We start from the raw sequence: 112,543 nt of genomic DNA, 5'->3' as shown, positions 1-112,543 counted from the left end.
GCGTCGCGCTTGATTTTATTCCGGCATGAGCCGGGCTGATTTTATTCCGGCTTGACGCGCCAGAGTTCTAGGCCGGCCTCTTCGGGCATGGGCACTGGCTCCAACCATGGCGGCTCCTGCCCTTGCGCCAATTGGGCGGCGAACCCTTGCGGAGCCATCTGGGCATAGGTGCGCGGCTCGTTCAGGGCAGGACACATGGCGACATAGGCGGTGCCGCGTGTCGTTAGCGTCTTGCGCGCTTCTTCGGGCGAACCAAGCGCGGTTTCGATCAGCACTTTCATCGCCGCATCCCCCCGGTGGTGTCCGGTGGCAAGCACGGTGTGATCGCTCACCAGAAGCAATTCGGGCGCGATATCCATCATCGCGTAAATCTCGCCCCTGGGAAGGCTCGCGAGCGCTTCGCGCGTGTCCTGCACCCGGCAATCGGCCACGCGCACAGGTTCATCCTCGGCCCCTCCGACATAGGCGCGCAGCGGCATCGCGCTGGTCAGGATGAGCGCGGGGATCGCTGGCAAAAGCGCAAAAGCCACGCCGATCATCGCCGCCATTCGCGGCAGGGGATTATCCATCGTCCGAATTGCTCTTAACCAACGGCGCACCTGCCAGCCGATGAGAGGACTGGCCAGAACACAGGCAACCGCGCCCGTGCGCGAGACGAAAATCGAAACCAGCAAGGCCCCGCCAAGGATCAGCGCATAATCGCTCCAGAAGCGTTTCATTGCGTCGTGGGCCCGCCGCGCAAGCTGCGTTGCGGCGTAAATGCCGATCAGGGGCGCAGCAAGATACTGGACTGCGATGGCAAGCGCCTGCTCCCACAATGGGCGCCCTTCTTTCACATTAGTGAGCCATGTTTCGGCGACCAGCGGATCAACTTGCGCAAACCCTCCGCCGGTAACGCAAGCGGGCGCTTGAAGAGCCAGGATCGTGACCGCCCCGCCCCCTGCAACAGCAAAACCGGTGAGCATTATGCCAAGGCTTGGCCGCCGCGCGCCGCTCAGGAGTGTGAGGCTAGCCGCGCCCCAGGCGAACATGGCAAGGTGCACTGGACTGATCGCATCGCAATAGTTGGCAAGGTCGGCAAACCCGCGTGTCGCGGTGAACAACACCGCGCTCACGACGGCAAGACCCTGTATTGCGCCAACGATCCACGCCCGCGCCGAAGGGTCGCGCAGCCAGCGCAGAGCCAGCACGGCAAAGGTGATCGCGGCCAAGGGCAGACCCTCGATAGAGATCGCGAGCCAGAAGGCAAAAGCGCTGCCGATGATCCACCCGCCGCAGCGAGAAGACCGCGCGAGCAGACCATTGAGCGCCACAAGAGCACACACCAGCTGCCAGCCGTGATGGTCGATGCGCAGGGGCGACAATTGGAACAGGACCGGGATGGAGACAATAATGACAAGCGCGGTGAAGATCGCCTCTTCATCGCCCCACAGCCGCCATGCGATGCGCGAGGCGAGCAGCATCACGCATCCCATCGTAACCAGCGGAACCGCGACAAGCGCGATTGTTTCTGCTGTGGCGCTTCCGAAAACCGGGGTGAGCGCAAGGATGACGAGAGCCAAGGGAATATCGACAATCCGCGACCAATGCATCGCTACGCCGCCGCCGGGCGCATCCACACGGGTTTGCGTCACGTCGAACCAGCTTTGCCCCGCCAACAGATCGCGCACCTGTATAAGGCGCAGCACATCGTCGGGATCGCCCATGTGAAGGGTTGTGATCGCGCTCCAGTTGGCGACGATCATGAGCGCGCTGACAAAGGCCCACACGAGCCCGGCTTTGAGCAGGAAGCTCAGCGGAAAGGCGGATCTGCGGCGCTCTTCCAACATGGCGTCATGCCGTCACGCTTGGGGATGATGCGCTTGACGAGGGTTCTTCGCGAAACACCACTTTTGCGCGGATCATCCATGTGACGGCAAAACTGATGGCGATCGCGGCCAGCTTTGCGGCGCGCGGGTCAACCCCGGTCCATTGGCCTGCACCAACGATCAACGTGGTCAGTCCAAGGCCGACCAGAGCCGAAACGACGAAGAGTGCCTTTTGACGCGAGCGCGCCCCGCCGCGCGTTGCCACACGGTCCTGAAACACCGCACGGCTCGACATGAACCAATGCGCAAGGATGCCAAGCGAATAGCCGACAGCAGCCGCAGGCGTCGCCAGAACCCCGAGCGCGAGAAGCGCCAGAAAGCTGCCAAAATCCACGGCAAGCGCGCCGACGCTCACCGCGAGATACCTCACGAAGCGGATATCGGTGATCTTGAAGATCGAGGGGCGGCGGTAACGCATCACGCGCTTTTGCGAACCTCGTGGCTCTGATCGTCGTCAGCGATCCGCTCCGGCACGGCGCGCATCGAAGTGAGCGCTGCGACCTGATCTTCGGTAAGAGGCTTGGTTTCCTCGGTAGAAAGCGCCTTCTCGGCGCCTTCATCGCCCGCCTCGTGATATTCAGCGTCCTCGTTTACACACCAGGTGTCGTAAACGCGCTTGCCTGCAAGAATGTTCTCCACCGTCAGCATCGCGGTCATCATCGCGTGATCCTGATTGTTGTAGCGGTGCATCCCGTTGCGCCCGACAAGGTGCAGGCTCGGGTGTTTTTCTTCCAGTTCGCGGCGCATGGCATCGACATTGGCTTCGTAATCGTCGTCATAGACGGGATAGGCCTTTTCCTGACGCACCACAGCGCCAGAGACGACTTTCGCCGGATCGCACAGTCCCAGAATTTCCATTTCGCGCGTTGCTTGCGCAATGAGGTCTTCGTCAGACGAGGACCACAGCCCGTCGCCTTCGAAACAGAAGTATTCAAGACCCACACACGCCATCTTCTCGTCCGGGATCATTTCCGGCGACCACGAACGGAAGTTCTGAACGCGGCCGACCTGCACCCGCTCGTCATGGATGTAGATCCAGTTGTCGGGGAAAAGGTCGTCGCTCTTCACCATCAGTGCCACGGTCAAAAAGTCGCGGTAACGCAGCTTGTCGGCTTTGAGCGTTGATTGCGGCAGCGGGTGAATACGCTTGGAAAGTTCGCGCATGGGTGCAGAGCTGATCACGTGCTTGGCGCGGATTTGCGCCGTGCTGCCTCCGTCTTTGCCAGCGGACTTCGCGGTCATGGTCCAGCCATTGCCGTCATCCGACACCCGATCAAGCGCATGGCCCATCAGGACGCGGCCCTTGCCCGAGCTGAGAATGTGATCGCGCGCTGCATCCCACATCATGCCCGGGCCAAGCCGCGGATAGCGGAAGGTTTCGAGCAGCGTTTTGACCTCTTGGCCGTCGTTGGGTTTTTTGTTGAGGCCGAGCGAACGCTTGAGCCCGTCCATCACCGCGCCCCAGAGCGACAATCCCTTGATCCGCTGGGCCGCCCAATCCGCGCTCATCTCATCACACGGCATCCCCCACACCTTCTCGGTATAGGTCTTGAAGAAGATCGAATAGAGCTTCTTGCCGAACTGGTTCGTGGTCCAGTCCTCGAAGCTTTTGACATCTTTGATCGGGAACAGCTTGTATTTGAGATAGCTCGCCATGCACACGGTCGAGCGCAGGATGCCAAGGTTCCAAAGCGCCTCGAACGCGCGAAGGGGGTAAGAGTAGAACTTGCCCTCATAATAGATGCGGCTCATCCGGGGGCGCTGGATGAAATCGTCGGGCAGGATCTCGTTCCACAAATCGACGACTTCCTGGCTTTTGGAGAAAAACCGGTGCCCGCCGATGTCAAAGCGATAGCCTTCGTGCTCGACCGTGCGGCTGATCCCGCCCACGTAGGTTTCATCTTTCTCGATGATAACGACCGATTTGCCCTGCTTGGTCAGGAGGTAGCCGGCGGTCAGGCCAGCGGGCCCTGCGCCAATGATGGCCACATCGCAATCGAGAGTTCCCGCCGAAGTCGCTGTTTGTTCAACGCGCGCTTGCGCCATGTCTGGTCCCCGTTTGATTAAGGGCGCAAAGCCCCATCGGCCTCATGCAGTTGCGGCCGTTTCAGAACCGGGAGTGAAGGAAATTGGTTAGCGAGGCGTAAACAAATGCGGCGAAATGCGTAAAAATTGCCGCTTTGAAGGGGTGTTGCCGCAAGGACAGCACCTAGCCCCAGCCTGTGCTGTCCGTAAGGCCCAGCAGGGCTGGGCATTGCAGCAGCGCTGCAAGCCGGGCAAATTCGGCAAGCTCCATCGTCTCCTCAAACAGCAGGCCATATGACGCATCGCGCCTCCAGCGCACATTGGCATATGTGGGCCCGAAGCTGATGCCCGGCCAGTCGCTCCTGAGGCTCAGCGTCTGGTCAATCGCAAACCGCCCGTCGCAACATACGCGCGCGCCCTGCTGCGAAAAGTCATACACTGTCGCATCATAGGTTTGATCACGCGCGCTCACCCTCGCAGGAAAAGAAAGCGCAATGCGCAGGCCCCGTTTGGGAAATGGCAAGTTGGTGTTGGCGAATTGCTCAACGTCGACTGCGCCGACGAAGGTATAGGCGACCTCACGCCCGCTTCTGCGAACTTCGCGGATCTGGCATTGGGCCCCTGAGACCATATGCAATTCGATCAGATCATCGACTGGCACCTCATGGAAAAAGCGCACCTTCACTCCGCTTTCGGATACATCGCGAATGACGCAGACAAATTCGCCATCGGAGGTGACGATCTTGGCAGCACGGATCAGCAGGGTGAGGCGCGGGGCGCGGGGTTGTTGCCCGGCCGATGATGGGTCGGCGGGCGTGTTGGCGCTGTTCGAAAGTGCCTGATTGCTCATGCCTGCATCGTTCATAGTGCTCGCCTGTTGGGAAGGCCGCCGGATCGGTTTGATCCCAAGCAGCGCGAAGTAACGCATTCTGGCGAATTGGTAGAAGGGACAGGCTTAGAGCTGCTCTAAGCCGCACCGCCGCAATCCTGCGTAGAGGCGCTAAACCTGCGGGAAAGGATACAGGCTAGATATCGTGCGGTGGGATGGTGCGGGTGGTGGGACTCGAACCCACACGATCTATAGGATCAGGGGATTTTAAGTCCCCGGCGTCTACCATTCCGCCACACCCGCCTGGCGCTGTGCGATACGGCCTCATGACCACGCGCAACCACGGCGCGATAGCAGACAACGAGGCAAGAGCAACGGCGTTTTAGATCCGCGCTTTGGCGGAAGGATCCAGAGTTATCGCGATTGCGCAACCGCGCAGACGCAGCCTCAAAAGACTGGCTATGGCCACAGCCGATGAGAATTGCGGCGAAACGCGCCCCGAACCCGTGCCGGGACACCTTGATCAATCATCAATTGCGAGGTTCACCCCTCGTTGAGGCGCGCCTTGATCTCTTTACCTGCCTTGAAATAGGGAACGCGCTTTGCCGGCACTTCAACCTGTTCGCCGGTGCGCGGGTTGCGGCCCACGCGCGCTTCGCGTTCGCGGGTGGAAAACGCGCCAAAACCGCGCAGTTCAACCCGGCCCCCTTCGGCCAGCCGCTGCGTAATTTCGTCAAAGAAGATGTCAACAACCTGCTCAATCTCGTCGGCGCGAAGATCAGGGTTGTCCTTGTGGAGTTCATTGAGCAGTTCGGATCGTATCATTTTGCCCTCCGAGCATTGATTGCCGCACCTGGAAGTGCACCAATTTGAAGCAACGTCAAAAGCCGCCGCCGTTGTGTCACAGCCTCGACCCGAATGACCGTGAAATTAAAGTCTTAGTGCCAGAAACAGCCGGGAACTGCAAGGACGATAGCGCGCGTGCAAGCGCAATTTAAAAACCGGAACGGACCTTTATTCCCTGTGACCGTGACATCGACCGGGACATCAAACCTCAGCTTTGCGCCACGAGGTCGGCAAGGTCGATCCCCAGCCGCTTCATACGTTTGCGTATCTCGGGCCATTCTTCAGCCAAAAACTGCTCGCGTTCGCGTTTGCGCAAGGCATCGGCAGCGCCTTTCACGACATACATGCCAACCCCGCGCTGAACCTCGACGAGGCCATCATTTTGAAACTGCTGATATGCTTTTGCCACCGTAAGCGGATTTGCGCCTTCTTCTGCTGCAAGCGCGCGCACGGAAGGCAGCATCGCACCCTCGGCATAATCGCCCTGAATGATGGCCGCCGCGATCTGGTCGCGCAGTTTGAGATAGACGGGTCGGGCCTGGGTCATAATGTGTTTTCGGTCATAGGGGCCTCTTTAAGCGTAGCAGTGCCATAATACAGCGATGCGCGTCAAGCGAAGCTCGGGCTAAGAACGGGCGTGGAGGAGCCTGCCCGCCGGGGCGCAACATTATTTGGCCCGCGCGAAACAAAAGCTTCACATAAGGCAAATGCGCGTTAGTGTGCCCGGTCAATGGGGCTCGTAAAAGAAGCGGGCGAAACAGTTATGAGGGATCGGGTAAGCACATGGGCGAGCTCAAGGACATTGCACTGTGGAATTATGCCGACTGGGCGGCACTGATTGCGTCAGTCACGCTGGCAGGGTTTCTGGTGGCGGGCGCATTTGCGCTGACGCGGCCGCAAGAAGAGGTCATGGGCCACCCCAAGGGCCTGTATATGCTCTTTTTTGCCGAGATGTGGGAGCGTTTCTCCTACTACGGGATGCGTGCTCTTCTGATCCTGTATCTGGTCAAGCACTGGCTCTATTCTGACGGCAGTGCGAACCTGATCTACGGTGCTTACACCAGCCTCGTTTACATTACGCCCGTTCTTGGCGGCTGGCTCGCGGACAAATATCTGGGTCAGCGCAAAGCGGTTGCCTTTGGCGCAATCCTGTTGACGCTGGGCCACTTCTTCATGGCGTTCGAGGGCGATGGTTCCGGCTTCGACAATGATCCGACGCTCAATGTGTTCTGGCTTGCTCTGGCACTCATCATCGTGGGCTCGGGCTTTTTGAAAGCAAATATCTCGGTTCTCGTGGGTCAGCTTTACAGCCGCACCGACACGCGCCGCGACGGGGCTTACACGATCTTCTACGTCGGGATTAACCTTGGCGCTGCAACCGGCGTTCTTATCGCCGCCTACCTTGGCGAGACGGTAAGCTGGGCACTGGGCTTCGGGCTTGCCGGATTTGGTATGCTGCTTGGCCTTGTGGTCTTCATCCTTGGCAAGAACCTCCTGCGCGGCAATGGCGAACCGCCTGTGCCCGCTAAACTCAAACAAAAGGTCGCAGGGCTCAACCTCGAATGGCTGCTTTACGGCGTTGGCTTTGCCGGTGTCGCGCTGATCTGGGTGCTGATCCAGTATCAGGAAGCCGTCGGCGGTATCCTGCTCATCTCCGGCATCGCGCTCCTGGGCTATGTCCTCTACGAAAGTTTCAAGCTCGACAAGGAAGCGCGTGAGCGGGTTTATGCGATGATATTCTTCATCCTGCTCATGCCGCTTTTCTGGGGTCTGTTTGAACAGGCGGGTGGTTCGATGAACCTGTTTACCGATCGCTATGTCGATCGCGGCGGGGTTCCGACCACCTTCTTCCAATCGGTGAACGCGATTTACATCGTCCTTCTCGGGCCGATCTTTGCAATCATGTGGCAGTGGATGGCGCGCTCGGGGATTGAGCCATCGACCCCTGCGAAAATGGGCCTTGGTATCGCGCAGATGGGCCTCGCTTTCATCGTCACCGTCTGGGGCGCTGAAAACTTCAGCAATGCCAATGACGCAGGTGTCCTGCTGACACCGGTGCTGTTCATCTTCATCTTCTACTTGCTGTCCACCACGGGCGAGCTGTGCCTCAGTCCTGTTGGCCTCTCGGCCATCAACCGCTTGTCGATGAAACACATGGCGAGCCTTATGATGGCGGCCTTCTTCTTCGGCACGGCGGGCGGCAACTTTGTCGCTGGCGCGATGGGCGCCCTGATGGGGCAGGGCGAAGGCGGCGAGATGACCCGTGATGCCGCGCTTGAGATCTACTGGGCCATGGGCCTCGTCGCGACGGGCGTTGGCATCTTGGTTTGCATCGTCAGCCCGCTGGTCAAGCGTCTCATGCACCTCGACACGCTTGCCGACGACGTTGAGGACGAAACGATGGAAGATGCTTCGGTGGTGACGGCGACAAACGCTTGAGCCGAAAGGATTGTGGGCGCGCACCGTTTGTGAGCGCGCCCCTTCAACCTTTGGAGTGGAAATGACCAAAGCGGGTAATATGGCGCGCATTGCGATGATCGCTGGTGCACTGGGATTGGCCAGCACCGCCCAGGCGCAGGACACTGCGCAACCAGACGAGGTGACAGGCCCTTCCAGCAGCGATGAAATGACCGAACGCGCCTATCACAATGCGCAGCAGGTCTATCTCTCATCGCTTCAGGCGGCTGACGGCTGGTACACGATGGAAGGCGGGCTCAAGTGGCGGTATCTCGAATATCGCGGCACGGGCGACAGCCCTGAACCCAGCGATACGGTGACGGTGCATTATGCTGGCACATTCATCGACGGCGAAGGGTTCGACAGCTCTTACGAGCGGGGCCGCCCTGCTTCATTCCCGCTGCAAGGTCTGATCCCCGCGTGGGAAATGGCCATCCCGCAGATGCGCGTGGGCGAGACGATTGAACTCGCAGCGCCCGCAACGCTTGCCTATGGCCCGCGCGGCCGTGGACCTATTCCGGGCGGCGCGACTTTGTTGTTCAAGGTTGAATTGCTCGGGATCGAAGGTCGCTAAGACCCAGTCGGCGGGCCAGTTCGTCCGCTCTTTGCTCACCTCGAGCAGGTGCTCACCGCCCCAGATCGCCATCTCGCGATAGACCGGCAGCAAGGCCTTTGCCCTGCATGGCCTGAGATAGCGTGCGCCTTTCCCCTTTTGGCGCGTCACGGGACAACAGCACCCAGCAGCCGCCAGGAACGCGGGCAGCGTGCCCAGAACGAGAGAGCTGGTAGGTCTTTATACCCGCCTGCAACACGGACTGGGGCCGATGATTGGCAGGCTTTCGGGGATTGCGCGAGGGGGAGGATTAGGTTTTGCCTCTCCTCGATGTTACATTTGACCGCATGGATACGGCGCTCCTCCTGCTGATCGCGGCCAATATCGCCTTTATCGGCACGCATTTCGTGATGTCGCACCCGCTTCGCGCACCCATGGTCAGCGCGCTTGGGCCAACAGGGTTCCAGATCGCCTATTCGCTGGTGAGCCTTGCGACCTTTGCCGGAATATATTTCGCCTTCATCGCCGCTCCACAAGCCGATTTGCCGGGCACGGGCGAGATCGGCTGGGCGATTGCGACGGTTATCACCTTACCCGCGATGATCCTTCTTGCAGGGTCATTTATCGGCAATCCCGCGCTCCCCACGCCCATGGCCGGTGCGCAGGCGCGCGCCGAACCCAAGGGGGTTTTCACCATCACCCGCCACCCGATGATGTGGGGATTTGCGCTGTGGGCGCTTTCGCACATTGTCCTCCACTGGAGCCTTCGCACCACGATTACCGCCACCGCCATGGGCGTCCTCGCGCTGGTCGGTGCGCGGTTGCAGGACCGCAAAAAGCAAGCTCTCATGGGCGAGGCGTGGAAAGTGTGGGAGGCAAAGACAAGCTATTGGCCGCGCCTTTCGGGCTTTGCCAAAGCAGGGCCGCTGCCGTGGGCGGTGGGGCTAATCTTTTTCGTGTTCTTCACATGGGCGCATGTGCCCCTTGGCGGAATCCCGGCAGGGATCTGGCGCTGGTTCTAGCCTTCCAGATCATCCAGCCACCGCGAAACCCACATATCGAGCGGAAGCCAGTCCATATACATCCCGATCATTATGGCGATCAGTATGCCAATGAAGGCAAGGTTGACCCTGCCCCAGAATGTTCCCCAAAGGTGATAAAAAGGCGGCGGTGATCCGGCCGCAGGCGTGAACACCGCAGCCGGCGCGGACAATTTGTAGCGTCGAAACCGGGCAGCGGCCAAACGCTGTGCCGCGCCGATGGGGTGGACCTCCTCCTCCTCATCGACCCGCACCGTTCCTGCATCCACATCAAAGTGAAGCCGGACGCAGAAGCTTCCGTCAGGATATTCGCGCATGAGGAGCGAGAACCGGCCATCCTCGCCCCACTCATGCTCACCGCTCACAAGGCTGGAGTGCGGTGTGAAGATCGTGCGACCGGTTGCCGCCTCGATCACGTGAGGACGGTTCACCCAAAGCGACATCCGCATCTCTTCCGAGGCGTATTGAATGACAATACGGCCATCGGGCGAAGTGTGCGTGCTGTCTGGTTCAACCATCGGCGATGTGTGGCTACTCCCCTTTGAATTGAGCGGCGCGTTTTTCCAGCAGGGCGGCAACCCCTTCTGCGTGGTCCTGTGTCGTGTGCATCATCGCTTGCGTGTTGGCGGCCATTTCGAGCGCGGTGTCATAATTCACCTGTTGGCCCTGACGCAGCAGCATCTTCGACTGCCGCAGCGAATGTGGCGGCATGGCAGCGATCTTTTGCGCCTTTTCCATCGCTGTATCGAGCAGGCTGTCATGCTCTACAACATCGCTGACCAGGCCCCACTCCTTCGCGGTTTCGGCATGGATCACATCGCCGGTGTAGAACAGGTCGGCAGCGCGGCTCATCCCGATGACGCGCGGCAGGATCCATGTGCCGCCATCGCCGGGAATGATGCCAAGCTTCAGGAAGGTCACGCCGAACTTGGCCTTGTCGCTCGCCAGCCGAATGTCAGCGAGGCACGCCACATCGCAGCCAAGGCCGATCGCAGGACCATTGACCGCCGCGATCACCGGCACGCGGATCGAATACAGGGCGCGCAGCATCATGTGGATGTTGTTGCGATAGCCGTCCGAAATCGCCGGTGTGCTGCCGCCGAAAGTGCCCGTCTTGTCGCGCATCGCCTTCACATCGCCGCCAGCCGAAAACGCGCGGCCAGCACCGGTCAGAACCACGCAAGACACAGACATATCGGCGTTGATCTCAGAGCAGACACGCGCAAACTCATCCCCGTCGCCAGGCGCGCCCAGCGGGTTCATGGTCTCGGCCCGGTCGATAGTGAGTGTCGTGACAGCGCCATCGCGCTCGATCTGCAATAGGGACATAATTTTCGCTGGACCTTTATAGTTTTTGTAGCGTTGCCAAGTCATACCAAGTTCATGGTATACGCCGGAATGTTCAAACCGCGCGATACCACTCGCACTGCCTAAACAGGAGAACCCGCATTGCCTAGCGCTTCCATGATGATGTTGGCCAGCCCGCTTTTGATCGGTCCTGCGCCCGTCAATGCGGCAATCGAAGTGGCAGCGGTGAGCGCTGTCGAAGTTGAAGGTCTCTCGGTGCAGGGGGTCCCGTTTCAACGCCCGTCGCCAACCATTCTGGAGCTCGACTGGTCGCTTGCCGCACAAAGCGAGGGCGAAGGTCCCCAGCAAACTGGCGCGCAAGCGGGCACAGGTGACACCGGCGAAGACGGGGCAACGGAACAAGATACGGATGTCATCATCGTCGAAGGCGAGATCGGCCCGTCCAAGCGTGATCCGGCGGTTGAATTCAACGAGACAAGCTATCGCATCACGCAGAACCTCGATGAGGTTTTTCTGGAGCCTGTAGCCTATGCCTACCGCGACGGCCTGCCCGATCCTTTGCGCGACGGACTTGGCAATGTGGTCCGCAATCTGAGCGAGCCGACCAATTTCATCAACTTCCTGCTTCAAGGCAAAGTCGGCAAGGCGGCAGAGACGCTTGGCCGGTTTGCGATCAATTCAACCGTTGGCCTTGGCGGACTGATTGATATCGCTGGCAAGAAGAACATCGGCCTGCCCCATCGCCGCAACGGATTTGCCAATACGCTTGGCTTTTACGGGGTGGAGCCGGGGGCCTATCTCTACCTGCCGGTCACAGGCGCAACGACGGTGCGCGATCTGATCGGCAACGGCTTTAACCAGCTGCCGCTGCCGTTGATCGTGGGCAAGCCGTTCAACTCGCCGGAATACACCATCCCCTTCTTCGTGGTCAGCTCGCTTGATTCGCGCCTTGAGGTCGACGAAGAGCTTCAGCGGATCGATGCGACCATCGACCCTTATGCCGCGCGGCGCGACAGCTATTTGTGGACGCGGGAGCGTGACATTGCGCTCTTGAAGGGTGATCCCGTTCCGCCGAAACCTAACATTGTTCGCGAAGTTCTCGACGGTGAGATCGAGTTCGATGATGAAGAGCTGGACGATCCCGCCGATGAAACCGGGGTTGACGGAAACGAAGCAGATGAAACGGTAGGCGAGGCGATGCCCGCCGATGCAAGCCGCCTCGCCATCACGGTACCCAGCTTGGAGCCGAGGACGCGCTAAACCGGCGCCTCCTCGGGCCTATGGCAAGGCTTATGCGCTCGCTTCCTCGACGTTGGTCGAGTTGTGCTTCAGAGCCTTGAGCGCCGTCTCGACGATATGCGGGGCGTTCAATCCTGCCTCGTCATATTGCTTATCGGGCGAATCGTGGTCCTGATAGACATCGGGCAGGCGCATGGTGCGGATCTTGAGGCCGTTGTCGGTCAAACCCTCGTCCGAGGCATAGGTCAGCACATGGGCGCCAAGCCCGCCAATCGCGCCTTCCTCAACGGTGATGACCACGTCATGCTCGCGCACGAGACGCGCGATCAGGTCTTCGTCTAGCGGCTTGGCAAAGCGCATATCGGCAACCGTGGTCGAAAGACCTTTGGCTTCCAGCTGGTCCGCCGCTTTCTTGGCTTCCTCAAGCCGCGCACCCAGTGAAAGGATGGCCACCTTGCTGCCTTCGCGAACGATGCGGCCCTTGCCGATTTCCAGCTTTTCCAGCGTGTCGGGCATAGGCACGCCAACACCGGAACCGCGCGGATAGCGGAAGGCAATGGGGCCATCGTCATATTCCGCCGCGGTGTAGGTCATGTGCGCAAGTTCGGCCTCGTCAGCCGCTGCCATCACCACCATGTTGGGAAGCGTTGCAAGATAGGTGACATCGAACGAGCCAGCGTGCGTGCAGCCGTCCGCGCCGACAAGGCCAGCCCGGTCAATCGCGAAACGAACGGGCAGGTTCTGTATCGCAACGTCGTGAACCACCTGGTCATAGGCGCGTTGCAGGAAGGTCGAATAGATCGCGGCAAACGGGCGCATGCCCTGCGCTGCAAGGCCGGCTGCGAAAGTCACGCCGTGTTGTTCGGCGATGCCAACGTCGAAACTGCGATCAGGGTGGCGCTGCGCGAAACGGTCAACGCCTGTGCCCGACGGCATGGCGGCTGTGATGGCGCAGATGCGGCTGTCTGTGTCGGCGAGATCGGCAAGCGTGTCGCCAAAGACGTTCTGGTACGCAGGCGGGCCCGCTGCGCCTTTCTGTTTTTCGCCGGTGACGACGTTGAACTTGGGCACGCCGTGGTATTTGTCGGCGCTTTCCTCGGCAGGTTTGTAGCCCTTGCCCTTCTCGGTCACGACATGGATCAGCACGGGGCCTTCGGATGTGTCGCGCACATTCTCCAGCACCGGAATGAGATGGTCGAGGTTATGGCCATCAATCGGGCCGACGTAATAAAAGCCTAGCTCTTCAAACAAGGTCCCGCCGGTCACCATGCCGCGCGAATATTCTTCGGCCTTGCGAAGCCCCTCGTGCATGCGGCGGCTCATTTTCTTCACAGCTTTGGAAGCAAGGCTGCGAAGGCCGAGATATTCGGACGATGACACCATGCGCGCAAGATAGGCCGAAAGACCGCCCACCGGAGGCGCGATCGACATATCGTTGTCGTTGAGAATCACCACGAGACGGTTGCCCGCCTGCGCAGCGTTATTCATCGCCTCATAGGCCATGCCGGCGCTCATCGCGCCGTCGCCGATCACGGCAATGCCGCGGCCCGGCTTGTCATTGAGCTTGTTCGCCATGGCAAAGCCGAGCGCCGCCGAAATCGAGGTCGACGAGTGCGCCGCGCCGAACGGGTCGTATTCGCTTTCTGCGCGCTTGGTAAAACCCGAAAGCCCGCCGCCCTGACGGATGGTGCGGATACGGTCGCGCCTCCCGGTCAGGATCTTGTGCGGATAGCATTGGTGGCCCACGTCCCAGATCAGCCGGTCATCAGGCGTGTTGAAGACATAATGGATCGCAACCGTCAACTCGACCACACCAAGGCCGGAACCCAGGTGGCCGCCAGAAACACTGACAGCGTCGATCATTTCGGCGCGAAGTTCATCGGAAAGTTGGCGCAATTGCTCAGGCTTGAGCTGGCGAAGCTCGTCGGGCGTCGGGACCGTGTCGAGCAATGGGGTATTCAGCGTTTGACTCATGGGTTTACGCACTACACGCAAAGGCACAGCCTGTCGATAAACGCTTTGCTGTTTGAACCGGCCTGCTCGCGCCAATAAATGTCGATTTCGGCTGCCTTAAACCCGTTTGAGCGTCAGGCCGCGCACTGGCCGCAAAGTCCGCGGATCTCGAGCACCGGGCGCTGCGCCTGAAACGCATTGGACGCCGCGAGAGTTCGCAGTTTCTCGCTGATGGTTTTGTCATCAACATGCGCTGCCTCGCCGCACTCGTCGCACACGAGATAGATGCAATCGTGGCTTTCCCCCGGATGCGCATTGGCAAGATAGGCGTTGGAGCTTTCGATCTTGATCGCGAGATTGGTGGCAACGAACAGGTCTAGGATGCGGTACACGCTGTTGGCGGCAACCCGCTTGCCCCGCGCCTGGGCGAGATTGTCAGCAATCAGATAGGCCGAGGCAGGCCTCTCGTGTCGCGCAAGCTCGACGAACACATCCTTGCGCATATCGGTCCATTGTTCACCCGCTTCGACAAGCGCTTTTTGCGCTTGAGCGACAAGGGCCTCGCCGGTTGCATGACAGTGCGAATGATCGTGCGCGCTTTTCATGGCTGACAACATAGGGCGCTCGCACGCTCAGGACCAGACCCATACGGGCCTTTCCGTCTCATCAGTTGTCGCGAAGGAAGCTCGCCTTGAAATCGCGCGGGAACATGACCTTGAGCGCATCGACCTTGGGCTTGTCCCAGCGCACGATGTAACCGTGTGTCGGATTTTTCGCCATGAAGTCCTGATGGTCGTCTTCTGCGCGATAGAATGTGCGCTTGTTTTCGATCTTGGTCACGATTGGCCGGCTCCACACGTTGGAAGCTTCCATCTGCGCCAGATAGGCTTCGGCAACTGCGCGTTGCTCCTCACTGGTGGGCACAAGAGCCGAGCGGTAATGCGCGCCGACATCGGGGCCCTGACGGTTTTTCAACGTCGGATCGGCCACCACTGAAAAGAAGATGCGCAAAAGCTCGTCATAGCGAACGACATATGGGTCATAGGTGATCCTGACCGCTTCGGCATGAGCGGTCCCGCCCTGAACAATGCGATTGTATTTGGCCGTGGCCGCCGACCCGCCGTGAAAGCCGGAAACCGCGCTTTTCACACCTTTGACGTGGCTGAAAACGCCTTCGACGCCCCAGAAACATCCGCCTGCAAAGATCGTGGTTTTGAGCCCGGCACCTTCACGCGCGATGCGTTTGGCGGCGGGCGCGTTTACCGGCTCTTCGAGCGCGAGCGCGGGAGTATTGAGCACCGCGACATATACAGCGGCAGCTGCAAGGATGCCGCCTGCCCATAGACCAAGTCGTTTCATCGGATACCCTCCATTGGCGCAATCGCAAATGCGTCATCGCCCATTGGCGCCTCGAGGGGAGCCGCAGCCTTGGCCGGCGCCTCGATCACGCCGGTCCACTGGTCGAAATTCGCCGCGCCAACAAGCAGCCCTCCGGCGACAAAGCCGAATGCGAAATTGCGGAACAGGTCAGGGGTGAACAGGCTCATCGTCGTCTCATCAGGGTGGGCGCTTAGGGGATTGCTCGCATAAGCGCCCCACGCTTACGCCGGAATGAATGGGGCGCTCAGGAAGAATCTACGTAAGCCAATGGGATTTGGTTACGTTCAAAGACGAAAATTCTCAGGCCGAGCGCCGCTCCAGCCTGCTTATTCGGGCGTTTCGATCCGCCGCACCAGGATCTTGTCGATCCGGCGATTGTCCATTTCGGTGACGGTAAATTCCCATCCCTGATCGGTGAATTTGTCGCCGGGGACCGGCAAGCGTTTGAGCACATAAAGCGCATAGCCCGCAGCCGTCCCGAATTCACGGTCTTCGCCATAGGTAAGTCCCAGCCGGTCTGCGAGGCCATTGGCGGACAGGGCACCGGAGATGAGCAGGGAGCCATCCGAACATTCGACCACATCGGGCCTGTCACCTGCATCCAGATCGCTCAGGAAGTTACCCGCGATTGCCGTCAATAGGTCAACCGGCGTCACCACCCCTTCAAAATGGCCGTATTCATCGTGGACCAGCGCCATCGCGATTTCGGCCGACTGCAACACCCGCAAAGCGTCCATCGCGTCGAGCTGATCGGGGACGACTTCCGCCCGGTGCATCATCTCGCGCACCGAAAAGCCGCGATCAGCGACCATCCGGCCAAGAATATCGCGCACTTTCACAACGCCAAGAATGCTGTCGGGCGACCCTTGCGCGACAGGCAGGAGCGAATGTGGACTTTCGCGGATGGTCTTGTGGATCTGCATCGTATCGGCATCCACGTCGAGCCAGTCGAGCTCGGTGCGAGGGGTCATAAGCTCACGCACCGGGCGCTCGGCAAGCCTGACAACGCCGGTCAGGATCTGGTGCTGATCGTGCTCGATCACGCCCGAACGGGTCGCATCGGCAAAAATCATCTGCAATTCTTCGGCGGTCACCGAGGACCCGCCTTTCGACCGCACACCGAACAGGCGGATAATTCCGGCAGAGGAGGTGTCGAGCAACCACACGAGCGGGGCCGCGATGCGCGCAAGGATCGCCATGGGCCGCGCCATCACCGTTGCGATCGGGACCGCTGCGCGCAGGGCCAGTTGCTTTGGTACTAGCTCGCCCACGACAACGCTGAAATAGGTGGTGAGCGCGATCACGGTCACGAACGCGACTTCGCCCGACATCTCTTCCGGTACGCCAATCGCTGCCAGACGTTCGCCTACCGGCGTCTCCAGGCTCGCGCCCGAATATGCACCGGTGATGATAGCGATGAGGGTGATGCCAATCTGCACGGTCGAGAGGAATTTACCCGGCTCTGCCGCCAATCGGATCGCGGTGTGCGCGGAAATCGACCCGTTTTCGGCCTTCGCCTTCAGCTTGCTGGTCTTGGCAGACACGATTGCAAGCTCGGACATGGCAAAGACGCCATTGAGCAGAATCAGCCCAAAAATAATGAAAAGTTCGGTCCAGGGAAACGGTGTCACGCTACGCTCGCTAGCACAATTGATGCGCTTTGCTAGCGGGCAAATGGATCACAGGCACACCGGAAGGCCGTCAGACGCCCTCGTGAGTGGCCGGCAAGCGGGTATTGTTCAGATTATTGCAAGTGATTGGGAACGATGTGTGGTCCGCACTGTATAGTGTCTTGTAAACACACGAAACGGAACATTGGCGCTGACCGGGCTTGAGAGTAAGCAAAGCCACGCGCAGTCACAAATGGAGGACGGTATGAAATTTTCTAAAGCTTTGGTCTCAGGCACAGCGGCAGTTGCACTTCTTGGAACAACGGCCTGTGTCACGGACCCTAACACCGGCGAACAAAAGGTTTCGCGCACCGGGATCGGCGCTGTCGGCGGCGGCGTTCTTGGCGCTATCCTTGGCGGAGTGATCGGCGGCGATACCGCCCGTATCATCGGCGCAGGGATCGGCGGCTCGGCTGGCGCGATTATCGGCAAGCAGTTCGACGACCAGATTCGCGAACTCGATGAAACGCTCGAAGGCACAGGCGTTGATGTCGAGGAAGTCGGCGATCAGGACGCAATCCTGGTCCGTCTGCCCGATGGCGTGACCTTCGCAACCGGCTCTGCCAACATCAACCCGGGCTTTTACGATTCGCTCAATTCGATTGCCGAAAGCCTTATCCAGTATCCGAACAGCCTGATCGACGTGTACGGCTTCACCGACACAACCGGCTCGGATGCCACGAACCAGCGTCTGTCGGAACAGCGCGCTGATGCGGTTGCAAATTATCTTGCGGCCCGAGGCGTTGCACGCAGCCGTGTCGCGACGCGCGGCTATGGCGAAAGCTATGACTACCTTCGCGTGAAAACTGCGGACAATGTCAATCAGCCGCTGAACCGCCGTGTCGAGATCAAGATTATTCCGATCAGTCAGGACGATGTGAACGCCGCGCGCGCTCAATAATCGGACATATTGACTGAACGATTTATAGGGCGGCCCGCGATTTAGGCGCAGCGGGCCGCCCTATTTTATTTGTTTTTCTGAAGCTCTTGCGCTCTTTCAGCGATGCGCGCGACGGCATCTGCATGGATCGCAGGCGCGCTGACCAACACTCCGAAATCACGTGGATCACGCTTGTTATAGGCAAGCGGTTTTCCAAAAGCATCGGTCACCCGCGCCCCCGCCTCGCGTGCGATCAGGGTCGCTGCTCCGATATCCCATTCAAAACCCCACCGCAGCGTCGCGACAAAATCAGCTTGATTATTGGCGACCATCGCTATGCGCAGAGCGATCGAATTGGGTTTCTCTACGATGACGAGATCGGAATCCGCGCTCGGCAATTGATCGAGCGGAACACGCGCGCCTGAAAATTCGCTGCGGGTGCTCGCGCTCAGCTTCTCGCCGTTGAGGGTTGCCCCGCGCCCGGCAAAGGAAAACCATTCCTCGCCGCGTGCTGGCGCTGAAAGCATCCCGATCAGCGGTTTTCCCGCACTCACGAGCGCAACAGAAATCGCCCAGCCCGTTCGCCCCGCGACAAAATCACGCGTCCCGTCGATCGGATCGACCAGCCAGATAAGGTCCTGGCCGAGCCGGACGGGATCATCGGTGGATTCTTCGGAAAGCCACGCCGCCGATGGCAGCAAGCGGGTGAGTTCGCGGCGCAGGAATTTATCGACCGCAAGATCGGCCTCGCTCACCGGATCGCCGGGCTGTTTCTCCCACGAATCGAGATCATGTCCCGCACCCGGCCAGCGCGCATACGCCATGCGCCCTGCCTCGCGGACAATCTCTTGAAACTGGTTTTGATCGATCATGGAGCGGCTTTCTTGCGTTTGACCCTCCTGCTCACACTTTGAGTACTTTTCAAGTGGGCCAAACCATGCTTAGGCCCCTCACGAACAGCTTTAACCACGGGATCAACACCGAAGGGATCATCCTCCTATGAATGTCCACGAATATCAGGCCAAGGAACTGCTAAAAGAACACGGTATCGCGATTCCTGATGGCTATCCGGCTCTGACCGTCGAAGAGGCCGTCGAAGGGGCAAAGAAACTGCCCGGGCCGCTTTATGTTGTGAAAGCGCAAATCCATGCCGGTGGCCGCGGAAAAGGCAAATTCAAAGAGCTACCCGAAGATGCAAAAGGCGGCGTGCGCCTCGCGTTCTCTCTGGATGAGGTCGAAAGCCACGCCAAGGAAATGCTCGGCAACACCCTGGTAACGATCCAGACGGGTGACGCGGGCAAGCAGGTGAACCGCCTTTACATCACCGACGGCGTCGATATCGAAAGCGAATATTACCTCGCCATGCTCGTTGACCGTGCAACCGGCCGCGTTGCCATGGTTGCCTCGACCGAAGGCGGCATGGACATCGAAGACGTCGCCCATGAAACGCCTGAAAAGATCACCACGATCACCATCGACCCGGCACAAGGGTTCATGGCGCACCACGCGCGCTCGGTCGCGTTCGCGCTCGGCTTGTCGGGTGACCTCAATAAGCAATGCCAGAAACTCGCAAAGCAGCTGTACGCCGCCTTCACCGCGAGCGATTGCGACATGCTGGAAATCAACCCGCTGGTTGAGACTAAGCCTGACGCCGACGGCAACGCTTCGCTTCTCGTGCTCGACACCAAGATGAGCTTCGACGGCAATGCGCTCTATCGCCATCCCGCGATCGAAGAGATGCGCGATGAGACCGAGGAAGATCCAGCCGAGGTCGAAGCGTCGGAATATGATCTTGCCTACATCAAGCTCGATGGGAACATCGGCTGTATGGTGAACGGCGCAGGCCTTGCGATGGCGACGATGGACATCATCAAGCTGAACGGCGCGTTTCCTGCCAACTTCCTTGACGTGGGCGGCGGCGCGACGACCGAGAAGGTCACAGCCGCGTTCAAGATCATCCTCAAGGACCCTGCGGTTGAAGGCATTCTCGTCAATATCTTCGGCGGCATCATGAAGTGCGACATTATCGCCAACGGTGTTGTGCAGGCTGCGAAAGACGTGAACCTTCAGGTTCCGCTGGTGGTTCGCCTCGAAGGCACCAATGTTGAAGCAGGCAAGGAAATCCTTGCAAACTCAGGGCTCGCAATTGTGCCTGCCGATGACCTTGGCGATGCCGCCAAGAAAATCGTCGCTGAGGTGAAAAAGGCGGCCTAAACCAGCCCCGAGACAATTCTATGCCAGCAGCGTATTGGCTGCGGTATAAAGGCTGACGATGGATATCGCGATGGCGAGCAACATAAGCGCGCCATCGCGGACCGTCAGCGCAAGACCAAAAGCGGCAATCGCCGAGAACGGCAACAGCGCGGCGAGCGGCACCAGCTCCAGCGGCACGATCACCACGCACAGCACCATCACAATCGCAGCAGCGATGCGCGGCATCGGATCGCGGGTCGCCCATTCGAGCCGACCGTGGAACAGCTTGTCCATGAGTTTGGCGGGCTTGGACAGCGCATCGCGCGCATTCTGAAGCTTTTCTTCTGACACCGACCTTCGGCCCAGAAAGCCCGGCAACCAGAAATGGGTTCGCCCGATCACGATCTGGCCAGCGATGAGAGCGATCACCAAGGCCAGAAGGCTTGGAACGCTGGGAATTCCGCCCAGGGGCGATGCCCCCAACAGCGCGGGCACCAGGAGCATGGGCCCATACCCGCGCGCCCCGAATGTCTCGACCACCTTGTCGATGCTCACATCGCCGTCTTCAGCGTTAAGCTCGCCCAGCTTGTCGACTACGACTTTTGCTGAGTTGGCTTGCGAAGATTGGGATTCATTAGTCAAAAGAGGGGGGTCCGCTTTGCTCGCGTTGCGCTTTCATCACCGTGTCTTGCTACCATACACAGCGGGTTACCATGACACCCTCGCAACGCGAAGGACGAAACAGCGCGGCACGCCTGCGAATGGAGCACGCGCCACATGCCAAAGAGCAATTGAGCCGCGACTAACCTCCCTTGCACTAAAGATGATGGACGAGCGCCATCGAACTTGGCAAGGCAAGCCGGAGAATCGCCTCACAAGCGGGGCTTTCTCCAAGGGTGCTCCAAGGTTGACGTTTACGTAAACGCAAGCTAGGTCGCACGCACAAGTTTCACGCGGGGTCCCGATTCCCATATCGGGTCCGCGCCAATGGGAAAGGTAGAGCCATGAAAATCCTCGTCCCCGTCAAGCGGGTGATTGATTACAACGTCAAGCCACGGGTCAAAGCCGACGGCACAGGCGTCGATCTTGCCAACGTCAAAATGAGCATGAACCCCTTTGACGAAATCGCTGTCGAAGAAGCGATCCGCATCAAGGAAGCCGGCAAGGCAGAAGAAATCGTCGCGGTTTCGGTTGGCCCAGCCAAGGCTCAGGAAACGCTGCGCACCGCGCTTGCTATGGGTGCAGATCGCGCGATCCTCGTTGAAACCGACGAAGAGGTTGAGCCTCTCGCCGTTGCCAAGATCCTCAAGGCGATTGCTGACGAAGAACAGCCCGGCCTCGTCGTTCTGGGCAAGCAGTCGATTTCGGACGACAGCAACCAGACCGGCCAGATGCTCGCCGCTCTTATGAACCGCCCGCAAGGCACCTTTGCCAATACGGTTGAAATCGACGGCGACGCAGTTGTCGTGAAACGCGAAATCGACGGCGGGCTTGAAACGGTCAAGCTCACCATGCCAGCGATTGTCACCACCGACCTTCGCCTGAACGAGCCGCGCTATGCTTCGCTTCCAAACATCATGAAAGCGAAGAAAAAACCACTCGACACCAAAACCCCTGCGGACTTTGGCGTTGATATCACAGCGCGCCTCACCACCACCAACGTTGCCGAACCTCCGGTTCGCCAGGCTGGTGAAAAGGTCGAGGACGTCGACGCTCTCGTTGCGAAGATCAAGGAGCTGGGGATCGCGTAAGCGGCCCGGCGCACAAGGAAAAGGACAACAGATATGAACACTCTGGTTCTGGTCGAACACGACAACGCATCGGTTAACGATGCAACGCTCGCAGTGGTGACTGCTGCTGCCAAGCTCGGCGATGTGACGGCTCTCGTGGCTGGCGCTGATTGCGGCGGCGCAGCAGAAGCGGCAGCGAAAATCGCTGGCGTTTCAAAAGTGCTCAAGGCCGACGATGCAGCCTATGGCGAAGGTCTGGCTGAAAATGTCGCACCTCTCGTGGCTGGCATCATGGCTGACTACGACGCGCTGCTCGCGCCTGCGACCACATCGGGCAAGAACATTGCACCGCGCGTCGCTGCAATGCTCGACGTCATGCAAATCTCGGACATTCTTTCGGTCGAAGGCCCCAAGACCTTCACCCGTCCGATTTACGCAGGCAACGCCATCGCGACAGTCGAAAGCTCCGACGAAAAGCTCGTCATCACCGTTCGTGGCACCGCCTTTGAAAAGGCCGCTGCCGAAGGCGGCTCGGCTGCAATCGAAGACGTGAGCGGTGCAGGCGATGCCGGCATCTCAAGCTTTGTCAGCCGCGAAGTGGCAGACGGCGGCGACCGTCCTGAACTGACCTCTGCGAAGGTCATCGTTTCGGGTGGCCGCGCTCTTAAAGACGGCGAAACCTTCGAGCAGATCATCAACCCGCTTGCCGACAAGCTCGGCGCAGCGATCGGCGCATCGCGTGCCGCCGTGGATGCGGGCTATGTGCCAAACGATTACCAGGTCGGCCAAACCGGCAAGATCGTGGCACCGGAAGTTTACATCGCCATCGGCATTTCGGGCGCTATTCAACACCTTGCCGGCATGAAGGACTCCAAGGTCATCATCGCCATCAACAAGGACGAAGACGCACCGATCTTCCAGGTGGCAGACATCGGTCTTGTTGCTGACCTGTTTAACGCCGTGCCGGAAATGACCAGCGCGCTTTAAGCAGCTCAATACACAATCAAACTTTTCTAAAGACCTCCGCCCGCTACCTTGCGCGGCGGAGGTTTTTTTATGTTCAATCGTCACGCCGTTGTTGAAGATTGGCTGGTGCGGGCTCTTGCGCGATTAGCGGGGGCGCGCGATTTGCCATGGCAGGGCCTGAAACGCTCACTTGCCGCCCATTTTACCAAGGAAACGCGCGCACAGGAGCCGGCCATTAGCCGCTAGAGAAAGCTCACAATGAAGTGCAGCGTCATGCCGACGAGCCCGCCAACAAGCGTCCCGTTAATCCTGATGAACTGCAAATCGCGGCCAACCGCGGTTTCGATCCGGCCCGTGATCGTGGTCGCATCCCAGCGTTTCACCGTTTCAGAAACCAGCGTCACAATCTCACTGCCATAGCGTGTTGCAATTCCGGAGGCGGTGCGCCTTGCGAACCGGTTGATCTGGGTCTGCAAACGCTCGTCTTTCTTGAGCGCTTCGCCAAGATCGGCAAGCCCTGTGCGCAGATCAGAGCCCAGTTCGCTATTGGGATCGCGCGCGCGCCGGATCAGCGACATCCGGATACGCTCCCACACCCCCATCCACCATTCGGCAACGGCAGGGTTTTCAAGTATCTCGCGCTTCATCTCCTCAACGCGGGCTCTTGTCTCGGGGTTGTTTTGCAGATCAATCGCAAGCTCGCGAAGGCCTTCTTCCACCTTGCCGCGTAGCGGGTGCTCGGGGTCGACCAGCACTTCGGCGAGCAATTTGTAAAGGCCGTCGAGCACGTTGGACGAGATGGTCTTATCAAGGCCCGCCCAGCGCAAGACGCCGTTCACCCGCTCGTGAATGATCTGGCGTATCGTTTCTTCATTGTCTTCAAGCGTCAGCCCTGCCCAGCGGATAAAGCCATTGATGAGAGGCAGGTGGCGCCCGTCGACCATGGTGTTTTCGAGCATTCGGCCAGCGAGCGGCGAAACGTCGATCTTGGTAAGCTGGTTGCCGAGCCCTGCGCGCACTTGATTGCCCAGACGGTCCGGATCGAGCGATTCGAGGATTTCGGCGAGCATTTCGGCAGCGCCGCCCATGACGCGCGAGCGTTGATCGCCGTCGTCACCTTCTTGCTCTTCCTTGGGATCGGCGACGAGGAAGTCGCCAACAGCCCGCGCGATATTCATATTTCGCATCCGGCGCGCGACGACTGCCGGAGTCAGGAAATTCTCGCGCAGGAATTGCCCCATCGTATCGGCAATCCGGTCCTTGTTGGACGGGACGATAGCGGTGTGGGGTATGGGAAGCCCTAGAGGGTGGCGAAACAGCGCGGTGACAGCGAACCAGTCGGCAAGCCCGCCCACCATGGCCGCTTCGGCAAAGGCGTTGACATAACCCCAGGCCGGATGCGCCGGCACGAGGCCGTGGGTGGTGAAGAAGATCACCGCCATCGCAAACAACAGGCCGGTCGCGGTCCAGCGCATACGCCGGGCGCGGTCGGGGGTCAGCGGCTCTCCGCCAAAGGCATATGAGGGTGATTGTGCGCTGCTTGCCATCAGCTACCCTCTAATCGCCGCGTTGCGCCTTGGCGATGCCTTATTCGGCAGGTTCACCAGCTGGTCCATTGCCAGAGCCCGAAGGCGCGGTGACAGGCTTTGTGTCATCGCCCGGCTTGTAAGTGAGCAAGGTCTTGCGCAGCCACGGGCCGACGCGCTTCTCGACGCCATCAGCAAGGCTGAAGCCTGCAGGCACGATCAGCAGCGTGAGCAGCGTCGACAGGATCAGCCCCCCAATCACGACAATGCCCATCGGCTGACGCCAGGCACCATCGCCGGTAAGCGAGACGGAGACCGGCACCATGCCTGCGGTCATCGCCACCGTGGTCATGACGATTGGCTGTGCACGCTTGTGACCTGCATCGATAATCGCGCTCAGCTTTTCGGTGCCCTTCTCCATTTCCTCAATCGCAAAGTCGATGAGGAGGATCGAGTTCTTGGATACAATGCCAAGCAGCAGCAGCATGCCGATATAGACCGGCATGGACTGGGGCAGTCCGACCAGCCAGATCAGCATGATCCCGCCCAGGGGTGCGAGCGCAAGCGAGGTCATATTGACCAGCGGGCTCATCAAGCGCTTGTAGAGAAGGACGAGGCAGGCAAACACCAGCATCACGCCGGAGATGATGGCCACCGAAAGGCTGCCCATCAGTTCCTGCTGGATTTCGTCCTGACCCACGGCATCGCGGATCACGCCCTGGGGCAGGTTTTGCAGGGTCGGCAGAGCTTCAATCTGCTCTTGCGCATTGCCCCGCAAGACGCCGCTTGCAAGGTCGGCGCCGATGAACACGCGCCGGTTCTGGTTGTACCGCTGGATCGTTGTCGGGCCGGAGCCAAACTCGATTGTTGCCACGCGCGAAAGCGGGACTGTGCCGCCATCGACGGTCTGCACCGGCAGGTTCTCAATCGTGGTCAGATTGCCGCGCGCATCATCGCCCAGCTTGACCATGATCGGGATCTGGCGGTCCGAAAGCGAGAACTTGGCAGCGTTCTGTTCGATCTCGCCCAAGGTGGCGATACGGATTGCCTGGCTCAACGAAAGCGTTGAGACGCCAAGCTCGGCCGCGAGCTTTTCATTGGGCGTGATGATGATCTCGGGGCGGCGCAAATCCGCTCCGATGCGCGGGGCGATGATCGTGTCGAGGGTTTTCATCTCCTCGATCACCTGGGTCGCGGTTTCGTTCAGAAGCTCGGGGTCGGAGCCTGCGAGCATCACGGTGAAATCGCGGCCAGAGCCCGCCCCGCCGAAGTTCTCCGCGACAAAGCGAACGCGGGCATCGGCCACTTTGTTCAGGACAGGCGCCATCTCACGCTGGAATGCAATCGAGGTGCGTTCACGGTCCTCTTTCAAGGTAACGTAGATCGTCGCCTCACCCACACGGATACGCTCAAGCGTGCGCAGAACCTCCTGCTCCTGCATGAGGATGTCGTTGACCTGATCGACGACGCGCTTGGTCCCCTCGAGGGTGGTGCCCGGCACCATCTCGATCGCGATTTCCGCGTTGGAATCGTCAATATCGGGCTGGAACTGCCCCGGAACCGTGCCGATCAGCACAATCGTCACCAAAAGCGACATCCAGCCGATGGAAAGCATCCACACCCGGTGATCGTGGAAACGCGCGGTCATGTAGCGCATGAATTGACCGAAGCGTGACGCCGAGCGGGCAAAAAACTCAAGCAGTTTGAGCGCGAGCCATGTCGCAACCCCGGCCACAAGGACGACCGCCAGAAGTTGCGCTAATTCGAAGGTTTTCGAGACCAGCTTGTAAAGGAAGCCGAACTGGTCATCCGACACGAGGCTTGCGACGTTATCGTGCAGCACGACCTCACCGACCAGACCCCAGAGCTGGAATACGACAATTGCGGGAACAGCGAGGAGGAAGACGGAGGCAAGAAGCAGACCGACGACATAGAGGGCCTGCGAGCGGGGGCGCTCGATCCCTTCGCGCAATTTGTGCATGGTGCTGGTGTCGAGGGTCCATTCAAGGACGCGCAGATAACGGTCCATGAGCTTGCCTTCGCCGTGTTCGGCATGGCCTTTGGCAGAGAGGAAATAAGCCGCCATCAATGGCGTCACCATCCGCGCCACAGCCAGACTCATCAGCACCGCAATCACGACGGTGATGGCAAAGTTCTGGAAAAACTGGCCCGAAATGCCCGGCATCAGGCCCACAGGCAGGAACACCGCAACGATACAGAAGCTGGTCGCAACCACCGGCAGACCGATCTCGTCGGCGGCATCAATACTCGCCTGATAGGCGGTTTTGCCCATGCGCATATGGCGCACGATATTCTCGATCTCCACAATGGCGTCATCGACCAGAACCCCCGCCACAAGGCCCAATGCCAATAGAGACAGGAAGTTCAGGTTGAACCCGAGGAGGTCCATGAAAAAGAAGGTCGGGATCGCGGACAGCGGGATCGCAACCGCGCTGATGAAGGTGGCGCGCCAATCGCGCAGGAAGAAGAACACCACGATCACAGCAAGCACCGCGCCCTCGATGAGGGCCTGCATCGAGCTGTTATACTGGCTCTTGGTGTATTTAACGGTGTTGAACAGCTGGATGAATTTCAGGTCGGGGTTCTCGGCCTGGATCTCCTCGATCATGGCCTGCGCTTCTTCGAACACTGTCACGTCCGAGGCGCCTTTGGCACGGCTCATGTAGAAATTGACGACCTCCTTGTCGCCGACTTCGCTGATCGATTGCCGCTCGGTGTAGCCGTCACGCACCGTTGCCACATCGGCAAGGCGGATGGTGCGGCCCCCGCCCAGTTGGATCTGGCGCTGGGAAAGCTCATAGGCGGTGTCGTTATTACCCAGCACCCGCAAGGACTGGCGCGTGCCGCCGACCTCGGCAAGGCCGCCAGCCGCATCGACATTGGTTGAACGAAGGGCATTGTTAATCTGTGATGCGGTGACGCCGAAGGCCTGCATTTTTACAGGATCAAGGATCACCTCAATCGCGCGATCTACCCCGCCAAAACGGCCAGCCTCGGCCATGCCGGGAATATCCAGAAGCCGTTTGGCCACGGTGTCATCAATAAACCAGGAGAGCTGTTCGATGGTCATGTCATCGGCTTGCACCGCGTAAATGCCAAGGAAGCCGCCAGCCGCCTCGACCTTGTTGACGCGCGGTTCCTGAATCCCGTCGGGCAGGCTTCCGCGGACGCGGTCGACCGCGTTCTTGACCTCGGAGACCACCACGTTGGGATCGATGCCAAGTTCAAATTCGACAAAGGTGCGCGATGAACCTTCGCTGGCGGTCGATGAAATCTGTTTCACCCCGTTGATCGAGCGCACAGCGCTTTCGACCTGCTGGGTGATCTGGTTCTCGATCTCGCTTGGTGCAGCACCAGGCTGCGAGATCGTCACATTGACCGCAGGGAACTCGATGTCCGGGTTGTTGGTGATATCCATCGCCCGGAAGCTCACCAATCCGGCAAACAACAGGGCGGTGAACAGAACCAGCGGAATAACCGGGTTCCGGATCGACCAAGCTGAAAGATTGCGGAAGTTCATGGGTTTCCTATCTGCCTCTGCCTAATTGCCAGGCATCGTGTTGTTCGGCCTTTCGGCGCGTGCGACGCGGTGCGAGCCGGGCCTCGGCTCGCATCGCCCGCCAGATGCCGATCAGTTGTCTTCACGCCTCGGGCTCACGGTTTCGCCGGGATTGAGGAAGCCGCCTGCGCGCAGCACAATGGCTTCATCGCCGGTCAGCCCTTCGGTAATGGCGATGCCATCAGGAGTGACGATGCCGGTCTTGACCGCCACGCGCGTCGCTTTGTTATCGTCGTTGACGACATAGACATAGCTGCCCTCGCCATCGGCAAGAACCGCGCTTTCAGGAAGAACGGTTGCCGTGATCGACCCGCTGTCGATGGTGGCCGTTGCAAAACCGCCGGGGCGAAGTTCAGGCTGATATGACAGCGCGATGCGCGCGGCCCCTTGCCGGGTGCGCTCGTCCACGATGGGAGAAATCTGCCACACCTGGCCGCTGAAGGATTTTTCCGAACCTGCCGGCACAACGCTTGCAGAGACGCCCACCGAAAGGCTGGCAAGCTGCGGCTCGCTGAGGTCGGCGAGCATTTCAAATTCGCCGCCGCGTGCGATTGTGAACAAGGCGCCAGAGCCACCGCCAACGGTCTGACCCGGTTCAACGGCGCGTTCGAGAACATAGCCTGAAGCTGGTGCAACGATGTTCAGACGGGCGTTGCGTGCGCGAAGCTCTGCGAGTTGGGCGCGGGCAACCTTGATTCGGGCAACGGCGGAATCGCGCGTTGCGGTGAGACGGTCGATCTCTGCCTTGGAGATAAATCCGCGCTCCACCAATTGCAGCGCGCGGTCGAGATTGGATTGCGCCAGTTCGGCATCGGCTTGGGCAACGGCGACCTGCGCTTCCTGAGCGGCGGCTTGCTGTGTTTGGACCGAGCGGTCGATCACGGCGAGCACCTCGCCCTGACGCACCCAGTCGCCTGCATCGACGCGAACCGACACGACCTGTCCGCCCTCGCCCACCACGCCCACGGGCATCGGACGACGCGCGGCGATTGTGCCGGGCGCAACGATACTGCCGCTTACCGTGGTTTTACCCGGAGCAATGACCGTGACGACCGGTGCCTGCCCGTTGTCATCGCCTGCGCCTACCGGTTCACCACCTGCAAGCGCGAAATAAGCACCCAGTGCCAAGAGCAAAGCCAGCAGAATGCCACCTGCGATAAGCAGCTTGCGCATGGCGCTGGAGCCTTGTTTTTCCTGATACCTTTCCAGCGCGTCAGCAGGGATATCATCCTGCGCTTCGGCTGTGATGGTGGTCGAGTAATTCATGCCATTTGCCTTCTAAGCGGTGACCTGGTGCCCCCCATTGAAACACCTCCCGCAGTAAACGCACAGTGTATTACAGGGATAAGTCACCTTTCGCAATCCCTGATAATCAAAGGCCCGCAAAGGGCAATGCGCCCCTCGACGGGTGACTTTGAGCCTAGACGAGGGACGTTCGCACGACGCTTTTGCGCAACACCGCTTTGCCCAAGCAAAAGGCGACGCCGGATCTGCTCCTGCGTCGCCTTTAAATCTCTGTAGTGGCAAGCGTTCGTAACTTGCCGCCCTCTTTCGGGGTTTAGCCCTGAACGCGTCCGCGCTGGATCAGGTTCAAAATGCCAAGCAGTACGACAGCGCCGACAACCGCTACGACAAGCCCGATAATCGAGAACTCCTGAACGCTTCCGGTGATACCGAGCAGCGGCCCGACAATCATGTTGCCGATGACCGAACCGATACAGCCCACGACGATATTCCAGAAAATACCCATTGAGGCATCCCGGTTCATCACCATGCTGGCCAACCAGCCAGCAACACCGCCAACGATAAGTGCAATAATCCAACCCATTATTATTCTCCTTCCACCCGATATACCTTCGGTCTGAAAATAGGTTCCAAACAAAAGGTCGCGCGCTGGTTAGCGCAGTTTGAGGGGGAGGGGAATATCGGTCTTTGGTCGCGCGAATGTGCCGAAAGACGGTGTCCGTGCGAGCGGGCAGGCCTTAGTATTTCAACTGGCGCTCATAGAGGTCGCGGTAATGCTGAATGCGCGTCACGCGAAGGCCCTGCATGCCAGAACGATCTACCGCGCGCTGCCATGAAGCGAATTCTTCCAGAGTGAGAGAATAGCGTTCGAGCACTTCGTCGATTGTCAGCAGGCCGCCATTCACAGCGGCAACGACTTCTGCCTTGCGACGCACAACCCACCGTTTGGTGGACGGCGAAGGCAGATCGTCCAAGGTCAACGGCTCGCCGAGTGGGCCAATCACTTGTGCTGGACGGATATCCTGGTTCTCAATCATTACTTGTCTCTCGCTTCGCCCGGTTTGCATGAGCCTGTAGGGGCTGGCTCTGCTCGGGGAATTTTTCACTCGGGTCGCCTGTTACATCTGGATACATGCCAGATGATGTTTTTCGGTGCTCTAAACCCTTTTGGTTAACGGCCCGTTCGTCTTCTTCATTTGCTCGAAAAAAGCTCGCAGCAGCCGTGGCAAAGTCGACGTCGCCATCGGCAACACCTGCGCCGGAACCAATGCCGAGCTTGGCATTTGTATCCTTGCGCAAAAGCACCCTTAAATCGCGCGCGGCGTTGAATTTCGCGGCAAGTTCGCTCCATTCGATCGAGCGCAAGGGTTGGGCTTGGGCAACGTCGCCCACAACATCGTCAGCGCACACATGCAGGTCCACATCATCCACTTCGGAAGAAGCGTCATGATGCGCCTTGGCAAATGCAGATGGGTCGGCCTTTTCGAACATTCGCCAAGGTTTAGAGCGCGACCGTCAAAATGTAGTAAAACCGGGCTTTACCAACGCTTAGGAATAGTGCCCAAATCCTTAGCAACCGGGTGAACACACAAGTTAAGGTCCCGAAAATCTGCATGGAATCAGTGGTTTGAAAGACTGCTCCACCTTACACTGGTCAATTGGCCCGGGGCTACTTATATGGCGCACACCCCATGAATAGCACCCTCACCTCGACCATCAGCCCTATTTTCGGGCTGGATACAGCGGCTTTGTTCGATCTTCCGCGCCCTGCGGCCGAGTGTCGAATCGTTGTCGCGATGAGCGGCGGAGTCGATTCGTCCGTGGTCGCTGCGCTTGCCGCTGACACAGGTGCAGAGGTTATCGGCATCACGCTCCAGCTTTATGACTATGGCGCTGCCACGGGTCGCAAAGGTGCGTGCTGCGCGGGCGATGACATTGCCGATGCGCGCGCGGTTTGCGACCGGCTTGGCATTGCGCATTACGTGTTCGACCATGAAAGCGCCTTCAAGGAAGAGGTCGTCGACCAGTTCGCCGACGAATATCTTGCAGGGCGCACCCCTGTGCCGTGCATCCGTTGCAATATGGGTCCAAAGTTCACCGACCTGTTCCGCATGGCGCGCGAGCTTGGAGCGGATTGCCTCGCCACCGGGCACTATGTGCGCCGGGTGGAAGCGGAAGGCGGACCACACCTTTACCGCGCCAACGATCCGACGCGCGATCAATCATACTTCCTTTATGCGACAACGCAGGATCAACTGGATTACATCCGCTTTCCGCTTGGAGGCCTGCCCAAGACAAAGGTGCGCGAGCTTGCCGAGGCAGCCGAGCTTCGCAATGCGATGAAGCCTGACAGCCAGGACATCTGCTTTGTCCCCGACGGCAATTACGCCAAGATCGTGACCAAGCTGCGCCCCGAAGGCGGCGTGCCGGGCGAGATCGTCCATGCTGCCACCGGTGAGACTTTGGGCGAGCACAAGGGTATCGTTCACTACACCGTGGGACAGCGCAAGGGCCTCGATATCGGCGGGCAGCCCGAGCCGCTTTATGTCATCAGGCTTGATGCCGAGACACGCGAGGTTCGCGTCGGCCCCAAACGTATGCTGGCGGTTGAAAGCGCCGAGGTGATCGAGACCAATTGCATCGGCTCAATCCCTGAAGGCGCGCAGCTGACCGCCAAGGTGCGCAGCCTTGCGAAGCCTGTGCCGATCACGCTCGAAGGGCCGCTGGGCGATATGGCGACCACCCGCATCCGCTTTGCCACGCCCGAATTCGGTGTGGCTCCGGGACAAGCGGCCGTAATCTATGCCGATGACCGGGTCATTGGCGGCGGCTGGATCGATTCGACCCAAGCCGTTTCCTCTTAAAGGGCTTGCGGCCTAACCCTCCCACTTTTCCAGAACGCAGCCATAGCCTTCGCGCTTTGTGGCGGTGACGCTGTCGACGAAGGGGATGCTCGCGGTGACGCTTTGAGCCTCCACATCCTCGCTAAGCGTGACCATCTCCATCCCGCCAAGCTTGTCCTTGCTGCAATCGTCCAGATCGCGCCCGGCGACAAAGCGGCAGGAGCACGCAACACGCGCGGCATAGCTGGTGGCAACGCCCGAATAGCCGGCGATTGGAGCGCGGTTGAACCAAAGCACGCCTGCGATCAGAGCCGCAACGATGAGCACCGCAACCAGAGCGATCCGCTTGGTCCCCGAACCCTTTTCGCGTCCACCCGTATTTGCCATTGCTTTGCTTTTGTCCTTGTCCGATTGAGGGCCGCATGATGCGTGTTTTTTGTTCCTCTATCCTTGCTGCCGCTTTCCTTCCAGCCCTCATTGCGTGCTCGGACGGGGCGCCCGAACCCCCGCCCCCGCTCACTCAGGAGGCGCTCGATGCCGTGAGCGAAAACGCGGGCGCTCCGAAGGATCAGCTTGCGCGCCAGATCGACGAGCTTTTCACCAAAGAGGGGCTCGGCGAAACGCGCGCCGTGTTCCTCATGGTCGATGGCGAAGTCGCGGCCGAGCGATACGCGGCAGGGTATGATGCCGACACCCGCCATATCAGCTGGTCGATGGCGAAGACCGTCACCGCCGTTCTCATTGGAATGCTGGTTGCCGATGGCCTCCTCGACGAAGACAGCCCCGCACCCATCCCCGATTGGCAGCGAAGCGGCGATCCACGCGCTGACATCACGCTTGAACAGCTTCTCCAGATGCGCAGCGGGCTTCGTCATACAGAAGCGGGCAATCCGCCTTATGAAAGCGCCGAGGTGCGTATGCTCTTCCTCGACGGGCGCGACGATATGGCCAAATGGGCCAAGGAACAGCCGCTTGAGGCAGAGCCGGGCGAAAAGTTTGAATATTCGTCCAACACCACGGTCATCCTTGCCGATATTGCCGCCAATGCTTTGACCGACAGCAAGGACCCCGACACGCGCCGCCGCGCGGTGGCGAGTTATCTTCAAGAGCGCCTGTTCGCGCCGCTTGGCATGGCCTCGATGGTTCCTGAATTTGACGCCTCGGGCACGCTTATCGGGGGCAGCCTGATGCACGCTTCGGCTCGTGATTATGCGAAGTTCGGCGAGTTTTTGCGCGCCGGTGGCAAGGCGCCATCAGGCGAGCAATTGGTGCCCAGCGGCTGGGTCGAGAAAATGCTCACCCCAAGTCCGGCGAGCGCCCATTACGGCTATCAGATCTGGCTCAATCGGCCCAATCCCGACCTTGAGTGGCCGCACCCGCTTTTCCCTGACAGAGCGCCGCAAAACCTGTTCTCGCTGATCGGGCACATGGGGCAATATGTGCTTGTCTCACCCGATCAGAAAGTGACGCTGGTGCGGCTGGGCCATTCGACCAGCGAAGAGCGTCCCCGCATGCTGCAAGAAGCGGCCGATGTGCTGGCGCTGTATCCCTGAGCGGCTCGCTAAAGCTCGCGGCCTTGCCTCCCACGCCTTCCGCCCTTCCACCCGGATAGTGTCCCGTTAGGCTCCGGGGCGAAGGGCGAAGGGAACAGATTACGGATAAAGCAGCGTATCGGTCCATTTGAGCGCATCGCCCGCACCCGACAGGGTAAACAGCCGCCGGTCGTGGAGGCGGTTTTCGCGGTCGATCCAGAACTCGATCCGCTCGGGGCGCAGGGTAAAACCGGTCCAATGCGGCGGGCGCGGCACTTTGCCGTCCTGCTCATACTTGCCCCAGATCTGCGTCACCCGATCAAGGTAATCCTGCCGCTTCTCCATTGGCCGCGACTGGTCACTCGCAGCCGAGCCGACCTGGCTCTTGAAGGGGCGCGAGTGGAAATATTCATCGGCCTGCTGCGGTGTCACCTCCTGCAATGGTCCCTCAATCCGGATTTGCCGGCGCAAGCTCTTCCAATGAAACAGCAAGCTTGCCTGCATATTGGAGCGGATTTCGCCGCCCTTGCGACTGTCGGCATTGGTAAAGAAGGTAAAGCCGCCCGTGCCCCCTTCGGTAGAACCATGACCCTTCAAAAGCACCATGCGCACCGAAGGCATCGCATCAGGGGTCGCGGTTGCCAGGGCCATTGCATTGGGGTCGTTGACCTCTGCCTCTTTCGCCTCGGCAAACCAATCATCGAACAATACGTAAGGATCAGCCCCTGAAGGAATGACGCTATCGGCCAATTGCGCGTTGTTAAGCGTGTTGGAGTTGGCAACCATCAGTTCAGTTCCTTATCATTGGCTTGGCACGCGGTTTGAGACACTTGAGACACCGTCCAAGGCGCGAAAAGCTTTGGCCGCATTGAGAGACATCAATCTGTGCAATTCGAGGCGGCCCGGCGTGGTCATGTGCATCCGAATAGGTTGAACCCGCAAGGTAAGAAAGATGTTCCCCGCGCAGCCCGAACGCATAAACGCGCGCCGCAATGCGCTTCTTGTGCTTGCACCTCCCAACCGTCTCACCTAGCTAAGACACCATGCGTGATCCGTATAAAACCCTTGGCATTGCTCGAACGGCTTCTGAAAAGGAGATCAAGAGCGCCTATCGCAAGCTCGCCAAAGAGCTGCACCCTGACAAGAACAAGGACAATCCCAACGCCGCCGAGAAGTTCTCGGACGCGACCAAGGCGTATGACCTTTTGTCCGACAAGAACAAGCGCGCGCAGTTCGACCGGGGCGAGATTGACGCCGATGGCAATCCTGCAAACCCGTTTGCCGGTATGGGAGCAGGTGGCCCGGGCGCTGGCGGGCGCGGCTATGGCGCGGGGGCATCACGTGGTGGCGGCTTTCGCGATGCCGAGTTTCAAGGCTTTGGCAATGAAGATATGGACCTTGGCGACCTGTTCGAAGGGCTTTTTGGCGGCGGGCGCAAACGTGCCAGCGAGCCACCCAGAGGCGGGTTTGGCGGCGGCGGTTTTGGCGGGCGCGGCGCGCCTCCCCCTCCCCCACGCAAGGGCGCCGATATTCAATACCGCCTCGCGGTCCCCTTCGTCGATGCAGCGTCTGGCAAGGACCAGCGCATAACGCTCGCCGATGGCAAGGCGATCAGCCTGAAACTGCCCGCCGGGGTCGAAGACGGCACGCAGATGCGGCTCAAGGGTAAGGGTCACAAGGGGCCCGGCGGCAATGGCGACGGGATCGTTATGGTCGAAGTCGCGCCCCACCCCTTCTTCCGCCGGGACGGAGACAATATCCGAATGGATTTGCCGATCACGCTGGATGAGGCGGTGAACGGGGGCAAAGTCAAATGCCCGACGGTCGATGGTCCGGTGATGCTGACGCTGAAACCGGGCGCCAATGGCGGCACGGTGATGCGTTTGAGCGGCAAGGGCTGGACCAAGAAAGGCGCGAGCGGCGACAAGCCGGCGCGTGGCGATCAAATGGTCACTCTGGAAATCCAGATGCCTGAAGATCTCGACGCACTTGCCGACAAACTTGGCGACTGGAAAGATCCAGCCAAACCGCGCGCCAAGTTCGGGCTTTAAACGCAAGGGACGGGAAAAAGGCTGGCTTTGAACCACTCAGCGCCCCCTCAAAGATCACACGATACCCAGCCATGGGGCGCGGAGCTTCGCTCGCTTTCACCAGAGGCGCGCCGGTTGAGAGCCGAGGCAAACCCGGTTCGTTTCGCTGCTCTTGCTGAAAGCAAGAGGACTGCGGGCGAGCGCCAGAGCAGTGCGTTTGCCCGCATCGCGCATCACACTGGTCCCGGCACCCGCGTGTTCGAAACGCTGCGCCGCACGGCCGTGGGGACATGGCAGGACGGCTTTATCCATGCAGGAAACCTCGCCTATCTCTCGATGCTGGCGATTTTTCCCTTCTTCATCATCGGCGCTGCCTTGTTCCAGCTTTTCGGTGGGCGCGATCAGGCCCTGGCTCTGGTCGAAGCTGTGCTCATAGCAACACCGCCGACGGTCAGCGGCCTGATTGCACCGGTTGCACAGGAGATCGTCGATGTGCCGCAAGGGTGGGTCTTGTGGCTGGGTGTGGCGGTCGCGCTGTGGACCGCCTCGAACCTGATCGAAACCATCCGCGACATCTTGCGGCGCGCCTACGGGACGCGGCCGCTTCTGGCGTTTTGGAAAGCGCGCCTTTTGTCAGCTGCCTTTATCATCGGATCGGTGATGCTGCTCATGGTCTCGCTGTTTGCAAGCGTGATGATCGGGACCATCCAACAGGTGATATTGAGCTCGCTTCCGCAGTTATCGGCCCTTGTGGGCGACTTGCAGATCTCGCGTATCCTGCCCGCAATCGGGCTCACGGTTGCGCTTTATCTTTTGTTCTATTCGCTCACGCCCCCGCGCTATCGCCGCGCTCCCTTCCCCAAATGGCCCGGCCCCCTGTTCACCGCCGTTTGGTGGATCGGCGTCACCACCGCCATGCCCCCGGTCTTGCGCAGCGCATTCACCTATGACCTGATTTATGGCAGCATGGCGGGTATCATCATCGCGCTGTTCTTTTTCTGGCTAGTAGGGCTTGGGCTCGTTATCGGGGCAGAATTGAACGCAGCGCTGGCCGAGCCGGAAAATCATCCGCAAAGCCTTGCACAAAGCGAAGAGGAATAACGCACATGACCAAACTCATGGAAGGCAAACGCGGCCTTATTATGGGCCTTGCCAATGACAAGTCGCTCGCCTGGGGCATTGCAACGATGCTGGCAGAGCATGGCGCCGAGCTTGCGTTCTCCTATCAGGGCGAGGCGCTGGCCAAACGCGTGAAGCCCCTAGCCGAAAAGCTGGGCAGTGATTTCACCTTTGAATGCGATGTGTCGGAAATGGCATCGCTCGATGCAGGCTTTGCCGCGATCAAGGAGCGGTGGGGCAGCCTTGATTTTGTCGTTCACGCAATCGGCTTTTCCGACAAGAACGAGCTGCGCGGCCATTATGTCGACACCAGCCTCGATAACTTCCTCAAGACGATGAACATTTCCGCCTATTCTCTGGTCGCCGTGACCAAGCGGGCAGCGGAACTGATGCCCGAAGAAGGCGGCTCGATCCTGACGCTGACCTATTACGGTGCCGAGAAATATATGCCGCATTACAACGTGATGGGCGTGGCAAAAGCGGCTCTGGAAACCAGCGTCAAATATCTCGCCAACGATCTGGGTCCGCGCAACATCCGCGTCAATGCGATCAGCGCGGGGCCGGTGAAAACGCTCGCGGCCTCCGGCATTGGCGATTTTCGCTATATCCTCAAATGGAACGAGCTGAACTCGCCGCTTCGGCGCACAACCACTCTGGAAGATGTCGGTGGTTCGGGACTTTACCTTCTCTCCAATCTGTCGAGCGGGGTGACCGGCGAAGTGCACCACGTCGACAGCGGCTATCACACCGTGGGCATGAAGCAGGTGGACGCACCCGACATTTCGGTCAGCTAGTCTCAGTTCAAGCCAATGCGCACCGTCCTCATCACAGGTTCGGCCGGATTTATCGGCTACCACCTCTCGCAGCTCCTGTTGGATGAGGGGTTCAAGGTGGTCGGCTATGACGGCATGACCGACTATTACGAGGTCGCATTGAAAGAGCGGCGGCATCAGATGCTGCTCCAGAATGCGAATTTCTCGTGCAAAGTCGGCATGCTGGAGGATTTCGACACGCTCCATTCGCTGGCCCTGGATGCCAAGCCCGATGTGATCGTCCACCTCGCTGGGCAGGCCGGTGTGCGCTACTCCCTCGAAAACCCGCGCGCCTATGTCGATGCAAACCTTGTCGGCACGTTCAACGTGATGGAGTGCGCGCGCGAGTTGGAAGTCGATCACCTGCTGATGGCATCGACGAGTTCAGCCTATGGCGCGAACACCGATATGCCGTTCCACGAGCAGCAGAAGAGCGACCACCAGCTTACCCTCTATGCCGCCACGAAAAAGGCGAATGAGGCGATGGGACATTCCTACGCCCACCTGTGGAACCTGCCGACGACCATGTTCCGTTTCTTCACGGTCTATGGCCGGTGGGGGCGGCCCGATATGGCGCTGTTCAAGTTCACGCGCGGCATTTTGAACGGCGAGCCGATCGACATCTACAACCATGGCGAGATGCACCGCGACTTCACCTATGTCACCGACCTGGTGCGCGCGATCCGCCTGTTGATTGACGCTGCGCCCGCGCGCCCGGCGACGCCCGAGGATATTCCCGAATGGGATTCGCTTTCCCCAGCCGCGCCCTATCGCGTGGTCAATATCGGGAACAGCGAGACAGTGAAGCTCACGGATTTCGTGGATGCGATTGAGGCAGAATGCGGGCGCGAGGCGGTGCGTAACCTGATGCCGATGCAAAAAGGTGATGTGCCCGCCACATGGGCGGATGCAACGCTATTGAAAGAGCTTACCGGATACACCCCGCAAACAAGTGTTCGCGACGGGATCAAGGCGTTCGTCGCGTGGTATCGCGACTATTACCAGGTCTGATTACTGGCCGTCGGGATCGGGCAGCGTATCTGTGCCGCTCTCTTCTCCGGGAAGGGGAGCGTCGCGTTCACGTTCCAGGCGGTCCAGATATTCGCGCTCGATCTGCTCGACGCGCTCCTGTTCGGCCGCCGCGTCGCCGTCGATGGTCGACAAACGATCCTGACGCGCCTGCTCGATCAGTTGGGCAAAACGGATGCCTTCGGCCGCGTCCTTCTCGGCATAGGCGGCATCAATGAACTGCTGTGTGCATCCGGTGAAACCACCTGCGCCCGCCGGGCTGCAGGAAAAGGCGCCGAATTCACCGATATAGCGCACTTTCTCAAACTGCTGGGCCTGCGTCTGATTGCCTGCGGTCACGCTCTGACGCAGGGTTGAGGGGATGCGATATCGGTCGGCTTCGACCACGATCTGACACACCACAATCTCGTTATCGGCCGTCTGCTCGGGGCATTCGTCCTCGCTGTAAGCAATGACCATGTTGACCCGGTCGCCCGCCTGATCTTGCGCGGCAGCTGGAACAGCGGTGAGAGCGGCAAAGGGAGCAATGAGGGCTAGACGGGATAGCTTTGACATGGTGGTTCCTAATTCAGGAGCGGATGTTGCTTGTGCAATAGAGTGCAGCCGCTGAATGGCGACTGAAGCGGTATATCACACCCGCTCGCTGACCTTAATCGCGATTTTGCAGCCCAGGCGGATCGCGCCTGACAAAAGCGGATAGGCTGGCGCATTCTCCGCGCCATGCTCCAATGCCGCATCGCGGTGTTCGCGCTCTTCCTCGCGGAATTGCTCGATCATATCGGCAAGCTCGGGCTCGCTCTCAGTTTCTGCCAGCCGGTCCAATTGCTCTGAATAGTGTTTGTCGATCTCTTCCTCGACCGCCGCGGTGCACGCCATCGCTGCCTCCGGGCCAAGCAGCGCCGTGCCTGCGCCAAGCGCATAGCCTGCCATCGACCAGAAGGGTTGCAGGGCGGTCGGGCGAACGCCGCGCTCTGCGAGGAGCGCATCGAATTTTTCGCGATGGACCTTTTCCTGCTCGGCCATGTGGCGGATTTCGGCGGAATGGGGTCCGCGCTCACCCATGACGGCAAGCTGGCCTTCGTAAATGCGCGTTGCGCCAAATTCGCCAGCCTGATCGACGCGGATCATACGGTGCAGTTCATCACGTTCCATGGGAGGGCCTTTATCGAAAAATCTTATTCGCGTTCTACTTCTTATACGCAGCGAGCGCCACAACAGCCGCACCGCCGAGGCAGGAAATCAGGAAATTCCAACCGGCAAGCGAGATCCCAAACAGGTCCCACGGCGCCACATCACACCGCACCAGCGGCGCGGCGCTTACATCCATTACGTCTATCTCGCCCGGAAGTTTCGAGCATCCGGTGATGCCCTCCCACCAGCCATATTCGACTCCGGCATGAAACCCGCCGATAAGCCCCGATGTGATGATTGCAAGGCCCGCAAGCGCCACCCAGACGCGCGCGGGCCTAACAGCATAGGATGCCAGCGCGAGGGGAATCGCGGCAAAATGCGGATAACGCTGCCACCAGCACATCTCGCATGGATACAGGCCAAAGCCATATTGCGAAATGTAAGCACCACCCAGCAATCCGGCCGGGATCAACAGGGCAAGCAGACGCGCTTTTGAAAGACCATCCATGGCGTTGATTTAGGGAGCCTCGGGCACATTGCCCACCCTTAAAGTCAACCGCGAGAGTTTAGCGCAACCGAGCTTGCCGTGGTGCGGCGCAAGGTTTCCAGTGCGTAGTGCAATTGGAAATCCTCGATACCCTTTTCCTCAAGCTCTTCAGAGGTCAGTTGGAAGCGCGGATCAGCGATCGAATCCTCGACCATTTCCTCGTCTTTCAAACCAATTTCATTGCGAAGGTGCCCGCGAAGATCGCTTTCGCGCGTGCGGTATTTTTCACGAAGCGCAAAGTCGGGATCGGAGATTTGCGGCACGCGGATATCGGGGGCAATCCCGCCTTCCTGAACCGATTTGCCCTTGGGCGTGTAATAGCGCGCCGTGGTCAGCTTCAGCGCCGAATCCGGACCCAGCGGCAAAAGCGACTGGACCGAGCCTTTGCCAAAGCTTCGCTGCCCCATGACGAGAGCGCGGCCATGATCTTGCAAGGCGCCAGCGACAATCTCGGAAGCCGAGGCAGAGCCTGCGTCGATCAGGACGATCATTGGCACATCGCCGGCAATTTCGCCCATGAAGATCTGTGCCTGCGAACGGGTCATCCGGCGGCGCAGGTAATAATCGAGGTCATCGGCCTGAAAATCGAAGGTTTCGCCCCATGACCGACCGCGCTGCGAAACGATCTCACCCTTTTCAAGGAACAGATCCGTGAGCGCCACGGCCTCGTCAAGGCTGCCACCGGGGTTGGAGCGAAGGTCAAGCACAAGCCCAGCCATGCGACCGGTTGCCTCGGTCTGTAGCGCGGCCCACGCGTCGTACACATCCCTGCCAACGTCGGCGGAAAATTCGTTGATCGAAATGTGGCCGATATTACCCGGCATAAGCTCATGGGTAACCGGCTCCAGCTCGATCACACCGCGCGTGACCGAAAGTTCGAGTGGTTCATCACGTCCCGGACGGAAGATGGTAAGGTTGATCGATGTGCCCGCAGGCCCGCGCATCCGCGCAACCGCATCGTCCAATTCGCCGCCCACGATCAGCTCGCCTTCAAGGTGGGTGATAAAGTCGCCTGCCTTGATGCCCATCTTGTCAGCCGGGCTGCCCTTGAAAGGCGAGATGACCTTAACCGCGCCGTCTTCCTGGATGACGGACAAGCCGAGCCCTGAATAGTTGCCGTCGATAAGCTGATTGAGGCGTTCAAGGTCGCCGCCATCGAGATAGGCGCTGTGCGGATCGAGCGCACTCATCATCCCGTCAATCGCGCCGCGCACAAGCACTTCGTCCTCGACCGGCTCGACGTAATTGGCCTGAACCCGCTGCATAATGGCGAAGATTTTCGCAAGCTCAGGCCCTGCCCTTCCATCAACCTGTGCCATGGTGGCGGTGGTGGCAGGGATAAGCGCGACCGCTGTGACAAGCGCAGCGCTACGAAGGAGTGATGCGAATTTCATGACCTACATTTGGCTCCTGTTATGTGCCTTTGTGTGTATAGAACTAGGGAGGTGAACGCCAGATGATAGCCCCGGGCGCTCTTTTGCCGTCCCTGTGCGGGGCATCACCACCTTCACATTGTTAACGCTGGGGCGCGATTACCCAAGGTAATTGAGCGGGTTAACCGGCTCTCCATCGCGCCTCAGTTCAAGCGCAATGGGTTCATCGCCGCCGCTGGCAACGCCCAAGGGCGCGCCGCCTATGACCTGATCGCCCACTTCAACCTCTGTGCGCGCAAGACCGGTGACAAGGCTCGTCCAGCCGCCGGGATGCTCGATAATGATGATTCGCCCAAAGCCCCGATACGGCCCTGCAAAAGCAATGCGCCCCGCGCTCGGCGCTACAACCTGAGCGTTGGGGGCCGGTGACAAGGTGAGCCCCTTGGAGCGAAGGCCGCTGTCGCGAAGTTCGCCAAAGCCGGTGACAGTTCTACCCTGAACGGGAAGCTGGAAACCGGGAGGGCGGGCAGAGTTGGTGGGCGATGCTGCCGGTGTGGGGCCGGTGTCCACCACCTGCGCCGACAGATCAGCGGGCCGCGCAATGGGCCCCGGGAGCGCCGCAAGCTGGGCACGCAATTTCGCCGCTTCGCCAAGCGTTTCGACCAGCCCGTCGAGATCACGCGCTTCCTCGGCCAGAGCCAGCGCCCGTTCGCTTTCACGCACCGCATTGCTGCGCGCCTCACGCGAGGCGAGACGCTGCCCGGCCTCAAGCGCGGCGAGCCGGGTACGGCGCGATTGCAATTCCTGTTCCGAGCCGCGCAGATTTTCCAAGGCGCGAGCAGCGCGGCGTTCAAGCTGCCGGCCTTTCTCCAATTCGCCGCGCAGTGCAGCCGTTCGCGTGCGGATTTCAGGGACCGCCGAGGCAAGGACCGCGCGCACATAGACAAGGTCTTTGAGCGATCCCGGCTGCAGCGCCGATAGCGTCAGGGGCCGACGCGCCGTCGTTTGCAGGGCCCCGGTCAATCGCACCAGAGGCTCGCGCCGATCGGCAAGGCGCTTGTCCAGTTTTTCGCGGTCATTCTGAAGCAGCGAGTAGCGCGCTCTGGCAGCGGCGATGTTGGCTTCAGCCGCCTGAATCTGTGCCGCCAATGCCGCCGCCTCTCGCGCGGTTTTTTCGGCTGCCTCGCTTGCCGCCTCGGACTGGGCTGCAAACCGTTCGGCGCGGGCCTCGGCGCGCTGGCTTTCGCGGGTGGCCCGGGTGAGTTCGGCCTGCGCTTCTTCGGGCTCGAGCAATTGCACATCGCGCTGTGCCAGCCCTTGCGGCACCGCGAACAGCACAGCGCCTGCGGTGGCTCCCGAGACGGCAAGAAGGGAAAGCGTCTTTCTCACAGGGGCTATCCTGCCCGATGATAGGGATGGCCTGCAAGGATACTTGTCGCGCGGTAGAGTTGCTCCATGAGCATCGCGCGCGCCATCAGATGCGGCCAGGTGGCGGGGCCAAAGGCGTAAAGAAGGTCGGCTTCGGCGCGTTCCTCTTCCGAATGGCCATCGGCCGCCCCCAGCACAAAACGCACCTCGCGCGTTCCGGTGTCGCGCCAGTTTTCCAGCGTTGCTGCAAGCTTTTCAGAGGCCAGTGCCTTGCCGCGCTCGTCCAGAAGGACGGTTTTATGCGGGCTTTGGGGGAGAGGCACTTTCCCCCCGGTTTCAGGCAGTTCGGTGAGTTTCACCGGCCAGGTTAGCCGCTTCTCGTAACGCGCAACAAGCTGCGCCTCCGGCGAGCGAGCGATTTTACCGCGAGCTATGACGTGGAGAAGCAAGGTAACAACCTTTCGGCAAAGTCGCAGGAGCACGGCCTCGCCAGAGGCCGCAAGCCCGACTGGGCGCCCGCAGCGGGTCCGCAGCGCAGCGCAAGACATCTAGCAAGGACGCGCCCGCAGATGCGGGTGCGCGAACTAAAACGCTACGCCCGGCCCTGGCGTGGCTCGCCGCCCTCGAACGACCACATGCGCTCAAGGTTGTAAAAGCTGCGCACTTCAGGACGGAACAGGTGCACGACCACGTCACCGCAATCGACCAGCACCCAGTCAGCCTGCGGAAGGCCTTCAATCCGCACGGGACCAAAGCCAGCTTGCTTGACCTTCTCAGCCAATTTCTGCGCAATCGCAGCCACTTGCCGCGACGAACGACCGCTTGCGACCACCATGTGATCGGCAACCGAGCTTTTGCCATCGAGCGGAATGGAAACGATTTCCTGCGCCTGATCATCGTCCAACTGGGCCATGATGAGGGCATAGAGTTCGTCTGCAAGATCGCTTTTATTCATGCCAGATACCACCGGATTTCCGGTTGATGTGTCCCCATTGCGCGGGGCAGTATGTACCTGTGTCATAGGCTACGGTAATTCTCCTTAATAGAGGTGAAATGTGGGGTGGCTTTGCGCGAATGGCAAGTGAGGAGCTCTGCGAGGGGGCCAAAGCGTACCCTCATGCAGTGGTTTCCCCGATATTTTGATAGGTGAGCCTGTCGCGCAGCGCCGCATTGGATGAGGCAGCAAATGTATCCGCCCAATCGGCGTTGCCCCGGCGGATCGCCGTGGCGCTGCGATAGTCCGGATCGAAACGCAAAAACACCAGTGCCGGCGCTCTCCCCAAGCGTTTTCGCCCTTGTTCTCGGAAAACTGGTTGAGGCACCTGATAGCGCCTGAGCCAGGCCATGGCGGGGCTCGTCATAGCCTCTGTCGTATAACCCGGCCTCGCGATGACTGCAATCGGCATCAACCTCGCGATGGTGCGCCAATCCTTCCAAAGGTGGAACTGCGCGAGATTGTCAGATCCCATAAGCCACACAAATTGCCGCTTTTTATAGCGGTTTTGAAGCGCGCGCAGCGTATCCACAGTGTAGCGCGTGCCAAGCTCACTCTCGATCGTGGTGGGTATGATGGGCGCGCGTTTTGCCTGTACCCGGGCCGAACGAAGGCGCGCTGCAAGAGGTGCCATGCCGGCCCTGGGCTTCAAAGGATTGCCCGGTGACACCAACCACCACGCCTCATCCAGCCCGAGCGCATCAATGGTAAAGCGCGTGATGCGGCGATGCCCGCCATGCGCGGGGTTGAAGCTGCCGCCAAGAAGTCCGGTGAACATTTATCGCCGCCTTGTCAGAGCATTAATTTGAGACTCGCCTACCCCGGCGCGCGCGTCGGATGAGGGAATGGAAGAAAATGCGTTCATCCGCTCGACAGTAGCAGCAGCTTGCCGCTGTGTCAGCGATGATCCCCCGACCCGCGCCCAGCCTGTTCCGGCCGGCAAACCAAGCGCGAATCGCCCGGCGAATCTTACTTTCGTGCAGGACGTTCCCCGCTCGCCGCACGAGGGCAATTGGCACTATGTTACGCACAGCGACATACGGGATTACCCGTAGATGAACGCTTCATCGCACGGAGCTTTCGATTCAACTTTTCACGAGGTTACAGGATTCGCTTCTTTGCCCGTTCAACGCTAGCGTCGCCGGATAACAAAGAAAAACCAGACGGGTCAGGCTTTTGGAAAAAAACACTCCTAAGCGTACGTTTAACAAGCGGCTGCAAGATTGGTTCCCGGATCGTGAATTTTTTATGCGATCGCAGGGACAGGTCCGCTTCATCAAAGTGTCAGCGCGGCTTCAGAAGGCTGCGGCTGCTGGCGCACTTGTCGTTGCTGTCGGTTGGGCAGGTTCGATGGGCGTTATGGCGTGGAACAAATATTCCGCCGAAGCGACGCTTGCATCTTTCCAGCATGAAAAGGCGCAAGTCGCGAGTGCACAGCAACGTCTTGATGCCTATGGCGGAGACATCGACAATGTTGTCGCCGACCTCGAGGCGCGACAGGAAGCGCTTGAGGCGATGTCCCAGATGTTGCCCGACGATATCAAAACGGTCGATTCCAACGTAACCGACAGCTCGCAGGAAACCGCCGAGACAATCGAGCAGGTCAGCACCTTTTTTCCGCAAGCAGCCGGGCTTGCGCTCATCGAAGCGCGCCAGCTTGCTTATGTCGAGAACATGACCCGTTTTGCCGATTGGCGCGCGAAAAAGGCTGAAGAGGCGCTGCGCAAGCTCAACCTCGACCCGCTCGCAATGGAAAAAGCGGCCCGCGCCGAAGCGCAAGTGGCCATGGGTGGCCCGCTTGAAGTTCTCTCATCTGCGGCCGACGGCTCGCTCGACCCGCGCTTTGAGCGCCTCGGTCTGAGCCTTGCGCGCATGTCGGCGCTCGAACTGGCGCTTGAAGGCGTGCCGCGGGTTGTCCCCGCAGCTGTCACGCGCGTGACATCGGGCTTTGGCTATCGCCGCGACCCGTTCAATCAGAGCGGCGCGATGCACAATGGCATCGACTTCAAAGGCCCCTATGATTCCGACATCTACGCAGCGGCAGGCGGTCAGGTGACCTTTGCCGGCTGGAAAGGGGGCTATGGTCGCACCGTGGAAGTCACCCATCCGGGCGGCATCATGACACGTTATGCGCACCTTGCGCGGATCAGCGTCGATGTTGGAGAAGCGGTCAATGCAGGGGCAACCCTGGGCGGCCTTGGCAGTTCTGGCCGTTCAACCGGCCCCCACCTGCATTTCGAAGTTCGTATTAACGGGCGCGCGGTCAACCCGCGCCCCTTCCTGGAGACAGCCCCCGATGTTCTCAAAGAAATCCGCGGATCAAGCGCCATCGCTGCCGCCAACCACCGACACTAAGCCAAGAGGACGCGGTATGGCAGCTTCCAGTTCAACCTTCTCCGTGATCGGTTCCGACGTCACGATCAAAGGCGATATTTCGGCGTCGGCTGATCTGCATGTCGATGGCGCGATCGAAGGCGACATCAAATGCGCATCGATCGTGCAAGGCGAAAGCTCGGTCATCAAGGGCGCAGTTGTCGCGGACAGCGCGCGCATGTCGGGCAAAGTCACCGGTTCGATCACCGCAAAGGAATTGGTGATCCTCAAGACCGCCCGCGTCGAAGGGGATGTGCATTACGATGCGCTGACCATCGAACAAGGCGCGCAGGTTGATGGCCGTTTTGCTCCCAATGCAAGCAAGCCCGCGGCAAAACCGACACCCGACGCAAAACCGGTCGAACGGGTCACCGCCGGAAATGGCGATGCTGGCGGACTGCTCGCCAACTAGAGCTTTGACAGATCACGCAAAAAACGCCGCTTTCCTCTATGGAAGGCGGCGTTTTTTGTGCCTTGAACCATAGGTGTTCGGCGCGCGCTAAAGCACTTCTGCGCGAAGGGCCTTACGGTCAAGTTTGCCGATGATCGTCTTGGGCAGGTCCTCGCGGATCACCACCTGATCGACGCGCTCGTGCTTGCCGATGTGGTCGTTGAGCCAGTTCTTGATCTCGTCCCCGCTTGCATCGGCCCCCTCTTCGAGCACCACGAAAGCGCGCGGGACTTCGCCCTTGTAATCGTCAGGCACCCCGATCACGAGCACCTCTTTGACCGCCTCATGCTTGCGGATCGAATCCTCGACAACGCTGGGGAACACCTTGAAGCCGGCGACTGAGATCATGTCCTTGATGCGGTCGACGATGGAGAGAAAGCCGTCCTCGTCCTCGATCGCAACGTCGCCTGTGCGAAGGTAACGCTTGCCGTCGCGTGTCACAAAGACATCGGCGTCGGTTTCGGGGCGCTGCCAATAGCCACGCATCATCTGCGGCCCGTGGAAGGCAAGCTCACCCGGCTCGCCTTCGGGGGCAAGCTTGGTGGGGTCTTCCTTGTCGAGGAAGATGATCTCGGTGCCCGCCACCGGCTGTCCGATGGTGCCCTTCTTGCGGGTGCCGGCGTAAGGGTTGGCGGAGACCACCCCTGAGCTTTCGGTGAGGCCGTATCCCTCGACAAGGCGCACGCCGGTCGCCTCTTCAAAACGGTCATGGACCTGTGCCGGCATAGGCGCGCCGCCCGAGATGCAGACTTTGAGACTGGATAGGTCGGTTTTGGCGAGGTCGGGATGGTCAAGCAGCGCCTGAAACATGGTGGGCACGCCCGGAAAGCCGGTGCAGCCCAGTTTTTCAATCGTTTCGAGCACCTGTTTCGCCTCAAAGCGCGGGACCATCGCAATCGACCCGCCGCTCACCATCGCGTGGTTCAGCAGCGAAGTGTTGGCGAAGACGTGGAAGAAGGGCAACGCGCCCATGAAAATTTCTGCGCGCGGGTTTTCCCACGGATTGATCGCGGCAACCTGCTGCGCGTTCTGCGCGAGCTGGCTATGGCCGAGCATCGCGCCCTTGGGCCGTCCGGTGGTGCCGCCCGTGTATTGAAGAAGCGCGAGCGTATCCGGCGTGATCGCAGGCAAGTCGACACCCGCATCGCTCAGCACGTCCGACCAGCGCACGATATTCTCGCCCCATGTCACCTTGGCGATCTGGCTGCGCTTGAAGAGGTTGAAGGCAACGGATTTGCCAAGCGGAAGCATCGAGCCAAGCGAGCCGACGACCAGCGTCTCAAGTTCGGACGAAGCGAGCACTTGCGATGCCGTATCGTAAAGCTCGGGCACATCGACGCTCACCAGAACGCGCGTGCCGCTGTCAGCGACTTGCCAGCTCAGCTCTTCGACAGAATAGAGCGGCGAGAAATTCACCACCACCGCGCCTGCCATCATCGCGCCGTAATAGGCGCTCGCATAGATGGGCACATTGGGGAGGAACAGGCCAACACGCTCACCCGGCTTGACCCCCATTTCGATCAGCCCGCTGGCAAATTTCATCGCCTCGGAATGGATCGCGCCATAGGAAAAGGTGCGGCCCATGAAGTGCAGGAACGGCGCATCCGGATCATGGGTCACCGTGCGTTCCAACATCGTGGCCAGCGTCACCGGCTCGAACGTCGTATCCCAAGGGGTCGGATGGTGATAATTGGCGCTATTAACATTCATGTCAGCAGCCTTAAAGATCGTGCAGGCAAGCGCAAGGGATATCACCCTTCGCGGGGTGTCGGCAGAGGCATAAATGAAAAGGGCGGCCGCGCTAATCCTAGCGGGCCGCCCTTTCAAATGGTTTCAGGCAAGCTCAGTCTTGCTTGTCGCTGTCCTCAGCCTCTTCGGCTTCAGCTTCTTCATCCGGCACGACGCCTTCCAATTCGCTTGGCGCAGACGTTGCAGCGGCAAACGCTTCGTTGGGTTCGACCGCAACGCCGTTCTCTTCTGCTTCGCGCTTGGCCGCCAGCCATGCTTCGGCTTCGGCCTCTTGCGCCGCCTCGGCAGCTGCCTTCACATTGGCATCGCGCTCGGCGCGCAGCTCTTCGATCAGTTTGTCCTTGTCGGAGCGGGTGTCGAGCGCCGCTTCTTCGGAAACCGGCGCTTCTTCTTCGGTGGTGCCGGCGCGCTTGGCGGCTTTCGCCACGACCGCGTCAAGTTCGCGCTGCGAACACAGGCCCAGGGTCACCGGGTCCTTTGGCTGGATGTTCTGGATGTTCCAGTGCGAACGCTCACGAATGGCACCGATGGTGTTGCGCGTCGTACCGATGAGTTTGCCGATCTGTGCATCGGAAATTTCCGGGTGGTTGCGCAGGATCCATGCGATGCCGTCGGGCTTGTCCTGACGCTTGGACACAGGAGTGTAGCGCGGGCCCTTGGTGCGGGTGACTTCGACAGGCGCCTTGTGCATTTTGAGCGCGTATTCGGAGTCTTCTTCACCCTTCTTGATCTCTTCCAGGGTGAGCTCGCCCGCGTGCACCGGATCGCGGCCGGTGTATTTGCTGCCGGCCAGATCATCGGCCATGGCTTGCACTTCGAGGATGTGCAGGCCGCAAAATTCAGCGATCTGCTCAAACGCGAGCCCGGTGTGATCGACCAACCAGGTGGCCGTGGCATGCGGCATCAGCGGCTTTGGCTGTTCCTTTTGTGCCATTTGGGGAAAATCTCCATCAGAAATAATAAGGGCCGCCCCTTGCGGAGCGGCCGTTGTGCATCGCTAGATAGGCTATTGCAGGCTGCGGGGCAAGGAATTGCTTGCGTCCCAAGGGGAATCAGGTGCGATTCAGCTCGGGTTGAACGTTGCCAGACCGCTCAGGAACTGTTCGCTTGCCGCTTCCCATGAGTATTTTGCGCCGAAGCGGGCACAGTCCGAGCGGTCGCAATAACGCGCCGCATCAATCGCGCGGGCAAGGTTATCGCTGAGCGCGCCCACGCTCTCTTCGATAATGTCGAGAGGGCCCGGGACAGGGTAAGCTGCAACCGGGGTCCCGCACGCAAGCGCCTCGATCATCACAAGGCCGAAAGTGTCGGTTTTGCTCGGGAAAACAAAGACATCGGCATGAGCATAGAAGCCCGCCAGCTCCTCACCCATGCGCTTGCCCATGAATTTTGCCTCTGGGAAACGCGATTCGAGGTTCGCTCTGGCCGGACCATCGCCAACGACCACCTTGGTGCCGGGATAGTCGCAAGTGAGGAAGGCCTCGATGTTCTTCTCCACCGCCACACGTCCGACATAGAGGAGAATGGGACCCTCCAGTCCGTCGTACTCACTGGGGCGCGGCGCCTTGGGAGAAAAACACGAAAGATCCACCCCGCGACTCCAATGGACAAGCTGCGTCAAACCGTGTGCGCGCAGCTGGGCCCGGATTGTCGGCGTTGCCACCATGATGTTTTGCGAAGGCCGGTGGAACCAGCGGATATAGGGCCAGAACAGGCTTGCCGGCAGGTGCGTGCGCCGCGCGAGATAATCGGGAAACTGCGTGTGATAGGCGGTTGTGAATGGCACGCCCTGATTGACGCAATACCGCCGCGCGGCAAACCCAAGCGGGCCCTCGGTCGCGATATGCACGGCATCGGGCGAAAGCTCTTTAAGCCGCCTTCCCACGGCTCCCGGCGGTGTAAGAGCAAGGCGGATCTCGGGATAAGAAGGCGCAGGGAAATTGCGATATTGATCGGGCGATATGACTGAAACCTGATGACCCCATTCGCGCAGGACCTCGCAAGTCTTGGACAAAGTGCGCACGACGCCGTTGACTTGCGGGTGCCAGGCATCGGTTACAATGACGATCGAACGCGCGGTCACAGGCGCGAAGACACTGGCCTCGTGTGCCTCGATGGGGATGGGCGCATTCATGCCGCTTGAAGCTCGGCAGATTCGGCGGGCTCTCTGGCCTCGCGCGCGGCCATAACTTCGGCCCAGTTGAGGATTTCCATGCGTCCGTCGTGGTGTTCGACCAAGGCGTTGCAGCCTTCGACCCAGTCACCATCGTTCCAATATTCAACCGGCTTGCCGTCAAATTCGAATTCGCGGGCCTCGGCTGTATGGATGTGGCCGCACACAACACCGTCAACGCCGCGCTCGCCCGCCGCTTTGGCGACGATCTCTTCATATTTGCCGATGAACTCGACCGCGTTCTTGACCTTGTGCTTGGCGGCTTTCGAAAGTGACCAATAGGGCTTACCCAACGCCTTTCGCATCGCATTGACGACGACGTTGAGGCTCATCGCTGCGTGGTATGCCCAGTCGCCGACGAAGGCGAGCCAGCGTTGTGAGAGCATGACAGCATCGAACTCGTCCCCGTGAAGCACCATCAGGCGGCGGCCATCGGCGGTGTCGTGAAAAGCCGCGCGACGGATTTCGATCCCGCCAAAATTGAGGCCGGTAAACTGGCGGAACATTTCGTCGTGATTGCCCGGGATATACACGATGCGCGTGCCGCGCTTGGCGCGCTTGAGCAGACGCCAGACAATGTCATTGTGTGCAGAGGGCCAATAAAACTTCTTCTTCAACCGCCAGCCGTCGATGATGTCACCTACCAGATACATCGTCTGCGAATCGGTTGAATCGAGGAAATCGATCAGCATCTCGGCATTGCAGCCCTTTGTGCCCAGGTGAATATCGCTGATCCAGATGGTGCGATATTTGGTGCGCCCGGCCTCGCTTGGTGGCTCGGGCGTCCTGGGCTCTGTGACCGGGAAATTGGCGACATTGGCCAGACCAGCTGGCAGGTTGGACGACGAAAAATCGCTCATGAAAGGCCTCACGCATTCCTTTGTGACTGGCCTTTGTCATGGACGCCGATTGTTACGACTGATTCACATTGGCGTGACGGTTCGGAGAAATCTGAGGGCGGATGTGACGCTTATGTTGCCAACTGCCCTCAAGACATGGGGGTAAACCCCGGGGTCTGCTCAATCCGATCAATCCACTCACGCAAATGCGCAAAGTCGCCCATCTCGAACCCTGCCTCATGCGCGACATGGGTGTAGGCGAACAGTGCAATATCGGCGAGCGTCAGGCTATGCCCACAAAGATAGGGCTTGTCGGCAAGCTCTTGATCCATGAGCGCAAAGGCCGCTTCCCCCGCGGCACGCTTGCCCGGCATCAGCATGCGCTGTTCGTCCGACAGGTTGCGCTCGCCAACGAACCGCAGCCAGAAGCGCAGCGTCGCGATATTGGGCTCGTGCTGATATTGTTCAAAGAACATCCAGCGAAGGAGGTTGGCCTGCTCGAACGGATCGCCTGGCACGAGATGCGAGCCAGCGGCCAGATACCAGCAGGCCGCATTGCTTTCCGGAAGAAAGCGCGCGCTTTTGCCTCCTGCCTCATCTCCAACGATCTGCAAAACCGGAATGCGGCCATTGGAATTGATCGCACCCAGGAAGTCCGGCGTGCGGGTTTCGCCCTTGAGTATGTCATATTGGCGCGTCTGAAGCGGCTGGCCCAGAAGCGCGGCGGTAAGCTTGATTTTATAACAATTGCCGCTTCGCGGGTCCTCGTGAAGCGTCAGGCGCTCAGCCACCTGCAACCTCTAGCATGATCTTCCCAATGTGCGCGCTTGATTCCATCCGCGCATGGGCTGCTGCTGCCTCTGACAGAGGGAAGGTCTGGTCCATGACGGGCGACAAATCGCCGTTTGCGAAAAGGGGCCAGGCATTGACCGCAATTTCATCGGCAAGCGCGGCCTTGAACGCATCGGAGCGCGGGCGAAGGGTCGAACCTGTCAGCGTCAGGCGTTTCATCATCACCAGAGGCACGAAAAGGTCCGCCTTGGCCCCGCCCAGAACAGCGATGGTGACATGGCGGCCGTCTTCGGCAAGGCACTGCAAATTGCGCGGGACATAATCGCCCGACACCATATCGAGCACCACGTCGACGCCCTTGCCGTTGGTGTAATCCTTGACCGCTTCGACGAAATCCGTCTCGCGGTAATTGATCGCCAGATCCGCGCCGAGCGATCGCGCAGCCTCGCATTTGGCTTCGTCACCGCAGGTCGTGATAACGTTGATATCAAACGCCTTGGCAAGCATGATTGCCATCGTGCCGATCCCGCTCGTGCCGCCGTGGACAAGCAGCGTCTCGCCATCCTTGGCCATGCCGCGCTCGAACACATTGTGCCAAACGGTGAAAAGCGTCTCGGGAAGCGCCGCCGCCTTCTTCATATCCATACCTTCGGGTACGGGCAGACAATGTTGCCAGGGCGCGGTGCAGTATTGCGCATAACCCCCGCCCGGCGTCAGCGCAGCGACGAAGGAGCCGACCATTGCAGGCGGCACATCAGCGCCCACCGCAACAACTTCGCCCGACACTTCGAGCCCGAGGATCGGGGACGCGCCCGCAGGTGCGGGGTAATTGCCCGCGCGCTGGATGCAGTCGGGGCGATTGACCCCGGCATAGGCGACTTTGATCAGGACATCGTTCGCGCCGATTTGAGGAAGAGGTGCGTCTTCGATGCGAAGAACGTCAGGTCCACCCGGTGTTTCAAACCCGATAGCCTGCATGTTTTCTGGTAATTCAGACATTGTTTGTCGCTAGTCCCCAAGCTGATCGACCCGCGCCCCCTTAACAGCGTCCGGCCTCTTTGTATGGCACAAAAGCGCCACTTGATCTTTTGCAAGAGCAAATAGTCTTCTCACTCATTGACAGCAAGCGGGTCTGGGGGTGATGTTGTCGACAATGGATGATGACAACCTGCCGCGCGTAAAAGGCGATGCCGCCAGCCGATTGGCCGGAGAAGATCTCTCACCCTACAGCCAGGACGAGCTGGAAGAGCGTGTGGCGCTGCTCAAGGCCGAAATTGCGCGCGTCGAATCACACAGCAACCGCGCCGCAAAACACCGTGCGGCGGCCGATGCACTCTTTAAGGGTTCCGGATCATGATGCAGCGGAACCAAATCGCTTCGGGATTCGTAATTTCAACAAGCCGCCCCATATTGATGAACTCTCCCCTCCCGCCCCCCTTTCCTGCCCCCTTGATCGAGACCATTCATGCCTAGTTTTGCTCAAAACCTAGAACGCACGCTTCACAACGCTTTGGCCCACGCCTCGGAACGTCGTCACGAATATGCGACGCTGGAGCACTTGCTCCTCGCGCTGATCGACGACGAAGATGGCGCAGCTGTCATGGGCGCATGCGGGGTGGACCTTGCCGAACTTGGCGAGGTGGTGAAGCAGTATCTCGATCAGGAATACCAGTCGCTCAAGACTGAGGACGACGCTGATCCGCAACCCACGGCTGGTTTCCAGCGGGTGATCCAGCGCGCAATCCTGCACGTGCAATCCTCAGGGAAAGACACGGTGACTGGCGCAAACGTATTGGTGGCCCTCTTTTCAGAGCGCGATTCCTACGCGGTCTATTTCCTTCAACAACAGGATATGAGCCGTCTCGATGCGGTGAGCTACATCAGCCACGGCATTGGCAAGGGCGGTCGCCAGATCGAAGGAAGCAGCGCCAGCGGCGGCGAGGACGCAGCGCCAAGCGATGCGGAGGCTGCCAAAGATGGTGGCAACAAGAAAGAAACCGCGCTCGACCAATTTACCGTCAACCTCAACAAGAAGGCCGAAGACGGCAAGGTCGATCCGCTGATCGGGCGCGGTCCAGAGGTGGATCGCACGGTTCAAATCCTTTGCCGCCGGTCGAAAAACAACCCGCTTTATGTCGGCGATCCCGGCGTTGGTAAAACCGCCATTGCCGAAGGTCTGGCGCGCAAAATCGTCGAAGGCGACGTGCCCGAAGTGCTCGAAGAGGCAGTGATCTACTCGCTCGATATGGGCGCGCTGCTTGCTGGCACGCGCTATCGCGGCGATTTTGAAGAGCGCCTGAAACAGGTTGTTTCCGAACTTGAAGGCATGCCGCACGCGGTCCTTTTCATTGACGAGATCCATACCGTCATTGGTGCCGGTGCGACCAGTGGCGGCGCGATGGATGCCTCGAACCTGCTGAAGCCTGCGCTGTCGGGCGGGACGATCCGCTGCATCGGTTCGACCACCTACAAGGAATTCCGCAACCACTTCGAAAAAGACCGCGCGCTGCTGCGCCGTTTCCAGAAGATTGACGTGAACGAGCCGACGATTGAGGATACTGTGAAGATCCTCAAGGGTCTGCGCACCGCATTCGAAGATCACCACGGCGTCAAATACACGCCCGATGCGCTCAAAACCGCTGTAGAACTGTCTGCACGCTACATCAACGACCGCAAGCTGCCCGATAAGGCGATCGACGTGATCGACGAAGTGGGCGCGATGCAAATGCTGGTCCCGCCCAGCCGCCGCAAGAAGAAGATCACCGCGCGCGAGATCGAACAGGTCATCGCGACCATGGCGCGTATCCCGCCAAAATCTGTCTCCAAGGACGACAAGAAGGCGCTCGAAAATCTCGACCGCGATCTGAAACACGTTGTGTTCGGTCAGGACGAGGCAATCACACGCCTTGCCACCGCGATGAAACTGTCGCGCGCTGGTCTTCGCGATCCGGACAAGCCCATCGGCTCCTTCCTGTTCTCCGGCCCCACGGGTGTCGGTAAGACCGAGGTCGCGCGTCAGCTTTCCTCGATCATGGGTATCGAATTGAAGCGTTTCGATATGTCCGAATATATGGAGCGCCACTCGGTCAGCCGCCTGATCGGTGCGCCTCCGGGCTATGTCGGCTATGATCAGGGTGGCCTGCTCACCGATGCGGTGGATCAGAACCCGCATTGTGTCCTGCTGCTCGACGAGATCGAGAAGGCACACCCTGACCTGTTCAACATCCTGTTGCAGGTCATGGACAATGGCCGCCTCACCGATCACCACGGCAAGACGGTCGATTTCCGCAACGTCGTGCTCATCATGACCACCAATGCGGGCGCGTCCGATATGGCGAAAAGCGGCATCGGCTTTGGCGATGTGTCGAAAGCGGATGCCGGCACGGAGGCCGTGAACAAGATGTTCACGCCTGAATTCCGCAACCGTCTGGATGCAATCGTGCCATTTGCCTATCTCGGCAAGAGCACGGTGGCGCGCGTCGTCGACAAGTTCATTCTCCAGCTTGAACTGCAACTTGCAGAGCAAAACGTGCACATCCAGTTCGACAGCGATGCGCGTGAGTGGCTGGCCGACAAGGGCTATGACAAGCTCTATGGTGCGCGTCCGATGGGCCGCCTCATTCAGGACAAGATCAAGCAGCCGCTCGCCGAAGAGCTTCTGTTTGGCAAGCTTGCCGATGGCGGCGAGGTGTCGGTGACAATGAAGGATGGAAAGCCCGCCTTCGAACTTACGCCGGCTGCACCCAAGGCAAAGCCAAAGGCCAAGACGCGCCGCAAACCGGCGGCAAAGAAAACGCCGCCTTCCAAGAGCACGCCCAAGAAGGACGAGCCCCTAAAGGATGATTCCCAAAAGGATGATTCCAGGCCCGAAGAATCGGGTTCAGACAAGGAAAGCTAGTCTGCGGCGCTAGACAAGCGTCCCAATATCGGCATGTATCGGCTCCAGAATTCCAATTCTGGAGCCGATTATGTTTGCACCCAAATTCGCCCTTAGATCCCTGTGCCTGGTGAGTGCGTTCGCTCTTGCTGCACCACTTGCTGCGGACGATCACGAAGCGGCCAGCAGCGAGACGGCCACTGGCCCCGACAAACACTTTACGGCCAACGACATTTTCGGCCTCTCGGTCGCCGCCGACCCGCAGATCAGTCCCGACGGGAGCGCGATTGCCTACGTACGGCGCACCAATGACATCATGACCGACCGCGCGGTTTCCTCGATCTGGCTGATCGATGTGAGCAGCGGCGAGGAAATGCCGCTGGTGACGGGCGAAGGCACCCATGTCTCTCCGCGCTGGTCGCCTGACGGGGATCGCCTTGCCTATGTCTCGACCGAAAGCGGCGGCGGGCCGGAACTCCATGTGCGCTGGATGGACAGCGGCGAGAGCGCCAACATCACCGCCCTGGCAGAAGGTCCCGGCGGGATCCAATGGTCGCCCGATGGCACCCGGATTGCCTATACCGCGCGCGTTCCGGGCAAAGGGCTGACGCTTGGCTCACCTCCTGCAAAACCCGAAGGTGCGCAATGGGGCAAGCCGCTGCAAGTGATCGACCGCTTGGTTTATCGCCGCGACGGCGGCTCATATGTGAAGCCGGGCACAGCGCAGCTTTTCGTGGTCAGCGCAACCGGCGGAGCCCCGCGCCAGCTCACCTTTGGCGAATATTCCAACGGCGGTTCGGTTGAATGGTCGCCCGATGGCTCAACGCTTTATTTCTCTGCCAATCGCAAGGAAGATTGGGAACTTGAGATCTACGGCAGCGAAATCTACGCGCTCGACCTCGAAAGCGGCGATATCTCCGCGCTCACCACCCGCGACGGACCGGATGGCGCGCCGCAGGTTTCGCCTGATGGCTCTAAAATCGCCTATTTGGGCCGCGATGATGCGGGCAACGCATTTGATCAGACCAACCTTTATGTGATGAACGCCGACGGTTCTGGCTCGCGCCAGCTTGTGCCGGGGTTCGACCGCGGCTTTGACGGTATTGAGTGGACCGATGCGGGCCTTTTCGTCAGCTACGAGGATGATGGAGAGCACCGCGTTGCGCGCGTCGGCCTCAATGCAAGCGCGCCCTCGCCTCTCGATGCCCGGCTTGGCAGCACCTATTACGCGCTTCCTTATACCGGCGGCGAATGGTCGGTGTCGGACAATGGCGCGCTCGCCTTTACAACGCAAAGCGCCGTTGCCCCGCCCGATGTGGGCGTCGAAACCCGCCGCGGTGTCCGCACACTCACTTCGCTCAATACGACCAGCCTTTCTGGCAAGGAAATGGGCGAAACCCGCGAGCTGCAAGTCACCATGGAGGATGGCACAGTGATCCCTGCATGGATCATGCTGCCGCCGGGATATGAAGCGGGTGACAGGGTCCCTGCGATCCTTGAAATGCACGGCGGGCCGTATGCGGCCTATGGCCCTGAATTCTCGGCCGATTACCAGCTCTATGGCGCGGCGGGCTATGCCGTCATCTTCTCCAATCCCGGCGGTTCGACCGGCTATGGCGAGGAATTTGCCGACCGGATCGAGGACAATTATCCGATCAGCAATTTCCCCGAGCTGATGAAGGTTGTCGATGCGGCGGTTGCACAAGGCTTTGCCGATCCTGAAAACCTGTTTGTAACCGGCGGTTCGGGCGGAGGTATCCTCACCGCCTATCTGGTCGGCAAAACCGACCGGTTCAAAGCGGCCGCCGCGCACAAACCCGTCATCAACTGGGTGAGCCAGGGTCTGATGTCCGATCTTCCCACCCTCATCCCGCGCTATTGGATGGGCGGCCTTCCGTGGGAAAAGCCGATGGAATATTGGGAGCGCGGGCCGCTTTCGAACATGGCCAATGTGAAGACCCCGACACTGGTTCTGGTTGGCGCAGAGGATTACCGCACCCCGCGCAGCGAAGCCGAGCAATTCTACGGCGCGCTGAAGCTGGTGGGCGTAGACACCGCGCTCGTCGTCACCCCCGATTCAAGCCACAACAACCTTTCGCAAAGCCCCAGCCAACAGGCCGCGCGCACCAACAGCGTGATTGCATGGTTCGACAAGTATCGGACCGATAAAGAGGCACGGGACTAAATTCTTTTGGGATAACACGGTAGGCCGAGTTTCATAGGTCTACCAAATATGCTTCGTTGCAAGGTGGTCGTGTGACCCCTTTTTTCTGAACCTCCAACCTCGTGGCCTCTTGATGCGGGCCGAGGGGCGCGAGGCCCCTCGGAGGTGTCGGCACTTTGCCGGCTTTCAGAATGAAAGGAACGGCCTATGGAACGTCGTGTGCACGTAAGTGCGTATCGTCGCTTTCGGTTCGGTCGGTGGGAAGATGTTGTGAAGCACACCCGCCGCTGGCCCCGTCAGCTATCGTTCAACTTTTAACTAAGCATTAGACTGGTCACACGGCCACTTTTTTGGCGGTCCCTGTATCCTGTATGGACACGAATCGCACAAGATCGCCTTTTGTTCAATGCCGCGGACTCAAAAAATTTCGTGGGTCAAGATCACTTTCCACACTTTTTCAATCCAAGTATCCACAAGGCAGAAGGCTGCTCGCACCAACCATGTAATACGCGGAATAAGCGGAACCTTGGAGCGCGCTCGCTGGTATAACCTACCATGAGCGCGCCCTTTTCCTGGATCAAGCCGCACCCCTGGGGTGTCGAAGTCGTGCCTGCGGGCGCTTTTATCGACCCTGCGCGCGCGGTCGATAAGGCGCTTGTCACCCACGGCCATGCCGATCACGCACGCGGCGGGCACGGCGAAACTTTCGCAACCCCCGAAACGCTCGCCATCATGGAACTGCGCTATCGCACCGGGGCAGCCGACGATGCTGGCGAAATCCCGCACAAGGCAATGCCGGTCGAATATGGCGAAACAATCCGGCTCCCCGGCGGGGTCGATGCGACATATATTCCGGCAGGGCACGTGCTGGGCTCGTCGCAGATTTTGCTTGAGCACGCGGGCGAGCGGGTGGTGATCACGGGCGACTATAAACGCCGCGCCGACCCGACCTGCGCCCCGTTCGAGGTCACCCCGTGCGATATCTTCATCACCGAGGCGACCTTCGGCCTGCCGCTCTTCACCCACCCCCCGATTGGCGAGGAGATGGGAAAGCTCCTCTCGGCGCTCGAAGGAAATCCCGAAGGCAGCGTTCTGGTGGGAGCCTATGCTCTGGGCAAGGCGCAGCGAGTGATCGCCGAGCTGCGCGCCGCGGGGCACACAGACCCGATCTATCTCCACGGCGCGATGGAGAAAATGTGCCGCCTTTACGAAGAACACGGCGTTGACCTTGGCGAACTCAAGCTGGTGAGCGATCACAGCAAGGACGACATGGCCGGTTCCATCGTCATTGCGCCGCCTTCTGCGCTTAACGATCGTTGGTCGCGGCGCCTCCCCAATCCCGTCACCGCCATGGCGAGCGGGTGGATGCGGGTGCGCGGGCGAGCGCGCCAGCGCGGGGTCGAATTGCCGCTGATTATCTCGGACCATGCCGACTGGAACGAGCTGACCGACACAATCAGGCAGGTAAACCCGATAGAGACGTGGATCACCCACGGGCGCGAGGAAGCGCTTCTGAGGTGGTGCGAGCTTAACCAACGCCGCGCGCGGGCGCTGGCGATGGTGGGGCGCGAAGAGGAGGATGAGGGATGAAGGCCTTCTCCACCCTTCTCGACACGCTCGTCTACACCACCAGCCGCAATCGCAAGCTGGCGATGATCGCGGATTACTTGCGCGACACGCCCGATCCGGACCGGGGTTGGGCCTTGGGTGCGCTGACGGGAGAACTGGATTTTCCAGGCGTCAAATCCTCAACCGTTCGCAATCTGATGAAGGACCGCGTCGATCCGGTCTTGTGGAGCCTTTCGCGCGATTTCGTTGGAGACACCGCAGAAACGGCAAGCCTTCTGTGGCCTCAAAACGGCGAACCGGACGAGAACCCGCCGAGCGTTGACGAGGTGGTGCAGCTCTTGTCCGGCCTCAACCGCAACACCGCGCCCAAGGAATTGCCCAAACTCCTCGATCGGCTCGATGCCAACGGACGCTTTGCCCTTATCAAGCTGGCAACTGGCGGCATGCGCGTTGGTGTTTCTGCAAGGCTTGCCAAGACCGCTTTTGCTCAGGCCTTTGACGTCAATGTCGAAGATGTGGAGGAGTATTGGCACGCATTGGAGCCGCCTTATACCGAGCTTTTCCAATGGGCAGCCGAGGGCGCCGATCCGCCCGATGTGTCGAACAGGCCGATGTTTCGCCCCTTCATGCTCGCCCACCCGCTTGAGGACGCCCAAGTCGAAAAGGGGGTCGACCTCAAGGACTATGCGGCCGAATGGAAATGGGACGGTATTCGCGTGCAATTGGTGCGGGTTACCAATGAAAGCGGTGTTGCCGAAACCCGGCTCTATTCGCGCTCGGGCGACGATATCTCGGCAAGCTTTCCCGAAATGCTCGATAAATTGCCGATGGATGCGGTGCTCGACGGTGAGTTGATGGTGCGCGGCGCCGTGCAAGGCGGTGAAGAGGGCGGCGCGGCAAGCTTCAACGCTCTGCAACAGCGTCTGGGCCGCAAGACCGTCTCCAAGAAAATGCTCGCCGAGGCCCCTGCCTTCGTGCGGCTTTATGATACGCTGATCCTTGAAGGCGAGGACCTGCGCGAAAACCCGTGGGAACATCGCCGCGGGTCGCTTGAGCAATTGATGGGGCGGCTGCCCTCCTCACACTTCGATCTGTCCCGTATAGTCGAGGCACGCGATTTCGATCACCTTGCCGAAATTCGCGAAGGCGCGCGCGAGGACGCGATCGAGGGCCTTATGCTCAAACGCCGCGATGCGCCCTATATCGCGGGCCGCAAGGTGGGCCTGTGGTACAAATGGAAACGCGATCCGCTGCTGATCGACTGTGTGCTGATGTATGCCCAGCGCGGGTCCGGCAAACGGTCGAGCTTCTATTCCGACTACACTTTCGGCTGCTGGAACGGCGATCCCGATGCGGGCGCGGAACTTCTTCCGGTGGGCAAGGCCTATTCCGGCTTCACCGATGCCGAGCTCAAGAAACTCGACCGTCTGGTGCGCCAGACAACGCTCAACCGCTTTGGCCCTGTGCGCGAGGTTGAGCGCACTTTGGTGTTCGAAGTTGCCTTTGACAGCGTGCATTCGTCAAAACGCCACAAGTCAGGGCTCGCCATGCGTTTTCCACGCATCCACCGCATCCGCTGGGACAAACCCGTGCACGAGGCGGATCGCCTGGAATCGCTGCAATCGCTGGTGCGCGATTAGGGTGTTCTAACCCAGCGCCTCTGCCACCGCCCCGGCATGGTGTTTTGCATTTTCGGCATAGTGCGCAACGCCGATGCGCATTCCGGCAATCGCTGCATCATCAAGGTCTTTGAGCTTTTTCGCCGGACGCCCCGCCCAAAGCTCGCGCTCGCCCATGACCTTGCGCTCGGTCAGCATTGCGCCAGCGCCCAGCATAGCGTCGCTTGCGATGACCGATTTGTTCATTGCGATAGCGCCTAGCCCGACAAAGCCGCGGTCGTGAATGGTGCAACCGTGGACCATTGCCATATGGCCGATCAGCACATCGTCGCCGATAATCAGCGGGCATCCTTCGTCATCACCGGGGCGCGGCGGGTCGCAGTGGAGAACGCTGCCATCTTGCACATTGGTGCGTTCGCCAATGCGGATTTTGAAAACGTCGGCACGAAGCACGCAATTGTACCAGATCGAGCTTTCGGCCCCGATTTCGACATCGCCGATGATCGTGCATCCGGGCGCGATAAAGGCGGTTTCGTGGATCCTGGGCGTCTTGCCGTGCATCGGAATGATGTTCACGCCCGGATATCGGGACGATTGATCGGTCATTGTGATTGCTCCCATTGCGCTTTCGTAAGCGAATACTGGATGATTCTGCCCCCATCGATCTCGGAATTGGGGCCGATGAAGTCGAGGTCCTCGCGCCGCTCCATACCCAGCTTCTCCATCAGTTTCCAACTGCCGACATTGGATGGGTTGGTGATCGCAACCACATGAGGCGCACCCACGCGCCCGCCGAACGCCCAATCGACCACTGCCCGCACCGCTTCCATCGCATAGCCGCGACGCCACCGATCCTCGCGAATCAGCCAGCCAATCTCATGGTCGCCCTGGTTGGGCGCGCCTTCGAGGTCGATTCGCTTTACGCCCACGTGCGCAACAAGATCGCCGGTGGTCTTTTCGATGCCAAAGAGGAAGGAGAAGCCTTCGCGTGCATAAAGCGCCATGTTCCTGGCGTGCTTGGCTTCGAGTTCATGGGGTTCCTTAACCCCGCCCAGATGCTCCATCACCGCCGGGGTGTTGAGCGATCTGTCGTGCAGTTCAACCTCGCCCTCGTCGATGGTGCGAAGGATCAGCCGTTCCGTTTCCAGAACGATATCAGCCATGCGCTGAACGCCTTTGGGTGCGCCATTGTTCGCGGGTAATGCCGTAAACGATGATCATATCGGCGCCAAAATCGCTGTTCTCAAAATCGAGGGACGCGCGCCGCTCCATCCCCAACCGCTTCATCAGGCCCCAGCTTGCCGTGTTCTGCTCAACCGTGAAGGCGAGGATTTGCGGCGCGTCGAACTGTTCGAACCCGATTTTGAGGCTCGCGATGGCTGCCTCTTTCGCAAAGCCTTTGCCCCATGCGCTTTCGCGAAGTCGCCAGCCGACTTCATATTCGCCCATGGGTCCGCCGGGCTGGTTAGACCGTTTGAGGCCGCAAAATCCGAGGATTTCGGCATCCTCCTTGCGCTCCACCACCCAGAAGGTGTGACCGTGTTCGCGCGTATAGGTTTCGAGGCGCGAACGTGCGCCCTGCATCCCCTCCTCGTCCAATACACCGCCCAGCCAGCGCATCACCGCAGGCGTATTGGTGGCCTCCCAGAACGGCGCCCAATCCTCCTCGCGCCAATCGCGTAAGATGAGCCGCTCGGTCTCGTGTCTGAAGGCTTCAGCCATTGAGGATGCGCGCGGCCACAGGTGCATGATAGGTCAGCACCCCGCTTACCCCGGCGCGTTTGAAAGCCATCAGCTTTTCCATCAACAACGCATCACGGTCCCCCGCCCCCACGCTCTGCGCCGCTTCAAGCATCGCGTATTCGCCGCTCACCTGATAGGCGAAAACAGGCACGCCGAATTTCTGGCGCACACGGTAAATGATGTCGAGATAGGCAAGGCCGGGCTTTACCATGACGCTGTCTGCGCCTTCAGCAATGTCGAGCTCGACCTCGCGCAAGGCCTCATCGCCATTGGCCGGGTCCATCTGGTAGGTTTTCTTGTCGCCTTTGAGCACACCGCTTGATCCGACCGCATCGCGGAAAGGACCGTAGAACGCGCTCGCATATTTGGCGGCATAGCTCATGATCTGGATATTGGGATGGCCGTTCATTTCGAGCGCCATGCGGATTGCATGGATGCGTCCGTCCATCATGTCCGATGGCGCGATAATGTCCGCGCCCGCCGCCGCCTGATTAAGGGCCTGATCGACCAGAGCGGCCACCGTGTCGTCATTGGTGACATAGCCCGCATCATCGAGAAGCCCGTCCTGCCCGTGGCTGGTGTAAGGGTCGAGCGCGACGTCGGTCAGGACGCCGATGTCATCGCCGCACGCATCCTTGATTGCGCGGATCGCGCGGCACATGAGGTTGTCGGGATTGTGCGCTTCGGCCCCATCGTCCGAACGCCGGTCGGCCTGGGTGTTGGGGAACAGCGCCACCACCGGAATGCCAAGCGACACCGCCTCTTTTGCCTGTTTGACGATGCCATCCACCGACCAGCGAGACACGCCGGGAAGCGATTGAATCGGGTCTTCGATGCCCTGCCCCTCGGTCACGAACATCGGCCAGATCAAATCGGCGGGCGTGATCAGCGTTTCGCGGTGAAGCGCGCGGCTCCATCCACTGGCTCGAGTGCGGCGAAGGCGGGTGTTGGGATAGCTGGCTGTCATAGGGCGCAGGTGTGCCCCATTTCCAGACCGCAATCAATCGGAGCTGGCAGCCGATGCAATCTTCTCGATCTCGCGGACGGGTTCTTCAACCTCGTTCGGCAGCTGTTCGAGATCAGCCAGTGCCGCGCCCGGCTCGATATTTTTGAGTTCGATCAATCGCCGTTTGAAATCAAGCAGTTCAGTCCCTTCGAGGACTGCGCGGGTGACGTAATCGACGCTGGCCGGGTTGATCACGCGGCCATTTCTATACATTTCATAATGAAGGTGCGGGCCGGTCGAAAGGCCGGTCGATCCCACATATCCGATTACCTGACCCCGGCGCACCTGCTGCCCCCGGCGAACGGCCATGCGGCTCATGTGGCAATAGCGCGTTTCAAGCCCGCCGCCATGGCGCAGCTTGACCGTGATGCCACAACCGCCCGCACGCCCTGCCGAGGCGACGGTCCCATCGGTCACGGCAACAATTGGCGTGCCATGCCGCGCGCGGTAATCCTGTCCAGCATGAAGGCGGCGGATGCCCAGAATTGGGTGACGTCGCATGCCAAAGCGCGAGGAAACAGCGCCGGGAACAGGGGAAAGCAGTCCGCGCTTTTGTTCGCCGACGCCTGACGCCTCGTAAAAACGCCCCTCGCTGCCCCACCGCATAAGCTGCGTCTTGGGTTCGCCACCGCGGTCGATGCCAGCGTAAAGGAGGTTGCCCGCCTGACGCTCACCGGTTGCAGCGCGCCGGTAAGCGATGACGATGTCGAATTCATCCGAAGAGCGCACCTCGCGGTCGAGTTGAAGGTGATCACCCAGAGCCCGCAGATAATCCTGCGCCGCGCTGGCCGGAACGCCGGCAGAACGCATCGAACGATAAAGGCTTGTCCCCACGCGGCCGCGCACCCTTAAAGGTGTGTCGTCGACACGGATGAAATTGCGAACCAGCGACAATTCGCCGGGCGCGGCTGTTTCCGGATCGCCCGCTGCACGGGTGATCTCAAGCTCCAGATCGAAGCGCGCACGAAATGATAGGGCATCAATGGGCCGCGACGCGCCCTCTTCGGGTCGTCTGCCAAGGACAATGTCGATCTTTGTGCCCGGCTCGATCTCGGACAATGGCATCGCATCGCCGATAAGCGCGCTCAGGCGACCGATATCGGCCGCCGAAACACCCGCGCGGCGAAGCGCGGAATCGAAACTGTCGCCCCTTGCCAAAGTCGCGACCAGTTCGATTTGCGGACGTTCGGGCGCGCTTTCCAAGGGGATAACGGCGGCGGTTGGCCCCATGCGCCGGCCACTGTCCGCGCCAAGCGCCAGGGGAAGGATCATCTGGCTGCGAAATTCATCGCGAATTTCCTGACCCTCGGGAATGGCAGAACGGGCCTGTAAGGGTGTAAAGCTTGGCCAGAAGGCAATAGCAATCGCGCACAGCACCACCATGGTGGCCGCCCCGCGAAACCATCGGCGGCTGCCGATGTCTTCTGCCAGATCAGGCGCAAGATCATACCGCGCAAGCCAGTTGCTTACGCCCAATCTCCATTCATCGTATCGCGCGCGCCAACCGTGCACGCGGGCAAGAACCTGGCGTTTTACCTTGCGCGAGCCCGTCGGCGGCGCGGCTTTCATCGAATTGACGAGGTAGGGCGCAAATTCTCTGGCGGTTTCCTTGTCTATGCCTCGGGACGCGGACGCATGGGTAAGCGCGCGGGAAACATCGCTGTCCCGCTCGTCCTCTGGCGCACCGTCATTTGACGCGCCTTCAGGAATGTCGCTCGTGTGATCCAAATCCATCTGCCTTCCAGCACCCGGAGTAGCGGCAAAGCTGCACCAATGCTCTCCTACCATGGCCAAACATGGTAAATGTCCACTTAACAAGCGGCCAGTTGAGTCACGGATGCGATAAGTGGTTTTACTTACTCGCGCCAGCTTGGCTCTGGTGCGTTTCCCCATGCTGGGCGCTCTTGGCCATTGCCCTTGGCTCCCCAGTTTGACACAGACACCCGGTGACCTCGCAAATCCCCTCCAGACCCGTCACTGACAGCCGCGTGCGCGCCGTTCTGGGCCCGACCAACACGGGCAAGACGCATCTCGCGATTGAACGGATGTGCGCGCATTCCAGCGGCATGATGGGCTTTCCGCTGCGTTTGCTGGCGCGCGAGGTGTATGACCGGGTGCGCACGATCAAGGGCGATGATGCAGTGGCGCTCATCACCGGAGAACAGCGGATTGAGCCGCCGGGCGCGCGCTATTTCTGCTGCACGATGGAAGCGATGGACCGTCTTGGCATGGGCAAGAACGGCCCCCACGCCTTTGTCGCCATCGACGAGGCGCAAATTGGCGCTGATCCTGAGCGCGGGCATATTTTTACTGACCGCTTGCTGCACGCCCGCGGTCGCGAAGAGACGATGATTCTCGGTTCGGCGACGCTTGAACCCATCGTCAAAAAGCTGATCCCCGGCGCCGAAATGGTTGAGCGTCCGCGTTTCTCGACATTGAGTCATGCGGGCGAATGCAAGCTTTCGCGGCTTCCCCCGCGCAGCGCCGTGGTCGCCTTCTCGACCGAGCAGGTTTACGCCATGGCCGAGGCGCTGCGCCGCTTTCGCGGGGGCGCGGCGGTGGTGATGGGTGCCTTGTCGCCGGAGACGCGCAACAAACAGGTCGAACTGTTTCAGAACGGCGAGGTCGACTACATCGTTGCGACCGATGCGATTGGCATGGGGCTCAATCTCGACCTGCACCACGTGGCTTTTGCCGCGCTCACCAAGTTTGACGGACGCAGGAAACGCCGCCTGACCCCGTCCGAGATGGCGCAGATTGCAGGGCGCGCAGGCCGCCACCAGACCGACGGCAGCTTCGGTGTGCTCACAGGCGGGGGCAGCCGCTCAGGCGCGCCGCTCGAATTTTCCGAGGAAGAGATATACGCGATCGAGGAGCATAAATTCGCACCTCTCACCAAGCTTTTCTGGCGCGAGGCCGAACCGCGCTTTGCGACGCTCGATGTGCTGATCGGCGACCTCGAAGCGAAGCCTCAAGGTGACGTGTTGAAGGCGGCCCCCGAGGCGATTGACCTCGCCGTGCTCAAGCGCCTTGCAAGCGAACCCATCGCAGATACGGTCAAGGGGCACGGAAGCGTGCGCCGGTTCTGGGAAGCCTGCTCGCTTCCCGACTTCCGGCAACTGGGCGTCGACCCGCACTCTCGCTTTGTCGCAAGACTGTGGCAGGATTTGCGCGAAGGGTATCTGGGCGCGGACTTTGTCGCCGCGCGCATCGCCGAACTCGACCGGACGGGCGGCGATATCGACACGCTTCAGGGACGGATAGCCGCGATCCGGTCGTGGGCCTATATCTGCCAGCGACCCGACTGGGTGCTTGCCCGCGATGAAATGGCCGCGCGCGCAAGGGGGGTGGAAGCAAGGCTATCTGATGCGCTACACGCGCGCCTCACCGAACGATTTGTGAACCGAAGGACTGCAATACTGATGAAATCTCTGGGGCAAGATGGCGCATCGCTACCCGTAACGCTCGAACCTGATGGAAGGGTGAGTGTCGAGGGCGAAACCATCGGCAGACTTGACGGTTTCCGTTTCACCGTTGACCCGCAGGCCGGGCTTGGCGAACGCAAGATGCTGCTGTCGGCAGGCGAAAAGGCGCTGCCCGGCATCCTGTCGCAGCGCGCCGAACAATTGCTCGCAGCCGGATTGGACGATCTTGAGATCAAGGCCGGCACAATCCAGTGGCAGGACATGGTCATCGCTGAAATCGCGATTCCCGACGATTTCGGGACCCCTCGCCTGACCTTCCCGCGTGAAATTTCCGCCGTGCCCGATTCTGCGCGCGAAAAGCTGGAGGCCGGGCTCTTGGCCTGGCTGCAAGATAAGCTCGCTCCGCTGGAGCCATTGCGCAAGCTGTCAGAGGCCGCGACCGATCCCAATGCCGGAAGCCAGGCGCGCGCCTTGCTGGTGACATTGATCGATGCGCGCGGCGTCGTGGCGCGGGAAAAAGCAGGACTTGAGCATCTTCCCAAGGAAATGCGGCCCTTCTTGCGCAAGCTTGGCGTGACCTTTGGCGCGCTCGACATTTTTGCCCGCGATCTGTTGAAGCCGGCCCCGCGCCAGTTGCTTCATGCGCTCGGCCTTGATGAGCGCCCGCTGCAAGAAGCGATGCTGCCCGTGCTGAGCGACACCAAGCAAGTGCCGGCAGGATACCGCATGGCAGGCAATCAGGTGATTCGGGTCGATCTGGCAGAGAAGATCCTGCGCGCCGCCTTCGACACCCGCGCCAAAGCGGGCGAAGCGCCCGCCGCTCCTGCAGCGCCGGAAGCAGTGAGCGACGCGGCACCGAAGGACGCGGCACCGAAGGACGAGACACCGAAGGACGAGACACCAAAAACCGAGGTGGCGAAGACCGAGGCGCCCGAGGCCGAAAATGGCAAAGAGCCTGCAGCGCCAGAGGCCAACAAGGAAACCGCGAGCGAACAGGCAGACACGCCCAAGCAAACCAGGCCCCAGCCGCCGAAAAAGAGCGCAAGCCCTCGCAATGCCAGGTTTGCGCTCGACCTCGCGCTTCCTGTGTCCATCGGACTTGAAGAAGAAAACGCGCGCCGCCTGCTTGGTAGCGCAGGGTTCCGCGTGCAGCGCCCCAAACCTCTGGCCGAAGGCGCCCACGGCCCGCTCCAGCCCGATAGCTGGAGCTGGCGGCCCAAGCGTGTAGGTGAACGCAACAACAGACGCGATGACCGGCGTGACAATCGCAAGGGCGCACAGGGTAAGGGGAACAGCCAGGGCAAGCGACCCGGCAAGAGCGGCAAGCCTCAACACGGCAAGGGCGGGAAACCCAAAGGCCAGAACGCCAAGCGCGGCGGAAACAACCGCAACCAGCGCCAGAACGAGCCCGATTTCGGTCCCGCACGCGCAGGCGGTGCTTTTGACAAGCTCGCGGACCTTCTGAAACCATGAGGCGCTGATGGTGGAAACGGGCGCTGGCGCGAATGCGGCAAAAGAGACCTTACGGCTCGACCGGCTGCTCGTTTACCTCCGCTTTGCCCGCACCCGCTCGGCAGCGCGCGCGATGATCGAAGGGCGATCTTTACGGCGCAATAGAAAGCATGTGACCCGTGCGAGCGAAAATATTGCTATTGGCGATGTGCTGACGCTTGTTGTCGGAGGTGAGGTGCGGATCGTCGAGATTCAGGCGCTGCCGACCCGCCGCACATCCGCAGCGCAAGCAAAGGCGTATTATATCGAATACACACGCGGGGCCTGATTACTCGTTTGAACCGGGAACCAGGCGGGACCTTGACCATTGGCCCCTCTTGCCACTAGCAGCGCGAAACGCATGATTCCTGTCAAGCCGTTTTGCATTCGCTCGACAAATAGAAAGACCTGTTGGAAATGACCTACGTCGTCACCGATGACTGCATCAAATGCAAATACACCGACTGTGTGGAAGTGTGTCCGGTGGACTGCTTCTACGAGGGCGAGAACATGCTGGTCATCAACCCGGCAGAGTGCATCGATTGCGGCGTTTGTGAACCCGAATGCCCCGCCGAAGCGATTCTGCCCGATACAGAAGACGGGCTCGAAAAATGGCTCGAGCTCAACACCAAATTCTCCGCTGAATGGCCCAACATCACCAGCCAGAAAGAACCGCCTGCAGATGCAGACGACTTCAAGGGCCAAGAGGGCAAGTTTGAAAAATACTTCAGCGAAGCGCCCGGAGAAGGCGACTAGAACCAAGGTCGTTTGAGCGAAGGGGACTGAAATTCTTGCGCTATTGATCGCAGTTTCAGGAACCGTGCCGCCTTTCAAACCTTGGGAAGATATGCCTTCCTATACAGACGCCCTCAAATCGGCATGGACCAGAGCGCAGGCCCAGGATGCCAGTCTGCTTGCCGCCGGTATTGCATTTTACGCCTTCTTGTCATTCGTGCCCCTGCTGATCGCAGGAGTGCTATCATACGGCGTAATTGCGCAGCCCGAAACGGTTGCCACACACGCACAAACACTTGTGTCGACGCTGCCGGCTTCTGCTGGCGCGCTCATGGTCGATCAGCTTGAGGCAATCACAAAGGATCGCACCGAGGCCGAAGATCTCGGCCTGATTCTCGCTATCGTAGCGGCGCTGTTCAGCGCCCGTGTTGCGGCGGGATCGGTGATCACGGCTTTCAATGTCGCTTTCGGCGCGCAGGAAGGCCGAGGCCTGGTCAAGGCCAATGCGCTCGCGCTGTGCATCACCATCGGCGCGCTTGGGGCGATGGGACTGGTCGCCGCCACCATATCCATGACCACGTTTGTCATTCCCGAGGGTGCAGGAAGCGCAGGCACATATCTCGTGATCGCAATTGCGGGAACCGCCGGAGCCATGCTCGCCTATCGCATCGTCCCCAATGTCGACGATGTATCCCTGTCCGAAGCCGTGCGCGGGGCCTTGCCATTCGGCATCAGCTGGATGCTGGCGAGCATCGGGTTTGGCTTTTATGTTTCGAATTTCGGAAGCTACAACGCAACCTATGGTTCGCTCGGCGCGATTGTTGTCTTGCTCACCTGGTTATTCCTGAGCGCATATCTGCTGCTTCTGGGCGCATTTATTGCAGCCGAGACACGCCGCACGCCAAATTGATTCGGCGCGATTCGCAATTTTGTTGCGGATATGCTATATAATGATGCGACCGAACCGTTTGCCCTCTCCGGAGTGCGGCTTCGGCATGTGCGAATCAGAAAGGCCACACACCAGCAATAACAGACTGAGGCATGTTTTTTGGCGGCTTCCGCTTCGATTCGAAAGGGATGCTGACTGACAAGACGCTCACGCCCAATCTGTGTCAAGGTTAGGTAACCGCTGGCGGCCGCAAGAAAGGAATACGCATGGCAAGCAATGCGCCCGCCTTCACTGTTGGCGATTATGTTGTTTACCCCAAGCACGGCGTTGGCCGTGTCATTGAACTCCAGAATGAAGAAATCGCTGGCATGCAGCTTGAGCTGTATGTCCTTCGCTTTGAAAAAGAGCGCATGACCCTGCGCGTGCCAACCAATAAGGTTGAATCGATCGGCATGCGCAAGCTTTCCAGCGACAAGACCCTCAAAGAGGCGATGGAAACGCTCAAAGGCAAACCCAAGGTTAAACGCACCATGTGGTCACGCCGTGCGCAGGAGTATGAAGCGAAGATCAACTCCGGTGAGATTGTTCTTATCGCAGAAGTCACTCGCGACCTTTTCCGTCCGGACGACCAGCCAGAGCAAAGCTATTCCGAACGGCAAATCTTCGAAGCCGCATCCAGCCGCCTCGCGCGCGAACTGGCCGCGATGGAAGAAACCGATGAGGCAACCGCGCTTGAGAAGATCCTCGATGTGCTGCGCGAACATGCTCCGCAATATTACGAGAACAATGACGACGAATCGTAATCGTCCGCGATCTCGACAATGAAAGGGCCGTCCGTTGGGGCGGCCCTTTTCTTTTGCGCTGGCCATGGCTGGAGCATCCTGCAAACTTGCCACTGCAGTGATGGTGTATTATATAAGTAATACGCACGATCACTGGTGGAGATGATGAATGTCCTTGATGCCCCGCAAAACCCTCGCCCTTCTGACAGTGCCCCCTTTGACACTTGGACTTGCGGCCTGTTTTGACATGGATGTCACGATCAATGGCGAAAAAGGCGTGCCCCTGAGCGAGATCGAACTCACAGGCGCAGCGCCGAGCGGAGTGACACTTGCAGGCTCTGACAAGGTTTATCTGACCAAGGGCGACGCTCTCGAAATCACCGTCGAGGGAAGCGACGAGGCAAAAGAAGCGGTGCGATTCGTGCTTGATGGCAATGTCCTTGGCATCACCCGCGATGATAGTTTTCTGGACGATAGCGATCAGGCCACCATCCGCGTCACTTTGCCCGCAGCGCCCAAGGAGCTTGTCATCACCGGAAGCGGAAGCATGGAAACGCAGACGCTGGCAAAGTCGGCCGAGGTTTCTATCCTGGGATCAGGTAAATTCACCGGCGGCGACGCGACCGTCACCGCGCTCGATGTCAACCTTGGCGGGTCAGGCATCGCCAGTCTCGGCACACTCACCGCCACTTCGCTCGATATCAACATCGGCGGGTCGGGCTCGGTCATGGCTTCGGGCACAGCAAAGAATCTCAGCATCAATGTTGGAGGGTCCGGAGACGCTGATCTGGAGGACCTCGAGGCCGATTATGTCGAAGTCGCCATTGCCGGTTCGGGCAATGCACGCCTCAAATCGGACGGGGTGGTCGGAGCCTCGATCATGGGGTCGGGCAACGTTCATGTCGAAGGCACGGCGACCTGCGAGGAAAGTTCGATGGGGTCGGGATCGCTCAACTGTCCGAATGGCACCAAATCCTAGAGCGGATGCGGTCGGCGCGGGCCCCAGATTATCCCTGACTTGCGTGATCGGTCAGCTTGAGAGACACTTGCGCTCATGCGCATGACTCCAATTCTCGCCGTGGCGCTCGCCACCGCCTCGCTCACCCTTTCGGGTTGTCTTGCCAGAACGGCGGCCAATATCGTGACCGCGCCGGTACGGGTCGGGGCCAAGGCGGTTGACCTTGCGACCACCAGCCAGTCCGAAGCGGATGAAAAGCGGGGTCGAGAAATCCGCCGCCGCGAGGAACGCCTCGGCAAGCTCGAGCGACAGTATGAGCGACAGCGCGAGGACTGCTATGATGGCGATGACCGCGCCTGTAGTGAGGCACGGGAAACCCATCAGGAAATCGAAGAGCTTTTGCCACAGGTGCCTTATGAGCCGGACTAGGACCGGCCTGACTGAAACCGGCCAAACTAGGACCGGGTAGCCGCGCGTTTCAGCCGGTCGTTGATCGCCTGGCCTATGCCGCTTTCCGGAATGGGAGCCACGGCAATGCGGGGCCTGTGCGAGGCAGCGGCCTGGTGAAGGCAATCGTACAAATTGGCCGCGGCTGCCGAAAGGTCACCTTGCGGCGAAAGGGTGCAGTCACCGGCGATCTCTCCGAACCCGATGAAAAACTCGTCTCGCGCAACTTCTTGGGCGTTCAGTCGCAGCGGCTTGCCCGGAGAATAGTGGCGCGGGGTTTGGCCGGGCGCTTCGACCTTGTCCTTTTCATGCGAGGTTTCAGGGCCAAGCACTTGCTCAAGCGCTTCCCTCGTGATCGGTCCGGGCCGCAAAAGGTTCCACCCGCCGCCAAGACGCCTTTCTCCTCGCAGGGCTATGATCGTCGATTCGAGCCCGGCTTTCGTCGGCCCGCCAGCAATCACCGCTGGGCAACGCTCCCCAAGCGAAGCAATCACGTGCTCCGCGCGCGTCGGGCTTACCTCTTCGCTGCGATTGGCGGAAGGAGCGGCCAGCGGGAAGTCGATCCGATCAAGCAGGGCTTGCATAACCGGATGCGCAGGGTTGCGCAGTGCGATCGTGGGAAGGCCGGCGCTCACCGCTTTTGCCAGCTTCGCATCTTCGCGCATGGGCAGCACCAGCGTCAAAGGACCCGGCCAGAACCGCCGCGCCAGATCACGCGCGCGTTCGTCGAAAAGGGCTAATCGCTCTGCCTGATCGAGGTCTTTCACATGAACGATCAGCGGGTTGAAGCTTGGCCGCCCCTTGGCCGCATATATCCCCGCGACCGCTTCCGCGCTATCGGCGCGCGCGGCAAGGCCGTAAACCGTTTCGGTCGGCACAGCGACGAGCCCGCCCGCCTCCAGGATCTGCGCCGCGCGGGCGAGTCCTTCATCCGTGGGCGCTAGCTGTTCCGTAACGTTCTTGCGAGCCATGCTCTCGCGCTATATCTGATGCGCAAACTTGCCAAGCACACTTTCAAAAACAGGACCAGCTCCAGTGACCCCTTACACACCCCCCACCCAGGACCAATTGCTCGCCATCCGCGTTAACGCCGGGATCGAAGACCTCGCGCAAAGCGAAAAGTTCGCAGCTGCCGAAAGCGATCTGGTCGAGGCGATTGTCGAGGGTGTCGGGCAATTTGCTGCCGGTGAATTTGCGCCGCTCAATCGCATTGGCGATCTTGAAGGCGCGAAACTTGAAAACGGCGTGGTGCGACTGCCTGACCGCTTCAAGGAAGCGTATGAGGGATATGTCGAGCAGGGATGGAATTCGATCGGCAGCTCGACCGAGTTTGGCGGACAGGGCCTGCCCTTCACGCTTTCGTGCAATGTGTTAGAGAACCTGGGCGCGGCAAACATGGCGTTCAGCCTTCTGCCGATGCTGTCGGTGGGCGCGATCGAGGCGTTGGACCATCATGGGACCGACGCGCAAAAATCGCTCTACCTGCCGGACCTTGTAAGCGGGAAGTGGTCGGGAACAATGAACCTTACCGAACCTGCCGCGGGCAGCGATGTGGGCGCGCTTCGTTCAACCGCTGAACCGATCACCGAAGGGGAGCACGCGGGCAAATACAAGATCAAGGGCCAGAAGATCTACATCACCTGGGGCGATCACACTCTGGCGGAAAACATCATCCATCTGGTGCTGGCCCGCCTTCCCGGTGCGCCAGAGGGTTCGCGCGGGATCTCGCTTTTCGTGGTGCCGAAGTATCACGTGAACGCCGACGGTTCGCTCGGACCCCACAACGACCTTCGCCCGGTCAGCCTCGAACACAAGCTTGGCATCAATGCCTCGCCCACTTGCGTCATGTCTTACGGCGACAATGACAATTGCATTGGCGAACTGGTCGGCGCCGAGAACAAGGGTCTCGCCTGCATGTTCACGATGATGAACAATGCGCGGATCAATGTCGGCAACCAGGGCGTGCAAATCGGCGAACGCGCAACACAGCAGGCGATCGCCTATGCGGTGGACCGGGTGCAGTCGGTGCGCGCTGGCTCTCCTGACAAGACCCCGGTGGCGATTATCGAACACCCCGATGTGCGCCGCATGATCCTGCGCATGAAGGCCCTTACCGAAGGCGCGCGTGCGCTGCTTTATTATTGCGCAGGGCGAGTCGACCGCGGCACTCTGGGCGATGCGTCAGCGGCAGCACGCGCCGAGGTGCTTGTCCCACTGCTTAAGGCGTGGGGCACAGATGTCGGCGTCGAAGTCGCCGGCATTGGCGTTCAAATCCACGGCGGCATGGGCTTTGTCGAAGAAACCGGCGCGGCGCAGCACTGGCGCGATTCGCGCATTGCCCCGATTTACGAGGGCACCAATGGTATTCAGGCCGCTGACCTTGTGACCCGCAAACTCGGCCTTGAAGGGGGCGAGGCGTTGCTCGGGCTTTTGCGCGACATTGCAAAAGATGCCGCAGAGGAGCCTCAACTGGCGGGCCTCGCGCGCGAATGCCTTGGCATCGCCGAATGGATGCAAGGCGAAGCGAGCCTTGATGACAAACTTGCCGGCAGCGTCCCCTTCACCACCATGTTCGCGGTTGCGGTGGCGGGCTGGCAGTTGATGAAGCAGGCCAAAGCGGTTGCCGATGGCGCCTCTCCGTCGCTTGCCGGGATCAAACCGGTCACCGCGCGCTTCTTCCTCGATCGCATTGTGCCAGAGGCCGCAGGGCTCAAGGCGAGCGCGACCGCTGGTTCGCAAGACCTTTATGCGGTGTCGCCCGAAGCACTGGCTGGATGAGCAGGAAAAGCGAGGCTCTGGAGCGGATCGCCGCCGCGCTTGAACGGTTAGCGCCTGAGCCTGAGCGAGGCGTCGATTGGCTCAGCCACCCCGCCTATCTCTGGTCGGGGGAAGGCGCGCACGCGCTGGAGGAATTGGACGCGCTCTACCTCGAACGTCTGCGCGGGATCGATGCGCAAAAAGATGCGGTGCAGCGCAATCTTGACCGGTTGAGTTCGGGTGCTGCCTCGCATGATATGCTGCTGTGGGGGGCGCGCGGTATGGGCAAATCCGCGCTTATCCGCGCCTCAATCGGCGACCTTCAACAAAGCGGGCGCGAAATCGCACTCGTTCAAGCCGATGCGAGCGGTTTTGCGCGCATATCGCAATTGATAGAGGCGCTCGCCAAGGTCCCTCGCGCTTTTGTCCTGTTCATCGACGATCTCGGCTTTGATGAAGGTGACCTGCAGGGCAATCTGGCGCTGCGCAGCCTGCTGGATGGCGGGGCCTTGGGTCGCCCGGTCAACATCCGCGTTGCGGTGACATCGAACCGGCGCGCCATTGTCGAGCGGCAGGCAACCCGCCCTGCTGACCTGCACGAACGCGATGAGCGCGACAATGCGCTGGCGCTTGCCGACCGTTTCGGACTGACGCTTGCCTTCCACCCGTGCGATCAGGCGACCTATCTCGAGATTGTCCGCAGCTATACCCAGCCACTCGGGCTCGAGTTCTGCGAGGAAGAGGCGAACGCATGGGCGATTGCGCGTGGCAACCGGTCCGGCCGCACCGCCTATCAATTCGCCTGCGAAGTGGCAGGGGCCGCCGGCCTCGCGCTCTGACGAGCCTTACTGGCTCTGCGTGCGCAAATAATCTTCTTCAAAAGCTGCGCGTGGATCGACCAGTTCGCGGATTGGCGGCAGCGATTCGCCCTCAAGCTCCGCGATCCCTGCTCCCGCCTGGCTTCCCGGATTGAAAGCGCGCCAGATGATGCCCGCCGTGTCGTCTGAAACCAGAAGCGCACCATCGCTTGCCCACTCGACCCATGTCGGACGCCCTTTGGTGGTGCCGTCCTCGTTCAAAAAGCCGGTGAGCAGCGGGACAGGCTTGCCCACCGGATTGCCGAATTCGTCAAAGTCGACATAGACCACGTCATAACCCGAAGCAGGCTTGCGGTTCCACGAGCCGTGCTGCGCGACAAAGGCCCCGCTCGCATAATCTGCGCCCATGCGGTGGCCTTCCTTGGTGAAAACAAGGCCAAGCGCGGCAACGTGCGGGCCCAAAGCAAATTCGGGATAACGCGTGTATTCGATCAGGAACCGCGGACGCGGCGCTTTGACCCGGCGGTCGAGCGTGTTCTTGTAATACACCCAGGGCCAGCCGTAATTCACGCCAACAGGGACATTGGTGAGATAGTCGGGCACGAGGTCGGAGCCGAGCATATCGCGCTCGTTCACGGTGGTCCAAAGTTCGCCTGACCAGGGGCTGAAATCGAGGCCGTTAGGGTTTCTGAGGCCGACGCCATAGGGTCGCGCCTCTCCGGTTGTGAGCGAAAGCTCGTGGATCATCGCGCGGCCTTCTTCGATGGCCATGCCTTGCTCCCCGACATTGGAAACAGAGCCGACCGCGACATACATGCGGTCACCATCGGGGTGAACCTTGATATTGCGCATCCAGTGGCCCCCGCCCGGCGGCAGATCCATCAGCTTGCGCGCTTCACCGCTGACGGTGGCTGAACCCAGCTCGTAGTCAAAGGCAAGCACCGCGTCGTGATTGGCGATGTAAAGAGTGCCCTCATTCCACGCGATACCCGAAGGCGAATCCATCCCTGCGTCCGCGTCGAGAAGCACCTCCTGAATATCGGCAACTCCGTCGCCGTCCCGGTCGCGCAGCAGCACCACTTGATTGGCCGACGGGCCCGCCGCGCCTGCTCGTGCAAAGAGCATATCGGCAATCCAGTTGCGGACGCTGTCAAAGAACCCCTCATCCTCGGCATCGGAGGGGCGCTCGGGTGCGCGGGTGAGCGTCACCAGAACATCGCCATTGGGAAGTGTGTATAGTACCCGCGGATGATCGAGCCCTTCGGCAAAACGGGTGACGGTAAAGCCTTCGGGCGCCTGCGGTGCCTCACCCTCGTTCCAGCCGACGGGCTTTGCGATATTGACCGTCGGAATGCTTTCCGCATTGGGGTCTTCGAGCACCGGATCGGTGCCGGTTACCGAGGCAAAGTCTTTATCGGCGGTATCCCCTCTTGAAAGAAAGAACAGCGCTGCTCCTGCGATCAGGAGAAAAACGACCAAACCGATTGCGACCTTGCGAACAATACTCATATGGAGCGAAATAAGACCTGCTGCTGCCCCCCGCAAGCTTAGAGTGAGCTTTGGCCAGGTACTGAGGCAGATGCCCCTATAGGAAATGCGATGTTCGATTTTAAACCCGATGCGACGGCCTCGAAACCGGAGGTCTATCAGCAATTGTGCGAGGCGGCAGATGCGCTCACCGCCGGAGAGCCCGATGCGGTCGCAAACATGGCCAATGTCGCAAGCCTCCTGTGGGAGTTTTTGCCAGAGCTGAATTGGGCAGGCTTTTATCGAATGGGCACCAACGCATCGGGCGCGGACGAGCTTGTGCTTGGCCCTTTTAACGGCCGCCCGGCGTGCATCCGTATCCCTTTGGGCAAGGGTGTATGCGGTGAGGCGGCGTCATCGGGTGAGACGCAATTGGTTGACGATGTCCACGCTTTTCCCGGCCACATCGCCTGCGACGCGGCAAGCCAATCCGAACTCGTGGTGCCGGTGGTGCGTGATGGCGCCGTTATCGCGGTGATCGACCTCGATAGCCCGCGCACTTCGCGCTTCGATGCCGAAGACGCCGCCGGGATCGAGGCGCTCGCCGCACTTCTCGCCTCGCGTCTCTGAACCGCAGGCCCGGAAAGCCTGGCCCACCCGATCGCTCATTATCGCACCGAGAGTCGCCCCGTTTCGAGACACGGTGCATCTGACGATTTGGAGCGCACCCCTGCACAATGGTAACGATTTCCTAAGCATAATTGCCAGCCGTCCCCTTGCGAGTCGTCACCGGAACGCGAGCGCGGGCGGTACAGGAAGGGAATACCAATGACGCGCATCCAACTCACCAGCTTTGGTCTTATCGCGGCCAGCCTTACGCTCCCGACTGCGCTCAGCGCCCAGAACACCTTGCCGTCCCTGCCGGATATCGAACCGATGGGCGCACAGGAGGCCAGCGCGCTTCCCTCTGATCTGCGCACAGCGCCGGTCCCTGCGAATCGGGTGAACGACACCTACCGCTCAGACACAGGAGCCGTCACAACGGTGGGCCCTGACGGAGTGGAAACCATTACACGCACCCGCCGGATCGAGCGCGCAGCCATGCCGGCGGCGCACACTGCAGGGCAAGCGACCGCATACAGTGGCGAATACGGGGGCGAATACGGGGGCGAATATAGCGACGGATACAGCAGTGAATACGGCGAGGCTGGCTACGGCCAACCCTATGGCTATGCTCCCGCAGCACAAGTCTTCTCACGCGAGGACTGGATCGAGGAATGCGAGGATCGCACGCGCGGTAGCAGCGGCAAAGAAAAGGGCGGGATCATCGGCGGCCTTCTCGGCGCTGTCGCGGGCGGGATCATCGGAAACCGCGCATTTGATAGCGAACGTCTTGGCGGCACGCTCCTTGGCGCAGGGGTCGGTGGCCTTGGCGGCGCCCTTCTCGGCAGCCTCATCGGCGGCGGGCGCAATGATCGCGGCGAATATGACTGCGAGGCCGCGCTCGACGGCTATCTCACTCAACATGCGCATGGCGGTCACTTTGCCACGCGCAGCATTCCCGCACCTGTTTATGCCGCACCTGTTTATGCCGCTCCGGTTCACGCCGCTCCTGTTTATGCCGCCCCTGTTTATGCAGCGCCGCAGTACTACTACGCGCCGCCACAACAGGTGGTCTATGTCCCCGTGGAGTATCAGCAGCGGCGTCGTGTGATCGTGCGCGAGACAGTTCGCGAAGAGGTCGTCCCTGGCGCAACCCGCCAGATCCCGGCCCCTGCACCACTGCCGGCACCGCGCCCGATCAAAACTGCGCCGCGCCCGGTCAAAGCGGCTCCGGTCTACATCAAAGGTAATTGATTTCAGTCGTTTATGGTGATCGCACCGCTGCGATCACTTCGACGTCTTGAGGCCCTTTTTGTTCGCGCACTCGACGCGCGGTGAGCTTGACCGTGCCAAAGCGCACAACGTCATTGTCATTGCCGATCGTGAACTGGGTGCTTCCATTGCGCATCGCAAGGCTCGGCTCAACGCCAAGTGTGGTGGCCGCGTCTTTCGACACGCGCAAACGGTATTGGCCATATGGCACGCGCTGGAACAGGAAGAAGCCATCGAACTCGCTCACGGTTTCCGCAGCGACCGCGCCGCGATCGTCAATCAATTCAAGGCGAACACCGGGTTGTTCGACACCCGCGGTGCTGAGGAGCGAGCCTTCAACCTCTCCGGTGGGGGAAATCGCAAGCTCGATTTGTGCCACCACGCCCGGACGCGGAGTAATCACGATGCCCTTGGATGCGGGCGCGAGGAACGGGTCTTCGAGCGAGCTTTCATCAATTCCGACCAGCACAGGACGGAAAGGCCGCAGTTCATCGACCATCGCGGTGCCGTTCGTGCCCGTAACCGCGTCCGTGCTGCGAAGGCCCGCTTCGACCATGACATTTTCGAGCAATTGTTCGCCCGGATCGCGGCGATTGTTGGCGTTGTCGTCCCTGTAAACGGTCACCGCCGCCTGACCATTGCGGGCAAGCTTGTTGCCCGACACGCGAATACCGCCCGTCGGATCGGGTCCAAGGCTGAAGGCGGCCTGTATGCCGACGCCCACCGCCCCGCGTGAGGTAACAAACGCGTCTCCGCGCAAGGAAAGCTCCTTGAAACGGTGGGTATAGCCCGCGTTCAACCGGAATTCGTCGATATCAGCCGTGTATTCGAGGTCACCCTGAAGCGTCCCGCGCTCGCCAAGATCGGTTTCAAGGCGCACCGTGGCCGTATCGAACCCCTTATCCTGTCCTGCCAGACGGAAATTCACATTTCCGCGCAATCTCACATCGCGCCAGCGACGGTTGACCAGAAGGTTGAGTTCAGTCCGGTCATTGGCGGGACGTCCGCTGTCTTTTTCATGGAAAAGTTGCGCCGAAACCGCAAGCCGCCCCGCTGTGACCGAGGTCACCGCACTCAGCGTGTTGACGGAATCGCCATTTCGCCGCTTGGCGTGATTGAACGCGGCCTGCATGGGCAAGGACAGCCGTCCCATCCGCAACGAAGTCGAGAAATTGACCCCTCCGGTGTATTTAAACTCGTTCTCGCCAAACTCGCCGCGAAAATTGCCGAAGAACACGCGCGCATTGGTGCCAAAGTTGACGTCACCAACCCTGCCCAGTGTGTTGAGATTGGTGACAAGCCCCCCGCCGAATTCGTGCGCAGCGGCGAGCTCGAGCTGAGCGAAAGGCAGGGCATGTGTTAACGCCGCCTCGGCGTAGGTGTAACGGTCCTCGTTCCGCACGAGATTATGGACGCCGAAACCGATGCTGGTTCGCTTGCTGAGCCCCCGTTCGAGCCCCCCGCCCCAGCGCCAGTTCTGCTCGGTCTGCTGGCCAGCCGAACGCAATTGAATAAGGTCGCGGTTTTCCTGAAGGATTCCGGCCCAATATTGCGTTTCGCCCGGCTCGATCTGGTTCATACCCACCGGTAAGGAGGATCGCTCACGACGAATTTGCCCCTGCGGGCCGTAAAGCACGATTTCAAAGTCGTTGCGGCCAAAGAACAGGTCCACATCGAGGAATTCATATCGGCCATCAGGACGCGATTGCTGGAAGGCGATCAGCTGGCCGTTGCGATAAAGCTCTGCATCCCAACCCGAGGGCAGCGTGCCGCGCAGGACCGTGGTGGCAAAACGCGATGTCTGGCCCAGAGGCCGGTTGGTGATAAACGCGCCGCGCCCGACACCCGTTTGGCCGACAAGGCGGCCCGGAACGGTTTCAACATCACCCACGGCAACGTCAGTGGCGTCAAGCGGTCCGAGCAGGCCCCCTTCTTCATTGCTGCGATAGGCGCGCACCCGCAAAGTACGCGGATTGAACTGATTGTCTGTCCCGATCCTGGCGGTGTAACTGGCCCCCAGCGCCTCGCCGGCGGCGAGAAATTCGACCCTGCCGCCTACACCAGTGCTGGTGCGCGCCTCGGCATCCACCACCACATCAACAGACGGCGTGCGCCAGGACCGATATTCCATCTTCGACGAGGGGTATTGCGACAGGTCAAAGCTGACATTTCGCGGACGGATGCGCTCGGCCCGTTTGCGTCGCTCGATCGCCTGCATGAACGGAAGGTCGGTCTCCGATTCGATCCGCACCGCCGCGTTGAACAGATCGGGCTTGAAAGTCACGCCAAACCACCGCGACAAGGCATCAGTGTCGACGCACCACCCTTCGGGCGTGTCGTAAATATCCTTGGCGAGCGGCGCTTCACCAGTGTTCACGTTTTGTACTGTATTGGCTTCGCGATCAATCGTGAACTCCTGATCCTCTGCGAACAACCAGCCAGTTGCGCGGCGCGACTTTTTATCAATCCGCACAGGCAGGTCGAGCGTCTGGATCACATCCGCGAGGTCAAGGCACACACCGCGATCGGTTTGATAGCCACGAACGTCCAGATTCAGCCGGTGGTTCTTGACCCGCATCTGAAGGAAGAGAAAGTCGTCGTCATTCGCCTGCCAGCCCTGCGAAGGCGCTGACGTTTGAGAGGTTTGTGCTTTGGCAGGGCTCGCAATCGCAAACGAGCCAAGCGCCGCTGCGGTGACCGCAGCGACGCTCAGGATTCGTTGGCGAAAGATAGTTTTCATCGGAAGCGTCCCGGAAATTTCCGGGTTCTGGCGATCAGCGTTTAGCCGATCACTCCGTCGACAGCAGCGATGAGGGCGCCGCCCTTCTCTTCAAGCTCGCGGTATTCAATCCGCGCAGGCCCCCGCAAAAGCGCCGCCTGCTCTTCGGTCAGATTGATGCGCACCTCGCGCGAGCCGATTTCGGGGTAAACCGCGATGCCGCCAGCAAGAACGATCGGATCAGGCAGGCCCGGTTTCACGATGCTGAGAGCGCCATAGGTCGAGCTTTCGCCGGCGCGCTCAATCGACAGGGCAAGCTCCGGTCCTTTCTCACCTTGAACGATCAAAGGCTGTGTCAAAGCGACCTGCGCCTCAACATCACCGTGGCGGACAATGATCGGAATGGTGATGCCATAGATCGGGATAAGACGCAGCGTGACCCCCTCGGCCTGGGTGTCCTCCTGGGTCACTTCGGTCGGGCGCGGGATGGCTTTGAATGACATGTGCACGCGGTATTCCCCGTCGGGCAGTTCGGCACCGGGACGCGCAGAAAGGCGTACCGATTGAGGCTGGCCGGGGGGAAGGCTGATGCGGCGCGGAGCATAACGGATCATACCGAGCGCGGCCTCTTCGGTGTCGTTGGCATCGACCTTTTCAACCGGCTCAAGGCGGCCGTTGTCGGTCATGCGTCGCAGCTCAAGGCCAATGCGGTAGGTTGCCTCGTCAGCTCCGATATTACTCAAGATCACCTCGGTCCCGCGCGATCCGTCGAGGATCACACGTGTCGGTGCGACGAGAAGGTCACCTTGGGCATGCGCAGGGGTGGCAATGGAAAGCGCACCAAAGGCGGCAAAGCTTGCGGCGATAGTCGTAAGATTTCGCAATGGTTTGAGAAACATAGTTGTATTGGCTCCCTGGTGCGGAAGCCCAACCCACCAAGGCCTTCCGCGTATTTACACGTAAGGGTGGTAAGCAAGCATGGTTAAGATTGGTTAAAGGCTCACCCGCATTTCGAGGCAGCGACATAAGGAAAAAGCCGCAGCCCTTGAGTAAGGGTTGCGGCTTTCCTGGTCTCTTGGTGAGCAAGGCCAGCGCTCGCTGGCCCGCCGTCACGAAAAGCTTACTGGTATTCGACAGTTACGTCGAACTGGCCAACATACTCGCCAGCGATTTCGCTGCCGTCGAGGACGATACGACCGCCAACACCGAACTGCTCGCTGCCGCTGAAAGAAGCGTAGCCGCCAGCAGCGCTGTCAGTCAGGTTGACGAGTTCAATGTTGTGGTTCGCAGCTGCCGAACCGGCGTTTGCAGTGTGACGAAGGGTCACGCCGTTGGTTGCAACGTCTTCGAGCAGAATTGCGACCGAAGTATTGGCAGCACCGCTAACCGTGAACAGTGCTTCGTGCTCAGCAGCGCCCGGGCCGCAGATCACGTCGCCGCTACAGGTGCGCACGCCGGTTGCATCAACAGTCACGTCGCCGCCGGTCGAACCGTTGTTCACGATGATCGCGCCGAAGTTCAGGTCGTCGTCGTTAGTAAGCTGCAGGGCTGCGAGAACTTCTGCACGAGCGTCAGCTGTTTCAGTGACTTGTGCGTTTGCAACAGTGCCCATGCCAACAGCTGCGAAGAGTGCGACGCCAGCCGTGGCGGTGCGGAGAAACTTGGTCATTAGTGGTCCTTCCGAAAGTGTCTTCTTTTTCCCGTTGTCGGACGGTTTGAAAAAGCACTTTCGCGACCCTTCACGAATCACTGCACCTAACCGTCCAACCGAACACGGGTTGCCCCCGTTTCGTGGCCCCTAAGTACAAATACCGGGTTCCGCTTTCGTTTTTAGGTATGGTTACCAGCCAAGTAAGGTTTGCAGGCCCGCTTGTATAACCGACTGAAAAAACTGTGTTTTATTGAAAATGAGCGCGCGAAATTCGCGTTAAAAATCGCCGCCCGTTAGGCGTTGACACACGAGATCCAGTTGGTCGAGCGACCCATATCTGATCGAAATCTCACCCGACCTCGGGTCCGAATCGGACTTGATTCGCACTTTAAGTCCCAAAAACTCTTCGAGATGGCGCTGAACAGCAACGATATCAGCGTCATCGCCCGCCACCGGAAGCGCAGGGGTGGATTCCTTTTTCGCGCCAACCTGCCTTGCGACCTTGCGGACAAGCTTTTCAATCTCGCGAACGGAAAGGTTTTCCTTCACCGCTTGCTTGGCGAGATCGGCTGCATCCTCTTGACCAACCAGCGCGCGGGCGTGCCCCATCGAAAGCTTGCCCGCCTCAACCAGGTCGAGCACAGCCTCGGGCAATCCCAGAAGACGTTGAATATTCGCCACATGACTGCGAGATTTTTCAACCATGCGAGCGATTTCCGCCTGGGTCATCCCTTCGTCATCGGCCAGACGTTGATACGCCCTTGCCTCTTCGACCGGATTCAGATCCTCGCGCTGAAGGTTCTCGATAAGAGCCAGCGCCATAACCTCGCGGTCGGAAAGCTCGCGCACCAGCGCAGGCATTTCATGGAGCCGCGCCTTTTGCGCCGCACGCCAGCGCCGCTCACCTGCGACGAGTTCATATTTCCCGTTGGATTTGGGACGCACGATGACTGGCTGGATCACCCCGCGCGCGGCGATTGATGCAGCGAGCTCTTCAAGCGACTTTTCATCGAAATGCTTGCGCGGGTTACCCGGCAGGGGCGAGATCGAGGCGACCGCAAGCGATTTCAGCGGAGATCCTGCCGGTAGTTCCCCTTTGGAGGGAGAAGAAGCAGAGGTTTGCTTTGCCTCAGGGCCCGTGTCTGGCGATGCAGAAACCAATGGCTCTTCGCGCTTCGTCTCACCCAATAGCGCGCCCAGCCCCTTGCCAAGCTTCTTTCTACTCGCTCCGGCTTTGCGTTGAGGAACGGAAAATTCAATCGAATCAGTGGGTTTAGCGCTCATGCTGCTGCCTGTCTTTCAGGGGGAAATCGTCCAATAAGTTCGCGCGCAAGGGCGATATATGCGCGGCTACCGACACAACTGTGATCGTAAACGAGAGCCGGCAATCCATGACTTGGCGCTTCGGACAAGCGAACGTTGCGCGGAATGACCGTCTCGAACACCAGATCGCCGAGACAATCGCGTACGTCGTCGGAAACTTGGTCGGTAAGGCGATTGCGGCGATCGTACATTGTGAGCGCCACACCAATGATATTGAGTCTCGGATTGAAAAGCTGCTGCACCCTTTCAACCGTTTGGAGCAGCTGGCTCAACCCCTCAAGCGCGAAGAACTCGCATTGCAGCGGCACGAGAATGGAATCGGCCGCACACAGGGCATTGAGGGTCAAAAGGCCGAGCGACGGCGGGCAATCAATAAAGCAGATATCGTGATCTTCGTGGTTGCTGAGTGCGCTGCGCAAACGCTCGGTACGCTCATCGACCGAGACAAGTTCCACCTCCGCCCCGCTCAAATCTACGGTTGCTGGCACAATATCGAGCCCGGGAATGCTCGTTTCAAACGTCGCGTCGGAAATCGGTAGTTGCTCGACCAAGACATCATAGCTCGACACATCGCGCGCGTCGGCCTCAACCCCAAGGCCGGTGGATGCGTTTCCCTGCGGATCAAGGTCGATAAGAAGAGTGCGCCAGCCCGTTGCCGCCATAGCGGTCGCCATGTTGATAGCGGTCGTGGTCTTACCGACACCGCCTTTCTGGTTGGCTATCGCAATTGTCAGCACATATCGCTCCTCTTTTTCCATCATCGAGCGCCGTTTCCGGCACCGAACCGCCTATTTGCTTACGATGATGCCTGCATCCGCATCGGTCAATGAGTGTTTCACGTGAAACATTTTTCGAATCGAAGCCTTTGCAGTCTCCAACTCGTGCGCTGCCGAGCGCCCTTTGGGCAAGACGTAGCGCGTAGCACTTGTGGAGAACGGTGCGGATAAGCGCAGAAGCTTTTCCAGAGGAGCGAAAGCCCGTGCCGAAATGACACTCGCCTCAAACGGTGCCACCTGTTCCAGACGCCTGCCCTCCACACGGCAATTTCCAAGGTCTAGCTGCTCTACGCAGCGCTCTAGGAATTCGACTCGTCGCTTGCGTGATTCCACAAGAACTACAGGGGTTTGTGGCCGCAGGATGGCAATCACGAGGCCCGGCAAACCCGGCCCAGTCCCAAGGTCTAGCCATGGCCCGTTGCCCGTTTCGGTAGGCACATATTCAAGCAATTGCGCGCTGTCGGCGATGTGACGAAGCCACAAACTTGCCTCGCTCGGTCGGCTGATCAGGTTCTGTTGTTGGTTTTCGGCCAAAAGGAGCTGTGTGTAGCGTTCAAGAATAGCGAAGCTGGCGCTTGTCGACAGACCCTCAACATAGGCTTTGGCCTCTGCTTCGGTGGTGAGAATGGAGGAAGCGGTCACGCAGCGGTCTGCCAACGACGTGCATGGACCAAGAGCGCGGATAACGCCGCGGGCGTAACCCCGGGAACTCGGCCTGCAGCAGCAAGGCTGACAGGAGCAGCCTTGATCAGACGTTCGACCATTTCGTTGGAAAGTCCAGGCACCCGATCATAGGGAAAGTCAGGTGCGAGCGCCAAACCTTCGCTAGCGCGCAAATCCCTCAGTTCAGCTTCCTGCCTTGCCAGATAGGGGGCATAGGCCGCGTCCTCGGCCATCTCCTCAAGCAAGTCGATGTCGAATCCATCAAGCTCACCGAGCCACGGCTTCATGGTTTCGATTGAGACACCGCCATGGCGCAACCACTCTTCCACGGGCTTCTCTCCGCCATCACGGCGTACATTAACGCCCGCATCGGCCAGCTCGCGCGAATGGACGGGGTGATTGAACACTTCAGTCAATGTTTCACGTGAAACACAGCGCGCCCTGAACCACTCTGCCCGCTCCTCACCGATACAACCCACCTCCAATCCGAGTGGGGTCAGGCGTGTAGAGGCATTATTTGCCCGCAGGCGTAGGCGATATTCAGCGCGCGATGTGAGCATCCGATATGGTTCGCTCACGCCTTGCAAGGTCAGATCATCGATCATAACCGCGATGTAGGAGTTGGACCGGTCAAGCGCGGGCGCCTTTTTGCCAAGCTGCGCGGCGGCCGCCTCAAGGCCTGCGACCAAACCTTGCGCAGCGGCCTCCTCATAGCCCGTGGTGCCATTGATCTGCCCTGCGCAATACAGCCCGGGAATTGCGCGCAACTGAAGGTCAGGTGTCAATGCGCGCGGATCAATATGGTCATATTCCACCGCATAGCCTGGCACCGCCATTTCCACCGTCTCAAGCCCTGGCATCGCGCGCAGCATGTCGCGTTGCACGTCGACAGGCAGAGAAGTGCTAATCCCGTTGGGATAGATGAGATGGGTGTCGAGCCCCTCCGGTTCGAGAAAGATCTGGTGACCATCGCGGTCACCAAAGCGATGGATCTTGTCCTCTATCGAAGGGCAATAGCGTGGACCGGCCGCCCCTATTGCACCCGAAAAAAGCGGTGAACGGTCGAGGTTGCGCCGAATAATATCGTGCGCCTCATGTGTGGTTCGTGTGATCCCGCAGAAAACCTGAGCGTTCGCTCTTCGCTTCGTAAGCGGAGACATGGTCCAATGCTCGTTGTCGGAATACTGTTCTTCGAGCGCAGACCAATCGATTGTCCGACCATCAAGCCGCGGCGGCGTCCCGGTCTTAAGCCGTGCCATGGGGAGATCGGCTTCTCGCAGCTGCCGGGCGAGCCGGGTGGCGGCGTTTTCGCCGATACGACCACCTTCGAAACGCTCTTCTCCGCGAAACAGTACGCCGCCAAGAAACGTGCCGGTGCAAAGGATGACCCGCTCAGCGTTGAGGATAACACCATCAGCCATTTCCAGACCGGCAACGCGCCCGCCTGTAAGAACCAGGGCCGCCGCTTCCCCTTCTATCAGGTGAAGGTTCCCTTGCGCGCGGACCAGCCGCTGAACCTCGGCCTTGAACAGTTTGCGGTCCGCCTGAACCCTAGGGCCCCAAACCGCGCTCCCCTTGGAGCGGTTGAGCATACGATAATGGATTGCCCCGGCGTCGGCTGCGCGCCCGAGGACACCGTCAAGTGCATCGACCTCGCAAACCAGATGCCCTTTACCAAGCCCGCCAATCGCCGGATTGCAGCTCATTGCGCCGATTGCATCAAGATCGAAACTCACCAGACCCGTGCGCGCACCCATGCGGGCCGAAGCGCAGGCCGCTTCAACCCCGGCGTGACCGCCGCCGATAACAAGGACATCGTAATTCTGCATGGGGGCCAAATAGGCACTCCCCGCCCCCTCGTCAAAGATGTTTCACGTGAAACAACGCATGACAAATGCGAGGGACGCTATTTACCGATACAGAACCGGCCGAAAAGCGCATCCAGCATATCTTCGGTAGTAGAGCGCCCAATCAGTTGATCAAATGCCAGGCGAGCTCTTCTAAGCTCCTCCCCGATCAGAAGGAAATCATCCAAACCGCTTGTTGCGAGAAGCGCCTCATGCGCCTCATTTAGCCGTGCGTGCTGTCTTGCGTTAAGGGCGGTCTCCCCCGGCTTTGGCAGGCGCCCGCGCGCATATTGGACCATCGCCTGTTTCAATTCGCCCACACCTTCCAGCGTGATGGCGGAAACGGTAAAATCCGCGGTGCTCTTTGCATCAAAGTCGCTGGCATCCATGCGCGCAGCAATTTCCCATGCACCCTCGGGCCCCTCCCCTTCTGCGCCAAGCCACAGCACCAGATCCGCGCGCGAAAATTCGCCTTGCGCACGCGCTATGCCAATCGCTTCGATCTCTTCGGCGCCCTCGCCCCTCAAGCCTGCTGTGTCGACCAGAACAAACGCCACGCCCGCAATTGCAATGCTGCGTTCGATCACGTCGCGCGTTGTGCCCGCAACCGGCGAGGTTATCGCCGCTTCGCTTTCGACGAGCGCGTTGAACAGCGTTGATTTACCGCAATTGGGCGGGCCACCCAGGACGACGCGGAACCCTTCTTTGAGACGCTCTGACCGGGGTCTGTCGAGCCAATTGCCGAGCTCACCTGCAAGCGCTCCCACACCCTCACGAAAGGTGGCCGACACCTCGCTCACATCGTCTTCGTCCGAGAAATCGAGCGCCGCCTCGACTTGAGCAGAAAGCCGCAAGACCGCATCGCGCCACTCTTCGACCTTTCCTGCCAAAGCACCGCCCACGCTCGCCATCGCAGCAGCGCGCTGAAGTTCAGTTTCCGCTTCGAGAAGATCGGCAAGCCCTTCGGCTTCGGCCAGGTCAATACGTCCATTGGCAAAGGCACGCCGCGTGAATTCGCCCTCCTCTGCCGGACGCAAATCCGCCATCGAGCCAAGCTCGGCACAAACGGCTGCAAGGACCGCGCGGCCCCCGTGACAATGAAGTTCGGCTAGGTCCTCCCCCGTCGCTGTCGCCGGGCCGGGAAACCAGAGCACAAGGGCCTGATCAAGCACATCGCCGGTGTGTGAGCGCAATGACGCAAGCGATGCGCGGCGCTCCGGAATATCGCGGCCGGTTAATGCCCGCAGCGCCTCCCCTGCCCTCGGCCCACTTATCCGGATCACACCGATAGCCGCTGGCGCAGCGCCGCTCGATACAGCGAAAATGGTCGGTGAGGTTGCAGTCATCGGGAAACGCTTTTGCACGCAAGCGCGCGAACGCTTTAGTCCTTGGACTTTTTGGAACCCGAAGTGCCGCCGCCGCCTGCCGCGCGCATGCCGCCTTCGACAAAGCTTTGGAACAGCTTGAGCCCTGCCTGACCCATGGGCGCGATCATCTGACCCATTTCGAGCAATTGCGCCGGATTTTGCGCGCTTTCAACCGCCTTCGTCATACCATCGACGAACGCTTTGTTGGGTTCGCTCACATCGGGAAGCCCCATGAATTCACGCGCCTCCTGGGGGGTGCATTCGATCTCGATATTGACCTTCATGGTAGCTCCTTCTGGCTGTTGCCGGCTCAGCTATAGCCCAATTTGAGCATCAAAGTGCCCGGGCTCAGTTGAGCATCGCAAAATTGAGCACAAGCTTGCGAATAACCGGATCAATCGCAGCGGGAAGCTCCTCTTCGAGGCGCTGTTGGCGCACCTCGATCCCTTCCGAGATTGCGAGCAGCTTCATCGCCCATTCGGGACAGGTGCGCTCTTCCACCTCGCCCGTGTGCATGACCAGAACGCCTTCGTGGCGTTCATCTGCCTCGATCGCGGACATCAGCTGATCAAGCGATTCCGCCTTCCCTTCAAGAAGTTGAAGGAAATTGCGGCCGTTGTAGAGCAGCAAACCGGTGACATTTTTTGCGGCATTGTTGCGAGCGCAGGTGGTCAGAATTTCATCCACTTGCTCGCGCGGAAGTCCCACCGCAGTGCTAATGTAAACGTACTGCTTAATCACAGCTTTGACCCCTCCAAAGGTCCATGATCATCATTGGTTCATCGTATCGAAGAAGTCTTCGTTTGTCTTGGAATCCTTCATCTTATCAAGGAGGAATTCCATCGCATCTACGGTGCCCATCTGCATCAGGATGCGGCGCAGGACCCACATCTTGGACAGCTTGTCCTTCTCGACGAGCAGCTCTTCCTTACGCGTGCCGGATTTGCCCACATCGAGCGCCGGGAAGATGCGTTTGTCCGAAACCTTGCGATCAAGCACGATTTCCGAGTTACCGGTACCTTTGAATTCTTCAAAGATCACCTCGTCCATCCGGCTGCCCGTGTCGATCAACGCGGTTGCGATGATCGAGAGCGAGCCGCCCTCTTCGATGTTACGCGCCGCGCCAAAGAAGCGTTTCGGACGTTGCAGGGCGTTTGCGTCCACACCGCCGGTCAGAACCTTACCCGAGGATGGCACCACGGTGTTGTAGGCGCGGCCAAGGCGGGTGATCGAATCGAGCAGGATGACGACATCATGCTTGTGTTCGACCAGACGCTTTGCCTTTTCGATAACCATTTCAGCGACCTGGACGTGGCGCTGGGCGGGTTCGTCAAAGGTTGAAGAGATCACCTCACCCTTCACGCTGCGCTGCATGTCGGTGACTTCTTCCGGGCGCTCATCCACGAGAAGAACGAGCAGGAAGACTTCGGGATGGTTGTCGGTGATCGCCTTTGCGATGTTTTGCAGCAGAACCGTCTTACCCGTGCGCGGAGGCGCCACGATCAGGGCACGTTGGCCCTTACCTTGCGGTGAAATGATGTCGATGACGCGCGCGGACTTGTCCTTGACCGTCGGATCGAGCGTGTCGAGGCTCAGTTTCTCGGTCGGGTATAGCGCGGTGAGGTTATCGAAATTGGTCCGCATACGAACTGCGTCGGGATCTTCGAAATTCACCTGGCTAAGGCTAGTTAGAGCAAAGTAACGCTCCCCATCCCTGGGCGCGCGGATTTCGCCTTCAACGGTGTCACCGGTGCGAAGGCCCCATTTGCGGATCTGGTTGGGAGAGACGTAGATGTCGTCCGGGCCAGCGAGGTAATTGGCCTCGGGTGAACGAAGGAAACCAAAGCCATCCTGCAGCACTTCGATCGTGCCGATGCCCATGATCTTTTCGTCATATTCCTCATCCTCGGCAAGCTCGCGCAGGATCGAGAAGAGCAGGTCCTGTCGGCGCATTGTGCCAGCAGCTTCAACGCCGAGTTCTTCTGCCATGGCGACCAGCTCGGCCGGGGTGCGTTCTTTTAAGTCTTTGAGATGCATGAGTATTCAAGTCCACAAGGGATAGGCCCCAAGCATTTGGCAAAGGGGCTCAAACAGGTTCAGATAGCGGGCTTAATTGTGATGCTCGCCGATGGAAAAATATTCTTGATCGGTTCAGGGCTTGGAGAAAGCAGACCGGTGAGCAGATTGACGCTGCGCACGAACAAGATTTGATCCGTTAGATATGCCTATGCAGCGATAGCGTCAATCGCCGATTGCACCACTCGACGCACTCAAGCCCCTAGAAAGGGCGCAGATAGACGAGAAGGACGACCAGAATAAGGATCAACCCCGGAATTTCGCCCGCAAACCTCAGAGCTTTTTCCGAAAGCGGCCTTTGCCCGCGTCCCATCTTTTTCGATTGGGCAACCAACCAGCCGTGATAGCCCGACAAGACAAGCACGAGCGTCATTTTGGCGTGCAGCCAGCCTTGGGAGAAATAGCCAAAGGCATAGGCCATCAAAAGGCCCAAGACCCAGACCACGATGATGCTGGGCGTGAGGATGATCTTGCGCAGTTTGCCCATCCGCTCGGCCCATTTCGCCTCGCCTTCGGAACCGGGCGCATGGTCGAGCATGTAAATGCACTGGCGCGGCAGCATGAATAGCCCGGCAAGCCAGAAGACCATAAAGACGACGTGGCCAATGCGCAGCCATACGGAAATGTCGAGAAGAACGCTTTGCATAAGGCCCTAACCTCTCACTGCGCGCAGCAGGGTTTCAACATGTTCGATCGGGGTGAACTGGCCGATACCATGGCCAAGATTGAAGACGTGCGGGCGGCCCTCGAATGCTTGGAGGATGGTCTTGACCCGCTTGGGCAGCATTTCGCCGCCTGCCTCGACCAGCAAGGGATCGAGATTGCCCTGAACCGGCATGCCCTCTGGTAGCTGCGCGTTAGCCCAGTCGGGATCGAGCGTTTCGTCAAGGCCGACCGCATCGACGCCTGTTTCACGCGCATAGGCGGGGAGTTTTTCGCCTGCGCCTTTCGGAAAGCCTATGACTGGTGTGTCGGGATGGCTTTCTTTCAAGGCGGCAGTGATCTTTGCATTGGGCGCGATGATCCAGCGTTCGAATTCATCGGGTGCAAGGCTCCCTGCCCAGCTGTCGAACAGCTGCACCGCTTCGGCGCCTGCATCGATTTGCCCGCGCAAATATGTGATCGAGACATCCGCAATCGCATCGAGAATTGCCTGCATGCGCCCTGCATCCTGATAGGCGAGAAGCCGCGCCTTGCCCTGATCCTTTGAGCCCTCACCGCCGATCATATAGGTCGCATTGGTCCACGGAGAGCCTGAAAAGCCCAGCATCGTAACCTGATCGGAAATCATCGCGCGCGTTTTTTTCACCGTTTCATAGATCGGATCGAAACGCTCATATTGCGGTGTGAAGCTATCGAGATCGACTTCGAGCAGCGTCGGGCTGAGCTTTGGTCCCTCGCCCGCCAGAAACTCCAGCCCCTGTCCCATTGCGTGGGGCACGATGAGAATATCCGAAAACAGGATCGCCCCGTCAAAACCAAATCGCCTGATCGGTTGGACCGTAACCTCTGCTGCGGCATCGCTGTCGTAAACGAGCTCGAGAAACCCGCCTTTTTCAGCGCGCAGCTCTCTATATTCAGGCAGATATCGTCCCGCCTGACGCATGAGCCAGACAGGAGCGACGTTCTGGGGTGTACCCTTAAGGGTTTCGAGCAAAGGACCAGGCATGGGTTCTCTCTAAACAAATAATATATAGATTTAAAAGGATTGATGGAGTCTGTTGGCCCTGTGGATAGTGGGGATTTCGGTAATCTCCCCGATAGAGGCGTAAAGGTCCAGTGAATTTAACGACAGGCGAATCCGCAAGCTTCTTGAGTCAATTCAAATCTATCCCCAAGGTTCACAGCCTGTCGATGAAACCGGAAATCTGTCCAGAAGTCGTTAGAGGAAATTCCGGACATCGGGGGTGATAACTCGTCCCGAACTTGTTAGCCCTCTTCTCCCGTGGTTTATGCGCGTATCTGTCCACAAGCTCCCACGAAGCTTCAATAAGCTGTAAGCGAATCGTCCCATGAGCCGTTTGAACCTGCATCTAGTCTCCGATTCCACCGGAGAGACCCTTGAGATGATCGCCAAGGCTGCGATTGCGCAATTCGACGATCCTGATGTCAGCCGCCACTTCTGGCCGATGGTGCGCTCGCGCCAGCATCTTGACCGGATTGTCCCCGATCTGGCCGAAAATCCGGGATTGGTGCTGTTCACTCTGGTGAACCCGGATACGCGCACGCGGCTTGAGGATCATTGCCGGCATCTGGGCCTTCCCGCTGTGCCCGTGCTCGATCAGGTGACCTCCGCGCTTGAGGCGCAACTGGGTCAGGAAGCGCATGGCCGTCCCGGGCGCCAGCACTCTATGGACGATGATTATTTCAAGCGCGTCGATGCGATCCAATACACCATCGCCCATGATGACGGGGTGGCGCATGAGGATTGGGAAGAGGCCGACATCGTCCTTGCGGGCGTATCGCGCAGCTCGAAAACGCCGACCAGCATCTATCTCGCCAATCGCGGGTTCAAGACCGCCAATATCCCGATTGTACCCGAAAGCCCGCCGCCAAAGGCGCTCTTTGGTCTGCGCCATCCTCTCGTGGTCGGCCTTACCACCGCGCCCGAGCGATTGGTGCAGATCCGCCGCAATCGCCTGCTTTCACTCAATGAAGGGACGCAGACACCCTATGTCGAAGAGGACAAGGTGAAGTCCGAGCTGCAATATGCGCGGCGCATGTTTGCGGACAATGGCTGGCCGGTGATCGACGTGACGCGGCGTTCGATCGAGGAGAGCGCGGCGGCGATTATTCGCCTTGCGCAGGAGCGAAAACGCAAGGACCGACCGGTTGACGGGGTGAGCAAACCGATATGACTTCACTGATCCTCGCATCCAAATCGGCCTCGCGCCGGGCGATGCTCGATGCTGCAGGTGTTGCGTATGAAGCCATGCCTGCCGATGTTGATGAACGCGCGATTGAACAAAGCCTTGAAGGCGCATCGCCCGCCGAGATTGCCGAGGCGTTGAGCGTTGCGAAAGCCGCCGAAGTCGCAAAGGCGCATCCCGGCGCACTTGTTCTTGGAAGCGATTCCCTTGTGGTTGCGGGCGGCAAGCGTTTCGACAAGCCCGCCAGCCGGGAGAATGCAGCCGAGCATCTCGCCTTTTTCTCGGGCAAGGTGATCGAACTGCACAGCGCGGCCGCCCTGGTTAAAGACGGGGGATGTGAATGGAGCCACCAGTCTCTGGCGCGGCTTCACGTGCGCGAATTGTCGGCGGGATTTATCGACCACTACCTTGAGGCTGAATGGCCCGAAATCAGCTTCACCGTCGGTTGCTTCCGCATAGAGGCGATGGGTGTGCAATTGTTCGAAAGCATCGAGGGCGATCAGTTTACAGTGCTGGGAATGCCGCTTCTCGCCGTTCTTGGGGCCTTGCGCGAACAAGGAGCGCTCCTCGCATGACCAGATACGCCCATGTGATCGGCGATCCGATTGCCCAGTCAAAATCGCCGCTCATTCACGGCTTCTGGCTCGAAAAGCTCGGTGTGCAGGCCGATTATCGCGCGCGTCACGTCACGAGCGAGGGGCTGGAAGATTATCTTGCAGAAGTTGGCAAGGACCCCGATTGGCGCGGGACCAATGTAACCATGCCGCACAAGCAAGCGGTCATTGGCAATCTGGCGCATCTTGATGAAACCGCGGCGAATATCGGTGCGGTGAACACCATTTATCCGCGCGATGATCGAAGCCTTGCCGGAACCAACACCGATGCCGCCGGCTTTCTGGAGCCACTGAAAACAGAACTGAGCCAGCAGCACCTTTTCCGCATGGCCCGGATCCTGGGCACGGGCGGGGCTGCGCGCGCGATCATTGTTGCCCTGGCAAAAGAGGGCTTCACCCTCGTGGTCGCGGGCCGCAACCTTGATAAAGCGCGTGCTCTGCTCGATGAGCTTGCCCCCGCAGGCGAGCATCACGCCATCCATCTCGACCACTTTGCGCTGGCCACGGATTTCGCCTTTGACGATCGCGAAGGGTGTCTTGATCTTGTCGTCAACGCCTCGCCTCTTGGCATGAAGGGCAATCCACCCCTCGCATTCGATTGGAGCCACGCCCCGCCCCGCTCCATCGCCTATGATATCGTGTACAGCCCGATTGATACGCCCTTCCTGCAAAATGCCCGCCGCGCCGGGCATCGCACCATTGACGGGCTTTCCATGCTGATCGGTCAGGCTGCGAGCGCGTTCGAATTGTTCTTCGGCGCCCCTCCCCCGCGTCAGCATGATGAAGAGCTTAGAAAGCTGTTGCTTAAATGACCTCTCCTTCCATCATTGGCCTCACCGGCTCCATCGGCATGGGCAAATCAACCGTCGCCGCCATGTTCGAAGAGGCTGGCGTGCCCGTTTTCGACGCCGATGCCGAGGTGCGTAAACTCCAGGGGCCCGGCGGCGAGTTGATCCCCGCTATCGAAGAGGCTTTTCCCGGCTCCACCGGCCCCGAGGGCGTGAACCGCGAAGCGTTGGGCGCGCAGGTTTTTGGCGACAAGGAGAAGCTCAAGAAACTCGAAGCCATCGTTCACCCGGCGGTGGGGCTGAAGCGTGCACAATTCCTCGAAGACCACAAGGACGCTGCGCTCATCCTTTTCGACATCCCGTTGCTGTTCGAAGGCAGCGGACACGCGCTGGTCGATACGATTGTCGTTGTCTCTGCCCCTGCCCCGGTTCAGCGCGAGCGCGTCCTTGCCCGCCCGGGCATGACGGTGGAGAAATTCGAGCATATTCTCGGGCTGCAAATGCCTGATGCAGAAAAACGCTCACGCGCCGATCATGTGATCGACACCGGCACCACGCTCGAAGAGACACGAGCCCAGGTCGAGGCGCTGGTTACAAAGCTTAAAGCGGCTCTCTAACCTCTTGCGCTCTGCGAAAGTTGGGCCGATAGTCTCCCGAATGCGGGAAGTGATATTCGACACCGAGACCACCGGCCTAGACCCCAAGACAGGGGACCGGATGGTCGAAATAGGCTGTGTTGAAATGATTGACCGGGTCGAAACCGGCAATTCCTACCACGCTTATTACAACCCCGAACGCGATATGCCCGCCGCTGCCGAAGCGGTGCACGGGCTTTCGGCTGAATTTCTGTCAGGCAAACCGCTGTTTTCTGAAACAGTGGACGAGCTTCTCGAATTTCTGGGCGATGCGCCGCTGGTCGCGCACAATGCCGGGTTCGATTTTGGCTTCCTGAACGCAGAACTCGAGCGGATCGGGCGCGAACCCGTTTCGATGGACCGGATGGTCGATACTGTTGCCATCGCGCGCAAGAAACACCCCGGCGCCAAGCTTTCGCTGGACGCTTTATGCACCCGCTATGGCGTTGATCGCAGCCACCGCGTCAAACACGGCGCGCTGCTCGATGCTGAACTGCTCGCACAGGTCTATGTCGAGCTTAAAGGCGGGCGTCAGATCGGCCTTGAACTTGCCAGCGAACCCGTCGCTGTTGCCAGCATCACCGAAGGCGATGCGGACGGGGCCACGCCATCAAACTCCAGGGCCCCGCGCCGCGAGCCGCGCCCGCATATGGCATCGGCCGAGGAATTGGCGGCGCATAAAGAATTCATCGGCTCTCTCGAAGAGGCGATCTGGACCCGGTAGGCGTCAGGCACAGGCTTTGTAGTGAGACAAGGCCATCGCTTGCGCTGAAAAATAGGAGGACAAGCACAAATGGACATGCGTATCTCGGGCCATCAGGTCGAAACAGGGGTTGCACTTCAGGAACACGCCACCGACCGGCTTGAGGCGATGGTCGACAAGTATTTCGACCGCGCGCTTTCCTCCCACGTGACCTTTGGCAAAGGGCCAGGCAGCGCGTTCACCTGCGATATCGTAATGCACGTGATGCACGGGCTTATCCTGAAAGCGCATGGCGGCGCGCACGATGCGCATCAGGCGCTCGACGATGCGGCGGCCAAGATCGAAAAGCAGCTGCGCCGATACAAACGCCGGTTAAAAGATCATCATGAGCAAGCCGCCCACGCAAGAGCTGAAGAAGAGGCCGCCTATACAATCTTTGCGGTCGATGCCGAGGTCGTAGAAGACGCCCCTCCGATCATTGCTGAAACCAGTGTTGATGTCCCCACGAGCAGCGTCGCAGACGCGGTGATGATGCTCGATTTGCGCGATACGCCGGCTCTATTTTTCAAAAATGCTGGAACTGGGCGGCATAATATGGTTTATCGCCGCTCCGACGGCTCGATCGGATGGGTTGAGCCTTCATAGGACAAGATAATTCCGGGTAGCGATTGGATATCGCTGGATAGCCGGATGCGGTCCAAGCCGAAAATGAAAGACAAACCGCACGGCCTGCTTCAGGGCCTTAATTGCGGCATGTTCTTTCGTTAATGGCTGATTCTTAGATTTCCCCCTGAAGGGAAATGCACGGGATTTTGGATTACACATGGACGTTAATATCAATGTTTTGCCCGAAGCGATTGCCATCGTTCGGGTCGAAAACAGCCGACAAATTCTGAGCCGCCTTTCGGATCTCTTCGCGTCTGTTTACGGGCTCGATGCAACGGCGGTGCTCGAAGGACTTGAGCAACGCGAAGCCTTGGGAAGCACAGGGTTTGGCCGGGGTGCGGCTATCCCGCATTGCCGTTTGTCCACTGTCTCGCGCCCCACTCTGGCGGTCCTCAAACTCGAAGCGCCGGTCGATTTCAAAGCGGCTGACGCTGTTCCTGTGACGCTCGCGTTTGGTCTTGTCTCGCCAGAAAACGCGGGCGCGACCCACCTTCACGCACTTGCGGCGCTTTCGCGCTTGATGCGCGATGACGGGATGATGAACGCTCTTGGCGAAGCGCCCGACGCAGAAGCAATCTATGCGCTTTTGACCAACCAGTTCCTCGAGCGCGATGCCGCCTGAAGGCACCAGCGCCGAGACGGGAGCGGACGGTCACTACCGCGCGCTCGAGCGGCTTTATGCCTCGGCGCCGGTGAACGAGAAATTCCGCTCGAAACTTGAAATCGTTGGCGAAGGGCTCTCACGGCTGACCTTTGCGGTGACACCCGATGTCTTCCACGCAGCAGGCGCTGCGCACGGGACGATCTATTTCAAGATGCTCGATGATGCGGCCTTTTACGCCGCCAACACTCTTGCAACCGACACCTTTCTGCTCACCACCAGTTTCAACCTCCACTTCACCAAACCGGTGAAGGAAGGCGAAGTCGTGGCCGAGGGCAAATGGGTGAGCGGCCGCCGACGGGTGATGGTCGCGGAATCGCGGCTGGTGGATCACGAAGGCGATGAGATTGGCCGCGGGACCGGCACCTTCATGCGCTCTCGCATCCCTCTTTCAAGCTTGCCAGGCTACGCCAGTTAACGCTGCGCCCGATGTCGGAACGCCTGCCCGCGCATCTCGAAGTTTCCAGCCTGATTCGCCTCGCCGAATCGAATGGAGGCTTTGCGATGGTCCTCTCCAAAGGGGAGCGGGACGCAGGGACAATCCTCATTGTAACTATGTTTCGCGGGGCCGACGCTAGGCTTTATGAAAGGATGCCGCAATTGGACGGAACGCGGCCTTTCGAATGCACAAAATCGCAAAATGTTGAAAAGCCACAAGAATTTGATGAATACATCGCCCGCCGCCGTTCTCAGGATCCCGATGTTTGGGTTCTGGAGGTGGATATCGACGAGGCAGAACGTTTCATCGCACTTTTACCCGTTTAACCGGCCCTAAGCTTGACGCGAAGGGAAAGCAGCCTATTTGGGCCCTCGCTTCCAGATGCGCAGGCTCGGGTTACGGACAATACGGTCCGGCTTTGAGCACGCAGACGGGGGGCAGCCGGTAGGCTACTAGAACCACCTCTCCATACCCCGCGACATAATCGCAATTCTCATGGTTCGCGCCTGCGTCTGAGCTCGCTCACCGCATAAAAAGAAGAACGAAATGGGTCGTAAGACTTACTCATTTAGCGCGGTCGCACTCGCAGCCGTCGCCGGTTTGAGTTTCTCCAGCGTCGATGGCGCTGAAGCATTTGCCCAGGACGAAGACGTTGCGGGCACCATTGAGGCCGTAGCGGCCGAACAAGTTGAGATCGTTCCGCAGGCGCCAGAAACAGACGGCGTTCAAGCGACATCGGATCAGAACGTGACTTTCGTCTCTGAGGAAGTCGTCCAGCCAGTCGCTGAACCTGCGGCCCCTATCGCAGGCGAAGCTTCGTCTTTGCGCGAACTGGTGGCAAGCATCGACGCCGATGAAGAACTGACCGAGCAAATGCGGTGCCTTGCCGGCGCTGTTTATTTTGAAGCGCGCGGCGAACCGCTGCAGGGCCAATTGGCTGTGGCAGAGGTCGTCATCAATCGCGCATCAGATTCGCGGTGGCCTGCAAGCTATTGCGGCGTTGTCCTGCAACGCTCACAATTTTCCTTCGTGCGCGGTGGCCGTTTGCCCCGCATCAACACGAGCAAGAAAACCTGGGCCCGCGCCAAGGCCGTCGCGAAAATCGCGCACGACAACCTTTGGCAAACCGAGGCCAATGACGCGGTTTATTTCCACGCGAACTACGTGAGTCCGCGTTGGAGCCGCAAGAAGACCCGTCTGGCACAGATCCAGACGCACGTTTTCTATCGCTGATTATCAGTTTCTATCGCTGAACTTCGGTTCATGCTGATGGCTTAAGGCCCCGCCTCTCCCCCCCCCGAGGCGGGGTCCTTTTGTTTCTAGTCCCGCAAAATCGCCCATGTCGGCGCGTGATCGGACGCTTTCTCGCGGCCCCGATGTTCGCGATCGACTCCGACCGCGTCCAATCGGTCAGCGAGTTCGGGCGAGAGCAGGATGTGATCAATGCGAAAACCGTGATCGCGCTGCCATGCGCCTGCCTGATAGTCCCAATAGGTCCAAACCCCGCCACGCGGGTTCAAGGTGCGCACAGCATCGGTCCAGCCATCGGCCAGCAGCCGCGAATAGGCGGCGCGCGATTCGGGCTGCATCAGCGCATCGGACGCCATCGCCTTTACCGAATAGACATCGTCGTCGTGCGGAATCACATTGTAGTCGCCAAGCACCGCGGCTGGCACCTCTTCGGCCCAGATTTCGGCCATGCGCGCGCGCAATTTCTCCATCCACGCCAGCTTGTAATCGAATTTCGGCCCCGGCTGCGGATTGCCATTGGGAAGGTAGATGCAGACAATGCGGACCGTTTCGCCGTCCCTGGTGATGTCCGCTTCGAGATAGCGCGATTGCTCGCCCTCACCCTCTTTGGGACCATCAATACCAAGCCCGCGCTGAACTTCGCTTATGGAATAACCCGCCTTGCTATCGGCAAGGATCGCGACACCGTTGAAGCTTTTCTGCCCGTGCCAGATCAACTCATAGCCGAGCGCCTCGAACTCGCTTGCGGGAAAGTCTTTGTCCTGGCTCTTGATCTCTTGCAGGCACGCGACCGAGGGCCGCGTTTCTTCGAGCCATTCCTTAAGCCGGGGCAGGCGCGCTTTGACGCCGTTGATATTGTAAGTGGCGATCTTCATGCGCGCTTACATGACCGATCGGCGCGCGCGCGTCTATCGCGAAGGGCGCGATTATATCCCGAAGCTTGAGCCGCAGCCGCAACCCGCCGCTGCATTGGGGTTTTCGACCCGGAAAGCCGCCCCGCCAAGGTTTTCGACATAATCGACGACGCTGCCTTCAAGAAGGTCGAGGCTGACAGGATCGACGACCAGCTTTACGCCGTCGGTTTCGCTCACAAGATCATCCGCTTCTGGCGCGTCGGCCATTTCGAACTTGTATTGAAAGCCCGAACAGCCCCCACCTTCGACCGAAAGCCGCAAAATTGCAGGCTTGGTCTGCTTGCTTGCGATCATCGCAACGCGCGCTGCCGCGGCCGGGGTCAGCGACGGAGTTTGGGTGAGTGTGTCAGCCATAAGGCTTATGTAGGTCTCGCGGACTTAATCCTCAACCAATCTCTCAGGCGGTCTGAATATAATCGCGTAAAGCCGCCGCTTCGTGCTCCACTTGGTCGATCTTGTCTTTCACAAGGTCGCCGATGGAAATGAACGCGACCAACGCCTCGTTTTCAACCACGGGGAAGTGGCGAAAGCGGCGTTTCGTCATCAGCGCGAGCGCATCGTCGATTTTCGTCGATGGTTCGATCGTCACGGCGGGCGCGGTCATGATCGCCTCGACCGGGCCGGTGAGACACGATGGTCCCGCTTGTGCCAGTCGGTAGATAATGTCGCGTTCGGACACGATCCCTGCGACTTTCCCATCGCGCAGGACCGGCAGGGCCCCGATCCGTTTGCCGGCAAGCATACCAATCACCTCGTTGACTGGTGTGTTTGCATCGCAGGAGATGATTTCGGAGCCTTTTCTGCCCTCAATGATCTTTGCAATTGTCATGGCTTGTCTCCTTCCAGATAGGAAGCTGCCACCAATTGAGGCTAAAGGCGAGTCTGCCTGGGGTTAAAACTTAATCGCGACACGGCCCGTATCTTCACCATTGCAATCACGCGGCCCCGCCCGCATGGAGCCCCAATGGTCAAAAAGTCCCCTCTCGATGATCCGGAAAACGCAGCATACGCATGGGCGCGTTACCGCCAGATCATGCGCCTCTTGCTTAGCGTGACGGTGGCGGTGGTCCTGCTTGCCCTCGGCCTGCTTTATGCCTTCAACGGCGCAATTTCGGTGCACTTCTACATCGCCGTGGCGCTCGGCATCAGCTTTACCATGCTGCTTGGCGGCGGGTTGATGGGCCTTGTCTTCCTATCGTCCGGCACGGGCCATGACGAATCGGTCGACAATCAATTGCCCAGCCGCGACGAATTGTGGTCGGGCAAAAAAGACGAGGATTGAGTTTGTCGCCGGAATGACCTTCCGGATCAGATGCGGGGCGTTTTGAGGCGAAATTCTTCGACCACCTCGCCCCCGATAAGATGCTCCTGAATGATCCGCTCAAGCACCTGTGGGCTGCATGAGTGGTACCAGACACCGTCAGGATAGATGACCGCAATCGGCCCTTTTGAGCAGATTTGCAGGCAATCGGCCTTGCTGCGCTGAATCCCGCCGCCGGGTCCGCGCGGACTGTCGGCATCGCGCTTGGGCCCTACGAGGCCAAGCTCCTTCAGCCGGTTCTTGAGAAAGGCCCAGGCAACCTCCCCCTCGTCCCGCGAGCAGCATTTCTGTTTCTCCGATACCGCGCACAGGAAGATCTGACGTTCGATCGCGCATTCGCCGCTGCCGTATTTCCGGTCGAGCGTGGCCTGTGCGGCGAGCAAGTCCTGGTCGATCATTGCGCGCGCGCTCCCTGAGCCTCGTCTTCGCCCGCTTCCTCTTGCGGCTTCAGCCAGCGGTCGAGCCAGGCAAACACCGTCTCGTGCCATTGCAGGGAGTTTGCCGCGCCCAGAACCCAGTGGTTTTCGTCCGGGAAGACCAGCAATTGTGATGGCACGCCGCGTTCCTGCAGGGCGGTGAAGCTTTGCAGCCCTTGTGTATAGGGCACGCGAAAATCCTGCTCGCCCGCGATCACCAGCATGGGGGTCTGCCATTTGTCGACGTGGTTGACCGGGTTCCACTTTTCATAGGTTTCGGACGCTTCGGCGTAGGAGCCGCCAAAATCCCAGCGCGGGAACCACAGTTCTTCCGTAGAATAATAGAAGCTGCGCATATCGAAGAGGCCATCGTGCTGGACGAGGCAGTCGAAGCGGTCGGGCCAATTGCCCGCGATCCAGTTGACCATATAGCCGCCATAGCTTGCCCCCATGGCGCAGGCCCGCTCCCCATCGATTTGCGGGTCGCGTTCGAGCGCTGCGGCAAGGCCTTTTTGCAGATCCTCTAAAGGTTTGCCGCCCCAATCGCCGTTGATCGAATCCATGAATTCCTGCCCGTATCCGGCACTCCCGTGGAAATCGACCGAGATCACGGCATAGCCTTGGCTTGCCAGAACGCGCGGGTTCCAACGCGAGGACCAGCCATCGAGGAAGGAGCCTTGCGGCCCGCCGTGGATGTAAAGGATCGCAGGCATTTTGCCTTCATGGCCATCAAGCTTGGTGATCTGGCCCCAGACCGTGGCGCCCCCTGCGCCTTCGAAGCTGAAGCGGGTGGTGACGGTCGCCGCCATTTCGCCCATGCGCGAGGTCACGACATCGGTGATAGGCGTCGCCTTCTGACCCACGCGCGCGATGTAGAGTTCGGCTGGAACTCCGATTGATTCGCGGGTGAAAAGCACACGGTCCCCGACCAGCGGTGTCACATTGCCGATATGCGCTTCATTGCCAGCGATCAGGTTCAGCTCCGTCACTTCGCCCGACCCGGGGTCGATCCGGTAGGCCGGCACGTCAAGCACATCGGTCGCCGTTGCGAGAAGGTATGAGCCATCCTCACTCCACGCAATGCTGCCAAACGACAGGTCGGTATCCGCGGTCAGAGCGCGGGTGTCACCGGTTTCAAGGTCGCGCAATTGCACCACCATGCGATCCGCTTCGTAACCTGCCCGCTCCATCGCAAGATAGGCGAGGCTTTTGCCATCGGGGGAGGGGACAGGGGTGGAATCATGCGCTTCATTGGCGGCGGTAAGTTCGCTCGGCGCGGCGCCTGAAAGGTCGGAGAAATAGATGTCGAGATCGGTCGAGGTGGGCTCATTCCCATCTGCACGGCGCGCGACGAAATAAAGGCCCGAACCATCGGGCGCCCATGCGATATCGCCGCTCCCGCCGAAAGGCTTGGTGGGCGTATTGCCGATCCCCGTTTCGCCATCGGCTTCGACCCCGTCGCCTACGATTTCGCCGTCCTCAAGGCCAAAGACAAAGACGCGGTTGAGGAGGTCAGGATCAATCCAGCTGTCCCAGTGGCGATAAAAGCCGCCGTCACCGTCATAAAGTCGACCGCTGCCTGTGGGTTCTGGTTTTGGCTCACAGCCGAACCGCTCGCAATTGCGGTCGATTTCCGCCCAAAGCGCAATCTTGTCGCCCGTTGGTGAAAGCTTGAAGCCGGCGATATTAGTGCCCGCAACATCCGCAACCAGCATGGGGCCGGTGACATTGCCATTGCCCTCAAGCGCGACCCGCCACACGCGAGAGCGTTTCTCTGCCTCTTCGTCGGTGTGGCCAGAGCTTACGAAATAAAGGAAATTGTCAGGGCCAAAGCTCAACGAGTGCCCTGAAAGGCCAAGCTCGAATTCGACCGGTTGGCTTCCCGGTCGGCCCAGATCGAGGATGTAGTGCTTTGGCGAACGCTCCAGCGTCTTTTCATCGGTAAAAGTGACCGAATAGACCGCATAGCGCCCGTATTGTGTGACCGCTGGGCCGCCAAGGCGCGGCATGGTGATGAGATCGCGCGCGCTCATCGGGGATTTTTCCGCTGCAGACGCGGTGGAATCCTGCGCTGCGAGGGGTGATGCCAAGGGTGATGCAAGTGTGGCCGCAACCACAAGGCTGCTGGACAAGAGTGTGCGAGTGATCATGGGCGCAACCGCTACCGCGATTGGCTCATGCTTTCCAGTCAAAGTGTGAGGCGGATATCAGTTGCGCTTGCCGGCGATGCGGGCGATTTCGGCCTGCACCATCTTTTCGACCATGCCAGGCAGATTCTTGTCGAGCCATTCGGCCAGCATCGGGCGCATCAGCTCGCGGGTCAGCCCCTCAAGCGAGGTTTCGCCCGACCGCACGATCTGCGGCCTTGCGCCCGGCTCTGCGAGCATGGCGAGAGCAGCAAGGTTCTCCTGCATGGCTCCACGGGTTTCCTCTTTGATGAGCGGCGCGTCTTCGCTGTCCTCAAGCTCGACCACGTCGGCAAGATCGAGTTCAGCAAGGTCAAGCACTTCGTCTTCGTCGACCTCAGGCTCAGCGGACTGTTTAGACCCGGCTTCTTCCGGCTCGGCGCGTTTACGGCGCTTGTCATCGGCGGCGGACGCGCGGCTGTCGCGTTCCATCACGCTTTTGATCGATTCCAGAATTTCTTCGACCGAAGGTTCGCCGTTCTTGCCCACCAAAATGCCCCGTTATCGCATTAACCATTGCGAATCGCAGATTACGGCGCTTCGCGTGGTTCCAAAGTGGGACCAATGAAGGGCTCGGCGGCCTCAATGTCAACGGTTCTTGTCGATTTCGGCTCAGGTTCCGGGTCGCGCTGCCAATCAAATATCTTGCCGCGCACGCGCTCGTAATTGACCTGCGGATCATAAAGCGGGCCGCCGGTATCGAGGTTCAGGTCGCGCGCTTCGGCCTGTCCCATGGCGGCGAGCAGCGAGAATCCGGCGACATAGGCGTTGCGCCGCGCCGTCACGAGGTTGGCGCGCGCGAGCAGAAGCTCCTGCTCTGCGTTGAGCACATCGATGATGGTGCGATTGCCGATCGAGTTTTCGGCGCGCACCCCTTCAAGGCTGACCTCAGCGGCCTCTACCGCCGCTTTCGAGCTTTCGATCACCGCGTTCGAAGCCTGCCAGCTTGCATAGGCTGCGCGGGTTTGCTGGATCACACTGCGTTCAGCGGCGATGACCTGTTCGAGGGCGGCATTTTCGCGCGCGAAAGCCTGGCGTTGCAGGGCAGCGGGACGCCCGCCCTGAAACAGCGGAATGCGTAAAGAGACGCCTGCGTTGATGCCCACGAAAGTCTGGTCGCTCGGAATACTTCCTGCACCCGGGTTCGTGGTGTCGATTGGAATATCCGCAATACTGCCAAGGGTGTTGGTGTATTCGTGACGGCCAAACAGCGACAGGGTCGGCAAGCGGCTGGAGCCTGCAACCTCGCTGGCATAGCCTGCCGCCTCGGCATTTTCCTGCGCTGCGATAAGGTCCGGATTGTTCTCCAGCGCCTTGACCACGGCCTCACCCACCGTTTCGGGCAATCCGGGAAGCGGGGGCGGGGATTGCAGGTCGGTCGGAGCACGTCCGACAAGCTGGATATAGATTTCGCGGGCGCCGATCAGGTTCGACAGCGCCGATTGCAGATCACCCTGGGCAACCGAAAGCCGGGATTGCGCCTGTGCAACATCGGTGCGCGTGAGATCGCCGATTTCGAAGCGGTCGCTGGTGGACTGGAACGTCACTTCGAGCACTTCGACCTGGTTCGCGGCAAGCGCGGCAAGGGCTTCGGTGCGAAGGACGTCCATGTAGGCGGCGACGGTCTGGCTGAAAATGGAGCTTTCCGTGCCGCGCAGCTCGGCCTGCCCTGCCTGAACGAGCTCCTTGTCCCGGCGGATCCGGTTCCGCACCGCTCCACCGTTGTAAATGGGCACGCTGATATCCGTATTGGAGTTGATCAGACGATTGGGGTTGAAGAAGTTTGCGCTGTTCTGGCGGATCAGCTCGGTGAAAGCGGTGTTGTTTGTGATCGACGGCAGACCATCGGCGCGCGAGATCGGCACGCCTTCATCGGTTGCACGCTGGTTCGCCCGCGCCGCTTCGAGTGTGGGGTTGGTGTTGTACACCGCAACCAACGCATCACGCAGGGTTTCAGCGTGCGCCCTGCTGGCCCCCATAGGGCTCGCTCCCATGAAAAGGGCCGCGCTGCCGGTCAGGGCAGCGGCCTTGAGAATCTTCTGGAAGCGAGAGTGTGAGGTCACGAAAAAGTCCATTCCTTGGGAAGATCGAAAGCGTGAAGCACCGGAATGCCAAGGTCTTCGACCGGTTCGAGCGCAAGATGGCCCATCACTTTGCGCCCCCGGGCCAGCCGGGTCACGCCGCGCAGAAGAAGCCCGCAAACCACACGGCCGCCGTCTTCAAGCGCGTTTTCGAGTGCGTCTGAAAGCTGTTCGACCGCGCCATCGATCACGATCAAGGAGAAAGTGCCTTCGATCCCCTGGCCCAGCGCCGCATCGGCCGCGCTGATCGTGGTGACATTGCCTGCGAGCGGGCCAATAAGTTCGCTCAGATAGCCGGTGCCGCCTTCGACCACGAGAACGCGGTCATCCGATTCGGGAACCGCTTCAATCAGGACCTTGCCATAAAACAGCGGCGAGGCGAGGTGTGCCTGCGGGCCAACTTCGACCGCGCGGTCGATATAGGCAAGACTGGCCTTGTTTTCTGGCAGGAAATTCTCTCGCGGGACCGCATTCATCCGGCCCAGCACGAATTCTTCATTCACGCCGCTGGTGCGCAATTGGCTGTCGATCATCGCCTTTCTGGCGGCATGGGTGTCTGCTGCTTTGTCGCGGGTCATGGTCATATGGCTCATCACTTTAAGGGTTACTGTATTAGGTTTGCAATACAGTTCGTCAACCCTTCCTTAGACCTCGCAAAGATGACTTCCAAGTCAATAGCACACTTGGCACTAGCTTCCCTTTGACCTGTAGCGGTTTCGCGTCATATGGGGCGCGTACGTGATCAAGGATTGCTGGACTGTGCTTTCTACGAGGGGGCTTACCCGCCTCACCGGGACAGTGGGATCTGCAATCGACCGAATAATGGAGACATTCGATGAGTGACTTGCCCGAAAAAGACATGCCAGAGAAAGATAGGCGCGCAGTGCATAATGATGGCTCAATCTTCGGTGCGACTGGCGAAGTGCGCATCGAAACCGACTCGCTGGGCGAGGTCGCAGTGCCGATTGATGCGCACTGGGGCGCGCAATCACAGCGCAGCCTTTATAACTTTGCAATCGGCACCGAAACCATGCCGGCGCCGCTGGTAAGGGCGCTTGGCATCCAGAAACAATCCGCAGCGCGCGCCAATATGAAGCTGGGCGTGTTGTCCGCTGAACTGGGCGATGCGATTGTGAAGGCGGCGGGCGAAGTGATCGACGGGACCCTTGCCGACCAGTTTCCTTTGAGCGTGTGGCAGACGGGTTCTGGCACGCAATCGAATATGAACGCCAACGAAGTGATCGCGAGCCGCGCGAATGAAATCCTGACCGGCGTTCATGGTGGCAAGGAGCCGGTGCACCCCAATGACCATTGCAACATGGGGCAAAGCTCGAACGACACCTTCCCCACCGCCATGCACATTGCCGCTGGCTGCGAGACGATCGAGCAGCTGGTCCCGGCGCTCCAGCATTTGCACTCTGCCCTGGATGCCAAGGCGAAGGAATATGCCGATATCGTGAAAATCGGCCGCACCCACTTGCAGGACGCGACCCCGCTGACGCTGGGTCAGGAGTTTTCGGGCTACGCGAAACAGGTCGAATATTCGATTGCGCGGATCGAAAACGCTCTGCCGCGCGTGCTTGAGCTTGCGCAAGGCGGGACGGCTGTTGGCACAGGGATCAACTCGAAGGCTGGCTTTGCCGAGGAATTTGCCGCGCAAGTGGCAGATGCAACCGGCCATGACTTCGTGACGGCGCCCAACAAGTTCGAGGCACTGGCCGCGCATGATGCTCTGGTCGAACTGGCCGGCGCGCTCAACAATACCGCTGTAAGCCTGATGAAAGTCGCGAACGACATTCGCCTGCTCGGTTCAGGCCCGCGTTCGGGGCTGGGCGAAATTGCTTTGCCAGCCAATGAGCCGGGCTCTTCGATCATGCCGGGCAAGGTCAATCCGACCCAGTGCGAGGCGCTGACAATGGTGTGCGCGCAGGTGATGGGCAATGCGGTGACGGTGAGCGTTGCAGGCAGCCACGGGCACCTTGAACTCAACGTCTTCAAGCCGGTGATGATCTACAACGTGCTGCAATCGGTGCGTCTGCTTTCCGATGCCTCGCGCAGCTTTGCCGACAATTGCGTGGTCGGGATTGAGGCGAATACGGGCCGCATCGACCAGCTTATGAACGAAAGCCTCATGCTGGTGACCGCGCTCAATCCGCACATCGGTTATGACAACGCCGCCAAGATCGCGAAGAAAGCGCACGCCGATGGCACAACGCTGAAAGAGGCGGGGCTTGAACTGGGCCTGCTCACCGAGGAGCAGTTTGCCGAATGGATCGTGCCCAAGGACATGATCAAGCCGCGCGCTTGATTGATCTGTATACGGGGGCGGGGCGACATACTCGCCCCGTCCGGTAACTCCGTCCAACGGCGCGGATCATTCGACCAAGGGCTCCCACGCGCCGATGTAGAAATTGGCGCTTTACCCGCGCACACGCTATTTCGGGCCTGTAATGGATTTAAGCCGCACTCCCGAAGCGCCTGAAAAACCGGCCTCGACCAAAGCCAATGACGTGAGCGTACCGTTTCGCACGGTGCTCATCTCGATTGTCGTCCTGTGGGGCGCCTATTTCGTGCTGATCACGCTGAGGAGCTACTTCTTCAGCGCCGATATGCAGCTTGAAATGGCCGCGCGCCGGTTCGTAGTGACGATTGCCGGCATCGGTATGACGCTCGTGCTGTGGTCGCTGTTGCGGCTGGTCGATCGTCAGTCGATCTGGGTAAAGATCGGCGCGGCCAGCCTTTTTTCAGCGCCCGTTGCTCTTGCCATCGGGCAGATCAACCATGTCGCGTTTGAAGATCTGGTCACGCAAATTCAGGAAAACTACGCCGCAGAGCGCGGCCTTCGCTTCGATGACGAAGGCAATCTTCTCTACGATCTTCCCGAAGGCACCGTGATCAAGGCGCCGGGCCCCGATGGCACCAATTCGATCAATCCGACAGAAAGCCTGCTGATCGCGCCTGCTGAAAGGACCAAGGACCCCTGGCGCTCCGTGGTCGAGATCGCGTTGGGGCGGTATTTCCTGCTTCTCGCATGGGCCTCGATCTATTTTGCACTGCTCGCTGGCACACAGGCGCGCATCGCCGAGCGTCGCACGCAGCAATTCCGCTCCGCTGCAAAAGCGGCAGAACTGCGGTCCCTGCGCTATCAGGTGAACCCGCATTTCCTGTTCAACACGTTGAATTCGCTGTCCGCTCTGGTCATGACCAGCAAGACCGAGCAGGCCGAGCGCATGATCCAGACGATCAGCCGATTCTATCGCCACTCTTTGGCCGATGAACCGACAAGTGACGTGGCACTGAAGGACGAGTTTGACCTGCAAAAGCTCTATCTCGACATTGAGACGGTGCGTTTTCCCGAGCGGTTGAGACCGGTGTTCGAGCTACCCGAAGAACTCGAAGAAGCGCGCGTTCCGGGCATGATCCTTCAGCCGCTGGTCGAAAACTCGGTGAAATATGCCGTCTCGGCAGTGGCGCGTCCGGTGACGATCACAGTTGCCGCGCATGAGGAATTTGACCGACTCGTCATCACCGTCAGCGATGATGGCCCGGGCGTCCCCGATGGCGCAAAACACGGCTTTGGCATCGGGCTGGCAAACGTCAGCGACCGCTTGGAAGCGCGCTTTGGATCGGATATCGGTTTCACCTCAACCCCGGTTCCGGGCGGCTATCGAACCGAAATCCGCATCCCCCTGTCCCGCCCCGCAAAAAGGTAAAACCCCTCTATGGCGACAAGCGCAGAGCCCAAAGTCCAGCTTCGCACGCTCATCGTTGATGATGAGCCTCTGGCGGTCGAACGCATCCAGGTGATCTGCGCGGAATTGCCCGCGATCAATGTGGTCGGCACGGCCAGCGATGGCGCAGCGGCCTTGCGGCTGGCAGAAAAGCTTGAGCCTGATCTGGTGCTTCTCGACATGACCATGCCCGAACTTGACGGGCTGGGCGTTGCGCGCAAATTTTCAGAGCAGGACGAGCCGCCTGCGGTAATTTTCGTGACCGCGCACGATCATTTCGCCGTCGAAGCGTTTGATCTTGAAGCGATTGACTATGTCCTCAAGCCCGTCGCCTCTGACCGCCTCGACCGCGCGATTGAGCGGGCGGTGGCGCGTAAGGGTGAGCGCAAGCAGCAACAAAGCAAATGGCTGGAAGAGCTGTGGGTCCCGCACCGTTCAGAGCTTTTGCGCATCGCAGTGAGCGAAGTGCACCAGATCGATGCCGAGCGCGATTATGTGCGGCTTCACGTGGGCAATCCTGCGGACGAGGACGACGCGGGGCGCTCATACCTTCTGCTTCAGACGATTGCCGGGCTCGAAGCGCGGCTGGACCCTGATGAGTTCATTCGCATCCACCGCTCCACCATACTTCGCCGCGACAACATTCGCGGCCTTCGCCACGATGGCCTTGGTGTGTGGTCAGCCGAATTGCAGAACGGTGAAGCGCTCAGGATCGGGCGCACCTATCTTTCCAAAGTGAAAGCAATGGCGGGGCGATAGGGGCTGGCCGCTAAGGGCGCC

The 112,543-nt window shown here is 59.8% G+C and carries 112 protein-coding genes and 1 tRNA gene (1 of these 113 cut by a window edge); 47 read left to right on the top strand and 66 right to left on the bottom strand.

Going from position 1 to position 112,543, the window contains the following annotated elements:
* Positions 1-29, top strand: the 3' end of a protein-coding gene (gene msrB / locus MWU38_RS07140) for a peptide-methionine (R)-S-oxide reductase MsrB (RefSeq protein WP_247271116.1). It extends 511 nt beyond the left edge of the window; 29 of the gene's 540 nt are visible here — the last part of the coding sequence; the start codon falls outside the window, past its left edge; it ends in the stop codon at positions 27-29.
* Between the two features lie 12 nt (positions 30-41).
* Here msrB and MWU38_RS07135 read toward each other — a convergent pair whose 3' ends face one another.
* From MWU38_RS07135 to MWU38_RS07105, 7 genes are all read right to left on the bottom strand, one after another.
* Entirely contained in the window at positions 42-1,829 is a 1,788-nt protein-coding gene (locus tag MWU38_RS07135) for a hypothetical protein (protein ID WP_247271115.1), read from the bottom strand.
* 4 nt (positions 1,830-1,833) lie between these two features.
* Positions 1,834-2,286, bottom strand: a complete 453-nt coding sequence (locus tag MWU38_RS07130; protein WP_247271114.1) for a GtrA family protein — start codon at positions 2,284-2,286, stop codon at positions 1,834-1,836.
* Complete coding sequence (locus MWU38_RS07125; RefSeq protein ID WP_247271113.1) at positions 2,286-3,914, bottom strand: NAD(P)/FAD-dependent oxidoreductase; 1,629 nt, start codon at positions 3,912-3,914, stop codon at positions 2,286-2,288. The genes MWU38_RS07130 and MWU38_RS07125 overlap by 1 nt, the downstream gene beginning before the upstream one ends.
* A 163-nt stretch (positions 3,915-4,077) precedes the next feature.
* Positions 4,078-4,758, bottom strand: a complete 681-nt coding sequence (locus MWU38_RS07120; protein WP_247271112.1) for a PilZ domain-containing protein — start codon at positions 4,756-4,758, stop codon at positions 4,078-4,080.
* 180 nt (positions 4,759-4,938) lie between these two features.
* Positions 4,939-5,025 (bottom strand) — tRNA-Leu (locus tag MWU38_RS07115).
* 240 nt (positions 5,026-5,265) lie between these two features.
* Complete coding sequence (locus tag MWU38_RS07110; RefSeq protein ID WP_247271111.1) at positions 5,266-5,547, bottom strand: integration host factor subunit beta; 282 nt, start codon at positions 5,545-5,547, stop codon at positions 5,266-5,268.
* Between the two features lie 229 nt (positions 5,548-5,776).
* On the bottom strand, positions 5,777-6,115 hold the full coding sequence (locus tag MWU38_RS07105; protein WP_247271110.1) for a GntR family transcriptional regulator: 339 nt from the start codon (positions 6,113-6,115) through the stop codon (positions 5,777-5,779).
* A gap of 236 nt (positions 6,116-6,351) precedes the next feature.
* Here MWU38_RS07105 and MWU38_RS07100 point away from each other — a divergent pair, with 236 nt between their 5' ends.
* From MWU38_RS07100 to MWU38_RS07090, 3 genes are all read left to right on the top strand, one after another.
* Positions 6,352-8,007 (top strand): oligopeptide:H+ symporter, encoded by a 1,656-nt coding sequence (locus MWU38_RS07100; RefSeq protein ID WP_247271109.1) that lies wholly within the window; start codon positions 6,352-6,354, stop codon positions 8,005-8,007.
* A 61-nt stretch (positions 8,008-8,068) separates the two neighbouring features.
* Positions 8,069-8,599: an FKBP-type peptidyl-prolyl cis-trans isomerase gene (locus MWU38_RS07095; protein WP_247271108.1), complete on the top strand. Its 531-nt coding sequence runs from the start codon at positions 8,069-8,071 to the stop codon at positions 8,597-8,599.
* Positions 8,600-8,925: 326 nt separating this feature from the next.
* Positions 8,926-9,600: an NnrU family protein gene (locus MWU38_RS07090; protein ID WP_247271107.1), complete on the top strand. Its 675-nt coding sequence runs from the start codon at positions 8,926-8,928 to the stop codon at positions 9,598-9,600.
* Here MWU38_RS07090 and MWU38_RS07085 read toward each other — a convergent pair.
* The gene (locus MWU38_RS07085) at positions 9,597-10,136 is read right to left on the bottom strand and encodes a DUF3619 family protein (RefSeq protein WP_247271106.1); all 540 of its coding nucleotides are present in this window, start codon (positions 10,134-10,136) and stop codon (positions 9,597-9,599) included. The genes MWU38_RS07090 and MWU38_RS07085 overlap by 4 nt on opposite strands.
* Before the next feature lie 13 nt (positions 10,137-10,149).
* Complete coding sequence (locus tag MWU38_RS07080; protein ID WP_247271105.1) at positions 10,150-10,947, bottom strand: crotonase/enoyl-CoA hydratase family protein; 798 nt, start codon at positions 10,945-10,947, stop codon at positions 10,150-10,152.
* 120 nt (positions 10,948-11,067) lie between these two features.
* Between MWU38_RS07080 and MWU38_RS07075 the strand changes: the two genes are divergently transcribed.
* Positions 11,068-12,186: a VacJ family lipoprotein gene (locus MWU38_RS07075; RefSeq protein ID WP_247271104.1), complete on the top strand. Its 1,119-nt coding sequence runs from the start codon at positions 11,068-11,070 to the stop codon at positions 12,184-12,186.
* A gap of 30 nt (positions 12,187-12,216) precedes the next feature.
* On the opposite strand, the gene dxs is transcribed toward MWU38_RS07075, so the two are convergent.
* From dxs to MWU38_RS07050, 5 genes are all read right to left on the bottom strand, one after another.
* Positions 12,217-14,139, bottom strand: a complete 1,923-nt coding sequence (dxs, locus tag MWU38_RS07070; protein ID WP_247271103.1) for a 1-deoxy-D-xylulose-5-phosphate synthase — start codon at positions 14,137-14,139, stop codon at positions 12,217-12,219.
* 113 nt (positions 14,140-14,252) lie between these two features.
* On the bottom strand, positions 14,253-14,723 hold the full coding sequence (locus tag MWU38_RS07065; protein WP_247271102.1) for a transcriptional repressor: 471 nt from the start codon (positions 14,721-14,723) through the stop codon (positions 14,253-14,255).
* A gap of 61 nt (positions 14,724-14,784) precedes the next feature.
* Entirely contained in the window at positions 14,785-15,477 is a 693-nt protein-coding gene (msrA, locus tag MWU38_RS07060; protein ID WP_247271101.1) for a peptide-methionine (S)-S-oxide reductase MsrA, read from the bottom strand.
* On the bottom strand, positions 15,474-15,665 hold the full coding sequence (locus MWU38_RS07055) for a hypothetical protein (protein WP_247271100.1): 192 nt from the start codon (positions 15,663-15,665) through the stop codon (positions 15,474-15,476). The genes msrA and MWU38_RS07055 overlap by 4 nt, the downstream gene beginning before the upstream one ends.
* A gap of 159 nt (positions 15,666-15,824) precedes the next feature.
* Positions 15,825-17,129: a hemolysin family protein gene (locus MWU38_RS07050; protein WP_247271099.1), complete on the bottom strand. Its 1,305-nt coding sequence runs from the start codon at positions 17,127-17,129 to the stop codon at positions 15,825-15,827.
* 244 nt (positions 17,130-17,373) lie between these two features.
* Between MWU38_RS07050 and MWU38_RS07045 the strand changes: the two genes are divergently transcribed.
* Entirely contained in the window at positions 17,374-18,069 is a 696-nt protein-coding gene (locus MWU38_RS07045) for an OmpA family protein (RefSeq protein WP_247271098.1), read from the top strand.
* 65 nt (positions 18,070-18,134) lie between these two features.
* Here MWU38_RS07045 and MWU38_RS07040 read toward each other — a convergent pair whose 3' ends face one another.
* Positions 18,135-18,920: a 3'(2'),5'-bisphosphate nucleotidase CysQ gene (locus MWU38_RS07040; protein ID WP_247271097.1), complete on the bottom strand. Its 786-nt coding sequence runs from the start codon at positions 18,918-18,920 to the stop codon at positions 18,135-18,137.
* A 127-nt stretch (positions 18,921-19,047) separates the two neighbouring features.
* Here MWU38_RS07040 and sucC point away from each other — a divergent pair, with 127 nt between their 5' ends.
* A complete protein-coding gene (gene sucC, locus MWU38_RS07035) occupies positions 19,048-20,262 on the top strand; it encodes an ADP-forming succinate--CoA ligase subunit beta (protein ID WP_247271096.1) in 1,215 nt (404 codons plus the stop codon).
* 18 nt (positions 20,263-20,280) lie between these two features.
* Here the strand turns inward: sucC and MWU38_RS07030 are convergent, their stop codons facing one another.
* Positions 20,281-20,883, bottom strand: coding sequence for an exopolysaccharide biosynthesis protein (locus MWU38_RS07030; protein ID WP_247271095.1), 603 nt, complete (start codon positions 20,881-20,883; stop codon positions 20,281-20,283).
* A gap of 362 nt (positions 20,884-21,245) precedes the next feature.
* On the opposite strand from MWU38_RS07030, the gene MWU38_RS07025 reads away from it, so the two are divergent.
* Together MWU38_RS07025 and MWU38_RS07020 are read left to right on the top strand one after the other, a co-directional pair.
* Positions 21,246-21,992 (top strand): electron transfer flavoprotein subunit beta/FixA family protein, encoded by a 747-nt coding sequence (locus tag MWU38_RS07025; RefSeq protein ID WP_247271094.1) that lies wholly within the window; start codon positions 21,246-21,248, stop codon positions 21,990-21,992.
* A gap of 33 nt (positions 21,993-22,025) precedes the next feature.
* Positions 22,026-22,958: an electron transfer flavoprotein subunit alpha/FixB family protein gene (locus tag MWU38_RS07020; protein ID WP_247271093.1), complete on the top strand. Its 933-nt coding sequence runs from the start codon at positions 22,026-22,028 to the stop codon at positions 22,956-22,958.
* A 221-nt stretch (positions 22,959-23,179) separates the two neighbouring features.
* Here the strand turns inward: MWU38_RS07020 and MWU38_RS07015 are convergent, their stop codons facing one another.
* The 6 genes from MWU38_RS07015 to MWU38_RS06990 all read right to left on the bottom strand — a co-directional run bounded on the left by MWU38_RS07015 (position 23,180) and on the right by MWU38_RS06990 (position 30,779).
* On the bottom strand, positions 23,180-24,484 hold the full coding sequence (locus MWU38_RS07015) for a DUF445 domain-containing protein (protein ID WP_247271092.1): 1,305 nt from the start codon (positions 24,482-24,484) through the stop codon (positions 23,180-23,182).
* A 40-nt stretch (positions 24,485-24,524) separates the two neighbouring features.
* Entirely contained in the window at positions 24,525-28,004 is a 3,480-nt protein-coding gene (locus MWU38_RS07010) for an efflux RND transporter permease subunit (protein WP_247271091.1), read from the bottom strand.
* A gap of 111 nt (positions 28,005-28,115) precedes the next feature.
* The gene (locus MWU38_RS07005) at positions 28,116-29,309 is read right to left on the bottom strand and encodes an efflux RND transporter periplasmic adaptor subunit (protein WP_247271090.1); all 1,194 of its coding nucleotides are present in this window, start codon (positions 29,307-29,309) and stop codon (positions 28,116-28,118) included.
* 292 nt (positions 29,310-29,601) lie between these two features.
* On the bottom strand, positions 29,602-29,871 hold the full coding sequence (locus MWU38_RS07000; protein WP_247271089.1) for a GlsB/YeaQ/YmgE family stress response membrane protein: 270 nt from the start codon (positions 29,869-29,871) through the stop codon (positions 29,602-29,604).
* Positions 29,872-30,025: 154 nt separating this feature from the next.
* A complete protein-coding gene (locus MWU38_RS06995) occupies positions 30,026-30,325 on the bottom strand; it encodes a DUF1153 domain-containing protein (RefSeq protein ID WP_061927118.1) in 300 nt (99 codons plus the stop codon).
* Entirely contained in the window at positions 30,318-30,779 is a 462-nt protein-coding gene (locus tag MWU38_RS06990; protein ID WP_247271088.1) for a hypothetical protein, read from the bottom strand. The genes MWU38_RS06995 and MWU38_RS06990 overlap by 8 nt, the downstream gene beginning before the upstream one ends.
* Positions 30,780-30,979: 200 nt before the next feature.
* On the opposite strand from MWU38_RS06990, the gene mnmA reads away from it, so the two are divergent.
* Positions 30,980-32,152, top strand: coding sequence for a tRNA 2-thiouridine(34) synthase MnmA (mnmA, locus tag MWU38_RS06985; RefSeq protein WP_247271087.1), 1,173 nt, complete (start codon positions 30,980-30,982; stop codon positions 32,150-32,152).
* 12 nt (positions 32,153-32,164) lie between these two features.
* On the opposite strand, the gene MWU38_RS06980 is transcribed toward mnmA, so the two are convergent.
* Positions 32,165-32,518, bottom strand: a complete 354-nt coding sequence (locus MWU38_RS06980; RefSeq protein WP_247271086.1) for a hypothetical protein — start codon at positions 32,516-32,518, stop codon at positions 32,165-32,167.
* A gap of 35 nt (positions 32,519-32,553) precedes the next feature.
* Here MWU38_RS06980 and MWU38_RS06975 point away from each other — a divergent pair, with 35 nt between their 5' ends.
* Positions 32,554-33,684 carry a serine hydrolase gene (locus MWU38_RS06975; protein WP_247271085.1) on the top strand — a complete coding sequence of 377 codons (1,131 nt, stop codon included), beginning with the start codon at positions 32,554-32,556 and terminating at the stop codon, positions 33,682-33,684.
* A gap of 99 nt (positions 33,685-33,783) precedes the next feature.
* Here the strand turns inward: MWU38_RS06975 and pdxH are convergent, their stop codons facing one another.
* Positions 33,784-34,449 (bottom strand): pyridoxamine 5'-phosphate oxidase, encoded by a 666-nt coding sequence (pdxH, locus tag MWU38_RS06970; protein WP_247271084.1) that lies wholly within the window; start codon positions 34,447-34,449, stop codon positions 33,784-33,786.
* A gap of 257 nt (positions 34,450-34,706) precedes the next feature.
* Here pdxH and MWU38_RS06965 point away from each other — a divergent pair, with 257 nt between their 5' ends.
* Genes MWU38_RS06965 through MWU38_RS06950 form a run of 4 tightly spaced genes read left to right on the top strand, consistent with a single transcriptional unit; the run spans position 34,707 to position 38,635 of the window.
* On the top strand, positions 34,707-35,714 hold the full coding sequence (locus tag MWU38_RS06965) for a DnaJ C-terminal domain-containing protein (RefSeq protein WP_247271083.1): 1,008 nt from the start codon (positions 34,707-34,709) through the stop codon (positions 35,712-35,714).
* 27 nt (positions 35,715-35,741) lie between these two features.
* The gene (locus MWU38_RS06960) at positions 35,742-36,794 is read left to right on the top strand and encodes a YihY/virulence factor BrkB family protein (protein WP_247271082.1); all 1,053 of its coding nucleotides are present in this window, start codon (positions 35,742-35,744) and stop codon (positions 36,792-36,794) included.
* Positions 36,795-36,799: 5 nt separating this feature from the next.
* Complete coding sequence (gene fabI / locus MWU38_RS06955) at positions 36,800-37,606, top strand: enoyl-ACP reductase FabI (RefSeq protein WP_247271081.1); 807 nt, start codon at positions 36,800-36,802, stop codon at positions 37,604-37,606.
* Positions 37,607-37,621: 15 nt separating this feature from the next.
* Positions 37,622-38,635 (top strand): NAD-dependent epimerase/dehydratase family protein, encoded by a 1,014-nt coding sequence (locus tag MWU38_RS06950; RefSeq protein WP_247271080.1) that lies wholly within the window; start codon positions 37,622-37,624, stop codon positions 38,633-38,635.
* Here the strand turns inward: MWU38_RS06950 and MWU38_RS06945 are convergent, their stop codons facing one another.
* The 8 genes from MWU38_RS06945 to MWU38_RS06910 form a co-directional block, all read right to left on the bottom strand.
* Complete coding sequence (locus MWU38_RS06945) at positions 38,636-39,208, bottom strand: hypothetical protein (RefSeq protein ID WP_247271079.1); 573 nt, start codon at positions 39,206-39,208, stop codon at positions 38,636-38,638. It lies immediately after the preceding gene.
* Between the two features lie 75 nt (positions 39,209-39,283).
* Entirely contained in the window at positions 39,284-39,805 is a 522-nt protein-coding gene (locus MWU38_RS06940) for a demethoxyubiquinone hydroxylase family protein (RefSeq protein ID WP_247271078.1), read from the bottom strand.
* Positions 39,806-39,839: 34 nt separating this feature from the next.
* Entirely contained in the window at positions 39,840-40,292 is a 453-nt protein-coding gene (locus MWU38_RS06935; RefSeq protein WP_247271077.1) for a disulfide bond formation protein B, read from the bottom strand.
* A 44-nt stretch (positions 40,293-40,336) separates the two neighbouring features.
* On the bottom strand, positions 40,337-41,725 hold the full coding sequence (locus MWU38_RS06930) for a S41 family peptidase (RefSeq protein ID WP_247271076.1): 1,389 nt from the start codon (positions 41,723-41,725) through the stop codon (positions 40,337-40,339).
* Between the two features lie 138 nt (positions 41,726-41,863).
* On the bottom strand, positions 41,864-43,093 hold the full coding sequence (locus MWU38_RS06925; RefSeq protein WP_247271075.1) for a peptidoglycan DD-metalloendopeptidase family protein: 1,230 nt from the start codon (positions 43,091-43,093) through the stop codon (positions 41,864-41,866).
* 5 nt (positions 43,094-43,098) lie between these two features.
* Positions 43,099-43,521: a 23S rRNA (pseudouridine(1915)-N(3))-methyltransferase RlmH gene (locus MWU38_RS06920; protein WP_247271074.1), complete on the bottom strand. Its 423-nt coding sequence runs from the start codon at positions 43,519-43,521 to the stop codon at positions 43,099-43,101.
* Between the two features lie 143 nt (positions 43,522-43,664).
* Positions 43,665-44,027 (bottom strand): ribosome silencing factor, encoded by a 363-nt coding sequence (rsfS, locus tag MWU38_RS06915; protein ID WP_247271262.1) that lies wholly within the window; start codon positions 44,025-44,027, stop codon positions 43,665-43,667.
* A 160-nt stretch (positions 44,028-44,187) separates the two neighbouring features.
* Positions 44,188-44,844 carry a nicotinate-nucleotide adenylyltransferase gene (locus tag MWU38_RS06910; RefSeq protein WP_247271073.1) on the bottom strand — a complete coding sequence of 219 codons (657 nt, stop codon included), beginning with the start codon at positions 44,842-44,844 and terminating at the stop codon, positions 44,188-44,190.
* Between the two features lie 398 nt (positions 44,845-45,242).
* Here MWU38_RS06910 and MWU38_RS06905 point away from each other — a divergent pair, with 398 nt between their 5' ends.
* Entirely contained in the window at positions 45,243-46,421 is a 1,179-nt protein-coding gene (locus MWU38_RS06905; RefSeq protein WP_348646866.1) for a M23 family metallopeptidase, read from the top strand.
* 16 nt (positions 46,422-46,437) lie between these two features.
* Positions 46,438-46,851, top strand: a complete 414-nt coding sequence (locus MWU38_RS06900; RefSeq protein ID WP_247271071.1) for a polymer-forming cytoskeletal protein — start codon at positions 46,438-46,440, stop codon at positions 46,849-46,851.
* An 87-nt stretch (positions 46,852-46,938) separates the two neighbouring features.
* Here the strand turns inward: MWU38_RS06900 and MWU38_RS06895 are convergent, their stop codons facing one another.
* The 6 genes from MWU38_RS06895 to MWU38_RS06870 form a co-directional block, all read right to left on the bottom strand.
* On the bottom strand, positions 46,939-48,600 hold the full coding sequence (locus MWU38_RS06895; RefSeq protein WP_247271070.1) for a long-chain fatty acid--CoA ligase: 1,662 nt from the start codon (positions 48,598-48,600) through the stop codon (positions 46,939-46,941).
* Between the two features lie 133 nt (positions 48,601-48,733).
* Positions 48,734-49,573, bottom strand: coding sequence for a DUF1013 domain-containing protein (locus tag MWU38_RS06890; protein ID WP_247271069.1), 840 nt, complete (start codon positions 49,571-49,573; stop codon positions 48,734-48,736).
* Positions 49,574-49,702: 129 nt separating this feature from the next.
* Positions 49,703-50,773: a glycosyltransferase family 1 protein gene (locus MWU38_RS06885; RefSeq protein ID WP_247271068.1), complete on the bottom strand. Its 1,071-nt coding sequence runs from the start codon at positions 50,771-50,773 to the stop codon at positions 49,703-49,705.
* The gene (locus MWU38_RS06880) at positions 50,770-51,672 is read right to left on the bottom strand and encodes a UDP-2,3-diacylglucosamine diphosphatase (protein WP_247271067.1); all 903 of its coding nucleotides are present in this window, start codon (positions 51,670-51,672) and stop codon (positions 50,770-50,772) included. The genes MWU38_RS06885 and MWU38_RS06880 overlap by 4 nt, the downstream gene beginning before the upstream one ends.
* A gap of 128 nt (positions 51,673-51,800) precedes the next feature.
* The gene (locus MWU38_RS06875; protein ID WP_247271066.1) at positions 51,801-52,442 is read right to left on the bottom strand and encodes a glutathione S-transferase family protein; all 642 of its coding nucleotides are present in this window, start codon (positions 52,440-52,442) and stop codon (positions 51,801-51,803) included.
* Positions 52,435-53,442 (bottom strand): NAD(P)H-quinone oxidoreductase, encoded by a 1,008-nt coding sequence (locus tag MWU38_RS06870; RefSeq protein ID WP_247271065.1) that lies wholly within the window; start codon positions 53,440-53,442, stop codon positions 52,435-52,437. The genes MWU38_RS06875 and MWU38_RS06870 overlap by 8 nt, the downstream gene beginning before the upstream one ends.
* 154 nt (positions 53,443-53,596) lie before the next feature.
* Here MWU38_RS06870 and MWU38_RS06865 point away from each other — a divergent pair, with 154 nt between their 5' ends.
* The 5 genes from MWU38_RS06865 to MWU38_RS06845 all read left to right on the top strand — a co-directional run bounded on the left by MWU38_RS06865 (position 53,597) and on the right by MWU38_RS06845 (position 61,693).
* Positions 53,597-53,800 carry a DUF1192 domain-containing protein gene (locus tag MWU38_RS06865; protein ID WP_247271064.1) on the top strand — a complete coding sequence of 68 codons (204 nt, stop codon included), beginning with the start codon at positions 53,597-53,599 and terminating at the stop codon, positions 53,798-53,800.
* Positions 53,801-53,908: 108 nt separating this feature from the next.
* Complete coding sequence (clpA, locus tag MWU38_RS06860; RefSeq protein WP_247271063.1) at positions 53,909-56,341, top strand: ATP-dependent Clp protease ATP-binding subunit ClpA; 2,433 nt, start codon at positions 53,909-53,911, stop codon at positions 56,339-56,341.
* A gap of 109 nt (positions 56,342-56,450) precedes the next feature.
* Complete coding sequence (locus MWU38_RS06855; protein ID WP_247271062.1) at positions 56,451-58,505, top strand: S9 family peptidase; 2,055 nt, start codon at positions 56,451-56,453, stop codon at positions 58,503-58,505.
* Between the two features lie 534 nt (positions 58,506-59,039).
* Positions 59,040-60,074, top strand: a complete 1,035-nt coding sequence (locus MWU38_RS06850) for a ligase-associated DNA damage response exonuclease (RefSeq protein ID WP_247271061.1) — start codon at positions 59,040-59,042, stop codon at positions 60,072-60,074.
* Entirely contained in the window at positions 60,071-61,693 is a 1,623-nt protein-coding gene (locus MWU38_RS06845; RefSeq protein WP_247271060.1) for a cisplatin damage response ATP-dependent DNA ligase, read from the top strand. The genes MWU38_RS06850 and MWU38_RS06845 overlap by 4 nt, the downstream gene beginning before the upstream one ends.
* Positions 61,694-61,699: 6 nt before the next feature.
* Here MWU38_RS06845 and MWU38_RS06840 read toward each other — a convergent pair whose 3' ends face one another.
* From MWU38_RS06840 to MWU38_RS06820, 5 genes are read right to left on the bottom strand one after another with little or no spacing between them, the layout of a single operon-like run.
* Positions 61,700-62,278, bottom strand: a complete 579-nt coding sequence (locus MWU38_RS06840; protein WP_247271059.1) for a gamma carbonic anhydrase family protein — start codon at positions 62,276-62,278, stop codon at positions 61,700-61,702.
* A complete protein-coding gene (locus MWU38_RS06835) occupies positions 62,275-62,835 on the bottom strand; it encodes a GNAT family N-acetyltransferase (RefSeq protein ID WP_247271058.1) in 561 nt (186 codons plus the stop codon). Before MWU38_RS06835 ends, MWU38_RS06840 begins: the two co-directional genes overlap by 4 nt.
* Positions 62,828-63,394: a GNAT family N-acetyltransferase gene (locus MWU38_RS06830; protein WP_247271057.1), complete on the bottom strand. Its 567-nt coding sequence runs from the start codon at positions 63,392-63,394 to the stop codon at positions 62,828-62,830. Before MWU38_RS06830 ends, MWU38_RS06835 begins: the two co-directional genes overlap by 8 nt.
* Positions 63,387-64,382, bottom strand: a complete 996-nt coding sequence (gene hemB / locus MWU38_RS06825) for a porphobilinogen synthase (RefSeq protein ID WP_247271056.1) — start codon at positions 64,380-64,382, stop codon at positions 63,387-63,389. The genes MWU38_RS06830 and hemB overlap by 8 nt, the downstream gene beginning before the upstream one ends.
* A 33-nt stretch (positions 64,383-64,415) precedes the next feature.
* A complete protein-coding gene (locus MWU38_RS06820) occupies positions 64,416-66,155 on the bottom strand; it encodes a M23 family metallopeptidase (protein WP_247271055.1) in 1,740 nt (579 codons plus the stop codon).
* Positions 66,156-66,466: 311 nt separating this feature from the next.
* Between MWU38_RS06820 and MWU38_RS06815 the strand changes: the two genes are divergently transcribed.
* The 7 genes from MWU38_RS06815 (at position 66,467) to MWU38_RS06785 (ending at position 73,130) form a co-directional block, all read left to right on the top strand.
* Complete coding sequence (locus MWU38_RS06815) at positions 66,467-69,319, top strand: helicase-related protein (protein WP_247271261.1); 2,853 nt, start codon at positions 66,467-66,469, stop codon at positions 69,317-69,319.
* Positions 69,320-69,326: 7 nt separating this feature from the next.
* Positions 69,327-69,626 carry a S4 domain-containing protein gene (locus MWU38_RS06810; protein ID WP_247271054.1) on the top strand — a complete coding sequence of 100 codons (300 nt, stop codon included), beginning with the start codon at positions 69,327-69,329 and terminating at the stop codon, positions 69,624-69,626.
* A 128-nt stretch (positions 69,627-69,754) separates the two neighbouring features.
* Positions 69,755-70,093, top strand: coding sequence for a ferredoxin FdxA (gene fdxA / locus MWU38_RS06805; protein ID WP_247271053.1), 339 nt, complete (start codon positions 69,755-69,757; stop codon positions 70,091-70,093).
* Between the two features lie 91 nt (positions 70,094-70,184).
* Positions 70,185-70,982: a YihY/virulence factor BrkB family protein gene (locus tag MWU38_RS06800; protein ID WP_247271052.1), complete on the top strand. Its 798-nt coding sequence runs from the start codon at positions 70,185-70,187 to the stop codon at positions 70,980-70,982.
* 245 nt (positions 70,983-71,227) lie between these two features.
* Positions 71,228-71,764: a CarD family transcriptional regulator gene (locus MWU38_RS06795; RefSeq protein WP_247271051.1), complete on the top strand. Its 537-nt coding sequence runs from the start codon at positions 71,228-71,230 to the stop codon at positions 71,762-71,764.
* 226 nt (positions 71,765-71,990) lie between these two features.
* On the top strand, positions 71,991-72,722 hold the full coding sequence (locus tag MWU38_RS06790) for a head GIN domain-containing protein (RefSeq protein WP_247271050.1): 732 nt from the start codon (positions 71,991-71,993) through the stop codon (positions 72,720-72,722).
* An 81-nt stretch (positions 72,723-72,803) separates the two neighbouring features.
* Entirely contained in the window at positions 72,804-73,130 is a 327-nt protein-coding gene (locus MWU38_RS06785) for a hypothetical protein (protein WP_247271260.1), read from the top strand.
* 26 nt (positions 73,131-73,156) lie between these two features.
* On the opposite strand, the gene MWU38_RS06780 is transcribed toward MWU38_RS06785, so the two are convergent.
* Positions 73,157-74,119, bottom strand: a complete 963-nt coding sequence (locus MWU38_RS06780; protein ID WP_247271049.1) for an L-threonylcarbamoyladenylate synthase — start codon at positions 74,117-74,119, stop codon at positions 73,157-73,159.
* A 64-nt stretch (positions 74,120-74,183) separates the two neighbouring features.
* On the opposite strand from MWU38_RS06780, the gene MWU38_RS06775 reads away from it, so the two are divergent.
* Positions 74,184-75,926, top strand: a complete 1,743-nt coding sequence (locus MWU38_RS06775) for an acyl-CoA dehydrogenase (RefSeq protein WP_247271048.1) — start codon at positions 74,184-74,186, stop codon at positions 75,924-75,926.
* Positions 75,923-76,744 (top strand): DUF815 domain-containing protein, encoded by an 822-nt coding sequence (locus MWU38_RS06770; protein ID WP_247271047.1) that lies wholly within the window; start codon positions 75,923-75,925, stop codon positions 76,742-76,744. Before MWU38_RS06775 ends, MWU38_RS06770 begins: the two co-directional genes overlap by 4 nt.
* Before the next feature lie 6 nt (positions 76,745-76,750).
* Here MWU38_RS06770 and MWU38_RS06765 read toward each other — a convergent pair whose 3' ends face one another.
* A complete protein-coding gene (locus MWU38_RS06765) occupies positions 76,751-78,232 on the bottom strand; it encodes a PQQ-dependent sugar dehydrogenase (RefSeq protein ID WP_247271046.1) in 1,482 nt (493 codons plus the stop codon).
* 90 nt (positions 78,233-78,322) lie between these two features.
* Between MWU38_RS06765 and MWU38_RS06760 the strand changes: the two genes are divergently transcribed.
* The gene (locus MWU38_RS06760) at positions 78,323-78,820 is read left to right on the top strand and encodes a GAF domain-containing protein (RefSeq protein ID WP_247271045.1); all 498 of its coding nucleotides are present in this window, start codon (positions 78,323-78,325) and stop codon (positions 78,818-78,820) included.
* A 198-nt stretch (positions 78,821-79,018) separates the two neighbouring features.
* Positions 79,019-80,047 (top strand): hypothetical protein, encoded by a 1,029-nt coding sequence (locus tag MWU38_RS06755; protein ID WP_247271044.1) that lies wholly within the window; start codon positions 79,019-79,021, stop codon positions 80,045-80,047.
* A gap of 10 nt (positions 80,048-80,057) precedes the next feature.
* Here the strand turns inward: MWU38_RS06755 and MWU38_RS06750 are convergent, their stop codons facing one another.
* The 13 genes from MWU38_RS06750 to hemE all read right to left on the bottom strand — a co-directional run bounded on the left by MWU38_RS06750 (position 80,058) and on the right by hemE (position 94,156).
* Positions 80,058-82,805, bottom strand: a complete 2,748-nt coding sequence (locus MWU38_RS06750) for a carboxypeptidase-like regulatory domain-containing protein (RefSeq protein WP_247271043.1) — start codon at positions 82,803-82,805, stop codon at positions 80,058-80,060.
* A 41-nt stretch (positions 82,806-82,846) separates the two neighbouring features.
* Positions 82,847-83,683: a molecular chaperone gene (locus MWU38_RS06745; RefSeq protein WP_247271042.1), complete on the bottom strand. Its 837-nt coding sequence runs from the start codon at positions 83,681-83,683 to the stop codon at positions 82,847-82,849.
* Positions 83,684-83,904: 221 nt separating this feature from the next.
* Entirely contained in the window at positions 83,905-84,453 is a 549-nt protein-coding gene (locus tag MWU38_RS06740) for a DUF4402 domain-containing protein (RefSeq protein ID WP_247271041.1), read from the bottom strand.
* Positions 84,454-84,711: 258 nt separating this feature from the next.
* A complete protein-coding gene (locus MWU38_RS06735) occupies positions 84,712-85,719 on the bottom strand; it encodes a ParB/RepB/Spo0J family partition protein (RefSeq protein WP_247271040.1) in 1,008 nt (335 codons plus the stop codon).
* Positions 85,716-86,495 carry an AAA family ATPase gene (locus MWU38_RS06730; RefSeq protein ID WP_348646865.1) on the bottom strand — a complete coding sequence of 260 codons (780 nt, stop codon included), beginning with the start codon at positions 86,493-86,495 and terminating at the stop codon, positions 85,716-85,718. The genes MWU38_RS06735 and MWU38_RS06730 overlap by 4 nt, the downstream gene beginning before the upstream one ends.
* A 51-nt stretch (positions 86,496-86,546) precedes the next feature.
* Positions 86,547-87,176, bottom strand: coding sequence for a 16S rRNA (guanine(527)-N(7))-methyltransferase RsmG (gene rsmG, locus MWU38_RS06725; protein ID WP_247271039.1), 630 nt, complete (start codon positions 87,174-87,176; stop codon positions 86,547-86,549).
* On the bottom strand, positions 87,173-89,026 hold the full coding sequence (gene mnmG, locus MWU38_RS06720; RefSeq protein ID WP_247271038.1) for a tRNA uridine-5-carboxymethylaminomethyl(34) synthesis enzyme MnmG: 1,854 nt from the start codon (positions 89,024-89,026) through the stop codon (positions 87,173-87,175). The genes rsmG and mnmG overlap by 4 nt, the downstream gene beginning before the upstream one ends.
* Positions 89,027-89,103: 77 nt before the next feature.
* Positions 89,104-90,390, bottom strand: coding sequence for a tRNA uridine-5-carboxymethylaminomethyl(34) synthesis GTPase MnmE (gene mnmE / locus MWU38_RS06715; RefSeq protein WP_247271037.1), 1,287 nt, complete (start codon positions 90,388-90,390; stop codon positions 89,104-89,106).
* 35 nt (positions 90,391-90,425) lie between these two features.
* Entirely contained in the window at positions 90,426-90,695 is a 270-nt protein-coding gene (locus tag MWU38_RS06710; protein ID WP_247271036.1) for a DUF6489 family protein, read from the bottom strand.
* Between the two features lie 64 nt (positions 90,696-90,759).
* Positions 90,760-91,152, bottom strand: a complete 393-nt coding sequence (locus tag MWU38_RS06705) for a BLUF domain-containing protein (RefSeq protein WP_247271035.1) — start codon at positions 91,150-91,152, stop codon at positions 90,760-90,762.
* 30 nt (positions 91,153-91,182) lie between these two features.
* Complete coding sequence (rho, locus tag MWU38_RS06700; RefSeq protein ID WP_247271034.1) at positions 91,183-92,448, bottom strand: transcription termination factor Rho; 1,266 nt, start codon at positions 92,446-92,448, stop codon at positions 91,183-91,185.
* A 241-nt stretch (positions 92,449-92,689) separates the two neighbouring features.
* A complete protein-coding gene (locus MWU38_RS06695; RefSeq protein WP_247271033.1) occupies positions 92,690-93,133 on the bottom strand; it encodes a CopD family protein in 444 nt (147 codons plus the stop codon).
* Positions 93,134-93,139: 6 nt separating this feature from the next.
* Positions 93,140-94,156: a uroporphyrinogen decarboxylase gene (gene hemE, locus MWU38_RS06690; RefSeq protein WP_247271032.1), complete on the bottom strand. Its 1,017-nt coding sequence runs from the start codon at positions 94,154-94,156 to the stop codon at positions 93,140-93,142.
* 343 nt (positions 94,157-94,499) lie between these two features.
* On the opposite strand from hemE, the gene MWU38_RS06685 reads away from it, so the two are divergent.
* From MWU38_RS06685 to MWU38_RS06640, 10 genes are all read left to right on the top strand, one after another.
* Positions 94,500-95,345, top strand: coding sequence for a pyruvate, water dikinase regulatory protein (locus MWU38_RS06685; protein ID WP_247271031.1), 846 nt, complete (start codon positions 94,500-94,502; stop codon positions 95,343-95,345).
* Positions 95,342-95,932 carry a Maf family nucleotide pyrophosphatase gene (locus tag MWU38_RS06680; protein WP_247271030.1) on the top strand — a complete coding sequence of 197 codons (591 nt, stop codon included), beginning with the start codon at positions 95,342-95,344 and terminating at the stop codon, positions 95,930-95,932. Before MWU38_RS06685 ends, MWU38_RS06680 begins: the two co-directional genes overlap by 4 nt.
* Positions 95,929-96,783 (top strand): shikimate dehydrogenase, encoded by an 855-nt coding sequence (gene aroE / locus MWU38_RS06675; RefSeq protein WP_247271029.1) that lies wholly within the window; start codon positions 95,929-95,931, stop codon positions 96,781-96,783. Before MWU38_RS06680 ends, aroE begins: the two co-directional genes overlap by 4 nt.
* Positions 96,780-97,376, top strand: coding sequence for a dephospho-CoA kinase (gene coaE / locus MWU38_RS06670; RefSeq protein ID WP_247271028.1), 597 nt, complete (start codon positions 96,780-96,782; stop codon positions 97,374-97,376). Before aroE ends, coaE begins: the two co-directional genes overlap by 4 nt.
* Positions 97,377-97,416: 40 nt before the next feature.
* Positions 97,417-98,118, top strand: a complete 702-nt coding sequence (gene dnaQ / locus MWU38_RS06665; RefSeq protein WP_247271027.1) for a DNA polymerase III subunit epsilon — start codon at positions 97,417-97,419, stop codon at positions 98,116-98,118.
* Between the two features lie 69 nt (positions 98,119-98,187).
* The gene (gene raiA, locus MWU38_RS06660) at positions 98,188-98,742 is read left to right on the top strand and encodes a ribosome-associated translation inhibitor RaiA (RefSeq protein WP_247271026.1); all 555 of its coding nucleotides are present in this window, start codon (positions 98,188-98,190) and stop codon (positions 98,740-98,742) included.
* Positions 98,743-98,920: 178 nt separating this feature from the next.
* Positions 98,921-99,385, top strand: a complete 465-nt coding sequence (locus tag MWU38_RS06655; protein ID WP_247271025.1) for a PTS sugar transporter subunit IIA — start codon at positions 98,921-98,923, stop codon at positions 99,383-99,385.
* Positions 99,375-99,842, top strand: a complete 468-nt coding sequence (locus tag MWU38_RS06650; protein ID WP_247271024.1) for a PaaI family thioesterase — start codon at positions 99,375-99,377, stop codon at positions 99,840-99,842. The genes MWU38_RS06655 and MWU38_RS06650 overlap by 11 nt, the downstream gene beginning before the upstream one ends.
* Before the next feature lie 11 nt (positions 99,843-99,853).
* Complete coding sequence (locus MWU38_RS06645) at positions 99,854-100,189, top strand: DUF1491 family protein (protein ID WP_247271023.1); 336 nt, start codon at positions 99,854-99,856, stop codon at positions 100,187-100,189.
* Between the two features lie 220 nt (positions 100,190-100,409).
* A complete protein-coding gene (locus MWU38_RS06640) occupies positions 100,410-101,096 on the top strand; it encodes a cell wall hydrolase (protein WP_247271022.1) in 687 nt (228 codons plus the stop codon).
* Between the two features lie 86 nt (positions 101,097-101,182).
* Here the strand turns inward: MWU38_RS06640 and xth are convergent, their stop codons facing one another.
* The 3 genes from xth to MWU38_RS06625 are packed head-to-tail and all read right to left on the bottom strand — an operon-like array spanning position 101,183 to position 102,857.
* Positions 101,183-101,989 carry an exodeoxyribonuclease III gene (xth, locus tag MWU38_RS06635; protein WP_247271021.1) on the bottom strand — a complete coding sequence of 269 codons (807 nt, stop codon included), beginning with the start codon at positions 101,987-101,989 and terminating at the stop codon, positions 101,183-101,185.
* Between the two features lie 51 nt (positions 101,990-102,040).
* Positions 102,041-102,382, bottom strand: coding sequence for an iron-sulfur cluster insertion protein ErpA (erpA, locus tag MWU38_RS06630; RefSeq protein WP_247271020.1), 342 nt, complete (start codon positions 102,380-102,382; stop codon positions 102,041-102,043).
* Positions 102,383-102,425: 43 nt separating this feature from the next.
* Positions 102,426-102,857 (bottom strand): CBS domain-containing protein, encoded by a 432-nt coding sequence (locus MWU38_RS06625; RefSeq protein ID WP_247271019.1) that lies wholly within the window; start codon positions 102,855-102,857, stop codon positions 102,426-102,428.
* 135 nt (positions 102,858-102,992) lie between these two features.
* On the opposite strand from MWU38_RS06625, the gene MWU38_RS06620 reads away from it, so the two are divergent.
* Positions 102,993-103,310 carry a hypothetical protein gene (locus MWU38_RS06620; protein ID WP_247271018.1) on the top strand — a complete coding sequence of 106 codons (318 nt, stop codon included), beginning with the start codon at positions 102,993-102,995 and terminating at the stop codon, positions 103,308-103,310.
* A gap of 26 nt (positions 103,311-103,336) precedes the next feature.
* On the opposite strand, the gene MWU38_RS06615 is transcribed toward MWU38_RS06620, so the two are convergent.
* The 5 genes from MWU38_RS06615 to MWU38_RS06595 form a co-directional block, all read right to left on the bottom strand.
* Positions 103,337-103,747 carry a (2Fe-2S) ferredoxin domain-containing protein gene (locus MWU38_RS06615; protein ID WP_247271017.1) on the bottom strand — a complete coding sequence of 137 codons (411 nt, stop codon included), beginning with the start codon at positions 103,745-103,747 and terminating at the stop codon, positions 103,337-103,339.
* Positions 103,744-105,915 (bottom strand): S9 family peptidase, encoded by a 2,172-nt coding sequence (locus MWU38_RS06610; RefSeq protein WP_247271016.1) that lies wholly within the window; start codon positions 105,913-105,915, stop codon positions 103,744-103,746. The genes MWU38_RS06615 and MWU38_RS06610 overlap by 4 nt, the downstream gene beginning before the upstream one ends.
* Before the next feature lie 57 nt (positions 105,916-105,972).
* Positions 105,973-106,440: a DUF2497 domain-containing protein gene (locus tag MWU38_RS06605; protein ID WP_247271015.1), complete on the bottom strand. Its 468-nt coding sequence runs from the start codon at positions 106,438-106,440 to the stop codon at positions 105,973-105,975.
* A 41-nt stretch (positions 106,441-106,481) separates the two neighbouring features.
* The gene (locus tag MWU38_RS06600) at positions 106,482-107,945 is read right to left on the bottom strand and encodes a TolC family outer membrane protein (protein ID WP_247271258.1); all 1,464 of its coding nucleotides are present in this window, start codon (positions 107,943-107,945) and stop codon (positions 106,482-106,484) included.
* 65 nt (positions 107,946-108,010) lie between these two features.
* Positions 108,011-108,625, bottom strand: coding sequence for a protein-L-isoaspartate O-methyltransferase (locus MWU38_RS06595; RefSeq protein WP_247271014.1), 615 nt, complete (start codon positions 108,623-108,625; stop codon positions 108,011-108,013).
* Between the two features lie 266 nt (positions 108,626-108,891).
* Here MWU38_RS06595 and fumC point away from each other — a divergent pair, with 266 nt between their 5' ends.
* From fumC to MWU38_RS06580, 3 genes are all read left to right on the top strand, one after another.
* Entirely contained in the window at positions 108,892-110,340 is a 1,449-nt protein-coding gene (gene fumC, locus MWU38_RS06590) for a class II fumarate hydratase (RefSeq protein ID WP_247271257.1), read from the top strand.
* Between the two features lie 142 nt (positions 110,341-110,482).
* A complete protein-coding gene (locus MWU38_RS06585) occupies positions 110,483-111,745 on the top strand; it encodes a histidine kinase (RefSeq protein WP_247271013.1) in 1,263 nt (420 codons plus the stop codon).
* A gap of 9 nt (positions 111,746-111,754) precedes the next feature.
* Positions 111,755-112,522, top strand: coding sequence for a LytTR family DNA-binding domain-containing protein (locus tag MWU38_RS06580; protein ID WP_247271012.1), 768 nt, complete (start codon positions 111,755-111,757; stop codon positions 112,520-112,522).
* The last annotated feature ends 21 nt before the right edge of the window (positions 112,523-112,543 follow it).

The organism is Qipengyuania sp. S6317L1, from assembly GCF_023015615.1.
Classification (GTDB): Bacteria; Pseudomonadota; Alphaproteobacteria; order Sphingomonadales; family Sphingomonadaceae; genus Erythrobacter.
This window is presented reverse-complemented; position numbering and strand designations above follow the sequence as displayed.

What these genes read in the sequence shown, in the direction of transcription:
- MWU38_RS06625 (WP_247271019.1), bottom strand. Translation starts at nt 102,857, where the DNA reads ATGACAATTGCAAAGATCATTGAGGGCAGAAAAGGCTCCGAAATCATC.
- MWU38_RS06820 (WP_247271055.1), bottom strand. Translation starts at nt 66,155, where the DNA reads ATGGATTTGGATCACACGAGCGACATTCCTGAAGGCGCGTCAAATGAC.
- MWU38_RS06615 (WP_247271017.1), bottom strand. Translation starts at nt 103,747, where the DNA reads ATGATCGACCAGGACTTGCTCGCCGCACAGGCCACGCTCGACCGGAAA.
- xth (WP_247271021.1), bottom strand. Translation starts at nt 101,989, where the DNA reads ATGAAGATCGCCACTTACAATATCAACGGCGTCAAAGCGCGCCTGCCC.
- mnmG (WP_247271038.1), bottom strand. Translation starts at nt 89,026, where the DNA reads ATGCAGAATTACGATGTCCTTGTTATCGGCGGCGGTCACGCCGGGGTT.
- MWU38_RS06995 (WP_061927118.1), bottom strand. Translation starts at nt 30,325, where the DNA reads ATGATTGAGAACCAGGATATCCGTCCAGCACAAGTGATTGGCCCACTC.
- MWU38_RS06980 (WP_247271086.1), bottom strand. Translation starts at nt 32,518, where the DNA reads ATGGCAAATACGGGTGGACGCGAAAAGGGTTCGGGGACCAAGCGGATC.
- MWU38_RS07085 (WP_247271106.1), bottom strand. Translation starts at nt 10,136, where the DNA reads ATGGTTGAACCAGACAGCACGCACACTTCGCCCGATGGCCGTATTGTC.
- mnmE (WP_247271037.1), bottom strand. Translation starts at nt 90,390, where the DNA reads ATGACTGCAACCTCACCGACCATTTTCGCTGTATCGAGCGGCGCTGCG.
- MWU38_RS06595 (WP_247271014.1), bottom strand. Translation starts at nt 108,625, where the DNA reads ATGAGCCATATGACCATGACCCGCGACAAAGCAGCAGACACCCATGCC.
- MWU38_RS06895 (WP_247271070.1), bottom strand. Translation starts at nt 48,600, where the DNA reads ATGAATGTTAATAGCGCCAATTATCACCATCCGACCCCTTGGGATACG.
- MWU38_RS06940 (WP_247271078.1), bottom strand. Translation starts at nt 39,805, where the DNA reads ATGGAACGTGATGAACTGCACCGTATGATCCGCGTCGATCAGGCTGGC.
- MWU38_RS06990 (WP_247271088.1), bottom strand. Translation starts at nt 30,779, where the DNA reads ATGTTCGAAAAGGCCGACCCATCTGCATTTGCCAAGGCGCATCATGAC.
- MWU38_RS06930 (WP_247271076.1), bottom strand. Translation starts at nt 41,725, where the DNA reads ATGAAATTCGCATCACTCCTTCGTAGCGCTGCGCTTGTCACAGCGGTC.
- MWU38_RS07065 (WP_247271102.1), bottom strand. Translation starts at nt 14,723, where the DNA reads ATGAAAAGCGCGCACGATCATTCGCACTGTCATGCAACCGGCGAGGCC.
- hemE (WP_247271032.1), bottom strand. Translation starts at nt 94,156, where the DNA reads ATGCCTGGTCCTTTGCTCGAAACCCTTAAGGGTACACCCCAGAACGTC.
- MWU38_RS06785 (WP_247271260.1), top strand. Translation starts at nt 72,804, where the DNA reads ATGACTCCAATTCTCGCCGTGGCGCTCGCCACCGCCTCGCTCACCCTT.
- mnmA (WP_247271087.1), top strand. Translation starts at nt 30,980, where the DNA reads ATGAATAGCACCCTCACCTCGACCATCAGCCCTATTTTCGGGCTGGAT.
- MWU38_RS06685 (WP_247271031.1), top strand. Translation starts at nt 94,500, where the DNA reads ATGAGCCGTTTGAACCTGCATCTAGTCTCCGATTCCACCGGAGAGACC.
- MWU38_RS06795 (WP_247271051.1), top strand. Translation starts at nt 71,228, where the DNA reads ATGGCAAGCAATGCGCCCGCCTTCACTGTTGGCGATTATGTTGTTTAC.
- MWU38_RS06945 (WP_247271079.1), bottom strand. Translation starts at nt 39,208, where the DNA reads ATGTCAAAGCTATCCCGTCTAGCCCTCATTGCTCCCTTTGCCGCTCTC.
- MWU38_RS06580 (WP_247271012.1), top strand. Translation starts at nt 111,755, where the DNA reads ATGGCGACAAGCGCAGAGCCCAAAGTCCAGCTTCGCACGCTCATCGTT.
- MWU38_RS07105 (WP_247271110.1), bottom strand. Translation starts at nt 6,115, where the DNA reads ATGACCCAGGCCCGACCCGTCTATCTCAAACTGCGCGACCAGATCGCG.
- MWU38_RS07010 (WP_247271091.1), bottom strand. Translation starts at nt 28,004, where the DNA reads ATGAACTTCCGCAATCTTTCAGCTTGGTCGATCCGGAACCCGGTTATT.
- MWU38_RS06640 (WP_247271022.1), top strand. Translation starts at nt 100,410, where the DNA reads ATGGGTCGTAAGACTTACTCATTTAGCGCGGTCGCACTCGCAGCCGTC.
- MWU38_RS06975 (WP_247271085.1), top strand. Translation starts at nt 32,554, where the DNA reads ATGATGCGTGTTTTTTGTTCCTCTATCCTTGCTGCCGCTTTCCTTCCA.
- MWU38_RS07130 (WP_247271114.1), bottom strand. Translation starts at nt 2,286, where the DNA reads ATGCGTTACCGCCGCCCCTCGATCTTCAAGATCACCGATATCCGCTTC.
- clpA (WP_247271063.1), top strand. Translation starts at nt 53,909, where the DNA reads ATGCCTAGTTTTGCTCAAAACCTAGAACGCACGCTTCACAACGCTTTG.
- MWU38_RS07020 (WP_247271093.1), top strand. Translation starts at nt 22,026, where the DNA reads ATGAACACTCTGGTTCTGGTCGAACACGACAACGCATCGGTTAACGAT.
- MWU38_RS06880 (WP_247271067.1), bottom strand. Translation starts at nt 51,672, where the DNA reads ATGAGCGATTTTTCGTCGTCCAACCTGCCAGCTGGTCTGGCCAATGTC.
- MWU38_RS06885 (WP_247271068.1), bottom strand. Translation starts at nt 50,773, where the DNA reads ATGAATGCGCCCATCCCCATCGAGGCACACGAGGCCAGTGTCTTCGCG.
- MWU38_RS06650 (WP_247271024.1), top strand. Translation starts at nt 99,375, where the DNA reads ATGCCGCCTGAAGGCACCAGCGCCGAGACGGGAGCGGACGGTCACTAC.
- MWU38_RS06760 (WP_247271045.1), top strand. Translation starts at nt 78,323, where the DNA reads ATGTTCGATTTTAAACCCGATGCGACGGCCTCGAAACCGGAGGTCTAT.
- MWU38_RS06645 (WP_247271023.1), top strand. Translation starts at nt 99,854, where the DNA reads ATGTCGGAACGCCTGCCCGCGCATCTCGAAGTTTCCAGCCTGATTCGC.
- MWU38_RS07080 (WP_247271105.1), bottom strand. Translation starts at nt 10,947, where the DNA reads ATGTCCCTATTGCAGATCGAGCGCGATGGCGCTGTCACGACACTCACT.
- MWU38_RS07125 (WP_247271113.1), bottom strand. Translation starts at nt 3,914, where the DNA reads ATGGCGCAAGCGCGCGTTGAACAAACAGCGACTTCGGCGGGAACTCTC.
- fabI (WP_247271081.1), top strand. Translation starts at nt 36,800, where the DNA reads ATGACCAAACTCATGGAAGGCAAACGCGGCCTTATTATGGGCCTTGCC.
- MWU38_RS06965 (WP_247271083.1), top strand. Translation starts at nt 34,707, where the DNA reads ATGCGTGATCCGTATAAAACCCTTGGCATTGCTCGAACGGCTTCTGAA.
- coaE (WP_247271028.1), top strand. Translation starts at nt 96,780, where the DNA reads ATGACCTCTCCTTCCATCATTGGCCTCACCGGCTCCATCGGCATGGGC.
- rsfS (WP_247271262.1), bottom strand. Translation starts at nt 44,027, where the DNA reads ATGAATAAAAGCGATCTTGCAGACGAACTCTATGCCCTCATCATGGCC.
- MWU38_RS06745 (WP_247271042.1), bottom strand. Translation starts at nt 83,683, where the DNA reads ATGTTTCTCAAACCATTGCGAAATCTTACGACTATCGCCGCAAGCTTT.
- MWU38_RS06770 (WP_247271047.1), top strand. Translation starts at nt 75,923, where the DNA reads ATGAGCAGGAAAAGCGAGGCTCTGGAGCGGATCGCCGCCGCGCTTGAA.
- MWU38_RS06610 (WP_247271016.1), bottom strand. Translation starts at nt 105,915, where the DNA reads ATGATCACTCGCACACTCTTGTCCAGCAGCCTTGTGGTTGCGGCCACA.
- hemB (WP_247271056.1), bottom strand. Translation starts at nt 64,382, where the DNA reads ATGACAGCCAGCTATCCCAACACCCGCCTTCGCCGCACTCGAGCCAGT.
- MWU38_RS06710 (WP_247271036.1), bottom strand. Translation starts at nt 90,695, where the DNA reads ATGAAGGTCAATATCGAGATCGAATGCACCCCCCAGGAGGCGCGTGAA.
- MWU38_RS07100 (WP_247271109.1), top strand. Translation starts at nt 6,352, where the DNA reads ATGGGCGAGCTCAAGGACATTGCACTGTGGAATTATGCCGACTGGGCG.
- MWU38_RS06845 (WP_247271060.1), top strand. Translation starts at nt 60,071, where the DNA reads ATGAAGGCCTTCTCCACCCTTCTCGACACGCTCGTCTACACCACCAGC.
- MWU38_RS06755 (WP_247271044.1), top strand. Translation starts at nt 79,019, where the DNA reads ATGACGCGCATCCAACTCACCAGCTTTGGTCTTATCGCGGCCAGCCTT.
- MWU38_RS07025 (WP_247271094.1), top strand. Translation starts at nt 21,246, where the DNA reads ATGAAAATCCTCGTCCCCGTCAAGCGGGTGATTGATTACAACGTCAAG.
- MWU38_RS06695 (WP_247271033.1), bottom strand. Translation starts at nt 93,133, where the DNA reads ATGCAAAGCGTTCTTCTCGACATTTCCGTATGGCTGCGCATTGGCCAC.
- MWU38_RS06900 (WP_247271071.1), top strand. Translation starts at nt 46,438, where the DNA reads ATGGCAGCTTCCAGTTCAACCTTCTCCGTGATCGGTTCCGACGTCACG.
- MWU38_RS06790 (WP_247271050.1), top strand. Translation starts at nt 71,991, where the DNA reads ATGGATGTCACGATCAATGGCGAAAAAGGCGTGCCCCTGAGCGAGATC.
- MWU38_RS06840 (WP_247271059.1), bottom strand. Translation starts at nt 62,278, where the DNA reads ATGACCGATCAATCGTCCCGATATCCGGGCGTGAACATCATTCCGATG.
- MWU38_RS06815 (WP_247271261.1), top strand. Translation starts at nt 66,467, where the DNA reads ATGTGCGCGCATTCCAGCGGCATGATGGGCTTTCCGCTGCGTTTGCTG.
- MWU38_RS06865 (WP_247271064.1), top strand. Translation starts at nt 53,597, where the DNA reads ATGGATGATGACAACCTGCCGCGCGTAAAAGGCGATGCCGCCAGCCGA.
- dxs (WP_247271103.1), bottom strand. Translation starts at nt 14,139, where the DNA reads ATGAGTCAAACGCTGAATACCCCATTGCTCGACACGGTCCCGACGCCC.
- MWU38_RS06655 (WP_247271025.1), top strand. Translation starts at nt 98,921, where the DNA reads ATGGACGTTAATATCAATGTTTTGCCCGAAGCGATTGCCATCGTTCGG.
- MWU38_RS06810 (WP_247271054.1), top strand. Translation starts at nt 69,327, where the DNA reads ATGGTGGAAACGGGCGCTGGCGCGAATGCGGCAAAAGAGACCTTACGG.
- MWU38_RS06750 (WP_247271043.1), bottom strand. Translation starts at nt 82,805, where the DNA reads ATGAAAACTATCTTTCGCCAACGAATCCTGAGCGTCGCTGCGGTCACC.
- MWU38_RS06740 (WP_247271041.1), bottom strand. Translation starts at nt 84,453, where the DNA reads ATGACCAAGTTTCTCCGCACCGCCACGGCTGGCGTCGCACTCTTCGCA.
- MWU38_RS06735 (WP_247271040.1), bottom strand. Translation starts at nt 85,719, where the DNA reads ATGAGCGCTAAACCCACTGATTCGATTGAATTTTCCGTTCCTCAACGC.
- MWU38_RS07000 (WP_247271089.1), bottom strand. Translation starts at nt 29,871, where the DNA reads ATGGGTTGGATTATTGCACTTATCGTTGGCGGTGTTGCTGGCTGGTTG.
- rho (WP_247271034.1), bottom strand. Translation starts at nt 92,448, where the DNA reads ATGCATCTCAAAGACTTAAAAGAACGCACCCCGGCCGAGCTGGTCGCC.
- sucC (WP_247271096.1), top strand. Translation starts at nt 19,048, where the DNA reads ATGAATGTCCACGAATATCAGGCCAAGGAACTGCTAAAAGAACACGGT.
- MWU38_RS06835 (WP_247271058.1), bottom strand. Translation starts at nt 62,835, where the DNA reads ATGGCTGATATCGTTCTGGAAACGGAACGGCTGATCCTTCGCACCATC.
- erpA (WP_247271020.1), bottom strand. Translation starts at nt 102,382, where the DNA reads ATGGCTGACACACTCACCCAAACTCCGTCGCTGACCCCGGCCGCGGCA.
- MWU38_RS07005 (WP_247271090.1), bottom strand. Translation starts at nt 29,309, where the DNA reads ATGAATTACTCGACCACCATCACAGCCGAAGCGCAGGATGATATCCCT.
- MWU38_RS07095 (WP_247271108.1), top strand. Translation starts at nt 8,069, where the DNA reads ATGACCAAAGCGGGTAATATGGCGCGCATTGCGATGATCGCTGGTGCA.
- raiA (WP_247271026.1), top strand. Translation starts at nt 98,188, where the DNA reads ATGGACATGCGTATCTCGGGCCATCAGGTCGAAACAGGGGTTGCACTT.
- MWU38_RS07045 (WP_247271098.1), top strand. Translation starts at nt 17,374, where the DNA reads ATGAAATTTTCTAAAGCTTTGGTCTCAGGCACAGCGGCAGTTGCACTT.
- MWU38_RS06765 (WP_247271046.1), bottom strand. Translation starts at nt 78,232, where the DNA reads ATGAGTATTGTTCGCAAGGTCGCAATCGGTTTGGTCGTTTTTCTCCTG.
- MWU38_RS06620 (WP_247271018.1), top strand. Translation starts at nt 102,993, where the DNA reads ATGGTCAAAAAGTCCCCTCTCGATGATCCGGAAAACGCAGCATACGCA.
- MWU38_RS06870 (WP_247271065.1), bottom strand. Translation starts at nt 53,442, where the DNA reads ATGTCTGAATTACCAGAAAACATGCAGGCTATCGGGTTTGAAACACCG.
- MWU38_RS06850 (WP_247271061.1), top strand. Translation starts at nt 59,040, where the DNA reads ATGAGCGCGCCCTTTTCCTGGATCAAGCCGCACCCCTGGGGTGTCGAA.
- MWU38_RS07110 (WP_247271111.1), bottom strand. Translation starts at nt 5,547, where the DNA reads ATGATACGATCCGAACTGCTCAATGAACTCCACAAGGACAACCCTGAT.
- MWU38_RS07090 (WP_247271107.1), top strand. Translation starts at nt 8,926, where the DNA reads ATGGATACGGCGCTCCTCCTGCTGATCGCGGCCAATATCGCCTTTATC.
- MWU38_RS06680 (WP_247271030.1), top strand. Translation starts at nt 95,342, where the DNA reads ATGACTTCACTGATCCTCGCATCCAAATCGGCCTCGCGCCGGGCGATG.
- MWU38_RS07055 (WP_247271100.1), bottom strand. Translation starts at nt 15,665, where the DNA reads ATGAGCCTGTTCACCCCTGACCTGTTCCGCAATTTCGCATTCGGCTTT.
- msrA (WP_247271101.1), bottom strand. Translation starts at nt 15,477, where the DNA reads ATGAAACGACTTGGTCTATGGGCAGGCGGCATCCTTGCAGCTGCCGCT.
- aroE (WP_247271029.1), top strand. Translation starts at nt 95,929, where the DNA reads ATGACCAGATACGCCCATGTGATCGGCGATCCGATTGCCCAGTCAAAA.
- MWU38_RS06910 (WP_247271073.1), bottom strand. Translation starts at nt 44,844, where the DNA reads ATGTTCACCGGACTTCTTGGCGGCAGCTTCAACCCCGCGCATGGCGGG.
- MWU38_RS07135 (WP_247271115.1), bottom strand. Translation starts at nt 1,829, where the DNA reads ATGTTGGAAGAGCGCCGCAGATCCGCCTTTCCGCTGAGCTTCCTGCTC.
- MWU38_RS06890 (WP_247271069.1), bottom strand. Translation starts at nt 49,573, where the DNA reads ATGGCACAAAAGGAACAGCCAAAGCCGCTGATGCCGCATGCCACGGCC.
- MWU38_RS06830 (WP_247271057.1), bottom strand. Translation starts at nt 63,394, where the DNA reads ATGGCTGAAGCCTTCAGACACGAGACCGAGCGGCTCATCTTACGCGAT.
- MWU38_RS06585 (WP_247271013.1), top strand. Translation starts at nt 110,483, where the DNA reads ATGGATTTAAGCCGCACTCCCGAAGCGCCTGAAAAACCGGCCTCGACC.
- MWU38_RS06950 (WP_247271080.1), top strand. Translation starts at nt 37,622, where the DNA reads ATGCGCACCGTCCTCATCACAGGTTCGGCCGGATTTATCGGCTACCAC.
- dnaQ (WP_247271027.1), top strand. Translation starts at nt 97,417, where the DNA reads ATGCGGGAAGTGATATTCGACACCGAGACCACCGGCCTAGACCCCAAG.
- MWU38_RS06800 (WP_247271052.1), top strand. Translation starts at nt 70,185, where the DNA reads ATGCCTTCCTATACAGACGCCCTCAAATCGGCATGGACCAGAGCGCAG.
- MWU38_RS07040 (WP_247271097.1), bottom strand. Translation starts at nt 18,920, where the DNA reads ATGATCGATCAAAACCAGTTTCAAGAGATTGTCCGCGAGGCAGGGCGC.
- MWU38_RS06780 (WP_247271049.1), bottom strand. Translation starts at nt 74,119, where the DNA reads ATGGCTCGCAAGAACGTTACGGAACAGCTAGCGCCCACGGATGAAGGA.
- fumC (WP_247271257.1), top strand. Translation starts at nt 108,892, where the DNA reads ATGCCAGAGAAAGATAGGCGCGCAGTGCATAATGATGGCTCAATCTTC.
- pdxH (WP_247271084.1), bottom strand. Translation starts at nt 34,449, where the DNA reads ATGGTTGCCAACTCCAACACGCTTAACAACGCGCAATTGGCCGATAGC.
- MWU38_RS07120 (WP_247271112.1), bottom strand. Translation starts at nt 4,758, where the DNA reads ATGAACGATGCAGGCATGAGCAATCAGGCACTTTCGAACAGCGCCAAC.
- MWU38_RS06935 (WP_247271077.1), bottom strand. Translation starts at nt 40,292, where the DNA reads ATGGATGGTCTTTCAAAAGCGCGTCTGCTTGCCCTGTTGATCCCGGCC.
- fdxA (WP_247271053.1), top strand. Translation starts at nt 69,755, where the DNA reads ATGACCTACGTCGTCACCGATGACTGCATCAAATGCAAATACACCGAC.
- MWU38_RS06600 (WP_247271258.1), bottom strand. Translation starts at nt 107,945, where the DNA reads ATGGGAGCGAGCCCTATGGGGGCCAGCAGGGCGCACGCTGAAACCCTG.
- MWU38_RS07015 (WP_247271092.1), bottom strand. Translation starts at nt 24,484, where the DNA reads ATGGCAAGCAGCGCACAATCACCCTCATATGCCTTTGGCGGAGAGCCG.